This is a genomic window from Pseudomonas sp. BJa5 (assembly GCF_030272875.2).
In the GTDB taxonomy this organism is placed as follows: Bacteria; Pseudomonadota; Gammaproteobacteria; order Pseudomonadales; family Pseudomonadaceae; genus Aquipseudomonas.
The window spans coordinates 1-87,080 of the sequence record NZ_JALRNG020000026.1 but is presented as its reverse complement, the minus strand read 5'-3'; the positions used below and the strand labels follow the sequence as shown (position 1 = coordinate 87,080).

Sequence of the window (87,080 nt, the reverse complement as noted above, 5' to 3'; positions counted from 1 at the left end):
CGAGCGGTTTTGGTTCCTTTTGCCAAGACAAAAGGGACCCGCCGTAAGGGCGGAAGGGGCCGGCAGCGTCGCCGCATGGAATGGATAAGCTCACAGCCTCAGCCCCCAAGCCCAAGGATCGTAGCCCCTGTATTCCGTGAAGAGCCAAAAAAAAGCCCGAGCAATGCCCGGGCTTGTTGGATCGATCCAGGCACTCAGGCGTCGGCAAGTTCCAGCACGAGCCGCCCACCGCACGGACACTCATCCATGTAACGATGCGCCTCGACCACACGCTCGAACGGATAGACCTTGATGATCTGCGGAGTCAGCAGCTTGTCGGCGGTGAACTGGTTGATATCGCGCAGTGCCCGCTGCAGGGCCACCTGGTCCTGGCAGATACCCAGCTCCGGCTTGCCGGTGAAGTTGCCGATGCAATGCACGAAGAACTGGATGTTCTTCTGGAACGCCGCACAGGCCGGGAACGGCGTCTGGTTGCCGCCCTGCAGGCCATACAGCACCAGGCTGCCGCGCGGCGCCAGGACATCGCCGAGCAGCGACATCTGCGGGCCGCCCAGGCCGTCGAGGACCATATCGACCCCGCGGTTGTTGGTGTACTTGTTGACCTGCATGAGCAGGTCCTGCTCTTCGGTGACGATGACCTTGTCGGCGCCAAGCTGCAGCAGATAGTCGCGCTCTTCGGCATCCTTGGTTGCGGCGAACACCGTGATGCCCAGGGCCTTGCCCATCTGCACGAAGGCGGGGCCCGCGCAATGGCTGGCATCGGTAACCAGGGCAGTCTGGCCGGCCTTGGCCCGGGCCAGGTCGACAAAGGCGAAATAGGCGATCAGCAAGGGCGTGTAATGCACGCTGGCTTCGATCGGGGTGAGGATGTCCGGGTAGCGGGTCACGGCATTGCGCGGCAATACGATGATCTCACCGTACACCGGATAATCATTGGCGCTGCTGGCCGGAAAGCTGGCGACCTTGTCGCCCACCGCCAGGTCGTCGACGCCTTCGCCCACGGCCGTGACCACACCGGCCATTTCATGGCCCATGCCCGCCGGCAGGTGTGCCTGGGTCGGCGCCAGGTTCTGGCGCCAGAGCACGTCGTACCAGCTGATGCCGATCGCCTGCACACGGATCTGCACTTCACCGGCAGCCGGCTGGCGCGTGGCCTGCTCTTCGACCTTGAGCACCTCGGCCGGGCCGAATTTGTGGAAACGGATCATGCGGGACATCGCAAACCTCGCCTAGTGAACCTCTAATACCCTGAACTCTATCCGGGCTTTTATGGTTAGACCATCCGTGGCCATTAATAGTCGACATGCCTGTCATTGATTGATGCCGAAACCGCAGCCGGCAAATTATGCGGTGCAGGGTAACAGCCTTTACCCTTAAGATTCACCTCTGCCCCCTTCGTCCAGTGAAGCCGAGCCGATGAACCGTAACGACTTGCGTCGCGTCGACCTGAACCTGCTGATCGTCTTCGAGACCCTGATGCACGAGCGTAGCGTAACCCGCGCCGCCGAGAAGCTGTTCCTCGGCCAGCCCGCCATCAGCGCCGCACTGTCACGCCTGCGCAACCTGTTCGACGATCCGCTGTTCGTACGCACCGGGCGCAGCATGGAGCCCTCGGCGCGGGCCATGGAAATCTTCGCCCTGCTGTCGCCGGCCCTGGACTCGATCTCCACCGCCGTCAGCCGCGCCGCCGACTTCGACCCGACCACCAGCACCGCGGTGTTTCGTATCGGCCTGTCGGACGACGCCGAATTCGCCCTGCTGCCGCAGTTGCTCAAGCGCGTGCGCGCCGAAGCGCCCGGCATCGTCCTGGTGGTACGCCGGGTCAACTACCTGTTGATGCCGGCGCTGCTGGCCAGCGGCGAGATCTCGGTGGGCGTGAGCTGGACCAACGACCTGCCGGCCAACGCCAAGCGCAAGGTGCTGCGCCGCAGCAAACCCAAGGTACTGCGTGCCGACAGCATGCCCGGCAGCCTGAGCCTGGACGACTTCTGCGCCCGCCCCCACGCACTGGTGTCCTTTGCCGGCGACCTGGGCGGGTTCATGGACGAGATCCTGGAAAAACACGGGCGCAAACGCCATGTAGTCCTGGCCGTGCCGCAGTTCAACGGCCTGGGCAGCCTGCTGTCGGGCACCGACATCATCGCCACCGTACCCGACTACACCGCCGATGTCCTGACTGCCGCCGGGGGGCTGCGCGCCGAGGATCCGCCGATCGAGGTGCAGACCTTCGAACTGCACATGGCCTGGCGCGGGTCGCAGGATAATGACCCTGGGGAGCGCTGGTTGCGGTCGAGGATTCAGATGTTCTTCGGAGATCCGGACAGCCTTTGAGGAGGCTTACGCAATGAGTTTCCTGTCGTGCCTTATCGTCAGAAGGCAAAGCAGGAACACCCCAGCGCCCCCCAGAACCCCTGGAAGTCACTCACCGGCACACTGGCGTAGCGCGCCTTCTCGTGGCGATGGGCATGCACCCCGCACGGCCCGACGCACTGGTGCATCGCCGCCACTGGCGCCCCGGCCCGCCAGTGCCCCGGGACCTTGACCACCGGCGACCACTCGGGCAGCACCGGCAGCACAGGCGGGCCCAGCTTGTCGAACTCGGCGGCGGCATACACGACCTTGCCATCGACCACGGTCAGCACCGACTCGATGCCCTTGATCGCCTCTTGCTCGACACTGAAGAAATCCTGCGACAACGCCGCCAGGTCCGCCAACTGGCCGACCTTGATCTGCCCCTTCTTGCCCTGCTCGCTGGAAAACCAGGCGCTGCCGTGGGTGAATAGCTGCAACGCGGTCTCACGGCTCAGCCCTTGCGGGTACAGCGCCAGCCCGCCAACGGTCTTGCCGCTGACCAGCCAGTACAGCGAAGTCCAGGGGTTGTAGCTGGACACCCGGGTGGCATCGGTGCCCGCCCCGACCGGTACGCCCTCGGCCAGCATGCGCTGGATCGGCGGGGTCGCCTCGGCAGCCTTGGCACCGTAGCGCTCGACGAAGTACTCGCCCTGGAAGGCCATGCGGTCCTGGATCGCAATACCGCCGCCCAGCGCCCTCACCCGCTCGATGTTCTTCGCCGTGATGGTCTCGCAGTGGTCGAAGAACCACGGCAGGCCATTGAACGGCATGTCGCGGTTGACCTTCTCGAACACGTCGAGCATGCGCGAGATGGACTCGTCGTAGGTGGCATGCAGGCGAAACGGCCAGCGCTGCTCCACCAGGTGGCGGACCACCGGTTCCAGCTCCTGCTCCATGGTCTGTGGCAGGTCCGGGCGGGGTTCGAGGAAGTCCTCGAAATCGGCGGCGGAGAACACCAGCATCTCGCCGGCGCCGTTGTGGCGCAGGAAGTCATTGCCCTGCCCCGGCTTGACCTTCTGCGCCCAGTTCTTGAAGTCGGCAAGCTCTTCCTTGGGCTTCTGGGTGAACAGGTTGTAGGCGATGCGCACGGTCAGCTGGTCGTTGTCGGCCAGTTCCTGGATCACCTGGTAGTCGTCCGGGTAGTTCTGGTAACCGCCGCCGGCATCGATGGCACTGGTCAGGCCCAGGCGGTTGAGCTCGCGCATGAATTGGCGGGTGGAGTTGACCTGGTACTCCAGTGGCAGCTTCGGCCCCTTGGCCAGGGTGGCGTAGAGAATGGTCGCATTGGGCCGGGCGATAAGCATGCCGGTGGGGTTGCCGAACTTGTCGCGCTGGATCTCGCCGCCCGGCGGATTGGGCGTGTCCTTGCTGTAGCCTACGGCCTTGAGGGCGGCGCGGTTGAGCAAGGCGCGGTCGTACAGGTGCAGCAGGAACACCGGGGTGTCGGGCGCGGCCTGGTTGATTTCTTCAAGCGTCGGCAGGCGCTTTTCGGCGAACTGGAATTCGTTCCAGCCACCGACCACCCGCACCCACTGCGGGCTTGGCGTGCGCTCGGCCTGCGCCTTGAGCATGCGCAGGGCATCGGCCAGCGACGGCACGCCCTCCCAGCGCAGCTCCAGGTTGTAGTTCAGGCCGCCGCGGATCAGGTGCAGGTGCGAGTCGTTCAGGCCCGGGATGATCGTGCGCTGCCTGAGGTCGATCAGCTGTGTGCCGGCGCCTTTGTGAACCATCGCCTCGGCGTCGGTACCCACGGCGATGAACTTGCCACCCTGGATGGCCACCGCGCTGGCCGTGGGCTTATCACGGTCGACCGTATGGAAGCGCCCGTTGAACAGGATCAACTCGGCGTCCATGGCGTTTGTCGCCGGGGTGGCGAAGGATGTACCCGGCAAGGCCGAGCACAGCACCCCGGCAGCGCCGAGCACGGAACTGGCGGTCAGGAAGTGGCGGCGACTCTTGCTGGCGGGGTCTTCGTTCATGGTGTCCCTCCGGTACTCAACCCACTGGCGCAACCGAACGCCTGTGCTGTGCCGGTAAACACTAGCAGCTACTCGCCCTGGCAGCCTGGCCGGGTAGTGTCACCCATTCTGCTGACGCCCCCAGAACTGCGCCGACAGCAGTTGCAGGCGCTCGGCCAGGCTGGCGACATGGGCCGCCGTGGTGCGGCTGCGGTTGCTGGCCAGCACATTACTGTCGGTCGCCTGGCTGATACCGTTGAGGCTGCACTGGATACTCTCGCCCACGCTGCTCTGCTGCTCCACGGCCGCGGCAATCTGCACGCTCATGTCGCTGATTTCACCGACGCGCTGGGTGATGCCGTCCAGCGCCCGGGCAGCAGACAGCGCCTGCTCGACACTGGCCTGGGCCTTGCGGTGGCTGCGTTGCATCGCGCCCACCGCATCCGTGGTGGAACGTCTCAAGGTATCGATGGTGCCGTGGATTTCGGCGGTCGATTGCTGGGTGCGCGAGGCCAGCCCGCGCACCTCGTCGGCAACCACGGCAAAACCGCGCCCCGCTTCGCCTGCGCGCGCGGCCTCGATGGCGGCGTTGAGGGCGAGCAGGTTGGTCTGTTCGGCGATGTTCTGGATGATCTCAAGTACGCGGTTGATGTCCTGGCCATGCTGTTCCAGTTGGTGAATCACCGCACTGGCCTGCTGCACCTCACCGGCGAGGCTGTCGATGTGCTGGCGGGTATGCTCGACCAGTTGCCGCCCCCGGTCGGTTTCCTGATCGGCCAGGCTCACGGCGCTGGCCGTGAGCTGGGCGTTGCGCGCCACGTCCTGCACACTGCTGGCCATCTGGGTGATGGCGCTGGCCACCTGGGCCGTTTCGCCTTGCTGCTGCAAGGTCGCGCAGTTGCTGGTGTCCACCGCCGCCACCAGTTCGTCGGCTTCCTGGTTCAACTGGCGGGCCGAGTCGGCAATGCGACCGACCACGGCCCGCGTCTCGGCATCGAGCATTTGCAAGGCGAAGTCGATTTGCCCGAACGAGTCCCGGCGACCGCTGTAGAGCCGTTGGCTCAACGGGTTATCGGCGATCTGTGTTGCCTTGCGGGCAAGCGCGTCGAGGGGGCGCAGGCCTTGGTGCAGCAGGCCCGCGAACAGGACGCTGAACAGCGGTGCGGCGACGGCCGCATGCTCCCAGGCGAGTGCTTCAACCAGGCCCAGGCCAGTAAACCCCAGCAGGTTCAGGCCGGCGCCTGCCAGCGCCAGGCGCATGCTGACGGACAGTCGCGAAGCCCGCAGGCAGTGAGTTTTCTTACCATTGCGCAACTGCCCATAGAGCTGTTCGGCAGCCTCTACCAGCGCTTTGGGCGCCAGCGTGCGAACCGACTGGTACTCCACGATTTCGCCGTTGCGCTGTATCGGCGAGACATAGGCACTGACCCAGTAGTGGTCACCATTCTTGCAGCGATTCTTTACCAGCCCCATCCATGAGCGCCCGGCCTTGAGGGTCTGCCACAGGTGGGCGAATGCTTCCGGCGGCATGTCCGGATGGCGCACGATGTTGTGATTGACGCCGAGCAACTCGTCCTCACTGTAACCGCTGATGTTGATGAAATCCGGATTGACGTAGGTGATGGCGCCCTTGGGGTTGGTGGTTGTAAGAATGTTCGCATTGGCGCTGACCTGGACTGCACGACCACTGACCGGAAGATTGATTTTCATTATTTGCCTTCTGAGCTGATGGATAATCGCGGGGTGCCACAACCTCAACTACACCACTAGGCATCAATGCCCTTCGAAACAGTCCTCTCCACTCAATAACCCTTGCATCTGCACGGCGGATCGCGGTCGGCTGAACCAGTAGCCCTGGGCGTAGTGGCAGCCTTGCGTGATGATGAAATCGAGCTGTGCCGGGTTCTCGATCCCCTCCGCCACGACTTCCAGGCCAAGGCTACGCCCCAGGCCGATGATTGCCTGGCTGATCGCGCTCTGCTTGTGGTCATGCGGGACGCTACCGATGAAGCTCTTGTCCAGCTTGAGAATGTGCAGCGGAAAGCGCGCGAGGTAGCCCAGGGAGGAGTAACCGGTACCAAAATCGTCCAGCGCCAACAGCACGCCAAGACTGGCCAGTTCACTCAGGCTGGCCAATGTGACCCGGTCGTCATGCATCAGCTGGCTTTCGGTAATCTCCAGGATCAGGCTGGCCGGTGGCAGGCCGCTTTCCTGGAGGATGTCGATCAGGCGCAGGGCGAAATCCACTTGTTGCAACTGGATACTGGAGATGTTGACCGAACAGCGCAGATGCTTGTGTCCGGCCTGTTGCCACAAGCGGGTTTGCTGGCAGGCCTGGCGCAGTACCCACTCGCCAACGCGGATGATTTCCCCTGATTCCTCAAGCGCCGGTATGAACTCCAGGGGTGAGACCAGGCGCTCACCCTGGTGCCAGCGCAACAATGCTTCGACCCCGGTCACGCGGGGGACGCCCTGCTCAAGGCGATAGATCGGTTGGTAGTGCAACTCGAATTCATCGTGCTGCAGTGCCAGGCCCAGCGCGGACTCCAGTTCCAGATGGTGCTGCGCGGTATCCTGCAGGGCTTCGCTGTAGTGGGCGAAGCGCGCCTTGCCGGCCGACTTGGCGCTGTAGAGGGCAAGGTCGGCGGCCTGCAAGGCATCCAGTGTCTTGCCGTCGTCTTGCAGCGGGGCGATACCGATGCTCGCACTGACCACCAGGGTCCGATCATCCACCTGCAGCGGCTGATGCAGACTGTCGAGAATGCGCTGGGAGACGCGCTCGGCGTCACGGCCGCAGGTGAGGTCATGCAGTAGCACGATGAACTCGTCGCCGCCGAAGCGAAACAACTGGTCGCCCGGGCGCAGCGAGCCTCGCAAGCGCTGCGCCACTTCGATCAGGACGCGATCGCCCACGCTGTGGCCAAGGCTATCGTTGATCAACTTGAAGCGGTCCAGGTCGATGAACAACAACGCCTCGTGGCTGCCGCCCTTGCGCTTTTCCACCAGGGTCTTCTGCATGTGCTCGTCAAGGCGCATACGGTTGGCAAGGCCGGTCAGGGCGTCATGGTGGGCGGCATGTTTGAGGCGCTGCTCGACGTCCTTGCGTGCACTGATATCGGTTTGTGACCCGGCCATGCGCAGGTGCCCCGGCGTCGTCGCTTCGGCGACACCCCGCACCAGCACCCACCGGTAGTCGCCGTCATGTTGGCGGATGCGGTACTCATGGTGGACAGAGGACGTCTGCCCTTGTAGATGGGCATCGATGGCGTGGCGAAAATCCGGCAGGTCATCCGGATGCACGCGCCCGAACCAGCTTGCACTGGTTTCACCGATGCTGTCGCGACTCAGGCCCAGCATACTTGCCCAGCGCTCGGACACATACAGCCGGTCCTGATCGACATGCCAGTCCCAAAGCCCGTCATTGGCGCCGCGCAGGGCACGGGCGAAACGCGCTTCGCTGTCCTCCAGCGCCTTGTTCTGCGCCGCGCTGTAGGTGTCGATGGCCAGAGTCATGTCGAAGAACACCGCTTTCAACAGACTTGAATAGAGGATCGCGTCGGGATCGTCGCCGAACAGGCTGGCGAGCATGTCACTGAGGTACAGGCGATAGGCACCCAGGTACCACTTCAATTCCAGGCCGACCTGCTGGTGAATCACCCCGATGCGCAGTCGACCATTGATGTAATCGTCATCGTACGGCCCGCCCCACAAGCACTGGTAATACTCGGACTGGCTGTGCTTGAGCCTTGCCGTGACCCCGGGCGCACGAAGCAGCGCCGACGGCGTGGGGAACTGCGCCAGGTGACGGTACAAATGGTCGACGAAAACCTGCTGCTCGGGCCCCATGCGCCGGGCCGCGGCGCCCAGTCGCTCGGCATCTTCAGGCCCCCAGTCAAGAAAACGGAAACGCTCGATGATCTCTTCACGATCAAGCCGGATACGCCTGAGCAGCTCCGTCAGATCTTTTGTCACCTTCATTCTTATGCCCCTGAGTGAGTACAGACGCCTTTTCGCCGACAAAAAAAAACGCCGCGGCACCGCGTTCTGGACAAGAACGGGTGTCACGGCGCTTCGTCTTTCAGGCCCTATGTCCTGCTCGGCAAAGCCGGTTCCCGCGTGGACGCGGAACCTACTAATGGCATATTTACATCATTCAGAATTCTCTGACAACTTTTCCAGCAGCACCTTCAAGCGCTGCCTCAATTGCCCCAACTCCCGGGACTTGAACGAGTGCCGCGTCTGCTCCAGCACCTCGGTGGCCTCGACCAACGCGGCATACACCCAGCCTGCCGGGCCCAGTTGTTCCTCACCGAGCCAGCGGCAAAAAGGTGCCCGGCTGCAGTCACCCGGTGCGCTCAATACCTCGCAATCGGGCGCTGTCTCAAGCAACTGCTGGCGCAGGTGCTCGGCAACTTCAGGATCGCTGCACAGGATCCGGGTTGTCTGGTTGGACTGGCACATCGACTACACCCCAATGAAAAGTGAGCAGCTGTTTACACCATTGGCAGCCACGATCCATTGATCGGAATCAACACTGACAACCCCGCGCCTGGTGCCGTACAAGCGGACCTCGGAGGTGATCGTTTGCGCTTGGTGTTACCCCTGGAGCTGCCCCATCCAGTACCCCACATCCACCTCGTCGATCTGCTCGGGCCGAAGAAACCGCTCGGCATACTGGCGATACACCCCGCTGCTCAGGAACAGTTGCAGCAGTTGCCCGTCGATGTGCTTGTCGCGGGCCATGAAGACGAGGATCTTCACCGACTCGGACAAGGTCTTGGGCGCCTTGTACGGTCGGTCGGCGGCCGTCAGCGCCTCGAAGATGTCGGCGATCGCCATCACCCGCTCGGGAATGCTCAGGTCGTCCTTGCCCAGCCGACGCGGGTAGCCGCTGCCGTCCATCTTCTCGTGATGGTTGCCGGCAATGGCCGGAACGCGCCGCAGATGGCGCGGAAACGGCAGGGATTCGAGCATGATGATGGTCTGCACGATATGCTCGTTGATCTTGAAGCGTTCCTCTTCGTTCAACGTGCCGCGTCGAATCGACAGGTTGTACAGCTCGCCGAGGTTGCTGGCATTGGCCGGCAGGCGCATGTCGAAACCCCAGACATTGCGCGGGTCGTCCCGGGTCACCGGCGGCTTGCGCGGGCCCCAGGGCACGCGATGCTCGCTGCGATCGGCGAGCAGTGGCTCCTCCACCGGCAAGGGCACCGGCGGCGCGCCAGCAAAACGCGCCTCTTCCTCATGAGAGATGCCCAGGCGATTGTCGAAGTGTCGCCACCAGCGGCGCTGGCCGATCCGCTGCAAGCGCTCGATGTCCTCCTCCTGCATGGACTCGCCGCCGACATTGGCCTTGGCGACGAAACTGAATTCCTCCTGCAGTTCGGCCCGGCTGCGCTCCAGCGTGCGTTGCAGCGCCTGTTGATCCGCGCCGCCCGCCAGGCCTTGCCAGTACGCAAGCTCGGCATCGCGCCAGAGCACTTCGAAACGCATGCGTACCTCATGGATACGGTTGTACAGGCTCTCCAGCTTGGTCGCCTTGTCCACCACATGCTCGGGGCTGGTGACCTTGCCGCAATCGTGCAGCCAGGCGGCAATGCCGAACTCGTAGCGCTGCGCCTCGGTCATGCTGAAGTCGGCATACGGACCGCTGTCGGCCTGTACGGCCTGGTCCAGCAGCAACTGCGCCAGCTGCGGTACCCGTTCGCAGTGGCCGCCGGTATAGGGGCTCTTGGCATCGATGGCATCTGCCAGCAGCTTGATCATGGCGTCCATCAGTCGGCGCTGGGCCTCGACCAGCTGGCGCGTCTCGATGGCCACGGCGGCCGCGCCGGACACTTCCTCGACAAAACGCCTGAACGGTTGACGCACTTCATCGCTGGCATACTCACTGCCCAGTTGCAGGACCAGGATGCCCAGCAGTGCCTGGCTGCGGTCATTGAGTACGACCGCCAGGCTCCTTCCTCGAAGTGCCAGGGCCTGGGTCACGGCGGCCGGCAGATCCTCGTGATCGCCCTCGCACACCGCCAGTTCATCGGGGTAGTCCTGGCCCCGGCAGGCGGCGGCCAGGCGCAGCGAAGCGCGCTCGACATCGTACAGGTACACGGCGCCGGCGCTCACTCCGGCAGCGTCCACCAGGTGGCCCAGTACCCCGTCGAGCATCCGCTCCAGGTCGCTCTCGCGACTGAGCGTGAGGGTGATCGCCTGCAAGCTGCGGATCGTGCCGGACATGCGGCTGAGTACCTGGCTCAGCTCCCGCACCTCGGACACCCGCGACCTGACCCCCACTTCGCAGCTGAAATCGAAACCGGCCAGGCCGTGCACCTGCCTGGCCAGCAGGCGCAGCGGGCGGCCGATGCGTTGGCCGAGCAGCCCGCCGAGCAGCAGCAACACGGCCATCAGTACCACGGCCCAGAGCAACTGCTCGAACAGCACCTTGCGCGCATCGGCCAGCAGCTCGTGGGCCGGCACGGCGATCAATACCTGCAGATCCTGCCCGGCCAGGGTCGTCAGTTGCACGCGTATGCCATACCAGGTTTGCCCTTCGACCTGATAAGGCTGGGGCTTGGTGCCCTGGGGCGGGTCGGCGTAGAGGTGCGCAAGGCTGGGAATGCCCAGCTCGCCGATGCGCGACAGGCGCACCGCATCGCCCTCACGGACGATGACCCGCTCAAGGTCCGGATACGCCACCACGTTGCCCTGGTCGTCGATCACGGCGATCTCGGAGCCGGCGGTCATGCGCAGGTCGCGGCTCTCGCTGGCCAGGTCATTGACCGAGACGTCCATGCCGATCACCGCCCCGCCGTCGACACTGCGCTGCGCCATGGTCAGACCGATCTCGCGGGTGGTGAAGAACACATAGGGACGGGTCAGCACGGTGCCGGACTGTCCGGAGGCTTCGACGAACCAGGGGCGCGGGCGTGGATCGTAGTGATAGTCCGGCTGGACCTGGGTCTTGAGCAGGGTCAGCGCCCGGTCGTAGAAACGCCATTCGCCCAGCATCGCACCCTTGTCGCCAAGGCTGACGCTCTGCACCAGGAACGCCGTGCCACTCGGCGCCGCAAAGCGCTGCTGCTGTTGCGCATCGCGTAGCCGACGGATCAGGAGGAACTCGCCGTTCGGGTAGCCGACGTACACGGCACTGAGCATGCGGTTGCTGTCCAGGCTCTCGACCAGTTGCGGCAGTCGCTCCAGACGCTGGGTGAGATTGCCGGCGGCCGGGTTGAAGGCCAGCAGCCGGATGCTGCTCTGCACCGGGTCGACCAGGCGTCGGGCGCGTTCGTCGATGGTCTTGCCGACCTGCTGGGCGGCATCGCCGGCGGCGGCGACCAGCGTCTGCCGGGTGCCCAGGTAGCTCTGCCAGGCCAGGGCGGCGCCCAGCAGCAACATGCCCAGCATGATGGCCAGCGCCACCAGCAATTGCAGGGGGACACCTCGTCCATGGTCATTCATGGCTGTCTGGTCCTGCCCTTCGAACGCTCGATTACGCAGCCCATTCCAGGTACTCCCTGTGTGGCGGTTTCAACAGTGTAATCAGCCCGCGCGAATATGCCGGCCAGATCGCACCTGATCCCCCCAGATCAGCAAGGCCACGGCACTCAGGCTCGCCCCCAGCACACAGACCGCCGTCCAGCCCCACTGGGCGTAGGTACAGGTCGCGGCCACTGCGCCCAGGCCGCTGCCCACCGAGTAGAACCCCATATAAGCACCTACCAGGCGACTCTGGGCATCGGGCCGGGCCGCGAAGATCAGGCTCTGGTTGGTCACGTGTACCGCCTGCACGGCAAAATCCAGCAGCACCACGCCCACCACCATGGCCAGCAGCGACTGCGCGCCGAACGCCGTCGGCAGCCAGGACAGGGTCAGCAGCGCCAGGGCGACCCCGGTGGTGCGCTGGGCATGCCCCTGATCGGCCAGGCGCCCGGCACGGGCGGCGGCCAATGCTCCGGCCACCCCGGCCAGGCCGAACAGGCCGACCTGGGTATGCGACAGCGACAGTGGCGGTGCGCTCAGCGGCAGCACCATCGACGTCCAAAGCACGCTGAAGGCGGCGAAGATCAGCAACGCCAGCAGGCCCCTGGCCCGCAGCACGGGTTCGCTGCGATACAACTGCAGCACCGAGCCCAGCAACTGCCAGTACCCGACCCTCGCTCGCGGCGTTTGCACAGCCGGCAGGGTGCGGTACAGCACCAGCGCCATCGCCACCATCAAGGCCGCCGACAGCAGATACACGCCCCGCCAGCCAACAAGGTCGGCGACCACGCCGGACACCAGGCGCGCCAGCAGGATGCCCAGCACCACGCCACTGGTCACGGTTCCCACCGCCTGGCCACGCTGCTCGGGGCTTGCCAGGGTGGCTGCACAGGCCACTACCACCTGCACCACCACCGCCATCAGGCCGACCAGTACCAGCGCCCCGAGCAGCAGGCTCCAGGACTGGGCGAAGGCCACTGCGCCCAGGGCCAGGGCCGACAGCAGCAGTTGCGTGAGGATGAGCCGCTTGCGCTCGAACAGATCACCCAGCGGCACCACCAGCAGCAACCCCAGGGCGTAGCCGACCTGGGTCGCGCCGACCACCGCGCCGATGCGGCTGGCAGGCACTGCAAGGCTGGCCGACATGGAGGCCAGCAAGGGTTGGGCGAAGTAGACATTGGCCACGGCCAGGGCGCAGGTGATGGCAAAGAGCAGCGTCAGTCGAGGGCTCAAGGCCCCTGCCCGGTTGGCGCCGAGGTCGCTGCTGGCAGGTGCATGGCTGTTCATTGTCATCGACACTCCATCCCGGGAAATGAGGTTTCAAAATGAAACCACTTCGTTGATTTCTAGCAAATGAGGTTTTAATCTGCAACCACATTGTCGAAATTCCATGGGTGGATGCAGGAGAGCCATGAGCGCACAGACACAGCAGGCACAGCGCGAATGCCCGGTGGCGCGGGCGCTGGAGATCATCGGCGATCGCTGGGTGATGTTGATCATCCGCGACGCATTCGACGATGTTCGCCGCTTCAATGACTTCCACAAGCGCCTGGGCATGGCCAAGAACATCCTCGCCACACGGCTCAAGCTTCTGGTCGAGTTGGGGGTGTTCGTCGTTCAACCGGCGTCGGACGGCAGTGCCTACAAGGAATACGTACTGACCGAGATGGGACGTTCGGTCTTCCCCATCGTGGTCGGCATGCGCCAATGGGGCGAACGCTTCCTCTTCAGCGAGGGCGAGCGCCATTCGGTGCTGGTGGACAACGACCTGGCGCAACCGCTCGAAACCCTCACGGTACGCTCGAAGTCCGGCAAGGTCCTGGCGCCAGAGGATTGCCACCGGCGTCTGGTCGGAGGTGATGCCTGAGCCGGGCGGCAGTGGCTAGACTGACATGGCCAGGGCCACACACGCTTGAATGCCAGGGGAAATCGGGATGAGCGCACACTCCATTCGCCGACCGGGGTCGTTGATCGTCCCGTCGCTGCTCGCCGTCGCCATGGTGCTGTCGGGCGGCTGTTCCAGCAAAGCGGCCAAGGCGCGTACCGTGACGGCGCAAACCGGTTCCAATTGCTATGCCAAGGCCTTGCCCACGGTCGGCGAAGGCGGCCTGGCCTTTGGCGCTAACTTGCAGACGGCGCGGCAGAAATCCATGAACAACTGCATTCGTTATGCCGGGCGCTCCGGGGGGACGCCAGGCACCTGCAAGGTAGTGCTGGCCGAGTGCAAGAACTAGATTGTTCACCCTGTGGGAGCGGGCTTGCCCCGCGATAGCGATATGTCAGCCACATCGCATCGCGGGACAAGCCCGCTCCTACCTATCATTCGTGGTGATAATAACCTTCGTCCCGTTCGATTCGTCGTTGATAGTTGCAAAACGCAGAATCCGCCCATTCTCAATAAATGGGCGGATACACCATGGAACAGTCACTCAAACCCTTGCGTTACCCCCTGGCCTTACTTGCAGTGCTGGTGATGAGTGCCTGCGGTCGCACCCCGGAAGCCGTGCAGGCGCCGGCAGCGGCCAAGGTCAGCGTGGCCAAGGTACTGGAACAACCGATCAACGAGTGGGACGAGTTCACCGGCCGACTGGAAGCGCCGGAAACTGTCGAGGTGCGTCCACGGGTCTCGGGGCAGATCGATCAGGTGGCCTTCACCGAAGGCGCCCAGGTCAAGAAAGGCGATGTGCTGTTCCAGATCGACCCGCGCCCCTTCCAGGCCGAGGTCCGGCGCCTTGAGGCGCAACTGCAGCAAGCCCGTGCCACCGCCATCCGCAGTGAAAACGAAGCCAGCCGTGGCGAACGCCTGCGCAGCAGCAATGCCATCTCGGCCGAGCTTGCCGAGTCGCGCAGCAGCGCCGCGGCCGAAGCCCGCGCCGGTGTCGCGGCGATCCAGGCGCAGCTGGACCTGGCGCGCCTGAACCTGAGCTTTACCCGGGTCACCGCACCGATCAGCGGCCGGGTCAGCCGGGCGCAGTTCACCGCCGGCAACATCGTCACCGCCGATGTCACCCCGCTGACCAGCGTGGTCTCCACCGACAAGGTCTACGCCTACTTCGATGCCGACGAGCGCGTGTACCTCAAGTACACCCAGCTGGCCCGCGACGGCCAGCGCGGCCAGAGCACCCCGGTGTACCTGGGCCTGTCCAACGAGCAGGGCAACCCGCACCTGGGGCAGATGAACTTCGTCGACAACCAGGTCAACCCCAAGACCGGCACCATCCGCGGCCGGGCAGTGTTCGACAACGCCGACGGCCAGTTCACCCCGGGCCTGTATGCGCGTCTGAAGCTGGTGGGCAGCGCCACCTACTCGGCGGTGCTGATCAATGACGAAGCGGTGGGCACCGACCTTGGCAAGAAGTTCGTGCTGGTCATGGACAAGGACAACAAGGCCGCCTACCGCGCCGTGGAACTGGGGCCCAAGCTCGAAGGCCTGCGCATCGTGCGCAGCGGCCTGAGCAAGGATGATCGCATCGTGGTCAAGGGCCTGCAGCGGGTGCGCCCAGGCTCGCCGGTCGACCCGCAGGAAACGCCGATGGCCAGTGAAGCGACCATCGCCGCCCTCGCCCAGCAACGCCAGGCGCTGGAGGCCAGCAGCCAGGGCAAGCCTGTCGCCGCCGCCAACGTGAAACTCGCCAGTGCTTCGGCACCGCGCGGTTAAGGGATCCGTCCGATGAATTTTTCCAAGTTTTTTATCACCCGGCCGATCTTCGCCGCCGTGCTGTCGCTGCTGATCCTGATCGCCGGCGGCATCTCGCTGTTCCAGCTGCCGATCAGCGAATACCCGGAAGTGGTGCCGCCCACCGTGGTGGTGCGCGCCAACTTCCCCGGGGCCAACCCGAAAGTGATCGGTGAAACCGTGGCCGCGCCCCTGGAGCAGGCCATCACCGGGGTGGAAAACATGCTCTACATGTCCTCGCAGTCCACCGCCGACGGCAAGCTGACCCTGACCATCACCTTCGCCCTGGGCACCGACCTGGACAACGCCCAGGTACAGGTGCAGAACCGGGTGACCCGGACCCAGCCCAAGCTCCCCGAGGAAGTGACCCGTATCGGTATCACCGTCGACAAGGCCTCGCCCGACCTGACCATGGTCGTGCACCTGACCTCGCCGGACAACCGCTACGACATGCTCTACCTGTCCAACTACGCCATCCTCAACATCAAGGACGAGCTGGCACGCCTGGGCGGTGTCGGTGACGTGCAGCTGTTCGGCATGGGCGACTACTCGCTGCGGGTCTGGCTGGACCCGAACAAGACCGCCTCGCGCAACCTCACCGCCAGCGACGTGGTCGCCGCCATTCGCGAGCAGAACCGCCAGGTCGCCGCCGGCCAGCTGGGCGCACCGCCCGCCCCCGGCAGCGCCAGCTTCCAGCTGTCGATCAACACTCAGGGCCGTCTGATCAGCGAGGAAGAGTTCGAGAACATCATCATCCGTTCCGGGGCCGACGGCGAAATCACCCGCCTGAAGGACATCGCCCGGGTGGAGCTTGGCTCCAGCCAGTACGCCCTGCGTTCGCTGCTGAACAACCAGCCGGCAGTGGCCATCCCGATCTTCCAGCGCCCGGGCTCCAACGCCATCGAGATCTCCGATGAAGTGCGGGCGAAAATGGCCGAGCTGAAGAAGGACTTCCCCGAAGGCATGGACTACAGCATCGTCTATGATCCGACCGTGTTCGTGCGCGGCTCCATCGAAGCGGTGGTCCACACCCTGTTCGAAGCCCTGGTGCTGGTCGTGCTGGTGGTGATCCTGTTCCTGCAGACCTGGCGCGCCTCGATCATCCCGCTGGTGGCCGTACCGGTGTCGCTGATCGGTACCTTCGCGGTCATGCACCTGTTCGGCTTCTCGCTCAACGCCCTGTCGCTGTTCGGCCTGGTACTGGCCATCGGTATCGTGGTCGACGACGCCATCGTCGTGGTGGAGAACGTCGAACGTAATATCGGCCTGGGCTTGAAGCCCCTTGAGGCCACGCAGAAAGCCATGGGCGAAGTGACCGGGCCGATCATCGCCACCGCCCTGGTGCTGTGCGCGGTGTTCGTGCCGGCGGCGTTCATCTCCGGCCTCACCGGGCAGTTCTACAAGCAGTTCGCCCTGACCATCGCCATCTCCACCGTGATCTCGGCGTTCAACTCGCTGACCCTGTCGCCGGCCCTGGCCGCGGTACTGCTGCAGGAACACCATGCGCCGAAGGACCGCTTCTCGCGCATGCTCGAGCGGCTGCTCGGCGGCTGGTTGTTCGGCCCCTTCAACCGCTTCTTCGACCGCGCCAGCCACAGCTATGTCGGCACCGTCGGCCGGGTCATCCGCAGCAGCGGCATCGCCCTGTTCGTCTATGGCGGCCTGATTGTCATGACCTGGCTGGGCTTTTCCTCCACCCCGACCGGTTTCGTCCCGGCCCAGGACAAGCAGTACCTGGTGGCCTTCGCCCAACTGCCGGACGCCGCCAGCCTCGACCGCACCGAAGCGGTGATGAAGAAGATGAGCGAGATCGCCCTCAAGCAACCGGGCGTGGCCGATTCTGTGGCCTTCCCGGGCCTGTCGATCAACGGCTTCACCAACAGCCCGAATAGCGGCATCGTTTTCACCCCGCTCAAGCCGTTCGACGAGCGCAAGGACCCGAGCCAGTCGGCGGGCGCCATTGCCGCCGCGCTGAACGCGCAGTTCGCCGAGATCGAGGACGCTTATATCGCGATCTTCCCGCCACCGCCGGTACAGGGGTTGGGCACCATCGGCGGCTTCCGCCTGCAGATCGAGGACCGTGGCAACCTGGGTTACGAAGCGCTGTACAAGGAAACCCAGAACATCATCGCCAAGAGCCACAACGTGCCGGAGCTGGCCGGGCTGTTCACCAGCTACCAGGTCAACGTGCCCCAGGTCGATGCCGCCATCGACCGGGAGAAAGCCAAGACCCACGGCGTGGCCATCAACGACATCTTCGACACCCTGCAGATCTACCTGGGCTCGCTGTATGCCAACGACTTCAACCGCTTTGGCCGCACCTACCAGGTCAACGTCCAGGCCGAGCAGCAGTTCCGCCTCGAAGCCGAGCAGATCGGCCAGTTGAAGGTGCGCAACAACCTGGGCGAGATGATTCCGCTGGCGACCTTCATCAAGGTCAGCGACACCTCGGGACCTGACCGGGTGATGCACTACAACGGCTTCATCACCGCCGAGATCAACGGCGCCGCAGCCCCGGGCTACAGCTCCGGCCAGGCGGAGAAGGCTATCGAGAAGCTGCTCAAGGAAGAACTGCCCAACGGCATGACCTTCGAATGGACCGAGCTGACCTACCAGCAGATCCTGGCGGGCAACACCGCGCTGTTCGTCTTCCCGCTGTGCGTGCTGCTGGCCTTCCTGGTGCTGGCCGCCCAGTACGAAAGCTGGAGCCTGCCGCTGGCGGTGATCCTGATCGTGCCGATGACCCTGCTGTCGGCCATCACCGGGGTGATCCTCTCGGGGGGCGACAACAACATCTTCACCCAGATCGGCCTGATCGTACTGGTGGGCCTGGCGTGCAAGAACGCGATCCTGATCGTCGAGTTCGCCAAGGACAAACAGGCCGAGGGCCTGGATCCGCTGGCGGCGGTACTGGAGGCCTGCCGCCTGCGCCTGCGGCCGATCCTGATGACCTCGATCGCCTTCATCATGGGTGTGGTACCGCTGGTGTTCTCTTCCGGTGCCGGTGCCGAAATGCGTCACGCCATGGGTGTGGCGGTGTTCTCCGGGATGATCGGGGTGACCTTCTTCGGCCTGTTGCTGACCCCGGTGTTCTTTGTCCTGATCCGCCGTTATGTCGAACGCAGCCAGGCCCGCAAGGCGGCCCATGCGTTGAAGCTGGAGAGCCATGCATGAGCACGCACCTGAAGTTGCTTATGCCGAGCCTGTTGGTGCTGGCCCTGGCGGCCTGCGCCGTCGGCCCGGACTACCAGGCGCCGGACACCGCGGCAGCGCAACTGAGCGCCGCCAACGAGCCGACGGCCAAGGCCACGTACGATCGCAGCCGCTTCGAGAGCATCTGGTGGAAGCAGTTCGACGACCCGGTGCTCAACCAGCTGGTCAGCCAGTCGCTGCAAGGCAACCGCGAGCTGCGCGTGGCCTTCGCCCGCCTCAAGGCGGCCCGGGCGATACGCGACGACGTCAGCAACGACGCCCTGCCGACCGTGACCAGCCGCGTCAGCAGCGAGCTGGGCAAGGGCCAGATCCCGGGGCAGACCACCGACCGGGTCAACAGCGAACGCTATGACCTGGGCCTGGACATGGCCTGGGAACTGGACCTGTTCGGGCGCATCCAGCGCCAGCTGGAAGCCAGCGACGCCCAACAGGATGCCGCCCTGGCCGACCTGCAGCAGCTGCAGGTAAGCCTGATCGCCGAACTGGTCGATGCCTACGGCCAGCTGCGCGGTGCCCAGTTGCGCGAAAAAATCGCCCTGGAGAACCTCAAGACCCAGCAGGATTCGCGGGGTATCACCGAAACCCTGCGCGATGCAGGCGTAGGCAACGACCTCGATGTGGTCCGGGCCGATGCGCGCCTGGCCCAGGTCGAGGCCACCGTGCCGCAACTGCAGGCCGAGCAGGTGCGGGCGCGCAACCGCATCGCCACCTTGCTGGGCCAGCGCCCGGATGCCTTGGGCGTGGACCTGTCGCCTGCACAACTGCCGGCCATTGCCAAAGCCCTGCCTGTGGGTGACCCGGGCGAACTGCTCCAGCGCCGCCCGGACATCCGCAGCGCCGAACGGCAGCTGGCTGCGGCGACCGCCACCGTCGGTGTAGCGACAGCAGACCTGTTCCCGCGGGTCAGCCTCAGCGGCTTCCTCGGTTTTACCGCCGGACGTGGTTCGCAACTGGGCTCCTCGGCCGCCCAGGCCTGGGCCCTGGGCCCGAGCATCACCTGGGCCGCCTTCGACCTGGGCAGCGTCAGGGCCCGCCTGCGGGGTGCCAACGCCGATGCCGAAGGGGCGCTGGCCACCTATGAACAGCAGGTGCTGCTGGCATTGGAAGAATCGGAAAACGCCTTCAGCGACTACAACAAGCGCCAGCAACGCCTGCTGTCGCTGGTGCGCCAGAGCGAAGCCAGCCGCAAGGCCGCTGACCTCGCCTCGATCCGCTACCGCGAAGGCACGGTGGACTACCTGGTGCTGCTCGATGCCGAGCGCGAACGCCTGAGCGCCGAAGACGCCCAGGCCCAGGGCGAGGTCGACCTGTATCGCGGCATCGTTGCCATCTACAAGGCCCTGGGTGGTGGCTGGCAGGCGGAGAACGTCGCCACGGCGCACTGAGCCAACGACTCCTTTGGTTGGTTTCTGACCGGCCCTTTGCCCCGCCTGCTTGCGCTCGCGGGGCTTTTTTATGGTGTCCCCCATCGCAGGCTTCGCCAGCTCCCACAGCAACCCAGCCTGTGGGCTCAACTGTCTTGACTACCTGACGGTGTAGCCGCTGCCGCCAGGCTGCGATCGGCCGTGAAACGGCCTTAAAACCTGGCGACCTCTGTACATCAGGTACAACGAAGTGACCGGGTTGCAACTGTCTTTGTGGGAGCTGGCGAAGCCTGCGATAAGACCACATACGGTCTCGTCCGGACACAGCATTTGACGCCATCCCCCCACTGCCCCAAGCTGGTACCCTTGACTGCCGCGTGTCCCGGATCCACCCATGTCGAAACAGCGCCAATACACCCTGATCAGCCTGACCCTGCTTGTCATCCTGGGCCTTGGCGGGTACTTCTGGCGCGACGACAGCCCGGCACCCACGCCTGCGCTCAAGCACAGCTATGCCAAGGCCGTGGCCATGGCCCACAACGGCCAGCCCGGCGCCGCGCGAGTGCTGTACCAGCAACTGGGCCGCAACGACCTGTCGGCCATCCGCCGCGCCGGCCTGTACGCCGAACTGCCCAACTACCCATCGCCGCTGGCCCTGAAGCTGGCCACCCGCGACCTGCAGCACGACGACCCGCTGGTGCGCCGCGCCGCCATCGCCAGCATCCAGGCCATGCTGCCCGGTGCCCAGCGCAGCCTGGTGCTGGGCCCGCTGCTGGACGATGAGGACCAGAGCGTGCGCTTTGCCGTGGTCGATGCCCTGCTCGGCCTGGGGCCGGATGAAATCGGCCTGTACTTCGGCCCGTTGCAGCACACCCTGGAGCAGTACCAGCACACCCTGGCACAACGCACCGACGATGCTCCGGCACAGCTGCACCTGGCGCAGCTCTACCTGCATGAAGACAACTTCCCCAAGGCCGCCGCCGCCCTGGACAAGACCTTGCAACTGGATCCGGGCAACCTGCAGGCCCTGGCCGGCCAGGTGCAACTGCTGGAACGCCAGGGGCACACCGAAGCCTCGCGCCAGGTGCTGGCCAGCGCCTTGCAACAACAGCCGGACTCGGCCTTTTTGCAACATGAGCTGGGCCTCTGGCTGCTGCGCCACGGCCAGGACGAGTATGCCCTGCTCGCCTTCGCCCGGGCCCTGGAGCTGGAGCCGGACAACAACGACTACCGCTATACCCTGGCCACCAGCCTGCACCAGCTGGATCAGGTGGGGCCGGCGCAGAAGCAGCTGGAGACCGTCCTCAGCCGCGACCCGGCCAACCGCAAGGCCAGGGTCCTGTTGATCGAGTACTGGAAGGAAACCGGCCAACTGCAGAACGTGCAGATCCTGCTGGCCCAGCTGGAGCAACTGAACCCCGACGACCCCCTGGTGCAGCAAGGCCTCTAGACCGGCCTCGCCGCCACTGGCGCAATCCGGTTGAACCGCCGTCCCGGCGCTGTGGTCCAGTGATAGTGCAACGACAGTAACCCCTGGCATCCGCTGTCCTTGCCCTGTCACAGGAGATCCACCGTGGCCGATCTGTCGCTCGACTGCGAACGCGCCCTGATACTGGCTGGCGAACCCCTGGGCCAGTTGACCTTCGACCTGCTCAACAAGGCAGGCATCGAAGCGCTGGCGGCTGCGACCCTGGAAGAACTGGGGGCGGCCCTGGACCATGGCGCAGGCCTGGCTATCGTCGACGAGCAGACCCTCGAAAGTAGCAACTTGTCGCCGCTGCAACGCTACTTCGACCGCCAGCCCGACTGGTCGAACCTGCCGGTGGTGCTGCTGACCCACACGCACAAGGGCCGGGCAGCGCCGCGGGCACGAACGATCGATCTGGGCAACTTCTTCGAGCTGCAATGCCCGTTCGACCCCGCCAGCCTGCTGGCCCTGGCCCATTCCTCGTTGCGTGCCCGGCGCCGCCAGTACCAGATCCGCAACCAGGACCAGGCGCGGAAAATGGAAGCGATCGGGCAACTGGCGGGCAGCGTCGCCCATGACTTCAACAACCTGTTGACCGGGATCGGTGGCAGCCTGGAGCTGATTGACAAGCGTCTGAAACAAGGGCGAACCGAGACCCTGCCCGGCCTGCTCGAGCTCAGTCGCAATGCCGTCAAGCGCGCTGCCAGCATGACCCACAACCTGCTGGCCTTTGCCAGCCGGCAATCGCTGGACAGCCGCCCCGTGCAGTTGCGCGAGCTGTTGTGCGCAGCGCAACTCGAACCGCTGCTCGATCCGCAGGTAAACCTCAAGGTCGAAACCGCCAGCGGACTGTGGCCCGCCCATGTCGACCCGCAGCAGTTGCAGGAGGCCGTGGGCAATCTGCTGCGCAATGCCTGCGAAGCCATGCCCGACGGCGGACGCCTGACCATCAAGGCGAGCAACCAGCACCTGGAGGCCAACCACTTCGGTCGCCATGCCCTGCCTACGGGCGATTATGTCCGCCTGAGCATCGTCGACACCGGCTGCGGCATGGCGCAAAGTACCCTGGAGCGCGCCTTCGACCCCTTCTACACCACCAAGCCCGTCGGTCAGGGCACCGGCCTCGGGCTGTCGATGGTCTATGGCTTCAGCAACCAATCCGGGGGGCACGTCACGCTGAACAGCCAGCTCGGACAGGGTACCCGAGTCGATATCTATCTGCCCCGTTGCAATGACCAGATGCCGGGCAAGGCGACTTCGTCATGAGCCAGCCGCTACCCGCTGACACCCTGGCTGCGGCATCGGCCGTGGACGCTGTACGGGTGCTGACCGTCAACGCCCACAAGGGTTTCAGCCCGTTGAACCGCCACTATGTGCTGCCCGAGTTGCGCGAGGCGGTGCGCAGCGAAGATGCCGACCTGGTGTTTCTCCAGGAAGTACTCGGCAGTCATCGCCAGCATGGCCGGCGTCATCCCAACTGGTCGGACGTGCCGCAGTACGAGTTCCTGGCCGACAGCCTGTGGCCGGTATTCGCCTATGGACGCAATGCGGTGTACCCCGACGGCGAGCATGGCAATGCGCTGTTGTCCAAGTACCCGATCCTGCGCCACGACAACCTCGATATCAGCGTCAAAGGCCGTGAGCAGCGCGGCTTGCTGCATTCGGTACTGGCCTTGCCGGGCGCACGGGAACTGCATGCCATCTGTGTGCACCTGGGCCTGGACGAACGCCAGCGCCAGCAACAGTTGCAGCTGTTGTGTCGCCTGCTCGACCCGCTGCCGGACAACGCCCCGGTGATCGTCGCCGGCGACTTCAACGACTGGCGCCGCCGTGCCGATGCGTGCCTGTCCGGTTGCGGCTTGAAGGAGGTCTTCACCCAGGCCTATGGCCGTCCTGCCCGCAGCTTTCCGGCGCGCTGGCCGCTGCTGTGCCTGGACCGTATCTACCTGCGCAATGCCCGGGCCCACGCGCCCAAGGTCGTGGCGCGCAAACCCTGGACGCACCTGTCCGATCACCTGCCGCTGGCCGTGGAGGTGCGCTGGTGAACAGTCAGTGGCGTGCCGACAATCAGGTCCAACTGCTGATCAACGGCGAGGACTACTTCCCCAGTGTATTTGCCGCCATCGACTGCGCGCGGGAAGAGATCCTGCTGGAAACCTTCATCATTTTCGAAGACAAGGTCGGTCGCCAACTGCAACAGCTGCTGATCGGCGCAGCACGTCGCGGTGTCCGCGTGCAGATGCTGGTCGATGGCTATGGCACCGCCGACCTCAGCCACGACTACCTCCAGGCCCTGAGCGATGCCGGGGTGCGCCTGCAGGCCTTCGACCCGCGCCCCAGACGCCTGGGGATGCGCACCAATCTGTTTCGCCGGCTGCACCGCAAGATCCTGGTGATCGACGGTGAAGTCGGGTTTGTCGGCGGCATCAACTACAGCGCCGACCACCTGGCCGACTTCGGTCCCATGGCCAAGCAGGACTACGCCGTGCAGGTACGCGGGCCGATTGTCGCCGACCTGCGCCAGGCCACCCTGGCCCTGCTTGCCGAATCGGCGACACTGCAGCGCCGCAGCCGCCACTGGTGGCAACGCGCCCTGCCCCTGGACGCCGACAGCGACCAGGCCAGCATGGTCCTGTGCATCCGCGACAACCAGGACCATCCCAACGATATCGAGCGGCATTACCTCAAGGCCCTGACTGCGGCCCGCGAACGCATCACCATCGCCAACGCCTATTTCTTTCCCGGCTACCGGCTGTTGCGCACCTTGCGCGACGCCGCCCGCCGTGGCGTGAAAGTCACCCTGGTGCTGCAAGGCATGCCCGACATGCCCCTGGTGCGCCTGTGTTCGCGCTTGCTGTACAACTACCTGCTGCGCGACGGGGTAAGGATCTTCGAGTACTGTGAGCGGCCCCTGCATGGCAAGGTCGCCCTGATCGATCGCCACTGGTCGACCGTGGGTTCAAGCAATCTCGACCCCTTGAGCCTGTCGCTGAACCTGGAAGCCAACCTGATCATTCGCGATGAGTCCCTTAACGAACGCCTGCACGAGCACCTGCAGGATTTGTGCGTGCACCGCTGCAAGCCGGTCTGCCGGCAACGGGTGATGCGCGGTTACTGGTGGCGTGCACCGTTGATTTTCCTGACCTTCCACTTCATTCGCCACTTTCCGGCCATGGCCGGCTGGCTGCCGGCCCATGTGCCACGCCTCAAGCCGCTGCTGCACGCGCGGCAACCGGCAGAGAAGACCACATGAGCCGGTCATCGAAGCGCTGGCGGCGTGCCAGGCAACTGCTGACCCTGGCCTTCTTCATCCTGGTGCCGATGCTGGTGATCAGCCTGCTCAGGAACCTGGACTGGGGCGAGGTCCACCAGGCCCTGGCCGCCTATCGCTGGCAGACCCTGGCCCTGGCGGTGCTGGTCAGCGCCTGCAGCTTCGTCCTGTTCAGTTGCTTCGACCTGCTGGGCCGGCGCTACACCGGTCACTCGCTGCCAGCCCGACAGGTACTGCCACTGGCGTTCGTCTGCTATGCCTTCAACCTCAACCTCAGCGCCTGGGTCGGTGCCATTGCCTTGCGCTATCGGCTGTACAGCCGGCTTGGCCTTGCGCTGGTGACCATCACCCGGATCCTCGGCCTGGGGCTTGTCACCAACTGGCTCGGCTATCTGTGCCTGGCCGGCGCGCTGTTCGCCAGTGGCTTGCCGCGCCTGCCGGCAGGGCTGGACATCGGCAGCACCGGCTTGCACCTGATCGGCCTGCTACTACTGGTCGCGGCCCTGGCCTACCTGCTGGCCTGCGCTTGCGCCCGGCGCCGGCGCTGGCACCTTCGCGGCCATGAAATCATCCTGCCTTCACTGCCCATGGCCGCCCTGCAGGCGCTGATGGGCGCCGGCAACTGGGCGCTGATGGCGCTGGTGATGTACAGCCTGCTGGCGGACAAAGTCGACTATCCGACGATCCTTGCGGTGTTGCTGATCAGCAGTATCGCCGGGGTCGTCACCCATATACCGGCAGGCCTGGGGGTACTGGAGACGGTGTTTCTCACCCTGTTGCACGCAAGCGTAGGCAAAGGCCCCCTGCTGGCGGCACTGATTGCCTACCGCGTCGTGTATTTTCTCTTGCCGCTGATGGTCGCCGGTGTGCTCTACCTGCTGCTCGAACGGGTGGCCAGTCAGCGCACTGGCGCCTCTCGCTCCGGCAGCGCCGGCTGATCACCCGCCAGCATCGCGCGCACCTGCTTGATCAGTGCCTGCAGGGAAAACGGCTTGGTCATCAGGGCGAATCCCGGCATCGGCAGCTGTGACTCGACCAGCCTGCGATCGGTCAAGCCGGTAATGAACAACACTTTCAGCTGCGGATCGAGCATCCGCGCGGCATTGGCCACCTGATCGCCGTTGAACTCGCCCGGCAGGCCGACGTCGGTGATCAGCAGATCCACCGGCCCCAGTTCGCGCAGCAAGCGGATTCCGCCATTGGCATCGCCCGCGTCGAACACGCTGTAGCCCTGCTCTTCCAGGGTTTCCTTGACCAGCGTGCGCAAGATCGACTCATCGTCGATCAGGACGATCCGTCCGCCCCTCGACCGGGTTGTTTCAAGGACCTGGACCTCCTGCTCCGGCGAGTCCTCGTCGAAACACCGCGGCAACAGCAGCTTGACCCGCGTGCCGGTGCCGGGGCTGGAGTCGATCCATGCCTGGCCGGCCGACTGGCGGACGAAACCGTAGACCATCGACAGGCCAAGCCCGGAACCCTGACCGGCAGGCTTGGTGGTGAAAAAAGGCTCGAAGGCACGCTCCAGGGTACCGGCATCCATGCCCCGCCCGTTGTCCTGCACCTGCAGGTAGTGATAGTCGCCCGGCGCCAGGCTGTCCGGTTCCCCGAGCTGGGCGGTGTGCCGCTCGTTGCCGGTGCTGATGCGCAGGCACCCTCCTGGCCCCATGGCGTCCCGGGCATTGAGGCACAGGTTGAGCACGGCGTTTTCCAGCTGGCTGGCATCGACCAGCACGGACCAGAGCGCAGGCTCGAACTGCAGCTGTACCTCGATGGCCGGCCCCATGGTCTGCTGGATCAAGTCCGCCATGCCCCGTATCTGCTCGCTCAGATCGACAGGACGCGGATCCAGCGCCTGGCGGCGTGAAAATGCCAGGAGCTGGTGCGTCAGTTCGGTTGCACGATCGGCAGCCTTTCGGGCGGCCTCGATATAGCGGGGCAACTGCTCCAGCCGCCCTTGGGCAAGACGGTGCTCGAGCATCTCGAGGCTGCCACCGATACCGGTGAGCAGGTTGTTGAAATCGTGGGCGATACCGTCGGTCAACTGACCGATGGCCTCCATTTTCTGGCTGTGGCGCAACATCGTCTCGGCGTGAAGCAGCGCCTCTTCACGCTCCCGCTCCAGGGTGACGTCGCTCCCCACTGCGGTAAAGCCTTGCTCGCCGGGCATCGCCGCCCAGTTGAACCAGCGGTAGTGGCCGTCCTTGTGACGCACGCGGCTGACCACGTTGTCGCTGGACAGGCCGGCACGCAACTGCTCGACGATGGTCTGCACTTGCTTGACGTCATCGACATGCACCAGGGACAAGACCGCCGCCCCCTGCATCTCGGCCGCCTCCCAGCCCAGCACCTGGCTCCAGGCCGGGTTCACGGCGGTGATGGTCAGGTCTGACTCAAGCGTCAGCATGACATCGGTGGACAATTGCCAGAAGCGATTGCGGTCGACGGTACGGGCCAGCACCTGTTGCTCGAAGGTTTCGGCCAGGGCCCGCCACTGCCGCGCCGCTTCGATACTGGCGGTGGTGTCGATCACGGTCTCGAGAAAACCGGCCACTTCGCCGCTTTCATCCCGCACGGGGCTGAAACAGAAGGTCAGGTAGGCCTTTTCCAGGGTGCCGTTGCGCTCGCTCATCAGGGGGAAGTTTTCGACGAAGATCGCCTCACCGGAATACGCCCTGAACACCATCGCCCCGAGACTGTCCCAGGACTCGGCCCAGACCTCGTCGAAGCTGCACCCAAGCGCTTCGGGCCTGGCGCCGAGGACCGGCTTGAAGGCGTCGTTGTAGAGCGTGACCATTTGCGGCCCCCAGACCAGGCAGCCGGGAAACCTGGACGCCAGCATCATGTCCACGGCGATGCGCAGCACGGCTGGCCAGGTCTGCAGGGGGCCAAGAGGCGTCTTGCCCCAGTCATGAGCGCCGATTTTCTCGCTCATGCCGCCTTGGGCAGCGGACAAGGCGCTCAGGTGAAGTACGTGCATGGCCTGACTCGGTGAGTTCGGGAGCTGCACGTCAGACCTGGCGGCCGATGTCTTCGTTCCAGAGTTCAGGCCTGGCCGCGATGAAATTCTTCATCAGTGTGATACAGGCCTCATTATGCTGGACATCCAGGGCCACGCCGCGGGAGCGCAACAGTTCCTCTTCGCCCATGAAGGTCTGGTTCTCACCGACAATCACGCGCTTGATCCCGTACAAGAGGATCGCTCCGCTGCACATCGCGCAAGGCGACAAGGTGGTGTACAGGGTCGAGGCCGCATACACCGAGGCGCTCTGGCGACCGGCATTCTCAAGGGCGTCCATCTCGCCATGGAGGATGGCGCTGCCCTGCTGCACCCGACGATTGTGCCCACGACCGATGATCCTGCCCTGGTGGACGAGCACCGAGCCGATCGGGATGCCGCCCTCTTCCAGGCCCTTGCGGGCTTCGTCGATGGCGGCCTGCATGAATTCGTCCACTGGCATGGTAGGGCTGGTCATCGAATGAACTCCGGTGTCTGGCGTAAGTCCAGAAAGGCTAGCACATAGCCAGCAAGGTATGGCGCCTGCGCCAGCCGCTACTATGCTGTATTAGTTTTCCTCGGCGATCCGGGCACCCCGGGTCCGAGCCAGTGAAGGGAGCCTGGTGATGAGCAAGAAGATTCTGGTGGTCCTGACCAATACGGCCAAATACCCGACGCTCAAGCGCGCGACCGGGCTCTGGCTGGGTGAGGCGGTGCACTTCGTCGAGAAAATCGAAAAGGCTGGCTACAAGGTCGATTACGTCAGCCCCAATGGCGGCTATGTGCCCATCGACCCCCATAGCCTGAGCATGGCCCAGGACCTCGATTGGGCTTGGTACAACGACAAGGCCTTCATGAATCGCCTGGGCACCACCTTGAATCCTGGCCAGGTCAAGGCCCAGGACTACAGTGCCATCTACTATACCGGCGGGCACGGAGTGATCTGGGACTTTCCGGACAACGCCGGCCTGCAGGAGCTGGCGCGCAAGATCTTCGAAGCCGGCGGTGTGGTGGCCTCGGTCTGCCATGGCGCCGTCGGCCTGCTGAACATCAAGCTCAGCGACAATTCCCTGCTGGTCAAGGACCGCGAGGTCACCGGTTTTTCCAACACCGAAGAACACCTGGCCGAACTGGACAAGGTGGTGCCGTACCTCACCGAAACCGAACTGGGTGCCCGTGGCGGGCTGTACCAGGCGACAGAGCCCTGGGAAACCTTTGCCATTGCCGACCAGAAGGAGGGACGGCTGATCACGGGCCAGAATCCGGCTTCCAGTGGCGCAGTGGCCGACCTGGTGATCAAGGCCCTGGAGGGCGCCCGACGCACTTGAATCCTTGTGCTGACGAGTACTACAAACGCTGATAAAGGGGCCTACAGGCGTAACAAGGTACGCAACTTTATGCTGGGTCACTGACTCATCATAGAGGCGATTCCCTTATGGCCCCATCCTCCCACGCAGGGCGCAGCCTGGTCGAGTTCCTGGTCACCCTGCTCATCGGACTCGCACCGGTTGCCTGTGGCTTGGTCGTCCTGTCGCTACAGGTCGAACGCAAGCAGGAAGAAACCATCGAAGTGACGGCCCGAGAAGCCATCTACGCCATCGACCGGGTGCTCGACACCCTGCACCAGTCCAGCAGCGTGGCGCTGAGCCTGGCCGCCCGATCCTGCGACACGGCACTGGCCGACTTGCGCCGGCAAGTGGTCATGCAACCGAGCGTGCGCAGCCTGGTACTGGTCAAGGGCAACCGGGCCTTCTGCAGCACGCTGTACGGCACCTTTGACCGCTTGATCGACCCGGGGACGTTCCTCAATCAACGCCTGCGCGTCGACCCGGGCAACGACGCCACCCCGGATGCCGCCGTCCTGCTCTACCGCTTGCAGGACTACCCCTACGGCGTATTGGCCGTGGCCGACATCAATGTGCTGCAAAATGAACTGCTGGGGTTTCAGAATACCGTGGTCCTGAGCCTGCAGTTCGGCCAGCAGTATGTCTGGTCGACAGGCAACGGCGAGTCCGCCCGGGTGCCCAACCATGAAGAAGACAAAATGCGCCTGACATCGGAGTTGTTCGGCTATACGGTGCACGCCGGCTATCCCGATGGTCATACCTGGCTGATGATCCGCCAGGCCGCCCTGGCAACCCTGCCCTCCCTGCTGCTGGTGGGCATCCTGACCGCAACCGTGGCGTACTGGGGGCTGTACAGGAGAAACCGCAGGTCACCATAGCTGCGCATAAAAAAAGGCCATCGGGATCACTCCCGATGGCCTTGCCATCACTCGGTAGCGTTACTCGACGTTCAACACGCCACGACGTACCTGGTCACGCTCGATGGATTCGAACAGTGCCTTGAAGTTGCCTTCACCGAAGCCATCATCGCCCTTGCGCTGGATGAACTCGAAGAATACCGGGCCCATCAGGGTCTCGGAGAAAATCTGCAGCAGCAGGCGCTTGTCCTCTGGCTGCGAGGAGCCGTCCAGCAGGATGCCGCGGGCTTGCAGCTCGCCAACCGGCTCGCCATGGCCCGGCAGGCGACCTTCGAGCATTTCGTAGTAGGTCTCGGGCGGTGCGGTCATGAAGCGCATGCCCAGCTTTTTCAGGGCATCCCAGCTCTTGAGCAGGTCGTCGGTGAGGAAGGCCACATGCTGGATGCCCTCGCCGTTGAACTGCATCAGGAACTCTTCGATCTGCCCGGCACCCTTGGACGATTCTTCGTTCAGCGGGATGCGGATCATGCCATCCGGCGCGGTCATGGCCTTGGAGGTCAGGCCGGTGTACTCGCCCTTGATGTCGAAGTAGCGGATCTCGCGGAAGTTGAACAGCCGCTCGTAGAACGCCGCCCAGTAGGCCATGCGGCCGCGGTAGACGTTGTGGGTCAGGTGGTCGATGATCTTCAGGCCCGCACCGACCGGGTTGCGGTCGACGCCTTCGATGAAGTTGAAGTCGATGTCATAGATCGAGCTGCCCTCTTCGAAGCGGTCGATCAGGTACAGCGGCGCACCACCGATGCCCTTGATCGCCGGCAGGCGCAGCTCCATCGGGCCGGTTTCGATCTCGACCGGCTGGGCACCCAGTTCCAGGGCACGGGCGTAGGCTTCATGGGCATTACGCACGCGGAAGGCCATGCCACAGACCGAAGGACCATGTTCGGCGGCGAAGTACGAGGCGATGCTTTTCGGCTCGTTGTTCAGGATCAGGTTGATGCCGCCCTGGCGATACAGGTGCACGTCCTTGGAACGGTGGGTCGCCACCTTGGTGAAGCCCATGATCTGGAAGATCGGCTCAAGGGTGCCAGGGGTCGGCGATGCGAACTCGATAAACTCGAAGCCCATCAGGCCCATCGGGTTTTCAAAAATGTCAGCCATGTTCTTTACCTCATCATCAAAGCGCTAATTACGGTGATCACTTGCTATCGATGTCGAGCGAAGATGGCGGCGCGCAGGAGATGCCCCTCACACTGCGTGCGAGGTAGTCACCATAGATCAGCTTGAACCCATGACACTTCATATGGACCCATTCTCGGCGGGTTGATTCCTCAGACGCGAGGAACCTTATTATTGTATGCGTAAGGTGATTCTACAGTGCGTAATCCAATTTGTCGCACTTTAAGTTCCGGCACAGCACCGACGAGCGGCTATCCTCTGCACAGGTTGCTCTTTTCAGGTTAGTCGCCATGCCCCTTTCGGTACAACGCCGTCGCCCTCGACGCCTCTGGCGCACCTTGCTGCCCTGGCTGGTGGGCGTGGTGCCCATCGTCGGCGGCATGGCGATCATGTACTGGCAGGCCGAGCGGGAACTGCAGAGCCGCAGCGTGGAAAATGCGCGCCAGGCAGTCAGTCAGGTCGAGCGCATCCTCGATAACATCTCCGCCGCCGCCAGGGAACTGCTGCCGCTGGCCGGCCAGCCTTGCGCCGCGGAGAAACTGGCGCTGCGCGACCAGGTCACCCGGCGTGCCTTCGTACGCTCCACCAACCTCGAGTACCGCGGCGAACTGTATTGCAGTTCGTTGTTCGGCCCCTACAGCGAGCCTGTCGATGCCAACGACTATACCCAGGGCACGCTCTGGCTGATGAATGGCAACTCGGTCACCCCCGGGCATCCGTTGCTGGTGTACCGGGCCAGCGAGGGTGACCGTGGCGCCATCAGCACGGTCGATGGCGAACACCTGATCATCGCCCTGCAGACGATAGGCGCAGGTAACCGCCTGGTGTTGCGGGTCGGACAGAACTGGATGAACCGCGACGGCCTGGTCCGCCAGGGGCCGGTGCGGCCGGCGGAGGTGGCGCCGGTCAGCCTCGCGTCGGCGCGCTACCCGTTCGTTATCCAGGGCGGCTTTGCACAGGGTGCGGTCGGCCAGGTGATGCGCAGCGAATACCCGGCCTTGTTCGGCCTGCTGGTGATGATCGGCGTCATCGCGGCCATGGCCTGTTACTGGCAACTGCAGCGGGCCGGCTCGACGCGGGCCGAGTTGCAGCGGGCCATGGAGGCCAACGAGTTCGTGCCCTATTTCCAGCCGGTGGTGCGCGGCGGCGACTACCGCTGGGCCGGTGTCGAGGTGCTGATGCGCTGGCAGCATCCACGCGAAGGCCTGGTACGTCCCGACCTGTTCATCCCCTATGCCGAACACAGCGGCCAGATCGTGCCCATGACCCGCCAATTGATGCAGCGCACGGCCGAACTGCTGGCGCCACATGCCGATGCCCTGGAAGACGGTTTTCACATCAGCATCAATATCACCGCCGATCACTGCCAGGACATGGTCCTGTTCGAGGATTGCCAGGCATTCCTCGCGGCCTTTCCCAAGGGCCGGGTGCTGCTGACCCTGGAGCTGACCGAACGCAAGCTGATTACCCCCAGCGATGTCACCCAGGCCTTGTTCGGCAAACTGCATGAGCTGGGCGTGCTGATTGCCCTGGACGACTTCGGCACCGGCCAATCGAGCCTGGCCTACCTGCGCCAGTTCCAGGTCGATTACCTGAAGATCGACCAGAGCTTCGTGGCCATGATCGGCGTCGATGCACTGTCGCTGCATATCCTCGACAGCATCATCGAGCTTTCCAGCAAGCTGGGGTTGGGGATTGTCGCCGAAGGCGTGGAAAATAGGACACAACGTGACTACCTGGCCCGGCACAACGTCGACTTCCAGCAAGGCTACCTGTTCGCCCGGCCAATGTCGGCGCACGACTTCATCCAGGCCCTGGAAACACAGGTACTGGTCACCGCTGTGGGAGCGGGCTTGACCCGCGACGCGATGTGACTGAATCGCGGGGCAAGCCCGCTCCCACAGGCCCCACAAGCACAATGGTTCCCCCTAATTCACCACCGAGGCCCTCGTGTCCAAAGGTATTGTTTCATCGGTGATGGCATCCTGCCTGTTCGCCGTGATGTATTTCTATACGTCCCTGCTGTCCCCGCTGGACGGCGAAGAGGTGTTTGGCTGGCGCACCTTGCTGACCCTGCCCTGCCTGACTTTGTTCATGCTGCTGAGCAAGGACTGGCCACTGGTCACCGGCCTGCTGGCCCGCATGCGCCAGAACCCGATCCTGCTGCTGGGGCAGATCGGCACCTCGTCGCTGATGGGCGTGCAGCTCTGGCTGTTTCTCTGGGCGCCGCTGCACGGGCGCAGCCTGGAAGTGTCGCTGGGCTATTTCCTGCTGCCGCTGACCATGGTCCTGACCGGACGCCTGGTCTATGGCGAGCGCCTGTCGCGCCTGCAGAAGGTCGCTGTGGCCTGCGCCGCCACCGGGGTCGGTCATGAGCTGTACCAGCACGGTAGTTTCGCCTGGGAAACCCTGCTGGTGGCCATCGGCTACCCGCTGTACTTCATCCTCCGGCGCAAGTGCCGCACCGATCACCTGGGTGGCCTCTGGGCCGACATGTGCCTGCTGTTGCCGGCGGCGTCGTACTTTGTCATCCAGGGGCCGATGAGCGCCCGGGACCTGGCCGAGCACCCGGCCCTGTATGGCCTGATTCCGCTCTTGGGGGCGATCAGTGCCCTGGCGCTGATCTGCTACGTGCTGGCCAGCCGCCTGCTGGCGTTCAGCCTGTTCGGCCTGCTCAGCTATGTCGAACCGGTGCTGCTGGTCGGCGTGGCCCTGCTACTGGGCGAGACCATCGGTCCCGACCAGTGGCTGACCTACCTGCCCATCTGGGCGGCCGTGCTGGTGCTGATCCTCGAAGGCGTCAAGCACCTGCTGCGTCAACAGCGGCGCCCGGTGTAAGGCGCACCTCTCGGACCCGACGTTCCTCCACGGCAACCACGGTCATCTGCCAGCCGTTCCAGTGCAGGCTGTCGCCGACCACCGGCAAGCGGTCGAGCAGGCTCATCACCAGGCCCGCAAGGGTCTGGTAATCCTCGGTCGGTCTGGCGGCAAAACCGGTGCGCGCCTGGATCTGGCTGAGGTTCAGGGCACCACTGACGACAAAGCCCTGCTCGTCCTCGACGATCCCCGGCCCTTCGACCTCGCTGGCGTCAGGCAACTCACCGGCGATGGACTCGAGGATGTCGGTCATGGTCAGGACACCGGTGAAATCACCGAATTCATTGACCACGAAGGCAATGTGGGTCGACTGGCTGCGCATCTGCTCCAGGGCGTTGAGGATGCTGAAGCTCTCCAGCAGGTTCAGCGGCGCACGCACCAGGCTTTCCAGGTCTGGCTGGTTGCCGGCCAACAGCTCCTTGAGCAGTTCCTTCTTGTGCACGAAGCCCAGCGGTTCCTCGATGCGACCGTTGCGAATCAGCGGCAAGCGTGAGTAGGACGAATGCATCAACGCCGTGCGGATCGCCTCGGGGGGCTGGGCCAGGTCGATGGCATCGACCTTGGCCCGCACCGTCATCAAGGTCTTGATCGGCCGCTCGGCCAGGTTCAGTACGCCGCTGATCATCACTCGCTCGCGGCGGTCGAACAGCACCTGCTCTTCACCGCCCTCGACCAGGTCGGCAATCTCCTCGCCCACCTCATCGGCCTCGATGCGCCGCCCGCCCAGCAGGCGCAGCACGGCATGGGCGGTGCGCTCACGCAATGGCCGGTGCTGTTGCAGGCTGCGCTTGCGCCGGGCCCGGGCCAACTGGTTGAACACCTCGATCAGGATCGAGAAGCCAATGGCCGCATACAGGTAGCCCTTGGGAATATGGAACCCCAGGCCTTCGGCGGTCAGGCTGAAACCGATCATCATCAAGAAGCCCAGGCACAGCATGATCACCGTCGGGTGGCTGTTGACGAAGCGGGTCAGCGGCTTGCTGGCGACGATCATGATACCGATGGAGAAGATCACCGCGATCATCATCACCGACAACTGCTCGACCATGCCCACGGCGGTGATCACCGCATCCAGGGAGAACACCGCGTCGAGCACCACGATCTGCGCCACGATCGGCCAGAACGCGGCATGACGAGCATTGCCGTTGGTCTGGGCCACATGCCCCTCAAGGCGTTCGTGCAGCTCCATGGTGGCCTTGAACAACAGGAACACACCACCGAACAGCATGATCAGGTCACGGCCGGAGAAGCTCTTGTCGAACACCTCGAACAAGGGCGCGGTGAGGGTCACCATCCAGGAAATACTGGCCAACAGGCCCAGGCGCATGATCAGCGCCAGCGACAGGCCGATCACCCGCGCACGGTCGCGCTGATGGGGCGGCAACTTGTCGGCGAGGATGGCGATGAACACCAGGTTGTCGATACCCAGTACCAGTTCCAGGACAATCAGCGTGGCTAGGCCCAGCCAGGCCGTAGGGTCGGCTAGCCATTCCATGGGCGGTCACTCATCTGCGGGTACAACGGGGAGACGTCACAAGGACAGGAGAAAGGCCGGGACGGCCAGCTACTGGGGGGCTCCGAGAACGAAGTCATATCAACCTGAGATCAATTAGGGAGGGAGATCCTACAATTGCAGCAGGGAATCCTCACAGCGCGAAACTATTACAAATTCTGTATAGCTGTGGGAGCGGGCTTGCCCCGCGATTGCGATTGACCGACACACCGCAATCGCGGGGCAAGTCGAGTCGTCGCACCGCCGCTCCCACAGCAGGGTAATTTTCTTCAATACCTGGATGTGTCGGGCCTTCAGACTCAGGCGACCTCATCCTAAGGACGAACACCCATGAGCCTGACCCTTTCCATGGCCGCCTTTGCCCTGGCCGCCTCCATCTCCCCCGGCCCGGTCAATATCATCGCCCTGGGCAGCGGCGCCCGCCACGGCTTGCGCGCCAGCCTCAGGCACGTCACCGGCGCCACTGTCGGCTTCAGCCTGCTGTTGCTGTTGATCGGCCTGGGCCTGCATGAACTGCTGCGCCACTGGCCGGCCATGACCCGGGTGCTGCATGTCGGCGGCGTGGCGTTCCTGCTGTACATGGCCTGGAAACTGGCCAGCGACCGAGGTGAACTGGGCCGTAACAACGAGGCGCCGCCCCCGTCGATGCTCACCGGGGCCACCCTGCAATGGCTCAACCCCAAGGCCTGGCTGGCCAGTGTCGCCGGTATCGGAGCGTACGTGGGCGAAGGCCAGACCGCCCTGCTCTGGCAGTTCACCGGGATCTATTTCGTTATCTGCTACCTGTCCATCGCCAGTTGGGCCTGGGCTGGCAGCATGATCAGCCACTACCTGGACAACCCGGCACGGGTGCGCCTGTTCAACCGCGTACTGGCGGCCCTGCTGGTAGCCAGCGCCCTCTACCTGCTACTGGCCTGAACGGTAATGGCCGGGCGTCGCCGCCAGGTGACGCTTGAACGCCCGCTGCAGGTGGGCCTGGTCGGCAAATCCGGCCTCCAGCGCCACCTCGGCGATCAACCGGCCGCGACGCAACTGGGCGCGGGCATATTGCACGCGCTGGTCGAGCAGGTAGCCGTGGGGCGTCAGGCCGAAGTGCTGCTTGAAGGCACGGATCAGGTACGAGGCGGACAGGCCAGCCGCCTCGCTGATGTCTTCCAGGCGCAGGGGCTCGGTGCAGTGTTCACGGATGTAACCGGCAGCAGCCAGCAGCCGTTGATTGTTCACCGGGCGATGCGGGTTGTCCGCACCAAAGCGCTGGATCAGGGCGCGGAAAAAAACCTGCAGCGCACTGTGCTTGCTGGCAGCGCCGCATTGCTCGTCGAGCAACAAGGCGTGCAGCTCGCACAAGTCCCGGTACAGGGACGGCGACTGGCTGCTGAGCACCGCAAGTGGCTGGAAGCCCAGGGCCTGCAGCCAGTTCAGGTCGACATACAGCATCAGGTAGGACCAGGGCTCACCGGCGATGGGATTGCAGGTGTGCACTGCGCCGGGATTCATCATCACCACCGTGCCGGCCGACACCTCCTGATCACTGTCGCCGCTCACATAGGTGCTGCGCCCGGCGGTAATCGCCCCGATCGAAAAGCTCTCATGGGAATGCGGCGCATAGCGGACCTTGCGCCCGTCATCGACGCTGCGCGCCTCGATGAACGGCAACGCCGGATCACGCCAGAATCGCGAATGCGTACTCATCACCACTAGCCCTCGGCGTCATGCACCACCACCAGCAACTGCGCCTGCACCTCGCCCAGCGAGCGTAGCCTGTGGGGGGTCTGGGCATTGAAGTACAGGGCGTCACCGCGCTCGAGAATCACCCGCTCGTTCATGAAGTCGACTTCCACCTGCCCTTCGTGGACGAACAGGAACTCCTCGCCCAGGTGCTCCTTGAAGGTCGAGTCGCTGAAGTCGGCGGGCGGGCTGATGATGAACGGCAACAGGCTGCGGCTGCCGATGTGCTTGGCCAGCACTGCATACCCCTGGCCCTGGGCACTGCTCGACAGCGCCTGACGCTCGCCGCTGCGCACCAGGCTGTAGCGGGCCTGGCCGGGCAAGTCTTCGGCGAACAGCTCTTCGACGTTGACATTCAACGCCCGCGCCAGCTTCAGGGCGGCAGCAATGGACGGCGTGTTCAGGCCACGCTCGACCTTGGACAGGTAGCTCTTGGTCATGCCAGACATTTCGGCCAGCGCTTCCAGGGTAATGCCCAGTTTTTTTCTTAACAATTTCAATCGGATAGACATGCGACGCAAATTTCCCAGTGTCACGGGCAGGATTTTACTTGCCAATGACACTTTGTGTCATTTAGCCTTGATTGTGTCATCGCGCTAACCGCCCCTCCACCTTCCAAGTAGCCGGGGCGGGCCAGCCGTGACACGTCCGAACACCAACGAGGATATCCCCATGGCCAAGACTATGGCATTGCCCAAGGACCAGCTGGTCAAGCAGGCCCTTACACAGATGCAAGGCTCGCTTGCCGATAATACGTGGACTGTACGCGAAAAGCTGGCCCTGACCTGCCGAATTCTCTTCGACAACGGCCACGATTCGGGCCTGGCCGGGCAAATCAGCGCCCGCGGCCCGCAACCTGGCACCTTCTACACCCAGCAACTGGGCCTGGGTTTCGATGAAATCACCGCCAGCAACCTGCTACTGGTCAACGAAGACCTGGACGTGCTCGAAGGCCAGGGCATGCCCAACCCGGCCAATCGCTTCCACAGCTGGGTGTACCGGGCGCGCCCGGATGTGAACTGCATCATCCACACCCACCCGACCCACGTCGCCGCCCTGTCGATGCTGGAGGTACCGCTGCAGGTTTCGCACATGGACCTGTGCCCGCTCTACGAAGACTGCGCCTTCCTCAAGGCCTGGCCGGGCGTGCCGGTGGGCAACGAAGAAGGCGAGATCATCAGCGCCGCACTGGGTGACAAGCGCGCCATCCTGCTCTCGCACCACGGTCAGTTGTCGACCGGCGCCAGCATCGAGGAAGCCTGTGTCATCGCCCAGTTGATCGAGCGCGCCGCCCGCCTGCAGTTGCTGGCCATGGCCGCCGGTGAGGTCAAGCCGATCGAACCTGCGCTGGGCCGCGAAGCCCACGACTGGATCTCACGCCCCAAACGCCACAGCGCGGCCTTCAACTACTATGCGCGGCAGTGCCTGCGGGTGCATGCCGACTGCCTGAACTGATCCCCGGCCCCATTTGCCTTTCTTGCGGAGCATCTTCATGACCACGACTTTTCACGGCAACATCGGCTACACCATTACCCCGTTCAGCGCTGACGGCGAGCAGCTCGACCTGCCGGCCCTGGGTCAATCCATCGAGCGCCTGATCGCCGGCGGCGTCCACGCCATTGCGCCCCTGGGCAGCACCGGCGAAGGCGCCTACCTGAGTGACCTGGAATGGCAACAGGTCGCCGAGTTCAGCCTGGCGCAGGTTGCCGGCCGGGTGCCAACCATCGTCAGCGTCTCGGACCTGACCACCGCCGGCGCCATCCGCCGCGCCCGCTTCGCCCAGGCCCACGGCGCCGACGCGGTGATGGTGCTGCCGAGCGCCTACTGGAAACTCAGCGAAGCCGAGATCCTCCAGCACTACCGGGCCATCGGCGCCAGCATCGACCTGCCGATCATGCTCTACAACAACCCGGCCACCAGTGGCACCGACATGTCGGTGGAGCTGATCCTGCGCATCGTACGCGAGGTCGGCAACGTGACCATGGTCAAGGAGAGTACCGGCGACATCCAGCGCATGCACAAACTGCAACTGCTCGGCGAAGGCCAGGTGCCCTTCTACAACGGTTGCAACCCGCTGGCCCTGGAGGCCTACGTGGCAGGCGCCAGCGGTTGGTGCACCGCCGCGCCGAACCTGATCCCGGCACTCAACCTTGCGTTGTACAACGCTGTGCAGGCCAACGACCTGGTCACCGCCAGGGCGGTGTTCTACCGCCAGTTGCCGCTGTTGGACTTCATCCTCAAGGGTGGCTTGCCGGCGACCATCAAGGCCGGACTGGCCTTGACCGGGCTTGAGGTGGGTGAGCCGCGTCGGCCAGTGTTTGCCCTGGACCCGGCGGGGAAAGACTACCTGCAGGCGCTGCTGCAACAGTTGCGCTGATACCCCCTGTCACCAGCCGTGCTGTTGGCGGCTGGTGCTGCGCAAGCACCAGCCGCTCCGGATTCTGCGCCCCTGTGCTGCCACAGCCTACATCCACCAAGGTATCGCCCTTATAGGTAGCCTGCTGCGAACCTCCTAGCATCGGTGGGGCTTGTCCCTATGCACATGGAGGTAGTAGTCATGATGAACAGCCAGACCTGTTCACGCGTTACCCTGGGCGCTCTCGCCTCGACAATACTGGTGGCCGGCAGCGTGTTCGCCAGCCCCCTGACCCTGGACAATGGCGCGCCGGTGGGCGACAACCAGAACTCCCAGACTGCCGGCAGCAACGGCCCGACCCTGCTGCAGGACGTGCACCTGATTCAGAAGCTGCAACGGTTCGACCGCGAGAAAATACCGGAGCGCGTGGTCCATGCGCGGGGTACCGGGGCGCACGGCGAGTTCATTGCCAGCGCCGACATTTCCGAACTGACCATGGCCAAGGTATTCACCCCGGGTCAGAAAACGCCAGTGTTCGTGCGCTTTTCATCCGTAGTGCATGGCAGCCACTCGCCAGAAACCTTGCGTGACCCGCGCGGATTCGCCACCAAGTTCTACACGGCCGATGGCAACTGGGACCTGGTCGGCAACAATTTCCCGACCTTCTTCATTCGCGATGCGATCAAGTTCCCGGACATGGTCCACGCCTTCAAGCCCGACCCCCGGACCAACCTCGGCAACGACGCCAGGCGCTTCGACTTCCTGTCGCACCTGCCCGAGGCGACCCGCACCCTGACCCTGCTGTACTCCAACGAGGGGACGCCCAAGAGCTACCGGCACATGGACGGCAACAGCGTCCACGCCTACAAGTTCATCAACGCCAAGGGTGAAGCCAGCTATGTGAAATTTCGCTGGAAGACGCTACAGGGCCAGAAGAACCTCGACCCTGGCGAGGTGGCAAGGATCCAGGGCCAGGACTTCAGTCACATGACCAACGACCTGGTCGCTGCGATCAAGCGCGGGGACCATCCGCGATGGGATCTGTACATCCAGACGCTCAAGCCCGAGCAGATGGCCGCCCTGGACTATGATCCGCTCGACCCGACCAAGATCTGGCCCGGTGTTGCGGAGCGCAAGATCGGCCAGATGGTCCTGAACCGCAATGTCGAAAACTTCTACCAGGAAACCGAACAGGTCACCCTGGCACCGTCCAACCTGGTACCGGGCATCGAGCCGTCGGAGGATCGCTTGCTGCAAGGCCGGCTGTTCTCCTACGCCGACACCCAGACCTACCGCGTCGGTGCCAATGCCATGAGCCTGCCGGTCAACCGACCCAAGGTCGCGGTGAACAATGGCAACCAGGACGGTGCGCTCAATGCGTCGCGCACGGTCGGCAGCGTCAATTACGAACCGAGCCGCAAGCAACCGCGCCCGGCCACCGAATCGGCACGCTATAGCCAGTTGCCCTTGAGTGGCACCACGCAACAGCAAGCCATCGCGCGCACCCAGAACTTCAAGCAGGCCGGTGAGCTCTACCGCAGTTATGACGCCAAGAACCGCCGGGACCTGATCAACAGTTTCGGCCAGTCGCTGGCCGGTAGCGACGACGAGAGCAAGCACATCATACTTTCATACCTGTACAAGGCCGATGCCGAGTACGGCAAGGGGGTATGCAAGGTTGCAGGCGGAAACCTGGCCAAGGTCAAGCAACTGGCGGCACGCCTGGAAGACTGATTGTCACGCCGGGCGCAAGGCGAGCATACGCTGCCGATAGCTGCCCGGACTCTCTCCGGTCCACTTCTTGAAGGCACGATGGAACGCACTGGGTTCCTGGAACCCGGTGCGTTCGGCCACCTCGGCAATGCTCATGTCGGTCGCGCGCAGACACTCGAAGGCCGTCGCCCGACGCACTTCATCCTTGATCTGCTGGTAAGCACGACCTTCCCGTTCCAACTGTCGGCGAAAGCTGCTGGGGCCCAGCCCCTGGCACTCGGCCATGGCATGCAGGGTCGGCCACTGGTCCGGCTCACGTTCCCGCAAGTAACGGTAGACCCTCGCTCCCAGGCCGCTCTGGTTGCGGTAGCGGATCACTAGCCACTGCGGCGCACTGCGCAGGAAGGTCTTGAGGCCGGCCAGGTCCTGGATCACCGGCAGGCGCAGGTAATCAGCGGCAAACTCCAGCTCGGTGACGCCCGCCCCAAGTTGCAGGTTGGGCCCCCACAGCAAGGGGTCGCCCTCCTGTGCCGGACGTGGATCGGCCAGCGCCATGCGGTCGATGACGATGCGCTGCCCACCCAGCCAGCACAACAGGCTGATGACCAGGGCAAGGAAGGTTTCCTCGGCATAGACCCGGGTCAACGGGTCGTCGATGCGCGATTGCAGGCTGATCAGTGCCCGCGCACCCTTGACCGTCAGGGTGGCCCGCAGATCACCCAGGAACAGGGCGAAATTGCCCAGGCACTGGCGCAGGGCCTTTTCCAACGTGGGTTCCTGGATCAGGCCACGGCAGATCAGGGCAAAGCTACCCAGCGGCATGCCATGGCTGTCGAGGTTGAAGAACTCGTCGCCCAGGGCCTGGATCAGCAACAACCAGAGCCGGGCGAAGGCCGTGGCCGGCACCCGCGCCCCCGGCTGGTCGAGCACCCGCGCATCGATGCCGGCCTCGCTGAGCAAGGCTTGCGCCCGCTGCGGCTGGTCACGCAGGGCGTGCAACATGGTATGGACGAAGTAGACCGCGACTGTATCGTGTTCCCGCATTACCGATTCCGCAGGGTGTGGCAAAAAATACCAGGGACAGTGGGCAGTTTTGGCATAGGCCCGGCAGCAGGCTTTGCCTAGACTCGATGACTACCTGAACCTGGCGCGCTGTGCATTCTGGCAGAGCCGGCCACTGTCCCGCCATGCTTTCGCCTATTGGAGCCTTTCATGAATACCCCGGAAATCTACGTAGTCAGCGCCGTCCGTTCGGCCATCGGCACTTTCGGTGGCAGCCTCAAGGACCTGCCCCTGGCGGATCTTGCCAGCACCGTGACCCGCGCCGCCATCGAACGCGCCGGCGTTGCACCCGAGCACATCGGCCACGTAGTGATGGGCAACGTGATCCCGACTGAAACCCGCGACGCCTACCTGGCCCGCGTGGCCGCGATGAACGCCGGCATTCCCAAGGAAACCCCGGCCTTCAATGTCAACCGCCTGTGCGGTTCGGGCCTGCAGGCGATTGTCTCCGCCGCCCAGAGCCTGCTGTTGGGTGAAGCCGAAGTCGTGGTCGCCGCCGGTGCCGAATCCATGAGCCGTGGTCCTTACCTGCTGCCACAGGCCCGTTGGGGTGCACGCATGGGCAACATCCAGGGCGTCGACTACATGCTCGGCATCCTCCACGATCCGTTCGGCAACTTCCACATGGGCATCACCGCGGAAAACGTCGCCGAGCGCAATGGCATCACCCGCGAAATGCAGGATGAGGTGGCCCTGGTCAGCCAGCAACGCGCCGCCCGCGCCATCGCCGAAGGCCGCTTCGCCAGCCAGATCGTGCCGATCGAGGTACCGGCTCGCAAGGGCACCGTGCGTTTTGAGATCGACGAGCACGTGCGTGGCGAGGTAACCGCCGAACAACTGGCCGGCATGAAGCCCGCCTTCAAGAAAGACGGCACCGTCACTGCCGGCAATGCCAGCGGCCTGAACGACGGCGCCGGCGCCCTGGTGCTGGCCACCGGTGACTACGTCAAGCGTCACGGCCTGCGTCCGCTGGCCCGCCTGGTGACCTACGCGCATGCCGGTGTAGAACCCGAGCTGATGGGCCTGGGCCCGGTACCGGCCACCCGCAAGGCGCTGGAAAAGGCCGGCCTGACGGTCGCCGACCTGGACGTCATCGAGTCCAACGAAGCCTTCGCCGCCCAGGCCTGCGCCGTGGCCGGTGAGCTGGGCTTCGACCCCGAGAAGGTCAACCCCAACGGTTCGGGCATTTCCCTGGGCCATCCGGTCGGCGCTACCGGTGCGATCATCGCCACCAAGGCGATCCACGAACTGCAGCGCATCGAAGGCCGCTACGCCCTGGCCACCATGTGCATCGGCGGCGGCCAGGGTATCGCTGTCGTCTTCGAACGCGTGTAAACCAAGGAGCCTTTTGTGAGTATTGAACAGATTGCCGTGATCGGCGCCGGCACCATGGGCAACGGTATCGCCCAGGTGTGCGCGGTAGCCGGTTACCAGGTCACCTTGATCGACGTTTCCGACGCGGCGCTGGAGCGTGGCCTGGCCACCCTGCGCAAGAACCTCGAGCGCCAGGTCAGCAAGCAGACCCTGGCCGCCGAGGATGCCCAGGCGGCCGTGGCCCGGATCCGCACCAGCACCGACTACGCCCAGCTTGCGCAAGCGCAGCTGGTGATCGAAGCAGCGACCGAGAACCTCGAGCTCAAGCAGCGCATCCTCCAGCAGATCGCCGACAGCGTCAGCAGCGACTGCGTGATCGCCACCAACACCTCGTCGCTGTCGATCACCCAGCTGGGCGCGGCGATCAGCCAGCCCGAGCGTTTCATCGGCGTGCATTTCTTCAACCCGGTACCGATGATGGCCCTGGTCGAGATCATTCGCGGCCTGCAGACCAGCGATGCGACCTATGCCGCAGCCCTGGCGCTGACCCAGCAGGTCGGCAAGACTCCGATCAGCGCCGGCAACCGCCCGGGTTTCGTGGTCAACCGCATCCTGGTACCGATGATCAACGAAGCGATCTTCGTCTTCCAGGAAGGCCTGGCCAGTGCCGAAGACATCGACACCGGCATGCGCCTGGGCTGCAACCAGCCGATCGGCCCGCTGGCCCTGGCCGACCTGATCGGTCTGGACACCCTGCTGGCGATCATGGAGGCCTTCCACGACGGCTACAACGACAGCAAGTACCGCCCTGCCCCCCTGCTCAAGGAAATGGTTGCCGCCGGCTACCTGGGACGCAAGAGCGGCCGCGGCTTCTTCACCTACTGAGAGGCATTGCCGATGAACGCCGTTATGCGCTGTGGAAACTTCGAAGAGCGGCGTGACAAGGCCTTGGCGCTCTTCGCCGAGAAGGGTTTTGGCCAGGTCAGCATGCGCGAACTGGCCAGCCACCTGGGCCTGACGGCGGGGTCGTTGTATCACCACTTCCCGAGCAAGCAGGACCTGTTGTACGACTTGATCGAAGAGTTGTACGAGGAACTGCTCGCCTGCCTCAACCAGGGCCGGCGGGCACATCAGCAGACCCTGGTGCAGGTGATCGCCGCGCACTGGGCGCTGCATGCCGAACGCCCGTTGCAGTTCCGCCTGGCCGAGCGTGACCAGTGTTGCCTGAGCCCGGACCAGCAGGCACGCATCGGTCAATTGCGCCAGCAGTACGAAACCGCACTGCTGCGCCTGATCGTGCCCAAGGCCACCCTGCGCGGCGAGGCGCTGCAAGCCACCGCCCATGTCATTGCCAACCTGCTCAACAGCCTGCCCGGCTGGCTGCAGGCTTCGCAACTGCCCCAGGCCCAGGGCCTGGCGCTGATGGAAAGCATGATGCTCGGCGGTATCGAACGGACCTTGCGCGGCGAAAGCCTGAATTCGATGGCCTGAGTCAGGCGTTGTCGTGCCGCATGCGCCGCCCCGTTTCATGGGGGCGGTGGATGTAGACCGCGTCCAGTACATTGCCGGCGGGATGCCGCGCTGCATTCCAGTGGCTTGAGTGGTGGATGTAGCGCTGGCGCAACAACCCTTCCTCCTCTGCGCCAAGCCCTGGCGAGCCGGTATGCCCCAGCGCGAATCCGAGCAGCCTTGTGGCTATGCCCTGCAACGCCTGTGGCGCCTGCAGGGACGGCTGCGTGCCGAGCGCTGCAAACGGCACGTCGTGAGCCATCCCCAGCTCGCGCATCAGCTGCAGGTAGACCCGTGACAACCCACCCTCCACCCAGCGCTCGCCGCGCACCGCAGCGAACACCTGCTTGCAGGGGTAAAGGTCGCGTTTGGGCACATAGGACAAGGCCTGGCTCCAGCTGACAACCTGCGTCTGCAGGTTCCACTGCACCCATTGCGCCTGATTGCGCTGGTGTTCATCCCGGGCCCTGGTGTACGCCTGGCTGTGTTCGTCGGCAAGGCGCAACGCCTGCTCGCAACTGTGCGGCCGGGTCAGCAGCAGGACTTCACGCATACGCGGCAGGTAGCCGCCGCCCACATCCGCATGCGCCCCCGGTACTTCGATATCGTTGTCGGTGCGGGTCAGCGCGAAATTGTGGCGCCACTCGTCCCGGGCAACCAGTTGCACCACCTTTCTGGCGATGCCCGTCGGGAGCGCCAGTTCAAGCCCGGCGTTCCTGTCGTCGGCCGGGCTGAAGTCCGCACGGTGGGCAGCCACCACGGCCGCAACCGTATCGAACAAGCCGATGAAGTTGATCAGCCATGACCGCTTGGGCCCGGGATACAACGCCGAGAACCGGCTGCCGGCCCCTTTGGCCAGATCGTTGGCAAAGTGCCTGGCGGCAGCGGCCCCACGGCTGAAACCGAACAGGTCGAACTCGAGCACATCGATGCGCCGGTCGGGATTGGCCGCCTGCCAGGCGTTCAGCTGGCGAACCAGTTCTTCCTGCGCCCAACGTACCCTGGCACCAATGCCCAGGGCGTGGCGCCCGGTGAGCATGCTCAACGCAGCATCCGGCTCACCTGCCGTCGTACCGATGCCTTGCACATAGACCTTGAGCAGCGGCTCGCCTGCTCGCGCCTGGTACAGCTCGTACAGGCAGGCGACATTGCTCTTGTCGTTGCCATAGCTGTCCTGCGGCGTATTACCCTGCTCGTCGTAGCCCAGGCGGGCACACAGGCACCGTACAGCCTCGGGGGCCGTGCGCAGGTCGAATCCAGGGGCAAAACAGGGGGCCGCCGTGACGCTATTGGCCAGGTTGTTGCCTGTACCGTCGAAAAACACACCCACTCGCATTGCTGCGCTCCCTTTGCTGGTTACAAAGAGAGCTATCGAATGCTTTTGCCGGGGCCCGGGCTATCGGCGCTCGAGGTCAGCCTGCGTGTGAAAGGTCGCCGGGTGCCTAACGCAAAAGTGCCAGGATCTGGTCTCGCAAGGTATCCAGGTCGAAGGGCTTGGCCAGGATCGGCGCCTTGAAGGCGATCGGGCTACCTGACTCGCGGATCTCTGCCGGATAGCCGCTGATAAAGATGACCTTGAGGTCCGGGCGCAGCTTGAGGGCCGGCTCAGCGATCTCGACCCCGGAGATCCCCCCTGGCAGGCGAAAATCGGTAACGATCAGGTCCAGGTGCGGTTTGCTGGCGAGGATTTTGAACGCCTGCTCACCGTCTTCGGCCACCAACACGTGATAACCCTCACTGGCCAGGTAATCTCGCAGCACCATGCGAATCGACGGCTCGTCTTCGACTACCAGCACCACATCCTGCGCATCTTCACTCATACCCACGCCTTATTGTTCAGTCATTCACTAGTACGACCCCGGGCTCAGGCAGAGGTTGCCTGTTGCAGGTCGGTTTCCTCGCGCAACCTGGACAACGGCAGACGCATGGTAAAGGTCGCCCCCTGGCCCTCGGCACTGTTTACACCAAGGCTGCCACCATGGGCCAGTACGATCTGCTCGGCGATGTACAGGCCCAGGCCCAGTCCCGCGCTGCCCGGGGCCGAGGTCACCCGTTCGAACTGCTGGAAAATACGCTGCTGGTCCTGCGCGCTGATGCCGATACCCTGGTCGCGGACCTCGACACAGGCCATGTCGTGCAGGGCGAAGGTGCGCACCTGGATCGGCTTGCCCCTGCCGTATCGCAGGGCATTGGTCATCAGGTTGGCCACCACCTGCTCGATGCGAAACTCATCCCACACCCCCTCCAGCGCGGACTCGGCACAAAAGCCGATGGGCGAATCGGCAGCAGCGGCCTGGGCGGCGAAGTTCTCCACCAGGCCTGCCACCAGCTGGCTCAGGTCGAACTGGCCGGGGCGGATCGACAGCTTGCCCGTGCGAATCCTCGACACATCGAGCATGTCCTCGACCAGGCGGATCAGGCTGTTGATCTGGCGTTCGTCGCGTTCGACCATGGCGCGCAGCTTGTCCAGGGTAAAGGCATCGGCATTGTCCCGGTCCAGGTGCCGCTTGCGCAGCTGGGTTTCCAGGATCAGTCCGTTAAGCGGCGTGCGCACCTCATGGGAAACGATCGACATGAAGTCATCACGCATGCGCACCGCATGTTCCAGCTCCTGGCGCGCCACCTGCAACCGGGCCAGTAGCAGTTCCTGCTCCGCCCGGCTGCGCTCCAGTGCCTGCAACTGCTGGTCCAGCGCCTTGCGCTGGCGAAACAGGTCGACGAATACCGCCACCTTGCTTTTCACCGCATGGTTGTCCAGGGGCTTTTGCAGAAAGTCCACCGCGCCGCTTTCGTAGCCCTTGAAGGCGTAGTTCAGTTCACGCCCGGCGGCACTGACGAAGACGATGGGGATGCTCTTGGTCCTCTCCATGCCGCGCATCAGTTCGGCGAGCTCGAAACCATTCATCCCGGGCATCTGCACATCGACGATGGCCAGGGCAAAGTCGTGTTCAAGCAACAGTGACAGGGCCTGGTCGGCGGACCGGGCCTGGTGCACTTCCCGGTCGCTGCCCTTGACCAGCGCGGCCAGGGCCAGCAGGTTCTCCGGCAGGTCGTCGACGATCAGCAGTTTGGCTTGGAATTGACTTGGCATTCAGGAAGTTCCAGCGTGGCGAGCAATTGCCCGATACCGTTCAACGGCAGTATGTGGTCAGGATGGTGAAAGGCCAGCGCGGCCCTGGGCATGGTGGCGACCTGCGCTTCGCGCGGGTCCTGGACGATGGTCCGCCCCCCCAGCCCCTTGATCCGCGCCAGGCCCCTGGCACCGTCTTCATTGGCACCGGTCAGCAACACCCCGAGCAATGCCGGGCCATAGGCATCGGCAGCCGACTCGAAGAGAACGTCGATCGAGGGCCGGGAAAAATGCACCCGCTCCTCCTGGCTCAGGGAAAAGCTGCGATCCTGCTCCACCGACAGGTGATAACCGGGGCCGGCGAAATAGATCATGCCCGGGGCCACGGGCTGCTTGTCGCAGGCTTCGCACACCGGGCGCCGGAGCCTGCGGCTGAACACCTGGGCCAGGTGACTGTGGCGGTCGTCCGGCAGGTGCAGCACGCACACCAGGGGCACGGCGTAATCCACCGGCAAGGCGTGGAACAGGGTCAGCAAGGCGCTGACGCCGCCCGCCGAGGCACCGAGGGTGACCGCTTCGATGCCGTTCATGACTTGCGGTAGATCCGTTCGGGCTTGGCCAGGGTGTCGAAACGACTGGCATAGGCCGAAAAATCCAGGGTTTCCTTGCTGCCCAGGGTCAGAAAGCCACGGTGGCAAAGCGACTCATGAAACAGTCCGAAGGCGCGGTCCTGCAGGGTTTTGTTGAAGTAGATCAGCACGTTGCGGCAGGACACCAGTTGGGTTTCGGAGAACACGCTGTCGGTGGCCAGGCTGTGGTCGGCAAAGGTCACGTTGTCGCGCAGGCTGCCATCGATAATGGCATTGCCGTAGGCGGCGGTGTAGTACTCGGCGAAGTCGCGCAGGCCACCGGCCTTGCGGTAGTTCTCGGCGTAACCGTGCATGTTCTGCATCGAGTAGATGCCCTGCCTGGCTTTGTCCAGGGAGCTGGGGTTGATGTCGGTGGCGTAGATGATGGTGCGCTCCAGCAGCCCCTCCTCGCGCAGCAGGATCGCCATCGAATAGACCTCTTCGCCGGTGCTGCACCCGGCGATCCAGATCTTCAGCGAGGGCCAGGTGCGCAACAGCGGCACCACCTCGCGGCGAATGGCCAGGAAGTGCTCGGGATCGCGAAACATCTCGCTGACCGGAATGGTCAGCAACTGCAGCAATTGCATGAACATGCCCGGGTCATGCACGACCCGCGCCTGCAAGGCCGAGATGCTGCTGCAGCCGAACTGGCGCACGGCATGCTGGATACGGCGCTTGATCGAAGCACCGGAATAGTCGCGAAAGTCGTAGCTGTAGGTGAGGTAGATGGCCTCGATCAACAGCCGGATCTCGATGTCGGTGTTGCGTTCGATAGTCAAATTCGCTCCAGTTGCGGCAGCCAGACGCGGATCAGCGAGAACAGACGGTTCAGGTCTATGGGTTTGGCCAGATAATCATTGGCGCCGGCCTCCAGGCATCGCTGCTGGTCGTCCTTCATGGCCTTGGCGGTCACGGCGATGATCGGCAGCTTGCGCCAGCGCGGGTCCTGGCGGATCAGGCGGGTGGCTTCATAGCCGTCCATTTCCGGCATCATCACGTCCATCAACACCAGGTCGATGTCCTCAAAGGCTTGCAGCCGCGCGATGGCTTCGCGACCGTTGCGGGCGATCTCCACCACCGCGCCCTTGTGTTCCAGCGCGCTGGTCAAGGCAAAGATATTGCGCACATCGTCGTCGACCAGCAGCAACCTGCGCCCTTCGAAGACCTTGTCGCGACTGCGTGCGGTCTTGAGCATGCGCTGGCGTTCATGGGACAGCGTCGACTCGACCTTGTGCAGGAACAGGGTCACTTCATCGAGCAGGCGCTCCGGCGAGCGGGCGCCCTTGATGATGATCGAGCGCGAGTACTTGAGCAGCTCGGCTTCCTCATCGCGGGTCAGGTTGCGCCCGGTGTAGACGATCACCGGCGGGAAGGCGCGAATATCTTCGGCCGACATGCGCTTGAGCAGTTCGTTGCCGAGCATGTCCGGCAGTTTCAGGTCGATGATCATGCAGTCGTAGACATGCTCGCGCAGCAGGTCCAGGGCCTCCTGGGCCATGCCCACTGCGGTGATCTCGATGTCCTCGTCGCCGATCAGGCGGGCGATGCTGTCGCGCTGCAGCTCGTCGTCTTCGACCAGCAGGATGTGCTTGAGTTTCTGGGTCAGCTTGGCTTCCAGGCGGGCGAACACCGCCTTGAGCTCGTCGCGGCTGGTGGGCTTGACCGCGTAACCGACGGCGCCCAGGTGCATGGCGGCCTCCACCCGGTCCTCGACGGAGATGATGTGCACCGGGATATGCCGGGTGGCGGCCTGCGCCTTGAGCCGCTGCAGCACGGTCAGGCCGGAGTGGTCCGGCAGGCGCATGTCCAGCAGGATCGCATCGGGAATAAAGCCTGCGGCCAGTTCATAGCCCTCGTCGGCCGCCTGGGCGACCAGGCAGCTGTAGCCCAGCTCATGGGCCAGGTCGAACAGGATGCGGGCGAAACCGGGTTCGTCCTCGATCACCAGGATGCAGCGATTACCGAACGGCGCTCGCTCGCGGTCATCGGCAAAGGCTGGCGCCGGGCGCTCGCTGGCTTGCGTACTGGCCGGCGCCTGGTCCTCGGGCACACGGGCCGGCAGTGGCGGCTGATCGATGATCACCGCCGGCACCGGGTCGACGACCGGTTCATAGTGCTGCGGCAGTACCAGGCTGAACACACTGCCCTGGCCCAGGCTGCTCTGGACGTTGATCCGACCACCGAGCAACTGCGCCAGGTCGCGGGAGATCGACAGCCCCAGCCCTGTTCCGCCATAGCGGCGATTGCTGGTGCCATCGACCTGGTGAAAGGCCTCGAAGATGCCCTGTTGCTGCTCGGCGGCAATGCCGATGCCGCTGTCGCGCACCGAAAAGACCATGCCGGTGTCCGCCTGCCAGCCAACAGTCAGGCTGACCTGGCCCTGCTCGGTGAACTTCACGGCGTTGGACAACAGGTTCTTGAGGATCTGCTCCAGGCGCTGGCGATCGGTGTAGAGGGTGGCCGGCACCTGCGGCTCGACGACCACGGCAAAGCCCAGGTGCTTGTCGCTCGCCAGCGGCTCGAACAGGCCACGCAGCCCTTCGACCAGGCGCGCGACCTGGGTGGTCTCGGGGCGCACTTCAAGCTTGCCGGCCTCGACCTTGGCAATGTCGAGGATGTCATTGATCAGGTGCAGCAGGTCATTGCCCGCCGCATGGATCGACTCGGCGAACCTGACCTGCTCCTCGGTCAGGTTCTGCTCGGCGTTCTCGGCCAGCAGCCTGGCCAGGATCAGCGAGCTGTTGAGGGGAGTACGCAGCTCGTGGGACATGTTGGCGAGGAACTCCGACTTGTAGGTACTGGAACGCTGCAACGCCTCGGCGCGCGCCTGCAATTCGACCTGGGCCTGGTTCAGCTCGCTGTTGCGCAGGTCGAGTTCGTCGCGCTGCGCGGCCAGTTGTTCGTTGGTCTGTTCAAGTTCGGCCTGCTGGATCTCCAGGTGCGCCTGGGATTCCTTGAGCACCTGGGACTGCTCTTCCAGCTCTTCGTTGGCGGTCTTCAGTTCTTCCTGTTGCACCTGCAACTCTTCGTTGAGCTGCTGGGTCTCGACCAGCACTTCCTGCAGGCGTTGGCGATAGCGGGCGCTCTCGATGGAGGTGCCGAGGTTGTCGGCCACCCGCTCCAGGAGCTCGATGTCGCGTTCCTCCAGGCGGCGCAGGAAACCCAGTTCGACCACGCCGTTGATCTGCCCGTCGTTACTGGCCGGCACCACCAGCACACTGCGCGGCAGGCCCTCACCGAGCCCGGAGCTGACCTTGAAGTAGTCGTGGGGCACATCGTCCAGACGCAGCAGTCGTCCCTGGCTTACCGCCTGGGCGAGCAGGCCCTCCTGCTCGCCGATCACCTGCTCGCGCGCCTGCTGCTCGCCAGACAATCCATAGCTGGCGACCCGACGCAGGCTCCCGTGCTCGTCACGTACATAGAACGCGGCGACCACGCTGCCCAGGTAGTCGGCAAAAAAACGCAGGGTATTGTTGCCCAGCATCGGCAGGGTCAACTGCCCGAGTACCTGTTCGGCCAGGCGAGTCTGCCCGCTGCGCAGCCAGGCCTGCTGCTCCAGGCGCTGGTTGGCACGTTGCTGGGACTCCAGGCTGTCGGCGTAGCTGGACGACAAGGCCAGCAGGTCACGCCGACCGAGCAGCGCCAGCAAGGCGCTGAGCAAAATGATGAACACCAGGTACACCGAGATCGCCACCAACGTCAGGGTACCGACCTGCTCGTTGCGCGCCACCCGAAACTGCTGCTCCATGCCGATGAAGGCATCGAACTCGCGGCGGATCTCGTCGGTGATGCGCTTGCCCTGGCCATTGCGGATCGGCTCACTGTACTCGCCGTTCTGGCGCCGCAGGGTAATCACCCCGCTGGCAAAGTCGTTCCATTCGCGCTGCAGGCTCATCAGCCGCCGCAGCCGGTCGACCTGCTGGGGATTGTCGGCGACCAGCGCCTGCAAGCTGTTGAGACCGGACAGTACCTTGGGCTTGGCCACCTCGTAGGGTTCGAGAAAGCGCTCATCGCCCGTGATCAGGAAGCCGCGCATGCCGGTTTCCATGTCGATCGACAGTTTCACCGCCTCGTTGGCATTGTTGATCACCCGGTCGGTGTGTTCCACCCACTTGATGGCCGACAACAGGTAGCTGATCACCGCCACGAACACCACGGCGCTGAGCAGGCCCACCCCCAGCGGCAAGGCGATGTTGCGGCTCAGCAGCTTGCGAAAACTGTGCTGATCGATCGAGGCGGGTTGAATCATTGCAGTCCGTCCTGGCAAGTGAATCAAACACAAGAGTGCCATCTTGTCATGAGTCTAAACACCTTTGCGCAATCCGGCGGGGCATTTAGCCAGCATTTGAGACCCGCATCGGCCAATCGTTCCCTGCGCGCGCCCGGCGGGCTATCCTGTCCTGCGTACCGAACTGCAACAGACACCTGCACAGGACCCCAGCCATGCCATCAACTACCCCGCCCTTGCTGGTTGTCGAGGATGACGACATCGTGCGCATGCTGATCGTCGACGTGCTCGAGGAGCTGGGCTACACGGTGGTCGAGGCCGAGAATGCCGCTGCGGCGCTGAAGGTCATTGCCGACCCGGGACAGGCGCTGGCCTTGCTCATGACCGATTACGGCCTGCCTGACATGACCGGCAAGCAATTGGCCGAGAAGGCCCTGCAAATTCGCCCCTCGCTGCCGGTCCTGTTCGCCAGCGGCTATGCCGACAACATCCCCGTACCCCAGGGCATGCACCTGATCGGCAAGCCGTTCAGCATCGATCAGTTGCGCGACAAGGTGCAGAGCATACTGTAGGAGCGGGCGTGTCCCGCGATTGATCTCAGCGCCGCATCGCGGGGCAAGCCCGCTCCCACAGCTGTAGTCGATCGCAGCCTGGCGGCAGCGGCTACGGGGCAATCCCTGTAGAATGGGCGTTTTTGCCAAGGCCCCTCCCCCATGCTCAAGCCCGCCCTCAACGTCCTGGTCATCGGCTATGTCTGGCCCGAGCCGCGCTCGTCGGCAGCCGGCGGGCACATGATGCAGATCCTCGAAAGCTTCGTGCAGCGCGGCTGGCGGGTGACCTTCGGCAGCCCGGCCGCCGTGGGTGAGCACAAGGCGGACCTGGCAAGCCTGGGCATCGCCGAGCAGGCCATCGCCCTCAACGACGAAAGTTTCGACCGCTTCGTCAGCGAACTGGCACCGGATGTGGTGCTGTTCGACCGTTTCATGATGGAAGAGCAGTTCGGCTGGCGGGTGGAAAAGCACTGCCCCGACGCCCTGCGCGTGCTGGAAACCTCCGACCTGCAAAGCCTGCGCGATGCCCGGCACCAGCTACTGCGCAAGCGCCTGATCGAAGGCCTGGACCCCAACGACTTCCGCGACCTGTTCAGCACCTCCGGCCCCGCACTCTATCGGCAGATGGCCGCGGCCGACCTGACCTTGCGCGAACTGGCCGCCATCTACCGCAGCGACCTGTCGCTGATGATCTCCGATGTCGAGATCGATCTGCTGCAGAACGGCTTCGGCGTGCCGGAGCACCTGCTGCACTGGTGCCCGCTGATGGTCGATGTGCCCAGCCAGCCATTCAAGCCGTTTGCCGAACGGGCGAACTTCCTCAGCATCGGCAACTTCCGCCACGCGCCCAACTGGGATGCCGTGCTGTGGATGAAGAACACCCTGTGGCCGATGATCCGCCGCCGCCTGCCCCAGGCCCAGTTGCACATCTACGGCGCCTACACCCCGCCCAAGGCCACCGCCCTGCACAAGCCGGCCGAGGGTTTTCACATCATGAACTGGGCAGAGGATGCCCTGCAGGTGATGAGCGACGCGCGCATTTGCCTGGCGCCGCTGCGCTTTGGTGCCGGGATCAAGGGCAAGCTGACCGATGCCATGCTCTGCGGCACCCCCAGCGTGACCACGCCGATCGGCGCCGAAGCCATGCATGGCGCCCTGCCCTGGCCCGGTGCCGTGGCCAGCACCGGCGAAGCCCTGGCCGAAGCCGCCGCCCTGCTGTACAGCGATGAGGCACGCTGGCGGCAGGCGCAGCAGCAAGGTCTGCAACTGCTCGGTGCCCGTTACGACCGACGCCAGCACAGCACCGCCCTGGTCGAGCGCATCGAATATGCCTTGAGCGACCTGGACCAGCACCGCCTGTTCAACTTCACCGGTGCCATGCTGCGTCACCACCAGCACAAGAGCACCCAGTACATGGCGCAGTGGATCGAAGCCAAGAACCGCCTGGCTACAGCGGTCGACGCAGCAGATAAGTGTCCATGATCCAGCCCTTGCGCCGCCGTGCCTGTTCGCGCTGCTCAAGGATACGCGCCTTGACCTGCAGCAACGGGCCGCTGATGAGGATTTCGTCTGCCGTGCCCAGGTAGGCACCCCAGTAGATGTACAGCTGCGGGTCTTCCAGCCGGGCGAAGGCGCACTGCCCGTCGAGCATCACCACCAGGTTGTCGATGCGTGCCTGCTCGGCCAGTCGCCGCCCCGGCAACAGGGTCAACGGCTCGCCGATGCGGTTCAGGGCGATGCGATGGCGGGCAGCCAGGGCCTGCACGCTGCTGATACCGGGGATGACCTCAAGGTCGAACGCAAGGCCCCGGCCCCGGACCTGATCGAGAATCCGCAGGGTGCTGTCGTACAGGGTCGGCTCGCCCCAGAGCAGGAAGGCGCCGCACTCGCCGTCGGCCAGTTCCCGTTCGATCAGTTCGGCGTACAGCACGGCGCGCTGCCGGTGCCAGTCCTGCACGGCACCGGTATAGTCAGCGGCTCCCGCCTCGCGCCGGGGATCCTCGACACTCACCAGCCGGTAACCCGGCTGGCTGACATGGCGCTCGAGGATCTCCTTGCGCACCTGCAACAGCGCGTTCTTGTCCGCACCCTTGTCGAGGACGAAGAACACCCGGGCACGGTTCAGTGCATCGATGGCTTCGAGGGTGATCTGGCGCGGATTGCCCGGCCCGATCCCGATCAACAGCAGCTGTTTCATTGCAGTTCATTTCCTGCCCAGGCCCGTCGCCATTGTCGACCGGCCGGGCCTGGCAGGCAATGCGCGGCTTACCAGATCGAGAAGTTGTAGCTGACGATGACCCGGGTTTCGTCCATGTCGCGGGCGTACTTCTCATAGTTGCTGCGGAAAGTGGAGTTGCGCAGGCGCACGCTGACATCCTTGAACGTACCGCTCTGCACCTGGTACTTGAACTCGGTGTCGCGTTCCCACTCCTTGCCCTCGTCGAGGCTGCCCGGCACCTTGATGTGATCGCCGTTGATGTAGCGGGTGAAGAAGCTCAGGCCGGGCACGCCCAGGGCCTTGAAATCGTAGTCATAGCGCAGTTGCCAGGAGCGTTCCTGGGCGGCGGCGAAGTCGTTGACCTGGGCGTAGTTGACCAGGTACGGGTTGCTGCCATCCAGGTACGGCATGGAGTTCTCGCCATACATGCGCTGCCAGCCGGCGCTGACCTTGTGGCCACCGAGGCTGTAGCCGAGCATGCCGCTGAAGGCGCGGTGATCGATCTCGCCGGCCCGGGCGTTGCCGATATCGTCACTCTTGATCAGGCGCAGGTCCGCCGACAGGCTGCCGACATCCAGTGGCTGGCTGGCCACCACGCCCAGGAAGTGCTGGCGATAGATGTTTTCCAGCTTGGCCACCTGGTACTGGGCACTGAGTCGATCGTTGAACTTGTAGTCGATCCCGGCCATGTCGAAATGATCGGCGGTGATATCGCAGGCATAGCGCTTGTTCTTGCAATGCACGCGAATATCCTGGCGATCGGTGGAATCACGTGCGGTGTACTTGTCCAGCCGGGCAATGCTGAACTTCAGGTCCTTGATCTCCTCGGAGGTCAGCATGGCGCCCTGGAACATGGTCGGCAACAGACGGCCATCGTTGTATTTGAGCAGTGGCACATCCGGCAACATCGAGCCGTACTTGAGTACGGTCCGGGAATAACGCATTTTCCCGGTCACGCCCAACTTGGCGTATTGGTCCACCGACTCGCGCGGATCGTGACCGCTGGACGGCAACAAGCCGCTGTTGCTGTCCGCCGGGCTGGAATCAAGTTTGACCCCGAGCATGCCCAGGGCATCCACGCCAAAGCCTACGGGGCCCTGGGTGTATCCGGACTGTACATTGAGAATGAAACCCTGCGCCCATTCTTCGCGCTTTGACGCCCCCTGGCTGGAACTGGAGTGGCCATCGCGAAAGTCGCGGTTGAAATAGACATTGCGTGCTTCGAGTTTGGCACTGCTGTCTTCAAGAAAACCGCCGGCCTGAGTCGAAGCGGCAGCCAACATCGCGAGCAGGCCGGCACTGCCGCGCCCGGTGGCGAGAGGGAATGGGGCAAACATGAGAAGCACAATCCGAAAGAATGACAAAAACAACCGGCAACCATCCGAATGCCGGTAATGCGCTCAGCACCAGTGAACACCAATGCTGACCGACCATTCTCTCGCAACCGCTCTAGCACGGGCCATTGGACCATGGTCTAAGGTGAACTGCGAGCAGCTGCCTAGTTATTTCGTGGTAACGCTCAAATAAATAAGAAAGTTCCGTTACCGGGCAATTAAAAGTTACCTGTTTACCCCGTGCCGCTAGACTACTACACTCTTTATTAGTGCAATGTTGTGCCCAACCCGGTGGCGGCTGCGTTAGTCAGGTTGTTTCGCGTTGTTACGCAGGCCGGGCCACTTCCGACATAAAGGAGTGAAGACAGTGTCCAGACTTGCAGAATTTCGTGCTGCCGAAAAAGCGCTTCAAGAACAGATGGCGCAACTGGAGGCACTGAAGAAGGACGCCGGCCTCAAGCGCGAAATCGAGTTCGAGCGCAAACTTACCGAACTGATGAAAGCCTATGACAAGGGCCTGCGTGACATTATTGCCATTCTCGACCCCAAGGCCATGACCAAGGGTGTGGCAGCAGCGCCCAAGACCCGCCGTGCGCGGGTGGTCAAAGTGTATGAAAACCCCCATACCGGCGAGCTGATCGAAACCAAGGGTGGCAACCACCGCGGCCTCAAGGCCTGGAAAGAACAGTACGGGGCCAAGACAGTCGACAGCTGGTTGCGCAAGTGAGGGGTGGCTTCACACTTTTTTCACATCACCTGACTCAGGATGAAGACCGCTAACGGACTAGCGCCCCATGTGCCCGCCACGGCGGGCTTTATTCCTGCGCCTCGCCCTTTGGGCGGGGCGCAATGCATTTGCGCAATCGCTTCAGTTCCGTATCATGGTCCCCTGACTTTTTGCTGGCCTTGCAGTAGCCAGCCCTTCTAGCGGAGTACCCATGAGCCTGAACCCTCTCGACACCCTCCCCGGTGTCACCGCGCAACCGGATGCCGCGACCCGAAACTTCGTCTTCAACCACACCATGCTGCGGGTCAAGGACGTTGCCAAGTCCCTGGACTTCTACACCCGCGTACTGGGTTTTACCCTGGTGGAAAAACGCGACTTCCCCGAAGCCGAGTTCAGCCTGTACTTCCTCGCCCTGGTCGACAAGGCGCAGGTTCCGGCCGATGCCGCCCAGCGCACCGAGTGGATGAAATCCATCCCCGGCATCCTTGAGCTGACCCACAACCACGGCACGGAAAACCAGGCCGACTTCGCCTACCACAACGGCAACACCGACCCACGCGGCTTCGGCCACATCTGCATCTCGGTGCCGGATATCCGCGCGGCCTGCGAGCGCTTCGAACAACTGGGCGTAACCTTCCAGAAGCGCCTGAGCGACGGCCGCATGAAACACCTGGCGTTCATCAAGGACCCGGACGACTACTGGGTCGAGATCATCCAGCCCACCGAGTTCTAAGCAGTGAATCGCGGGGCAAGCCCGCCCCTACCCTGTAGGAGCGGGCTTGCCCCGCGATCGATCACTCACCGAATTGCCAGGCCGAATGAGCCACCTGCTCCCTGCCACGGGTCGCCAGGCAGTAATACAGCGGGCACGTCACCAGCAACCCCACCAGCCACGACAGGTCTGCCCCTTCCACCAGGTTGGCGTACGGGCCGACGTACAACGATGTGTTGGCAAACGGCAACTGCACCAGGATGCCGCAGGCGTAAGCGATGATCGCATGGGCGTTGAAACGTCCGTAGATGCCGCCATCTGCGCGAAAAATCGAGGCAATGTCGTAGCGACCGCGCTTGATCAGGTAAAAGTCGATCAGGTTGATCGACGCCCAGGGCACCAGCACCAGCAGCAAGGCCAGGATCAGGCCGATGAAGTGCGAGATGAAGTCCGCCGAGGCGCTCAGGGCCACCAGGCAGCAACCCAGCAGAATCACACTGGCCAGCACCACCCGCACCTTGATGCTCGGCGTCCAGGTACTGGCGAAGGTCTGGATCGAGGTCACGATCGAAAGCACCGCGCCGTACAGGTTCAAGGCGTTGTGGCTGATGATGTTGAGCAGGAACAGCACCATCAGGATCGGCCCCAGCCAGCCGGTGGCTTGCTCCACCGCGGCCATGGCTTCAGTACCTTCAGGCACCGCCAGCACCGCGACCGCGCCAAAGCTGAAGGACAGGATGGTCCCCAGGGTGGCGCCGAAGTAGGTTGCCCAGAATGGCCGGGCAATGCCGACTTCCCGCGGCAGGTAGCGTGAATAGTCCGAGACGTAGGGCGAGAAGCTGATCTGCCAGATCACGCCCAGCGACAGGGTCGCGACCCAGCCCGACAGGTTGAAGCCGCCGCGGCTCAAGAAGTCGGCCGGCAACTCCTGGGCGAACATCATCACAAAGCCTGCCAGCAAGGCCGCGCCCATCACCCAGGTACCGATGCGGTTGAGGGTGTGGATGAAGCGGTAGCCGATCACCCCAATCGCCGTGGCGCTCAGCGCACCGAGGATGATCGCCGCCGGCATCGGCACACTTGGCGCAATGCCATGAATCGACTTGCCGGCCAGGACGATGTTGGAAATAAAGAAGCCGACATAGATAACCGCCGCGAAGAACACGATCAGCAACGCACCAAAGCGCCCGAACTGGCCGCGACTCTGGACCATCTGCGGAATGCCCATCTGCGGCCCCTGGGCCGAGGCCAGGGCGATGACGATACCGCCCAGCAGGTGGCCCAGGACAATGGCCAGCATCCCCCAGGCCAGGTTCAGGTGAAACACCTGCACCACCATGGCGCCGGTCACGATCGGCAGCGGTGCGATGTTGGTGCTGAACCACAAGGTGAACAGATCGCGCGCCCGGCCATGGCGTTCGGCGGGCGGGACGTAATCGACCGTATGGTTCTCGATCAACTGGTGTTGCGAAGACGGCTGGGACATGGGCAATAAGCTCGAAAGGTTCTGTTTTTATCTTTGTAGGAAACCGCCGCGGAGTGCTCGTAGTGGCCTCTCAGCTGCGCACCATATTATGGTATTCCAACATTTCCACAAGACTGAACCGCTTGTTTTGCCTGCATCTGATCTGTTTTTTACCTACACGACACAACTAGATTTCGCCTTGAAGCCCAGTAATCACAGGGCTTTCTCCCGCTCATCGGGTTGCTCGGCCAGGACAAAATAGCACTTGCAATCTAGGTATTACGGTATACCATCAGACACACAAGCCAAGAACAGCGGCCCGACGCCGCGAGGAACAACCATGATCGACGCAACCGTCTACAAGAACGTCCTGGGCTCCTTCCCTTCCGGCGTCACCGTGATCACCACCCTGGACGATGACGGCCAGGTGGTCGGCCTCACCGCCAGCGCCTTCAGTTCGCTGTCCATGGATCCGCCGCTGGTGCTGTTCTGCCCCAACTACAGCTCCGACTCCTACCCGGTGCTGATCCGCAACAAGCGCTTCGCCATCCACCTGCTGTCCGGCGCCCAACAGGCCGAAGCCTACGCCTTCGCCCGCAAGGGCAAGGACAAGGCCCAGGGCATCGCCTGGACCCTGAGCGCGCTGGGCAACCCCGTGCTGGCCGGTGCCACGGCAATCATCGAGTGCGAACTGTGGCGCGAGTATGAAGGTGGCGACCACGCCATCATGGTCGGCGCCGTGCAGAACCTGATCGTCCCCGAGCAGGCGCCCAGCCCGCTGGTGTACTGCCGGGGCAAGATGGCCGAACTGCCGGCCTTCGCCTGAGGCCCACTATCCTTACGACAGGCGCAGGTCGCCGGTCGAGCGTCACACCGCCTGATCCGACAGGCGACCCACAACAAGATCCGAGGAAAGCGTCATGAAATTTTCGTTGTTCGTACACATGGAACGTTGGGATGAACAGGTCAGCCACCACCAGCTGTTCGAAGACCTCACCGAACTGACCCTGATGGCCGAAAACGGCGGTTTCAGCACCGTATGGATCGGCGAGCACCACGCCATGGAATACACCATTTCGCCCAGCCCCATGCCATTGCTGGCGTACCTGGCGGCACGCACCCACACCATCCACCTGGGCGCCGGCACCATCATCGCGCCGTTCTGGCACCCGCTGCGGGTGGCCGGCGAATGCGCCCTGCTCGACGTGATCAGCAACGGCCGCATGGAAGTGGGCCTGGCCCGTGGCGCCTACCAGTTCGAGTTCGACCGCATGGCCGGTGGCATGCCCGCCTCCGAGGGTGGCCAGGCCCTGCGCGAGATGGTGCCGGTGGTCCGCGCCCTGTGGCAGGGCGACTACGCCCATGACGGCGAAATCTGGAAGTTCCCCACCTCCACCTGCGTACCCAAGCCGATACAGAAGCCCATGCCACCGATGTGGATCGCTGCCCGCGACCCCGACTCGCACAACTTTGCGGTCAAGCACGGCTGCAATGTCATGGTCACCCCGCTGATGAAGGGTGATGAAGAAGTGCTGGACCTGAAGAACAAGTTCGAAGCCGCCCTGGCCAACAACCCCGACGTGCCGCGCCCGCAGCTGATGGTGCTGCGCCACACCCACGTGCACAGCCCTGAAGACAGCGACGGCTGGAAAGTCGGCGCCCAGGCCATCTCGCGCTTCTACCGCACCTTCGACGCCTGGTTCGGCAACAAGCAGGTGCCGGTCAACGGTTTCCTCGCGCCAAGCCCGGAAGAGAAATTCAAGGAGCGCCCCGAGTTCGAACTGGAGAACATCCGCAAGAACACCATGATCGGCACGCCTGAAGAGATCATTGCGCGTATTCGCTACTACCAGGAACTGGGCGTGGACGAGTTCAGCTTCTGGTGCGACAACAGCCTGCCCCATGCCGAGAAGAAAAAGTCGCTGGAGTTATTCATCAAGCAGGTGGTACCCGCCTTCAGCTGACCCTCGACGTTCGTCGGCCCGGGGCGTCCCGGGCCGGTGCTGTGGTATACCCGAGGGAGCAGCCCAGCCTGCACCCTGAGCGAGGATACCTTCGATACCACAGCAGCGAGGTCAGGACGATGAGAACCCTGCAATGCGTGCATCGCGAGCACACCATCACCGCCAGCGTCGAAACCCATGACGGCATCCCTACCCCCTTTGCCGCCGGATGCCTGATCACCGACCCCGAAGGCCATACCAGCAGGCGCCTGTCGCTGCCGTTGAACATGGCGTTCCTGGCCGACCTTGAAAACGCCCAGCATGCCTCACTGGCCCATGGCAAATGGCTGGTCGACCAGCAACTCGACAGGCACCAGCAGCTGTTCTGAAAGAACGCCAGCGCCCCCGCGTCTCGGGCCCGACCTAGCCGGGCCCGACCTTTACCTCCGACGCCTTGACGGGCGGCGGCTCGATCTGCCAATCGCCGTGCAGGTACCAATCGTCACCCAGCATTTCAGCAGGATGCATGGTCCGGTCAGCGCCGTTGCCGCATGCCAGGGCATTGCTCGCACAGTAGCGATCGCACCCCCAGCAGATGCGTTCAGGGTGACTGGGGTTGATGGGAAAGGGCTTGGCCATGATGACCTCCCGCTTATCGATAAGGGCCTGTTCACCCTAACCCTGCTTCGGTGGGTGAGCGTTGACGCATATCAACACCCTGCCGGCCTCTAACCCGGATGCCCGTCGACCCGGGCACGCAGCAGCATTGGCCCGTAGCGCCAGATGAACAAGGCAAAGGCCAGGGCCCAGCACCCCCCCGCCAGCCACAAGCCGGCCTGGGCCGCCCACGGCACCAGCACGACCCGGGCAAGCGCCGCCAGATTGAGCAGGATAAAGGCCAGGGTCATCCCCGCCGGCGGCTCCAGGGCGCGTCCGGTATGGCCCAGGCTGACCCGGGCGACCATGGCCAGGATCAAGCCCGCCATGGCCCCGACACTCAGACAATGCAGCGCCAGGCTGGGGTTGAGCGCCACGCCGAAGTGCCACAGGGCCATGCCCAGGCAGGCCAGCAGCATCCAGCCATAGGCCAGGTGCAACGACCACAGCAACGGCACCCGCCACAGGCCGCGATCATGCCAGCGCCACAAGCGCAGGCCGTGGCCTGCCGCCAACAGGGCAAACAGCACGCCGCACAAGGGATTGACCGAAAAGCCAAGGCCGGCGGCATACAGCAGCGCGACCAGCAGCGAACCTGCCAGCAAGGCACGATCCAGCCACGGCCAGGGCGCCACCGATTCGCTGCGCCCCAGGCCGCGCTGGGTGAAGAACGGAATCACCCGCCCACCGATCAGCGTCATCATCGCCGCCACCAGCCACAGGCCGCTGAATACAGCCTGGCGCTGCCAGCCGTCGTGCCCCTGCACCAGCCCGTACATCGCCAGCGCATCCGCGGCAATCAGCAACGATAGCACCAGCACCACCGGGTAATTGCGTTTCTGCCGCACCCGCCACAGCATGGCGGCCATCAACCAGGCCACGGCCACGGGAAAACCCAGCTCCAGTGGCACCAGCAGCGGCCAGGGCAGATTGGCCAGCCAGGCGACCCTTGCAGCCAGCCAGAGCAGTGCCAGGGCGGCCAGTGGCGCGCCGCTCAGGCCCGGCTGGCTGGTCCAGGTCTGTACCGCCGTCAGGAGGAAACCGGCAATGATCGCCAGGCCGAAGCCGAACAGCAGTTCATGGCGATGCCAGGCCAGCCAGCCGCCGGCCGGCTGCCAGTCGCCCAGCGAGCCCTGCAGGGCCGCCAGCCACAACGGCACCGCCAGCAGCGCCAGCGCGCAACCGCCCAGAAAGAAAGGACGAAACGCCAGGCGCAGCAACGGCATGATGGCCAGCGCTTTACGGCGGTCGAGCACTTGCATGACCTCACTCCTCTACCTGCGCTGCGCGCTCACCAACTGAGATAGAACATCGCCTTGGCCAACAGCAGGATCACCACCATGTGCATGAACACACTGATGTGGATGTACTTCACTCGTGCGGCCGTCATACGCCCGCGCCTGAACCACAGCATGGCCGCAAGAAAGTGCCCCAGCACGCTGAACGCGACAATGATCTTCAGCAACAGCAAGGTACCGAACGATGACTGCAGTGGCGCCGCCAGCACCGGCAGGTAGCGCACCCAGACCATCCCCAATCCGGCACCGAACAACACCAGCAGCACCCAGGGCATCAACTGGCGGGCGCGTTGGCCGATGGCCTGTTCGAGCAACAGCATGAGCCGGGGCGGCAGTTGCCGGGCGATGCTGCGCAGGAACAGCACTTCGAAGAACACCGTGCCGATGAAGATCACCGCGGCGAACAGGTGCAGGGTCAAGAACAGAGGATAGAGCATGGGACCCTCGAAGCACCTGAGGTGGAGGTTGCTTGCAGCTTAGCGAGTGCGCCGGCCAGCCTGCTTGACGCCAATCAACAAAGCCGGACAACGCCGGTGCTTTTCCACGCAAACGAAAAAAGGACCCGTAGGTCCTTTTTTCGTGGCTGGCGGCCCACTGCCCTGCCGCCAGCCGGTTACGCACGTTTACGCGACTTAAACCGCAGCGCTACGTTGGCGCAGCTCCAGATTCAGAATCCGGTCGTTCTCGCTGTAATCCACCGGGCAGTCGATCACATGCACACCCGGGGTCTTGATGCAGTGCTCCAGCAGCGGCAGGAAGCCCTCGGCGCTTTCCACCCGATGGCCCTTGGCACCATAGGCTTCGGCATATTTGACGAAGTCCGGGTTGCCGTAGTCCAGGCCGAAATCGGTGAAGCCCATGTTCGCCTGCTTCCAGCGGATCATGCCGTAGCCGTCGTCACGCAGGATCACCACGGTCAGGTGCATGCCCAGACGCACGGCCGTTTCCAGCTCCTGGCTGTTCATCATGAAGCCGCCATCGCCACACACCGAGACCACCGGACGATCCGGGTACACCAGGTGCGACGCCATGGCCGACGGCAAGCCGGCGCCCATGGTCGCCAGGGCGTTGTCCAGCAGCACGGTGTTGGGCTTGTGCGCCTTGTAGTTACGGGCGAACCAGATCTTGTAGATGCCGTTGTCCAGGGCCACGATGCCTTCGGACGGCAGCGCGCGGCGGATGTCGGCGACCAGGCGTTGCGGGTACACCGGGAAACGGTCGTCGTCGGCGCCTTCGGCGATCTGCGCTTCGTTGGCTTCGCGGATGGCCAGCAGGCGGGTGAAGTCCCAGTGGCTGGTATCGGTCAGCGCCTCGCTGATCTGCCACACGGCGTTGGCGATGTCGCCGATCACTTCCACCTGCGGGAAGTACACCGCATCCACCTCCGCCGAGCGGAAGCTCACGTGGATCACTTCGGTACCGCCGCGCACCATGAAGAACGGCGGTTTCTCGATCACATCATGGCCGATGTTGACGATCAGGTCGGCGGCTTCAACCGCACGATGCACGAAATCACCGGAGGACAGCGCAGCGTTGCCCAGGAAACGCGGGTGGCGCTCGTCGACCACACCCTTACCCATCTGGGTGGTGATGAACGGGATGCCGGTCTTGTCGATCAGTTGCTTGAGGACCTTGGCGGTCATCTTGCGGTTGGCGCCAGCGCCGATCACCAGGATCGGATTGCGGGCGTTCTTCAATTTCTCGACAGCGGCTTCGATGGCCACGTGCTCGGCCAGCGGACGGCGGTGCAGGCTACGCGGAATCGGCAGCATGTCAGTCTGTTCGGCGGCGATGTCTTCCGGCAGCTCCAGGTGCACGGCACCGGGTTTTTCTTCTTCGGCCAGGCGGAAGGCTTCGCGCATGCGCGCCGGGATGTTGTCGGCCGAGGCGAACTGGTGGGTGTACTTGGTGATGGGGGCCATCATGCCGCACACGTCGATGATCTGGAAGCGGCCCTGCTTGGACTTCTTGATCGGCTTCTGCCCGGTAATCATCATCATCGGCATGCCGCCCAGGTAGGCATAGGCGCTGGCGGTCACCAGGTTGGTGGCGCCAGGGCCGAGGGTCGACAGGCTGACGCCGGTCTTGCCGGTCAGGCGGCCGTAGGTGGCGGCCATGAAGCCCGCGGACTGCTCGTGGCGGGTCAGCACCAGCTTGATCTGCGACTTGCGCAGGGACTCGAGCAGGTCGAGGTTTTCCTCACCAGGAATGCCGAATACATACTCGACACCTTCGTTTTCCAGGCATTGCACAACGACATCAGCGGCCTTGGCCATCTTGCTTGTCACCTTCTTGGGGTTTGTCTTGAGTTCAGGGGCTTTGGCAACCCAAATCGCGGGACAAGCCCGCCAGCGTTAACGTAACGCACTGGGATCGATACGAACAGCACCGATCCGTCCTCACCCCAGCCGCGGCAATGCAGCAACGGCCTCATGAAGTGCGTCGAACACCACCCTGACTCGCGCGGGCACGGGGCCGCGCTGCGGACGGTAGACATACAGGCCCCAGGGCGTCGACTCTTCGTGTGACAAGACCTGCACAAGCTTGCCGCTGGCCAGATGGGGGGCAACCATGTAATCCGCCAACTGGGCAAAGCCGACCCCGGCCAGTACCGCCCCCATTTCCATGTCGGCATCGTCGGCGACAAACGCCTGTGACGCCGGCGTCCACTGTCGCCCCGCCTTGAAATACCAGGGCCATGGCCGACCGGTGTTGATGTCCAGGGACGCAGTGACCGGCAGGCCCGCCAAGTCCTCCACGCGCTCCGGTGCACCCACGCGCGCGATCAGGCCCGGGGCCGCGACAACGGGAAGCCGCATGCGACTCGCCTGGCGCGCCACGAAGCGGCTGTCATGCAGAAACCCCACCCTGATGCCCACATCGATCTGCTCATCGACCACGGCGCTCAGTCGATCAGACAGCCGCACGTCCAGGGTGATGCCCAGGTGCTGCGCAGCAACGCGCTCCAGCGCCGGCAACACCGCACGGTTGCCGAGGCTGTGCGGCGCGCTGACCCTTACCGTACCGCCCACGCACACCTCCTGCCCCACGCCAGGCGGGCGCCACACCTCATCGAACTGGTCGAGCGCCGGTCGCAGCCGCGCCAACAGCCCCTCACCGAAGGCGGTGATCCGTACCTGACGCGTGTTGCGGTGAAACAGCAGTTCGCCAAAGTGCCGCTCCAGGCGTTGTATGGCCCGCGTGACGCCCTGGGGAGAAGTCCCCAGGCGCACGGCCGCCTCACGGAAGCTGTCGTGTTCGGCAGCGGTGCGAAAGATACGCAGGAGTTCCAGTTCGTTGTTCATGAAGACCTGTCACGGGTACGGATAGACCATGATAATTCCATATTGAGGAATAATAAAATCCATACAATTCCATATACAGGATTCACTCCTCCCCCCCAAACTGGCCCCACGCCAGATGTCCGGTAGCCAAACCGCCGGACGTCTCCCGCATGAAAATACATCTACGATTGCATTCAGATCGTCGTTGCCAAGGCAATCTGATGAGGAACCCATCATGAAATCACGTGCAGCTGTTGCCTTCGCGCCAGGCAAACCACTTGAAATCGTGGAGATCGACGTAGCCCCACCGCGCAAGGGCGAGGTGCTGGTGCGGATCTCCCATACCGGCGTCTGCCATACCGACGCCTTCACCCTCTCGGGCGACGACCCGGAGGGCGTGTTCCCTGCCGTGCTCGGCCATGAAGGCGCCGGCGTGGTGGTGGAAGTGGGCGAAGGTGTCACCAGCCTCAAGCCAGGTGACCATGTCATCCCGCTCTACACCGCCGAGTGCGGCGAATGCCTGTTCTGCAAGTCCGGCAAGACCAACCTGTGCGTGGCGGTGCGCGCCACCCAGGGCAAGGGCCTGATGCCGGACGGGACCACACGCTTCTCCTATAAAGGGCAACCGATCTTCCACTACATGGGCTGCTCGACCTTCAGCGAGTACACCGTGGTGGCCGAGGTCTCGCTGGCCAAGATCAACCCCAACGCCAACCATGAGCATGTCTGCCTGCTGGGCTGCGGCGTCACCACCGGCATCGGCGCCGTGCACAATACGGCCAAGGTGCAGCCGGGGGACTCGGTCGCCGTATTCGGGCTCGGCGGCATCGGCCTTGCGGTGATCCAGGGGGCGCGCCAGGCCAAGGCCGGTCGCATCATCGCCATCGACACCAACCCGGCCAAGTTCGAGCTGGCCCGCGCGTTCGGCGCCACCGACTGCATCAACCCGAACGACTATGACCTGCCGATCCAGCAGGTACTCGTGGAAATGAGCGGCTGGGGCATCGATCACACCTTCGAGTGCATCGGCAACGTCAACGTCATGCGCGCAGCGCTGGAGTCGGCCCACCGCGGCTGGGGCCAGTCGATCGTCATCGGCGTCGCCGGCGCTGGCAAGGAGATCTCCACCCGGCCGTTCCAGCTGGTTACCGGCCGCAGCTGGAAAGGCTCCGCCTTCGGTGGCGTCAAGGGCCGTAGCCAGTTGCCTGGCATGGTTGAAGAGGCCATGCGCGGCGAGATCGAGCTTGCGCCCTTCGTTACTCACACGATGGGGCTGGAAGACATCAACACAGCCTTCGACCTGATGCACGAAGGCAAGTCGATCCGCACGGTCATCCATTTCAATTGACAACCCCGGGCGTGGCTGTCGCCACGCCCATCACACCACCCGAACCAGGAGGGACCAGTAACATGAACGCCCTACACCTACACCCATCGATCGACCAGGGGATCCGGCCAGAGCAGCCCGGTTTCGCCGGTGGCACGCTCCAGTGCCTGTGCCCGACCGACAAGGTGCAAGTCGCCATCAGCGCGCAAACAGTGCACAACCATGCCTGTGGCTGCACCAAGTGCTGGAAGCCCGCAGGCGCGACCTTCTCGGTGGTTGCCGTGGTGCCACGGGACAAGGTCAGTGTGCAGGCCCATGGCGAGAAGCTCCAGGTGGTGGACCCGAACGCGGTGATCCAGCGCCACGCCTGTCGCGACTGTGGCGCACACCTGTTCGGGCGCATCGAGAACACCGGCCACCCCTTCTACGGCCTGGACTTCGTGCATACCGAGCTCTCCCCGCAGAGCGGCTGGTCGGCACCAGGCTTTGCCGCGTTCGTGTCCTCGGTGATCGAAAGCGGAACTCCACCCGCGCAGATGGATGCGATCCGTGCCCGCCTGCGCGAGCTTGGCCTGGAACCCTACGACTGCCTGTCTCCGACGCTCATGGACGCCCTGGCCATCCATGCCGCCAAGCAAAAAGGCACCTACCGCGAAGGCTGACACGCGCCCTGGCGTCGAGGCAGGTTATCGACCCGCTTCGGCGCCGGGCAAGGCGCTTCTCTTCTGTTCGCTGGCGCCTTGGTCGGCACCGAAGGCTGACATTCACTACCGTCATGACAAGCACCCACTCCCCACCGCCTGCGCCTAATGCTTCGTCTTGCCCTGCGGGGGAAACAACGACTCAAATCGCGGCGTCGCCCGAGCAACGAATCCCAGCCCCTGGTGCATGATGAAATAGGCGGCGACGTCATGCCGCTCGGCGAAGGCATAGCCCTCCTCCGGGCCGAGCACCATCAACAGTGTATCCAGGGCATCGGCATGCAGCGCCGAAGGGTCGACCACCGTCACTGCCGCCAGCGCGTGCTTGACTGGCCTACCGACACGTGGATCGAAGGTGTGCGAATAGCGCTGGCCACCTTCCTCGAAATAGTTGCGGTAATCGCCGGCGGTAGAAACGCCATAGCCATCCAGTGCAATGGCGTGCTCCACGTGCTGCTCGCGCCCACCGCTCGGCACCTCGAGGGCGATGCGCCAGGGCGAGCCATCCGGCTTGCGGCCGACCCCCTTGAGTTCGCCGGTGATCTCGACCAGATAGGCCTGGATACCCAGGGCCGAAAGCCTGTCGCCGACCCGATCCACCGCATAGCCGGCGACCAGGCTGTCGAAATCCAGTTGCGCCGCCACATCCTTGCACAGCTTTTCTCCATCCAGGTGCACGTGCTGGAGCCCTACCCGCTCCCGCTCCCGTGCCAGCGCGCTCGCATCCGGCACCTGCTTCTCTCGTGAATGCGGGCCGAAGCCCCAGAGGTTCATCAATGGCAGCACCGTCAGGTCGAAAGCCCCGCCACTCTCGCGGAACAGTAACTCACTGTACGCCAGCAAGTGACGCATATCGTCCGGCACCGCCTGACAGGCACCGGCCGGCAGATCGTTGAAGCGCGAAACCACGGAGTCGCCGCGCCAGGTGGAGAACTGCTGGTCGAGCGTCTCGAGTATTCTCTCGACTTCGGCTTTTACTTTCCGCGAGTCGGGCGTCTGCGCGGTGGGTACGTACTGGATCGAATACGTGCTTCCCATGGTCGGCCCGGAAAAGCGTTCGATCCGTTCGCCGCAGCCATACAGCAACGTCAGCAGCATAAACAGCAGGCTTGCGCGCATCATTCGACACCTCGCTGATTCTGGCCGCCGCTTCGCGGCGCACGTTATTTCGCCAGAACCCACGCCTGCGCGTGGGATGTACCTGCGCCTGACCTTCGAAGGTATTCTCCAGCGAACGTGGACTACCCGGCCCAGGGCCTGGGAACACACCATGGCCGTTGGCGACGACGCCTCGCAGCACACCTGCTGACCACCACGCAAGCTGGCAATTGGTCTACCGCTCATCAGCAAATCTGAGCAAAAACCGAACAAAGCCCCGATTCAACACTCTGAGTTGCGCGGGTGATCATTTGTCCCCCCTCCCTTTTCGCTCAACGTCCCGGAAGCCAAAAAACCATCATGTGCATTAGCGCATCGGGGCGGTTTTTGTCCAAAAATTGGAGGACAGAACATGTCTAGCCATTCGTTGCAGAACGCCGAACGCATGCAGGGCCGCATCCGCGCCCAGCGTCAGCCGCAACACAAACCCTTCTGGCGCCGCCTGTTGGCCATCGCCTCACCCTCACAGCGTAGTTGGCACGGAGGGATCGAGCTCAGGGGCTACAAAGAGCTGTCCAACGCCACGCCGGTTGTCCCGGTCGCGATCGGAAAAATACAGCTGGCGATTCCGCTCGGGCGCGGTCGCCGGTCTGTCCAGCCTTGCGTGCAGCCGGGACAGCATGTGCGCAAGGGCGAGGTGATCGGTATTGGCGATGACAACACCGCCTGGGTGCATGCCAGCACCTCCGGCATCGTGGAACGGATTGACCTCGCCTTCGCGGCCGACTCGGCCGAGCCAGTGATGGCCGTCATTCTGAACGCAGATGGTTTGGATGAGTGGATCGAACGCCCGGTGCCGGGGCTACCGCAAACGCCCGAGACGCTGGTCGAACGAGCATTGCAGATGGGCATAGTCGGCCTTGGCGGGGCGGGCTTCCCGACGGCCCTCAAGCTGGCCGGCGCCCAGCAGCCCGATCTGCTGCTGATCAACGGTGCCGAATGCGAGCCCTTCCTTACCTGCGATGACCGCCTCATGCGCGAACATGCCGAAGCGTTGATCGAAGCCGCCGACTTTGTCGCCGCACTGCTGGGAATAACGCTGACCCGTTTCGGTGTCGAAACCAACAAACCGGAGGCGATGGCCACGTTGCGCGCCGCCGCTCGCCAGGCGCGCACCCGGGTCGAGATTTGTCCGCTACCGGAGCGTTACCCGGCAGGGGGGCAGCCGTTGATGATCAAGAGCCTTAGTGGCCGCAACCTGGCGCCAGGCGCCCGGCCCGCCGATATCGGCGTCCTGGCGCTGAATGTCGCAACGCTCTACGCACTGGGCCGGGCCATCTTCCAGGGCGAACCCCTGATAAAACGCGTGCTGACGCTGACCGGGAACTGCGAGCGCCCCGGGAATGTCCTGGTGCCGGTGGGTTACCCGGTCAGCGCACTGCGCGCGATTGCTGGTGCGGCCGCCGAAGGACAATGGACCCAGGTCGGCGGCCCGATGATGGGACAGCCGCTACCGGACCCCACCGCCGTCATCAGCAAGACCAGCAGTTGCCTGATATTCGGCGCTGAGCGCTACCTGCCGGCAACCCAACCCGCGGGCAGTTGCATTCGCTGTACGCGCTGCGTGGATGTCTGCCCGATGTCGCTCAGACCGCTGGATCTCTACGCTGCCGCCGAACGCCTTGACAAGGCCAGCCTGCAGGAACTGCGCCTGGATGCCTGTATCGAATGCGGCAGCTGCAGCAGCATCTGCCCGAGCAATATCCCGCTGCGCGATCGCTTCCGCCAGAGCAAGACGGAGATACGTGCATGAGCCTGGTACGCCGTCCCACTCCGCAACGACTGCGCACGGTGATGCTGCTGGTCATCTTGTGTCTCCTGCCGGGCACCGCCCTGTACGCCTGGCAATTTGGCGTCGTGGTCTGGTTGCAAATCTTCTGGTGCGTGCTGCTCGCCCTGGGCTTCGAAGCCGGCCTGCTGCGCCTGCGCGGGTGTAATGTACGCGAGGGTCTGAGCGACCTCAGCTGGCTGGTGCTAGGCCTGATACTGGCTCGGGCATTGCCGCTGCTGGTGCCGCTATGGATGATCGCCCTGGCCACTTTTGCCGCTCTCGCGCTCTGTAAACACGGCAGTGGAGGCCTGGGTCGCAATCGTCTCAACCCCGCCATGGTGGGCCTGGGGATCGTTGCAATCTGCTTCTACCAGCAGTTGTACCCCGCGCCATCGGACCATGCCCCCTGGACCGTGACCCTGGACGCCAAGGCGGTTCTTCTACAACAGCTACAGCTGGCGCCACGCCTTGACCTCGATGCGTTCGCCGGCGCCACTCAATTGGCTCAGAACGAGTTCACGCTGACCACCCCCAATCTGTCAGGGTACGGCTATGTTGCCGGCGGTTTGTTACTGGCTTGCCTGCGGGTGATCCGCATCGAGATTCCGCTGGCGATGCTCGCGAGCACGGTATTGCTGTGCATGGCCGCCGGCCATAGCCTGCAGGAAAGCCTGTACAACCTCAGTCTCGGTGGGTACCTCTTCACCGCCTTCTTCATTGCCACCGATCCGGTCACCAGTCCCGATACACGCGCCGGTCGCATCCTCTTCGGCTTGGCCGTTGGCGCGCTGACAGAATCGATTCGCGAATTCGGGCTTTATGCCGATGGTCTCTGCTTCGCCGTGCTTGCCGCCAACCTGCTGGTGCCGCAGATCGACCGGTTGGCGCTGCGCATACAACGCCCCTGGTATACAGCGAACACCTGATACTGAGAGCGTGCGCAGCGCCGTGGGTGAGCGCAGCAAACAGCCCGCGCCTCTTCGGCGGGCTGTTTGCTGCGCTAGGTGACTTGGCCGGACGGTCACCTTCAAATCCTGAATGACTCTGGATTTCCTGGACACCTACGAATGACTACTTCTGGCTGTGGATTCAACCCGTCGATGCCACCCGCATTTCGATGTACTTATTGATGTACTTGAAAGGCGTGGCGGGTTGCAGATCCCGACAGTTTTCTGCGGACGAAAAAAAAGAGGCCTAGGCCTCTTTTTTCGTGATTTGCAGACTTCTGCTGAAACCTGCACATCGATATTTGGAGCGGGAAACGAGACTCGAACTCGCGACCCCGACCTTGGCAAGGTCGTGCTCTACCAACTGAGCTATTCCCGCGTCTTGGTGGTGGCCATTCTATAGGATCACAGAATGGCGTCAAGCCCTTGATTCAAAAAAGCTTTATTTTTTTTCCGAGCCTTCGCGCAGGTGCGGCCAGGCGGCGCGCAGGTACTGCACCATCGACCACAGGGTCAGGCCGGCGGCGATCATCAGCAAGGAATAGCCCAGCACCACCCAGAAGCTCAGCACGGCCGGGTTGGCCAGCAGGATCACCAGGGCCAGCATCTGTGCGGCGGTTTTCCACTTGCCCAGGTTCGACACCGCCACGTGCGCCCTCGCCCCGAGCTCGGCCATCCACTCGCGCAAAGCCGAGACCACGATCTCGCGGCCGATGATGACCGCCGCCGGCAAGGTCAGCCACAGGTTGGCATGGGCTTGCACCAGCAACACCAGGGCCACGGCGACCATCAGCTTGTCGGCCACCGGGTCCAGGAAGGCGCCGAACGGGGTGCTCTGCTGCAGGCGACGGGCCAGGTAGCCGTCGAGCCAATCGGTGGCCGCGGCGATGGCGAAGACACTGCTCGCTGCCAGGTAGCTCCAGTGATATGGAACATAAAACAGCAGAATGAAGATCGGTATGAGCAGGACGCGAAGAACGGTAAGTAGATTTGGAATATTCATCGGCACAACTGGCTGCAAAGTGAGCCCGCATTCTACTCGCTATGCAGGTTGGCATAAATCGACTCGGCAAGCTTTTTACTGATTCCCGGTGCCTTGGCAATTTCTTCGATGCTAGCGCGGGTCAGTTCTTGCAAGCCGCCGAAGTGCTTGAGCAGGTCGCGACGGCGCTTTGGCCCAACGCCTGCCACGTCTTCCAGGCTCGAGGTGCGCCGGGCCTTGCCGCGCCGGGCGCGGTGGCCGGTAATGGCAAAGCGGTGCGCCTCGTCACGAATCTGCTGGATCAGGTGCAGCGCCGGCGAGTCGCCTTTGAGGGTGAACTCGTGGGCCACGTCATTGAGGTACAGGGTTTCGAAGCCGGCCTTGCGGGTCACGCCCTTGGCCACGCCGAGCAAAATCAGGTCGGGTACGGCCAGTTCCTGGAGCACGTCGCGAGCCATGTTCAGCTGGCCCTTGCCGCCGTCCACCAGCAGCACATCCGGCAGCTTGCCCTCGCCGTCCTTGATCCGCCCGAAGCGCCGGGTCAGGGCCTGGTGCATGGCGGCATAGTCGTCGCCCGGGGTCACACCCTCGATATTGAAGCGCCGGTAATCGGACTTCAGCGGCCCCTCGGGGCCGAATACCACGCAGGAGGCTACCGTCGCTTCGCCACTGGAATGGCTGATGTCGTAGCACTCCAGGCGCTGCGGGGTTTCGTCCAGGTCCAGCACCTGTGCCAGGGCCTCGAAGCGCGAGGCCATGTGCTGACGGTTGGCCAGGCGCGCCATCAGCGCCTGCTCGGCGTTGGTCACTGCCAGTTGCTGCCAGCGCGCCCGGGTGCCACGCACCCGGTGGCTGATGGTCAGTTCGCGGCCTCGCAGGGTTTCGATGGCGGTGCTGATGGCCTCGAAGTCTTCATGCACCACGTTGACGATCAACTCGCCCGGCAGGTCGCGCTCGGCATTGCCAATGTAGTACTGGGACAGGAACGCGGCCATGACTTCGGCCACGTCTTCCTCGATGCCCACCTGGGGAAAGAAGTTCTTGCTGCCCAGCACCCGGCCGCCGCGCACGCTGATCAGGTGCACGCAGGCGCCGCCCGGGTTGATGAAGGCGGCCACCACATCGACGTCGCCGCTGCCACCCTCCATGCTCTGCTGGTCCTGGACCCGGCGCAGCAAGGCGATCTGGTCGCGCAGTTCGGCGGCCTTCTCGAATTCCAGGGCCATGGCCGCCTGTTCCATCTCGGCATTGAGCTCATTGGTCAGTTGGTGACTGCGCCCTTCGAGGAACATCACCGAGTGACGCACATCCACGGCATATTCCTCAGGCTCGACCAGCCCGACGCAGGGCGCCTTGCAGCGCTTGATCTGGTATTGCAGGCACGGTCGGGTGCGGTTGCTGTAGTAGCTGTCTTCGCACTGGCGCACGAAGAAGGTCTTTTGCAACAGGCTGAGGCTTTCGCGGATGGCGCCGGCGCTGGGATAGGGCCCGAAGTACTTGCCCTTCTGCTTCTTGGCTCCCCGGTGGATGCCCAGGCGCGGGAAGGGTCCGTCAGACAAAAACACGTAAGGGTAGGATTTGTCGTCACGCAGCAGGATGTTGTACGGCGGGCGCCATTCCTTGATCAGCGTCTGCTCCAGCAGCAGCGCTTCGGTCTCATTGGCGGTGATGGTGGTTTCGACCTGGGCGATCCGCCCCACCAGGGCAGCCGTCTTCGGCGCCAGGCCGGTCTTGCGAAAATAGCTGGCCAGGCGCTTCTTGAGGTTTTTTGCCTTGCCGACATACAGCAGCCGGGCATCGCCGTCGAACATCCGGTAGACGCCCGGACGACCGCTGCAGGTCGCCAGGAAGGCACTTGAATCGAATGTAGGGGTCATGGGCTCAGAGACTGGCGTCAACCATGCCATGGCGGACCGCCAGCAGCGTCAGCTCGACGTCGCTGGTGACCGAGAGTTTTTCGAAGATCCGGTAACGGTAAGTATTGACCGTTTTCGGTGACAGGCACAGTTTGTCGGAGATGATCTGTACCTTCTGGCAGCCGACGATCATCAGGGCGATCTGGATTTCCCGCTCCGACAGCGCATCGAACGGCGAGCCTTGCGGCTGGAACGACTTGAGCGCCAGTTGCTGGGCGATCTGCGGGCTGATGTAGCGCTGGCCGGCGAACACCAGGCGAATGGCCTGGACCATTTCATCCAGGCCCGCACCCTTGGTCAGGTAGCCGGCGGCACCGGCCTGCAACAGGCGGGTGGGAAACGGGTCTTCTTCACAGACAGTAACCGCCACCACTTTCACGTCGGGGTGGCTGCGCAGCAGTTTGCGCGTGGCTTCAAGGCCGCCGATCCCGGGCATTTTCACGTCCATCAGGACCACATCGGGCTTGAGCTCGCGCGCTACCTTCAGCGAAGCCTCGCCGGAGTCGGCCTCGCCCACGACCTGCAAGCCGTCGATATCGGCCAGCATGCGGGTGATGCCCGTACGCACCAGATCGTGGTCATCGACCACCAGGACCCTAATCAAGCAGACACCTCGCACTGCGGCGGCAATTGGATCCCGCCACCTTAGCAAAAAACCGCGTGGCAAACATACTGGAACGCGTCATCGTGTCGATGCCGATTTGCCCTTGCCCGCGGCACGGGAAAAAACGCTCCGCGGATAGCCGGCGGCCTGCGGCAGCGCATCGGCCAGACTGCCCAGCAATTGCTGGATGGCCGCCTGGTCGTGGGCCGAGAGGGTGCGAAAACAGCCCAGCAGCCGGTCTTCTTCCGGGCTCAGGCTGCCCTGGGGCAACGGCGTACGCTCCCCGCTCAACACATACAGGGCGTCCACGCCGCGCGCGGCAACGGCGGCCAGGTAGTCGGCCTTGGGCGTTCGTTCGCCGCTTTCGTACTTGCCCTGGGCGTTGGGTTCGACCCCGCCGATGTCACCGAACACGCGCTGGGTCAGGCCCAGGCGCTCCCTTTCCTCTCTCAGGCGGGATCCGATTCCGTTCATGCCAGTTCAACGTCCTTATTACATCACCCATACGGTGTAGCACTATGCACGGGACCTGCACCGGCACACAAGTCAATGGTCCGCTGCATACGCACGAAACACTCGTCTTCCCCCACCGCGTCGAAGCCCTGGCGCCGGTACAGGGCCTGCGCCGGGTTGCTCTTGAACACCGTCAGGCGCATCAAGGGCAGGCGCCGCTCGGCGGCCCAGCCGGCCAACTGCTCCAGCACCCGGGTGCCCACGCCGCGCCCGCGGGCACTCTCGATCAGGTGCAGTTCGCGGATGTACAGGGCCTGGCGGTCCTGGCTGAGGCTGCAATACCCCAGGAGCTGGTCATCCTCGACAATCAACCACTGCTCGCGCCAGCCCCAGGCCTGGTTGAAGGCCTCCTCGATCCACAGCAGGTCGAATTCCCGGTAATAGCGCAGCATGGCCCGCCGGGTCAGGTCGCGGGCGAAGGTGAGGTACTGGTCGGTGGCGGCAATCAATTGCATGATCACACCTCCCTGTGGGAGCGGGCTTGCCCCGCGATGTCGCAGCGCATTCAATCGCCGGGCAAGCCCGCTCCCACAGGGGCGTAGCAGACCGGCGAGCTTGACGGCCCGCGACGCTCCAGCTCGTCCTCCAGCCAGCTCGCCAGCACCAGGGCATTGTTCTGCGCGGTGTCCTTGCCGGCATAGAGCAAGGTCACATCGCCCTGCTCCGCCTGCCCCAGCAGGCGCCACCAGTGCTCGGGGTGCGCCGCCAGCTCCTGGCGGTAGCGCTCGGCAAACCCGGCAAAATCCACCTGCCCCTGGTGAAAGGCCTGGCGCAACGCCGTGGACGGTGCAACCTCGGGCACCCACAGGGCCTGCAACTGGTCCTTGCGCCTGTTGCGCGGCCACAGCCGGTCGACCAGCACCCGCTGGCCATCGCCGGGTTCGACAGGGTCATAGGCGCGCTTGCAACGGATCATCGGAAAGCTCCGGCTCTTTCTCTCAACCTAGGACTTTCTTTGACCGAAGTCACGGCGCTGTCGCGGTTTTTTTCTATGCTTGGTGCCTGAGGTAAAACCACCCGGAGTCAGCATGACTACCCCGACGCTGGCCAGCCGTCCATCGCTGACCACAACTGACCCGCGCCCACGCCTGCATCAGAGGCCCGGGCGCTTGACCCTGATGCTGTTCTTCGGTCTGTTGATGGCCGGCCTGTCTTACTCGGCCTGGAGTTTGTTCCGGGATGTCGAGGCGACCGGCACGGTGGTCACCACCTGGACCCCGTTCCTGCTGCTGGGCGTCGCCTTGCTGATCGCCCTGGGCTTTGAGTTCGTCAACGGCTTCCACGATACCGCCAATGCCGTGGCCACGGTGATCTACACCCATTCCCTGCCCGCTTCGGTGGCTGTGGTGTGGTCCGGCTTTTTCAACTTCCTCGGCGTGTTGCTTTCCAGCGGCGCCGTGGCCTTCGGCATCATCGCCCTGCTGCCGGTGGAGCTGATACTCAAGGTCGGCTCCTCGGCCGGCTTTGCCATGGTCTTCGCCCTGCTGCTGTCGGCCATCATCTGGAACCTGGGCACCTGGTGGCTGGGCCTGCCGGCCTCGTCCTCCCATACCCTGATCGGCTCGATCATCGGCGTGGGCGTAGCCAACGCACTGATGCATGGCCGCGACGGCACCAGCGGCGTGGACTGGGCCCAGGCCGGCAAGGTCGGTTACTCGCTGCTGCTCTCGCCGCTGGTCGGCTTTGCCTGCGCCGCGCTGCTGCTGGTGGCCCTGCGCATGCTGGTCAAGCGCCGCGACCTGTACCAGGCGCCGGTCGGCAACACCCCGCCGCCCTGGTGGATTCGTGGTTTGCTGATCCTCACCTGCACCGGCGTGTCCTTCGCCCACGGCTCCAACGACGGCCAGAAAGGCATGGGCCTGATCATGCTGATCCTGGTCGGCACCCTGCCCATGGCCTATGCCCTGAACCGGACCATGCCGGCCGAACAGTCAATGCACTTTGCCAGCGTCGCCGAAGCGACCCAGCAGGCCCTGCAACGCAACGCACCGCAGCTGGTGGTCAGCGACCCGAGGAAGACCCTGAGCGACTTCATCCGCCAACCTGCCGCCAGCCCCGAACTGATTCCGGCCCTGGCCACCCTGACCGGCAGCATCGGTAGCGAAGTCAAAGGCTACGGATCGCTCAACAAGGTGCCGGCCGAAGCCATGGCCAACGTGCGCAACGACATGTACCTGACCAGCGAGACCATCCGCCTGATCGACAAGCACCAGCTGGTGACCTTCAATGCCGGCACCCACGACCAGTTGCAACGGTTCAAGCACCAGCTCGACGATGCCACCCGCTATATCCCGCTCTGGGTCAAGGTCGCTGTGGCCATTGCCCTGGGCCTGGGGACCATGGTCGGCTGGCGGCGCATCGTGATCACGGTGGGCGAGAAAATCGGCAAGACCCACCTGACTTACGCCCAGGGTGCCTCGGCGGAGCTTGTGGCGATGTGCACCATCGGTGCAGCGGACATGTACGGCTTGCCGGTATCGACCACCCACGTGTTGTCGTCGGGGGTGGCCGGGACCATGGTCGCCAATGGTTCGGGGCTGCAGATGCGGACCATCTTCAACTTGCTGATGGCCTGGGTACTGACCTTGCCGGCTGCGATCGTGCTGGCCGGCGGCTTGTACTGGTTGCTGACGCAGCTGATCTAATTCCTACCCGTAGGAGCGGGCTTGCCCCGCGATGCGATGTAATTGACAACACGCAATCGCGGGGCAAGCCCGCTCCCACGGGGGGTCACCCGGGGATCTTCAGGCCGCGCTGCACCGCCGGCCGGGCCAGGAAGGCCTCCAGCACCCGCCGCACATTGGCAAAATCGGCCATCCCCACCAGCTCGGCCGCGTCATAGCGCACAATCAGGTTGCGCACCCAGGGCCAGATGGCGATATCGACGATGCTGTAATCGCCCATCACCCAGTCGCGCCCTTCCAGACGCTTGTCCAGCACACCGAGCAGGCGCCGCGACTCGGCCACGTAGCGGTCACGCGGGCGCTTGTCCTCGTAGTCCTTGCCGGCAAAGATATTGAAAAAACCGACCTGGCCGAACATCGGCCCGACCCCGCCCATCTGGAACATCAGCCACTGGATCGCCTCGTAGCGCAGCGCCGGATCCTTCGGCAGCAGCCGGCCGGTCTTCTCGGCCAGGTAGAGCAAAATCGCCCCGGACTCGAACAACGGCAGCGGCTGGCCGCCCGGGCCGTCAGGGTCGAGGATGGCCGGGATCTTGTTGTTGGCGCTCAGGGAGATGAACTCGGGCGTCAGCTGGTCGTTGCTGTCGAAGCTGACTTTGTGCACCTCGTAAGGCAGGTCGATCTCTTCGAGCATGATCGACACCTTCACCCCGTTGGGCGTGGGCAGCGAGTACAACTGCAGCCGTTCAGGGTGACGGGCGGGCCATTTGCGGGTGATCGGGAATGCACTGAGATCGGTCATGAGCCAAGCCTTGAGCGAAAATAAGTAGGCCCACACTCTAAGGCTTTCGCTCACCCCGGGCTAGCGACGACGAAACAGCGGTCGCGGCTCGATCACCGAACGCCCGTACAGCACGCTCATCCCCGCCAGGCCCTTGAGGGCATCCTCGGCGCATTTGTCTTCACGCACCGCGAAACTGTCGAAGCCACACTGGCGCATATGGCTGAGCTGATCGCGCAGCACATCGCCAATGGCCCGCAACTCGCCCTGCCAACCCAGGCGCGTGCGCAACAGGTAGGCCTGGCTGTAGCCGCGGCCGTCGCGAAAGCTGGGAAAGTCGATGGCAATCAGCGGCAGGTTCGGCAGTAACGGCGCCAGGGGCTCGATCTCGTCGTCGGGCCCCAGCCACAGGCCGTCGCGACCGTCCGGTTGCTGGCCCTGGCGTTCCAGCCAGGTCTTGAGCGGTAACAGCAACAAGCCGGACGGCAGCGGCTGCTCGCTGTCGCGCAGTAACTGCCAGGCATCGTCCTCCAGCAAGGTCGGCTCGCCACCGCGCAGGGCGATCACATTACGCATATCAGCTCCTCCGACCGGCTGGCGTACACCCGTTCCTTGAACGGCTCCAAGCCCACCCGGCGCACGGTGTCGATGAACGGCTCGTCCAGTTCGCGGTAGGCGCAGTAGGTGGCGATGATCTGCTCGATCACCTGGGGGATTTGCGCGGCGCTGAAGGACGGGCCGATCACCTTGCCCAGGGTGCTGTCCTTGCCCTGGGCGCCGCCGAGGGTCACCTGGTACCACTCGCTGCCGTTCTTGTCGACGCCGAGGATACCGATGTTGCCGATATGGTGGTGGCCGCAGGCATTGATGCAGCCGGAGATGTTCAGGCTCAGGTCGCCCAGGTCGTGCAGGTAGTCCAGGTCCTCGAAGCAGCGCTGGATCGACTGGGCGATCGGAATCGACTTGGCATTGGCCAGGGCACAGAAGTCGCCGCCGGGGCAAGCGATGATATCGGTCAGCAGGCCGATGTTGGCGGTGCCCAGGCCACGCTCGCAGGCCAGGCGCCAGAGCGCGTGCAAGTCCTGCTTGCGTACGTCCGGGAGGATCAGGTTCTGCTCATGGGCGATGCGGATTTCGCCGAAGCCGAACTGCTCGGACCAGTCGGCCACCGCCTCCATCTGCGCGGCGGTCAGGTCGCCGGGCGGCGATGCTGCACCGGGTTTGGTCGACAGCACCACGCTGGCATAGCCCGGGACCTTGTGCGGCTTGACGCAGCAGGCCACCCAGCGGGCGAAGCCGTGGTCCTGGGCCAGGTGAGTCTCGAAGTCCAGCTCGCTGTCGACCACGCTGTCATAGGCCGGCGGTTCGAAGGCCGCGGCCACGCGCTGGAACTCAGCCTCGGTCAGTTGCGCCGGGCCGTCCTTGATGTGCTGCCACTCCTGCTCCACTTCCCGGGCGAAGGCCTCGATGCCCAGGGCCTTGACCAGGATCTTGATCCGCGCCTTGTACTTGTTGTCGCGCCGGCCATGGCGGTTGTACACCCGCAGGATTGCCTCGACGTAGGACAGCAAATGCTGCCACGGCAGGCCCTCGCGGATCTGCAGGCCGAGGATCGGCGTGCGCCCCAGGCCGCCGCCGACCATCACCCGCAGGCACATTTGGCCCAGCTCGTCGCGGTACAGGTACAGGCCGATGTCATGCATCATGATCGCCGCCCGGTCTTCAACTGCCGAGCAGATGGCGATCTTGAACTTGCGCGGCAGGAACAGGAACTCCGGGTTGATGGTCGACCACTGGCGCAGGATCTCGGCCAGCGGGCGCGGGTCGAGCAGTTCGTCGGCCGCCACCCCGGCGAAGGCCTCGGTGGTGATGTTGCGCACGCAGTTGCCGGAGGTCTGGATGGCGTGCATCTCGACCTCGGCCAGGCGCTGGAGGATGTCCGGCACCTGGGCCAGCTCGATCCAGTTGAACTGGATGTTCTGACGCGTGGTGAAATGGCCATAGCCACGGTCGTACTCGCGGGCGATCAGCGCCAGGGTTCGCAGCTGGCGGGCGCCGAGGGTGCCATAGGGAATCGCCACGCGCAGCATGTAGGCGTGCTTTTGCAGGTACAGGCCATTTTGCAGGCGCAGGGGCAGGAACTCTTCCTCACTGAGTTCGCCAGCCATGAAACGCTGCACCTGATCGCGAAACTGCGCCACGCGCTCGAACACCAGCGCACGGTCATACTCGTCATATTGATACATGGTTCGGACCTCATCACGGAGGCCCTTACTATGGCGTCGGGGTGTATTGAGTTACAGATTCAGGTTGGCGGGATTAATACGGATCAGCGCCGATCAAGGCTCCAGGCCGATCCCGCGCAGGATCACGCTGGTCACCGTCTGCACCGCCCGCTCGAACTGCAGGTCGCTCAGCGGCTGATGGTCGTTGAGCAAACCGACCTGGTGGCTGAAGTCGGCATAGTGCTGGGTCGAGGCCCAGATCATGTACAGCAGCCCCGAAGGCTCCACCGCCAGGATGCGGCCGTCGTCGATCCACTGGCGGATCTTGGCTTCTTTCATTTTCGCCCAGTCATACAGCGGATCGTCCAGGGCAGCCCCCAGGTTGGGCGCACCGTGGATGATCTCGTTGGCCCAGACCTTGGAGCCGTAGGGCCGGGTGCGCGAGTGGTTCATCTTGGCGCGGATGTAGGTGGACAGCACGATGCGCGGGTCGTCGTAGAGTTCGAAACACAGGGCGTCCTGCTTCCACACGTCCAGCAGGCCGAACAGCACCGCCTGGTACAGCTCGGCCTTGGTGCTGAAGTAGTAGTGCACATTGCTGCGCGGCAGTTGCGCCGCCTCGGCGATATCGGCCATGGCCGTGCCGGCGAAGCCCTTTTCGGCAAAGACCTGCTCGGCCGCCAGGAGGATGTTGTCAACATTGCGTTGACGAATGCTGAGCTTGTGCCGGGTCATGACCAGATCCATTGCGACTGACACTGCAAGGCTATCATCTGCTTGGAAGATTCGTGCGGCACAAGCAAAAAAGTTGTGTCGTAGCAGGGATGTTTCCCACGCAGCACTGTCGCAATACTGCAGCCCTCACCGTCATCAGCCCTTTACGAGGAGCCCTTCCATGTCCATTCCCCTGCTCGGCCTAGGCACGTTCCGCCTCAAGGACCAGGTCGTCATCGATTCCGTCACCCAGGCCCTGGAGCTCGGCTACCGGGCCATCGATACCGCACAGATCTACGGCAACGAGGCCGAGGTCGGCCAGGCGATCGCCGCCAGTGGCGTGCCGCGCGAGCAACTGTTCCTGACCAGCAAGATCTGGACCGAGAACCTGGGTGCCGACAAGCTGATCCCAAGCCTCAAGGACAGCCTGCACAAGCTGCGTACCGACCACCTGGACCTGACCCTGATCCACTGGCCATCGCCCGAGGGCGCAGTGCCGGTCAGCGAGTTCATGGGCGCCCTGGCCGAAGCCCGCGACCAGGGTCTGACCCGCCAGATCGGCGTGTCCAACTTCACCATCGAGCTGCTGCGCCAGGCCATCGCGGTGGTCGGCAAAGAGGCGATCGCCACCAACCAGATCGAGCTGCACCCCTACCTGCAAAACCGCAAGCTGGTGACGTTCATGCAGGAACAGGGCATTGCCGTGACCTCCTACATGACCCTGGGTTATGGCAAGGTCCTGCAGGATCCGGTCATCCAGGAAATCGCCAGGCAGCACAACGCCACCCCGGCACAGGTAACCCTGGCCTGGGCCATGCAACTGGGCTATGCGGTGATCCCGTCCTCGACCCGTCGCGACAACCTGGCCGGCAACCTCAAGGCCCGCGACCTCAAACTGAGCGAGCAGGACATGACCCGCATTGCCGCCCTCGACAGCGGCCTGCGCCTGACCGACCCGCAAGGCCTGGCGCCCGCCTGGGACTAACCCTGATTGCTGCAGACGTCAGCCAGCTTCAGGTACTGCAAGGTGTGCTGCTGGCCAGCCGAGTCGACGTAGACCATGCTGGCCTGCACCACATCGCAAAGCTCGGTATCAGGTTCGCTCATCTGTACGACTCGGGCGATATCCAGCGGCATGCCGTAGTGGTACACGGCGACGGATTCGGAAGCCTGGGCGGTAGCGCTCAACGCCAGCCCGAGGGCCAACAGAGTTCGCAGGTACATGGCGACGCTCCTGTGTGGGCAAGAGGTTCCCCGACGTGCCGGAGAACCCCGACCTCTAAAGTGTGGCGCGCCTGGGCCAAGGCGTCGGCCCAGGGGATCAACGGTTGTAGGGAAATCGGGTACTCTCGACGTCAGACACTGGCGCCTGGACCCCCATGGAACTTCATATCAGCCTGCACGGCAGCAAAGGCCTGGCCGAACAGCTCTACCGGCAACTGCGCGACGGCATCGACAGCGGTCGCCTGGCCGCCGGCACCCAACTGCCACCGACCCGGCTGCTGGCCGAACAACTGGGTGTTTCCCGCAAGACCGTCGCCGAGGCCTATTCGCGCCTGACCTACGACAACCTGCTCAGTGGCCAGGTGGGCAAGGGCACCTTCATCACCCCTGCCCCGACCCGCGCTGCCACACCGACCCCGGACATTCCCTTGGCCAGCGCCGCGACCCTGGCCAGGTGGCGTTCGCGTGCCAGCCTGATGAAGGACCTGGCGGCGAGCACCCTGCGCTACGACTTCATCGGTGGCGCCTCGAGCAAGGCGCAGTTTCCCTTCGATGACTGGCGCCGCTGCAACCAGTATGCGCTGCGCCAGATTCGCCAGGGCAGCGCCCGCTACGCCGCCCACCAGGGCCTGCCGGAGCTGCGCGAAGCCATCGCCCGGCATATCGCCTTTGCCCGCGGGGTGCGCTGCGCCAGCCAGGATGTGCTGGTGTGCAACGGCGCCCAGCAGGCCCTGGACCTGCTGGCCCGGGTGCTGATCGAGCCGGGCTGCCGGGTGGCCATGGAAGACCCAGGCTACACCCCGGCGCGCCAACTGTTCCTGGCCCAGGGTGCGGACCTGCAGTATGTGCCGGTGGATGATCAGGGGATGTGCGTCGAGCAGATCGCCGACGGCACCCGGCTGATCTATGTCACCCCCTCGCACCAGTTCCCCCTGGGCATGCCCATGAGCCCGGCGCGCCGCGAGGCCCTGCTGGAGCGGGCGGCGGCGCTGGGAGCGATCGTCATCGAAGACGACTACGACAGCGAGTTCCGCTATCAGGGGCGGCCCACCGATTCGTTGCAGAGCATGGACCGCCATGGCCTGGTGGCCTATGTCGGGACCTTCTCCAAGACCCTGCTGCCGGAGCTGCGCCTGGGCTATGCGATCGTGCCGCCCGCCTTGCTGGAGGCGCTGTGCATCGCCAAGCAGCTGAGCGACTGGCACACCCCGACCCTCAACCAGTGGGCCCTGGCCCGCTTCATCAGCGAAGGCTCGCTGCTCAAGCACATCCGCCGCGTGCACGAGGTCTATGCCGCTCGCCGCGAGCGCATCCTCCAGCGCCTGCACGGCGACCTGGCGCCCTGGTTCGAGGTGATTCCGGCCACGGCCGGCTATCACCTGAGCGCCCTGGCCAAGGGTGACCTGGACATCCAGTTCGTCATCGACATGGCACGCAAGGTCGAGGTCGGCCTGTATGCCCTGGCGCCCTTCTATGCCCAGGCCCCGGTGCGCCAGGGTCTGCTCCTGGGCTTTGGCGCCATCGACCTGCTGGACATCGACCCGGCCCTGGACCGGCTGCGCGACACCCTGCAGAGCCTCGGCTGATTGGCCTGCGTGAAATCGACGCAATTGGCTATTCGACCTGAACAGGTGCAGCGCTAAGGTAATGCCATCGCCGCCTGATGCGGAACTGACCGGAGAGCAACATGAGCAATCGTATCGAATGGGCCAAACACGCACCCGAGGCCTACAAGGCCATGGTCGGCCTGGAAATGGCCCTGGCCAAGTCGGGGCTGGAGAACTCGCTGCTGGAACTGGTGCGCCTGCGCGCCTCGCAAATCAACGGCTGCGCCTACTGCGTCAACATGCATGCCAATGATGCGCGCAAGGCCGGAGAAACCGAGGCGCGCCTGCAAACCCTGTGCGTCTGGGAAGAAACCGCCTACTTCACCCCCCGCGAGCGTGCCGCCCTGGCCTGGGTCGAGAGCCTGACCCGCCTGCCCGAGCTGCACGCACCGGAGCACCAGTACCGCGCCCTGCTCGAACACTTCAGTGAAGCCGAAGTGGCCAACCTGACCCTGGCCATCGCCACCATCAACGCCTGGAACCGTTTCGGCGTCGGCTTTGCCATGATTCCGGGCTGATCGGGCGGCGCCTGGAATACGACCGCTTCGCGGTCGATCGCAGGCTTCGCCAGCTCCCACAATGGCCGGGGCATGCCGAGAATCATTGTGGGAGCCGGCAGCGCCGGCGATGAGGCCAGTACAACCAGCAC

Annotated in this window: 77 protein-coding genes and 1 tRNA gene; 37 read left to right on the top strand and 41 right to left on the bottom strand. The window is 64.0% G+C overall.

Translation table 11 applies throughout. The features are described 5' to 3' along the window. Nucleotides 1–194: 194 nt before the first annotated feature. Nucleotides 195–1,217 (bottom strand): zinc-dependent alcohol dehydrogenase family protein, encoded by a 1,023-nt coding sequence (locus M2D63_RS16090; RefSeq protein ID WP_285863935.1) that lies wholly within the window; start codon nucleotides 1,215–1,217, stop codon nucleotides 195–197. A 199-nt stretch (nucleotides 1,218–1,416) separates the two neighbouring features. Between M2D63_RS16090 and M2D63_RS16085 the strand changes: the two genes are divergently transcribed. Continuing rightward, nucleotides 1,417–2,331, top strand: coding sequence for a LysR family transcriptional regulator (locus tag M2D63_RS16085; RefSeq protein ID WP_285863934.1), 915 nt, complete (start codon nucleotides 1,417–1,419; stop codon nucleotides 2,329–2,331). Between the two features lie 38 nt (nucleotides 2,332–2,369). Here M2D63_RS16085 and M2D63_RS16080 read toward each other — a convergent pair whose 3' ends face one another. The 6 genes from M2D63_RS16080 to M2D63_RS16055 form a co-directional block, all read right to left on the bottom strand. Further along, nucleotides 2,370–4,331 (bottom strand): amidohydrolase, encoded by a 1,962-nt coding sequence (locus tag M2D63_RS16080; protein ID WP_285863933.1) that lies wholly within the window; start codon nucleotides 4,329–4,331, stop codon nucleotides 2,370–2,372. 99 nt (nucleotides 4,332–4,430) lie between these two features. Further along, the gene (locus M2D63_RS16075) at nucleotides 4,431–6,020 is read right to left on the bottom strand and encodes a PAS domain-containing methyl-accepting chemotaxis protein (protein WP_285863932.1); all 1,590 of its coding nucleotides are present in this window, start codon (nucleotides 6,018–6,020) and stop codon (nucleotides 4,431–4,433) included. Between the two features lie 63 nt (nucleotides 6,021–6,083). Continuing rightward, the gene (locus M2D63_RS16070; protein WP_285863931.1) at nucleotides 6,084–8,288 is read right to left on the bottom strand and encodes an EAL domain-containing protein; all 2,205 of its coding nucleotides are present in this window, start codon (nucleotides 8,286–8,288) and stop codon (nucleotides 6,084–6,086) included. Nucleotides 8,289–8,459: 171 nt separating this feature from the next. After that, complete coding sequence (locus M2D63_RS16065) at nucleotides 8,460–8,771, bottom strand: hypothetical protein (protein WP_285863930.1); 312 nt, start codon at nucleotides 8,769–8,771, stop codon at nucleotides 8,460–8,462. Between the two features lie 135 nt (nucleotides 8,772–8,906). Further along, nucleotides 8,907–11,762 carry an HD domain-containing phosphohydrolase gene (locus M2D63_RS16060; RefSeq protein ID WP_285863929.1) on the bottom strand — a complete coding sequence of 952 codons (2,856 nt, stop codon included), beginning with the start codon at nucleotides 11,760–11,762 and terminating at the stop codon, nucleotides 8,907–8,909. Nucleotides 11,763–11,843: 81 nt separating this feature from the next. Beyond that, nucleotides 11,844–13,076 carry an MFS transporter gene (locus M2D63_RS16055; RefSeq protein WP_405310290.1) on the bottom strand — a complete coding sequence of 411 codons (1,233 nt, stop codon included), beginning with the start codon at nucleotides 13,074–13,076 and terminating at the stop codon, nucleotides 11,844–11,846. A gap of 118 nt (nucleotides 13,077–13,194) precedes the next feature. Here M2D63_RS16055 and M2D63_RS16050 point away from each other — a divergent pair, with 118 nt between their 5' ends. The 10 genes from M2D63_RS16050 (at nucleotide 13,195) to M2D63_RS16005 (ending at nucleotide 25,713) form a co-directional block, all read left to right on the top strand. Continuing rightward, nucleotides 13,195–13,650 carry a helix-turn-helix domain-containing protein gene (locus tag M2D63_RS16050; protein ID WP_285863928.1) on the top strand — a complete coding sequence of 152 codons (456 nt, stop codon included), beginning with the start codon at nucleotides 13,195–13,197 and terminating at the stop codon, nucleotides 13,648–13,650. Nucleotides 13,651–13,717: 67 nt separating this feature from the next. Then, nucleotides 13,718–14,017 (top strand): hypothetical protein, encoded by a 300-nt coding sequence (locus M2D63_RS16045; RefSeq protein WP_285863927.1) that lies wholly within the window; start codon nucleotides 13,718–13,720, stop codon nucleotides 14,015–14,017. 182 nt (nucleotides 14,018–14,199) lie between these two features. Further along, on the top strand, nucleotides 14,200–15,441 hold the full coding sequence (gene mexE, locus M2D63_RS16040; RefSeq protein WP_285863926.1) for a multidrug efflux RND transporter periplasmic adaptor subunit MexE: 1,242 nt from the start codon (nucleotides 14,200–14,202) through the stop codon (nucleotides 15,439–15,441). A 12-nt stretch (nucleotides 15,442–15,453) separates the two neighbouring features. Beyond that, the gene (locus tag M2D63_RS16035) at nucleotides 15,454–18,633 is read left to right on the top strand and encodes an efflux RND transporter permease subunit (protein WP_285863925.1); all 3,180 of its coding nucleotides are present in this window, start codon (nucleotides 15,454–15,456) and stop codon (nucleotides 18,631–18,633) included. After that, nucleotides 18,630–20,057: an efflux transporter outer membrane subunit gene (locus M2D63_RS16030; RefSeq protein WP_285863924.1), complete on the top strand. Its 1,428-nt coding sequence runs from the start codon at nucleotides 18,630–18,632 to the stop codon at nucleotides 20,055–20,057. Before M2D63_RS16035 ends, M2D63_RS16030 begins: the two co-directional genes overlap by 4 nt. A 373-nt stretch (nucleotides 20,058–20,430) precedes the next feature. After that, nucleotides 20,431–21,486, top strand: coding sequence for a tetratricopeptide repeat protein (locus M2D63_RS16025; protein ID WP_285863923.1), 1,056 nt, complete (start codon nucleotides 20,431–20,433; stop codon nucleotides 21,484–21,486). 123 nt (nucleotides 21,487–21,609) lie between these two features. Further along, the gene (locus M2D63_RS16020; protein ID WP_285863922.1) at nucleotides 21,610–22,770 is read left to right on the top strand and encodes a sensor histidine kinase; all 1,161 of its coding nucleotides are present in this window, start codon (nucleotides 21,610–21,612) and stop codon (nucleotides 22,768–22,770) included. Next, nucleotides 22,767–23,549 carry an endonuclease/exonuclease/phosphatase family protein gene (locus tag M2D63_RS16015; protein WP_285863921.1) on the top strand — a complete coding sequence of 261 codons (783 nt, stop codon included), beginning with the start codon at nucleotides 22,767–22,769 and terminating at the stop codon, nucleotides 23,547–23,549. Before M2D63_RS16020 ends, M2D63_RS16015 begins: the two co-directional genes overlap by 4 nt. Further along, a complete protein-coding gene (gene clsB / locus M2D63_RS16010; RefSeq protein ID WP_285863920.1) occupies nucleotides 23,546–24,757 on the top strand; it encodes a cardiolipin synthase ClsB in 1,212 nt (403 codons plus the stop codon). Before M2D63_RS16015 ends, clsB begins: the two co-directional genes overlap by 4 nt. Beyond that, the gene (locus M2D63_RS16005; protein ID WP_285863919.1) at nucleotides 24,754–25,713 is read left to right on the top strand and encodes a lysylphosphatidylglycerol synthase domain-containing protein; all 960 of its coding nucleotides are present in this window, start codon (nucleotides 24,754–24,756) and stop codon (nucleotides 25,711–25,713) included. The genes clsB and M2D63_RS16005 overlap by 4 nt, the downstream gene beginning before the upstream one ends. Here M2D63_RS16005 and M2D63_RS16000 read toward each other — a convergent pair. After that, a complete protein-coding gene (locus M2D63_RS16000; RefSeq protein WP_285863918.1) occupies nucleotides 25,674–27,752 on the bottom strand; it encodes a PAS domain-containing sensor histidine kinase in 2,079 nt (692 codons plus the stop codon). The genes M2D63_RS16005 and M2D63_RS16000 overlap by 40 nt on opposite strands. Before the next feature lie 31 nt (nucleotides 27,753–27,783). Next, the gene (locus M2D63_RS15995; protein ID WP_285863936.1) at nucleotides 27,784–28,227 is read right to left on the bottom strand and encodes a nucleoside deaminase; all 444 of its coding nucleotides are present in this window, start codon (nucleotides 28,225–28,227) and stop codon (nucleotides 27,784–27,786) included. A 169-nt stretch (nucleotides 28,228–28,396) separates the two neighbouring features. On the opposite strand from M2D63_RS15995, the gene M2D63_RS15990 reads away from it, so the two are divergent. Then, complete coding sequence (locus M2D63_RS15990) at nucleotides 28,397–29,098, top strand: type 1 glutamine amidotransferase domain-containing protein (RefSeq protein WP_285863917.1); 702 nt, start codon at nucleotides 28,397–28,399, stop codon at nucleotides 29,096–29,098. 107 nt (nucleotides 29,099–29,205) lie between these two features. Next, nucleotides 29,206–29,994 carry a CSS-motif domain-containing protein gene (locus M2D63_RS15985; RefSeq protein WP_285863916.1) on the top strand — a complete coding sequence of 263 codons (789 nt, stop codon included), beginning with the start codon at nucleotides 29,206–29,208 and terminating at the stop codon, nucleotides 29,992–29,994. 60 nt (nucleotides 29,995–30,054) lie between these two features. Here the strand turns inward: M2D63_RS15985 and hppD are convergent, their stop codons facing one another. After that, the gene (gene hppD / locus M2D63_RS15980) at nucleotides 30,055–31,131 is read right to left on the bottom strand and encodes a 4-hydroxyphenylpyruvate dioxygenase (RefSeq protein WP_285863915.1); all 1,077 of its coding nucleotides are present in this window, start codon (nucleotides 31,129–31,131) and stop codon (nucleotides 30,055–30,057) included. A gap of 308 nt (nucleotides 31,132–31,439) precedes the next feature. Between hppD and M2D63_RS15975 the strand changes: the two genes are divergently transcribed. Together M2D63_RS15975 and rarD are read left to right on the top strand one after the other, a co-directional pair. Continuing rightward, on the top strand, nucleotides 31,440–33,023 hold the full coding sequence (locus M2D63_RS15975; protein WP_285863914.1) for an EAL domain-containing protein: 1,584 nt from the start codon (nucleotides 31,440–31,442) through the stop codon (nucleotides 33,021–33,023). Nucleotides 33,024–33,099: 76 nt separating this feature from the next. Next, nucleotides 33,100–33,987 carry an EamA family transporter RarD gene (gene rarD / locus M2D63_RS15970; protein WP_285863913.1) on the top strand — a complete coding sequence of 296 codons (888 nt, stop codon included), beginning with the start codon at nucleotides 33,100–33,102 and terminating at the stop codon, nucleotides 33,985–33,987. Here rarD and M2D63_RS15965 read toward each other — a convergent pair. Beyond that, a complete protein-coding gene (locus M2D63_RS15965) occupies nucleotides 33,950–35,521 on the bottom strand; it encodes a TerC family protein (protein ID WP_285863912.1) in 1,572 nt (523 codons plus the stop codon). The genes rarD and M2D63_RS15965 overlap by 38 nt on opposite strands. Before the next feature lie 348 nt (nucleotides 35,522–35,869). On the opposite strand from M2D63_RS15965, the gene M2D63_RS15960 reads away from it, so the two are divergent. Then, complete coding sequence (locus M2D63_RS15960; protein ID WP_285863911.1) at nucleotides 35,870–36,457, top strand: LysE family translocator; 588 nt, start codon at nucleotides 35,870–35,872, stop codon at nucleotides 36,455–36,457. Here the strand turns inward: M2D63_RS15960 and M2D63_RS15955 are convergent. Further along, nucleotides 36,446–37,231, bottom strand: a complete 786-nt coding sequence (locus M2D63_RS15955; protein WP_285863910.1) for an AraC family transcriptional regulator — start codon at nucleotides 37,229–37,231, stop codon at nucleotides 36,446–36,448. The two genes, M2D63_RS15960 and M2D63_RS15955, sit on opposite strands and share 12 nt — an antisense overlap. Nucleotides 37,232–37,236: 5 nt before the next feature. Beyond that, a complete protein-coding gene (locus M2D63_RS15950) occupies nucleotides 37,237–37,779 on the bottom strand; it encodes a helix-turn-helix domain-containing protein (protein ID WP_285863909.1) in 543 nt (180 codons plus the stop codon). 160 nt (nucleotides 37,780–37,939) lie between these two features. Here M2D63_RS15950 and M2D63_RS15945 point away from each other — a divergent pair, with 160 nt between their 5' ends. The 3 genes from M2D63_RS15945 (at nucleotide 37,940) to M2D63_RS15935 (ending at nucleotide 41,357) form a co-directional block, all read left to right on the top strand. After that, nucleotides 37,940–38,722 carry an aldolase gene (locus tag M2D63_RS15945; RefSeq protein WP_285863908.1) on the top strand — a complete coding sequence of 261 codons (783 nt, stop codon included), beginning with the start codon at nucleotides 37,940–37,942 and terminating at the stop codon, nucleotides 38,720–38,722. 37 nt (nucleotides 38,723–38,759) lie between these two features. Then, on the top strand, nucleotides 38,760–39,644 hold the full coding sequence (locus tag M2D63_RS15940; protein WP_285863907.1) for a dihydrodipicolinate synthase family protein: 885 nt from the start codon (nucleotides 38,760–38,762) through the stop codon (nucleotides 39,642–39,644). Between the two features lie 183 nt (nucleotides 39,645–39,827). Next, a complete protein-coding gene (locus tag M2D63_RS15935) occupies nucleotides 39,828–41,357 on the top strand; it encodes a catalase (protein ID WP_405310296.1) in 1,530 nt (509 codons plus the stop codon). Nucleotides 41,358–41,360: 3 nt separating this feature from the next. Here the strand turns inward: M2D63_RS15935 and M2D63_RS15930 are convergent, their stop codons facing one another. Then, nucleotides 41,361–42,380, bottom strand: coding sequence for an AraC family transcriptional regulator (locus M2D63_RS15930; RefSeq protein WP_285863905.1), 1,020 nt, complete (start codon nucleotides 42,378–42,380; stop codon nucleotides 41,361–41,363). 168 nt (nucleotides 42,381–42,548) lie between these two features. Between M2D63_RS15930 and M2D63_RS15925 the strand changes: the two genes are divergently transcribed. The 3 genes from M2D63_RS15925 to M2D63_RS15915 are packed head-to-tail and all read left to right on the top strand — an operon-like array spanning nucleotide 42,549 to nucleotide 45,203. Beyond that, nucleotides 42,549–43,733, top strand: coding sequence for an acetyl-CoA C-acyltransferase family protein (locus M2D63_RS15925; RefSeq protein ID WP_285863904.1), 1,185 nt, complete (start codon nucleotides 42,549–42,551; stop codon nucleotides 43,731–43,733). A 15-nt stretch (nucleotides 43,734–43,748) separates the two neighbouring features. Next, complete coding sequence (locus M2D63_RS15920) at nucleotides 43,749–44,597, top strand: 3-hydroxybutyryl-CoA dehydrogenase (protein WP_285863903.1); 849 nt, start codon at nucleotides 43,749–43,751, stop codon at nucleotides 44,595–44,597. A gap of 12 nt (nucleotides 44,598–44,609) precedes the next feature. Next, on the top strand, nucleotides 44,610–45,203 hold the full coding sequence (locus M2D63_RS15915; protein WP_285863902.1) for a TetR/AcrR family transcriptional regulator: 594 nt from the start codon (nucleotides 44,610–44,612) through the stop codon (nucleotides 45,201–45,203). Between the two features lies 1 nt (nucleotide 45,204). Here the strand turns inward: M2D63_RS15915 and M2D63_RS15910 are convergent, their stop codons facing one another. From M2D63_RS15910 to M2D63_RS15885, 6 genes are all read right to left on the bottom strand, one after another. Next, on the bottom strand, nucleotides 45,205–46,557 hold the full coding sequence (locus tag M2D63_RS15910) for a phospholipase effector Tle1 domain-containing protein (RefSeq protein ID WP_285863901.1): 1,353 nt from the start codon (nucleotides 46,555–46,557) through the stop codon (nucleotides 45,205–45,207). A gap of 106 nt (nucleotides 46,558–46,663) precedes the next feature. Further along, nucleotides 46,664–47,041, bottom strand: coding sequence for a response regulator (locus M2D63_RS15905; RefSeq protein WP_285863900.1), 378 nt, complete (start codon nucleotides 47,039–47,041; stop codon nucleotides 46,664–46,666). A 44-nt stretch (nucleotides 47,042–47,085) separates the two neighbouring features. After that, nucleotides 47,086–48,312, bottom strand: a complete 1,227-nt coding sequence (locus tag M2D63_RS15900) for a hybrid sensor histidine kinase/response regulator (protein WP_285863899.1) — start codon at nucleotides 48,310–48,312, stop codon at nucleotides 47,086–47,088. Then, nucleotides 48,282–48,881, bottom strand: a complete 600-nt coding sequence (locus M2D63_RS15895) for a chemotaxis protein CheB (protein WP_285863898.1) — start codon at nucleotides 48,879–48,881, stop codon at nucleotides 48,282–48,284. Before M2D63_RS15895 ends, M2D63_RS15900 begins: the two co-directional genes overlap by 31 nt. Beyond that, nucleotides 48,878–49,699, bottom strand: coding sequence for a protein-glutamate O-methyltransferase CheR (locus M2D63_RS15890; protein WP_285863897.1), 822 nt, complete (start codon nucleotides 49,697–49,699; stop codon nucleotides 48,878–48,880). Before M2D63_RS15890 ends, M2D63_RS15895 begins: the two co-directional genes overlap by 4 nt. After that, nucleotides 49,696–53,169: a response regulator gene (locus M2D63_RS15885; protein WP_285863896.1), complete on the bottom strand. Its 3,474-nt coding sequence runs from the start codon at nucleotides 53,167–53,169 to the stop codon at nucleotides 49,696–49,698. Before M2D63_RS15885 ends, M2D63_RS15890 begins: the two co-directional genes overlap by 4 nt. A gap of 194 nt (nucleotides 53,170–53,363) precedes the next feature. Here M2D63_RS15885 and M2D63_RS15880 point away from each other — a divergent pair, with 194 nt between their 5' ends. Together M2D63_RS15880 and M2D63_RS15875 are read left to right on the top strand one after the other, a co-directional pair. Continuing rightward, nucleotides 53,364–53,720, top strand: a complete 357-nt coding sequence (locus M2D63_RS15880; RefSeq protein ID WP_285863895.1) for a response regulator — start codon at nucleotides 53,364–53,366, stop codon at nucleotides 53,718–53,720. 141 nt (nucleotides 53,721–53,861) lie between these two features. Continuing rightward, on the top strand, nucleotides 53,862–55,181 hold the full coding sequence (locus M2D63_RS15875; protein WP_285863894.1) for a glycosyltransferase: 1,320 nt from the start codon (nucleotides 53,862–53,864) through the stop codon (nucleotides 55,179–55,181). On the opposite strand, the gene cobF is transcribed toward M2D63_RS15875, so the two are convergent. Together cobF and M2D63_RS15865 are read right to left on the bottom strand one after the other, a co-directional pair. Next, nucleotides 55,147–55,896 carry a precorrin-6A synthase (deacetylating) gene (gene cobF / locus M2D63_RS15870; RefSeq protein ID WP_285863893.1) on the bottom strand — a complete coding sequence of 250 codons (750 nt, stop codon included), beginning with the start codon at nucleotides 55,894–55,896 and terminating at the stop codon, nucleotides 55,147–55,149. The genes M2D63_RS15875 and cobF overlap by 35 nt on opposite strands. Before the next feature lie 68 nt (nucleotides 55,897–55,964). Next, nucleotides 55,965–57,254, bottom strand: a complete 1,290-nt coding sequence (locus M2D63_RS15865) for an OprD family porin (RefSeq protein WP_285863892.1) — start codon at nucleotides 57,252–57,254, stop codon at nucleotides 55,965–55,967. A 364-nt stretch (nucleotides 57,255–57,618) separates the two neighbouring features. On the opposite strand from M2D63_RS15865, the gene M2D63_RS15860 reads away from it, so the two are divergent. Both M2D63_RS15860 and gloA read left to right on the top strand, forming a co-directional pair. Next, the gene (locus M2D63_RS15860; protein ID WP_285863891.1) at nucleotides 57,619–57,978 is read left to right on the top strand and encodes a histone-like nucleoid-structuring protein, MvaT/MvaU family; all 360 of its coding nucleotides are present in this window, start codon (nucleotides 57,619–57,621) and stop codon (nucleotides 57,976–57,978) included. Nucleotides 57,979–58,189: 211 nt separating this feature from the next. Continuing rightward, the gene (gene gloA, locus M2D63_RS15855) at nucleotides 58,190–58,711 is read left to right on the top strand and encodes a lactoylglutathione lyase (protein WP_285863890.1); all 522 of its coding nucleotides are present in this window, start codon (nucleotides 58,190–58,192) and stop codon (nucleotides 58,709–58,711) included. A 61-nt stretch (nucleotides 58,712–58,772) separates the two neighbouring features. On the opposite strand, the gene M2D63_RS15850 is transcribed toward gloA, so the two are convergent. Beyond that, nucleotides 58,773–60,176 (bottom strand): cytosine permease, encoded by a 1,404-nt coding sequence (locus tag M2D63_RS15850; RefSeq protein WP_285863889.1) that lies wholly within the window; start codon nucleotides 60,174–60,176, stop codon nucleotides 58,773–58,775. 319 nt (nucleotides 60,177–60,495) lie between these two features. On the opposite strand from M2D63_RS15850, the gene M2D63_RS15845 reads away from it, so the two are divergent. The 3 genes from M2D63_RS15845 to M2D63_RS15835 all read left to right on the top strand — a co-directional run bounded on the left by M2D63_RS15845 (nucleotide 60,496) and on the right by M2D63_RS15835 (nucleotide 62,487). Next, nucleotides 60,496–60,981, top strand: coding sequence for a flavin reductase family protein (locus tag M2D63_RS15845; RefSeq protein WP_285863888.1), 486 nt, complete (start codon nucleotides 60,496–60,498; stop codon nucleotides 60,979–60,981). A gap of 94 nt (nucleotides 60,982–61,075) precedes the next feature. Then, the gene (locus M2D63_RS15840; RefSeq protein WP_285863887.1) at nucleotides 61,076–62,119 is read left to right on the top strand and encodes an LLM class flavin-dependent oxidoreductase; all 1,044 of its coding nucleotides are present in this window, start codon (nucleotides 61,076–61,078) and stop codon (nucleotides 62,117–62,119) included. A 119-nt stretch (nucleotides 62,120–62,238) separates the two neighbouring features. Beyond that, nucleotides 62,239–62,487: a hypothetical protein gene (locus tag M2D63_RS15835; protein WP_285863886.1), complete on the top strand. Its 249-nt coding sequence runs from the start codon at nucleotides 62,239–62,241 to the stop codon at nucleotides 62,485–62,487. A 34-nt stretch (nucleotides 62,488–62,521) separates the two neighbouring features. Here M2D63_RS15835 and M2D63_RS15830 read toward each other — a convergent pair whose 3' ends face one another. The 5 genes from M2D63_RS15830 to M2D63_RS15810 form a co-directional block, all read right to left on the bottom strand. Next, a complete protein-coding gene (locus M2D63_RS15830) occupies nucleotides 62,522–62,737 on the bottom strand; it encodes a DUF3079 domain-containing protein (RefSeq protein ID WP_285863885.1) in 216 nt (71 codons plus the stop codon). Between the two features lie 89 nt (nucleotides 62,738–62,826). Further along, on the bottom strand, nucleotides 62,827–64,017 hold the full coding sequence (locus M2D63_RS15825) for an NnrS family protein (protein ID WP_285863884.1): 1,191 nt from the start codon (nucleotides 64,015–64,017) through the stop codon (nucleotides 62,827–62,829). Between the two features lie 29 nt (nucleotides 64,018–64,046). Continuing rightward, nucleotides 64,047–64,490, bottom strand: a complete 444-nt coding sequence (locus tag M2D63_RS15820) for a CopD family copper resistance protein (RefSeq protein WP_285863883.1) — start codon at nucleotides 64,488–64,490, stop codon at nucleotides 64,047–64,049. A gap of 195 nt (nucleotides 64,491–64,685) precedes the next feature. Beyond that, the gene (locus tag M2D63_RS15815) at nucleotides 64,686–66,329 is read right to left on the bottom strand and encodes an acetolactate synthase large subunit (RefSeq protein WP_285863882.1); all 1,644 of its coding nucleotides are present in this window, start codon (nucleotides 66,327–66,329) and stop codon (nucleotides 64,686–64,688) included. Between the two features lie 123 nt (nucleotides 66,330–66,452). Next, nucleotides 66,453–67,358 (bottom strand): LysR family transcriptional regulator, encoded by a 906-nt coding sequence (locus M2D63_RS15810; protein ID WP_285863881.1) that lies wholly within the window; start codon nucleotides 67,356–67,358, stop codon nucleotides 66,453–66,455. Between the two features lie 214 nt (nucleotides 67,359–67,572). Between M2D63_RS15810 and M2D63_RS15805 the strand changes: the two genes are divergently transcribed. Together M2D63_RS15805 and gfa are read left to right on the top strand one after the other, a co-directional pair. Further along, complete coding sequence (locus M2D63_RS15805; protein WP_285863880.1) at nucleotides 67,573–68,685, top strand: S-(hydroxymethyl)glutathione dehydrogenase/class III alcohol dehydrogenase; 1,113 nt, start codon at nucleotides 67,573–67,575, stop codon at nucleotides 68,683–68,685. 62 nt (nucleotides 68,686–68,747) lie between these two features. Continuing rightward, nucleotides 68,748–69,326, top strand: coding sequence for an S-(hydroxymethyl)glutathione synthase (gfa, locus tag M2D63_RS15800; protein WP_285863879.1), 579 nt, complete (start codon nucleotides 68,748–68,750; stop codon nucleotides 69,324–69,326). 144 nt (nucleotides 69,327–69,470) lie between these two features. Here the strand turns inward: gfa and M2D63_RS15795 are convergent, their stop codons facing one another. After that, a complete protein-coding gene (locus M2D63_RS15795) occupies nucleotides 69,471–70,487 on the bottom strand; it encodes an FAD:protein FMN transferase (protein WP_285863878.1) in 1,017 nt (338 codons plus the stop codon). 403 nt (nucleotides 70,488–70,890) lie between these two features. Between M2D63_RS15795 and rsxC the strand changes: the two genes are divergently transcribed. Together rsxC and M2D63_RS15785 are read left to right on the top strand one after the other, a co-directional pair. Further along, nucleotides 70,891–72,276, top strand: a complete 1,386-nt coding sequence (gene rsxC / locus M2D63_RS15790) for an electron transport complex subunit RsxC (protein WP_285863877.1) — start codon at nucleotides 70,891–70,893, stop codon at nucleotides 72,274–72,276. Then, on the top strand, nucleotides 72,273–73,220 hold the full coding sequence (locus M2D63_RS15785) for an RnfABCDGE type electron transport complex subunit D (protein ID WP_285863876.1): 948 nt from the start codon (nucleotides 72,273–72,275) through the stop codon (nucleotides 73,218–73,220). Before rsxC ends, M2D63_RS15785 begins: the two co-directional genes overlap by 4 nt. 324 nt (nucleotides 73,221–73,544) lie before the next feature. On the opposite strand, the gene M2D63_RS15780 is transcribed toward M2D63_RS15785, so the two are convergent. The 7 genes from M2D63_RS15780 to M2D63_RS15750 all read right to left on the bottom strand — a co-directional run bounded on the left by M2D63_RS15780 (nucleotide 73,545) and on the right by M2D63_RS15750 (nucleotide 78,172). Continuing rightward, nucleotides 73,545–73,620, bottom strand: a tRNA-Gly gene (locus M2D63_RS15780). A gap of 63 nt (nucleotides 73,621–73,683) precedes the next feature. Further along, a complete protein-coding gene (pgsA, locus tag M2D63_RS15775) occupies nucleotides 73,684–74,244 on the bottom strand; it encodes a CDP-diacylglycerol--glycerol-3-phosphate 3-phosphatidyltransferase (RefSeq protein ID WP_285863875.1) in 561 nt (186 codons plus the stop codon). A gap of 32 nt (nucleotides 74,245–74,276) precedes the next feature. Further along, nucleotides 74,277–76,100, bottom strand: a complete 1,824-nt coding sequence (uvrC, locus tag M2D63_RS15770; RefSeq protein ID WP_285863874.1) for an excinuclease ABC subunit UvrC — start codon at nucleotides 76,098–76,100, stop codon at nucleotides 74,277–74,279. Between the two features lie 4 nt (nucleotides 76,101–76,104). After that, nucleotides 76,105–76,743, bottom strand: coding sequence for a UvrY/SirA/GacA family response regulator transcription factor (uvrY, locus tag M2D63_RS15765; RefSeq protein ID WP_010221877.1), 639 nt, complete (start codon nucleotides 76,741–76,743; stop codon nucleotides 76,105–76,107). A gap of 78 nt (nucleotides 76,744–76,821) precedes the next feature. After that, a complete protein-coding gene (locus tag M2D63_RS15760) occupies nucleotides 76,822–77,217 on the bottom strand; it encodes a helix-turn-helix domain-containing protein (protein WP_285863873.1) in 396 nt (131 codons plus the stop codon). Between the two features lie 23 nt (nucleotides 77,218–77,240). After that, a complete protein-coding gene (locus tag M2D63_RS15755; protein WP_405310261.1) occupies nucleotides 77,241–77,711 on the bottom strand; it encodes a GNAT family N-acetyltransferase in 471 nt (156 codons plus the stop codon). Between the two features lie 50 nt (nucleotides 77,712–77,761). Then, entirely contained in the window at nucleotides 77,762–78,172 is a 411-nt protein-coding gene (locus M2D63_RS15750) for a DUF488 domain-containing protein (RefSeq protein WP_285863870.1), read from the bottom strand. 112 nt (nucleotides 78,173–78,284) lie between these two features. On the opposite strand from M2D63_RS15750, the gene M2D63_RS15745 reads away from it, so the two are divergent. Next, on the top strand, nucleotides 78,285–79,901 hold the full coding sequence (locus M2D63_RS15745) for an inorganic phosphate transporter (RefSeq protein ID WP_285863869.1): 1,617 nt from the start codon (nucleotides 78,285–78,287) through the stop codon (nucleotides 79,899–79,901). Nucleotides 79,902–79,986: 85 nt separating this feature from the next. On the opposite strand, the gene M2D63_RS15740 is transcribed toward M2D63_RS15745, so the two are convergent. From M2D63_RS15740 to M2D63_RS15725, 4 genes are all read right to left on the bottom strand, one after another. After that, nucleotides 79,987–80,682 carry a glutathione S-transferase N-terminal domain-containing protein gene (locus M2D63_RS15740; protein WP_285863868.1) on the bottom strand — a complete coding sequence of 232 codons (696 nt, stop codon included), beginning with the start codon at nucleotides 80,680–80,682 and terminating at the stop codon, nucleotides 79,987–79,989. Between the two features lie 60 nt (nucleotides 80,683–80,742). Next, nucleotides 80,743–81,237, bottom strand: coding sequence for a DUF934 domain-containing protein (locus M2D63_RS15735; RefSeq protein ID WP_285863867.1), 495 nt, complete (start codon nucleotides 81,235–81,237; stop codon nucleotides 80,743–80,745). Next, complete coding sequence (locus M2D63_RS15730) at nucleotides 81,225–82,907, bottom strand: nitrite/sulfite reductase (RefSeq protein ID WP_285863865.1); 1,683 nt, start codon at nucleotides 82,905–82,907, stop codon at nucleotides 81,225–81,227. The genes M2D63_RS15735 and M2D63_RS15730 overlap by 13 nt, the downstream gene beginning before the upstream one ends. A gap of 93 nt (nucleotides 82,908–83,000) precedes the next feature. Beyond that, nucleotides 83,001–83,621, bottom strand: a complete 621-nt coding sequence (locus tag M2D63_RS15725) for a TetR/AcrR family transcriptional regulator (protein ID WP_285863864.1) — start codon at nucleotides 83,619–83,621, stop codon at nucleotides 83,001–83,003. A 160-nt stretch (nucleotides 83,622–83,781) separates the two neighbouring features. On the opposite strand from M2D63_RS15725, the gene dkgB reads away from it, so the two are divergent. Then, complete coding sequence (gene dkgB, locus M2D63_RS15720) at nucleotides 83,782–84,585, top strand: 2,5-didehydrogluconate reductase DkgB (RefSeq protein ID WP_285863863.1); 804 nt, start codon at nucleotides 83,782–83,784, stop codon at nucleotides 84,583–84,585. Here the strand turns inward: dkgB and M2D63_RS15715 are convergent. Further along, nucleotides 84,582–84,824, bottom strand: coding sequence for a DUF2790 domain-containing protein (locus M2D63_RS15715; RefSeq protein WP_285863862.1), 243 nt, complete (start codon nucleotides 84,822–84,824; stop codon nucleotides 84,582–84,584). The genes dkgB and M2D63_RS15715 overlap by 4 nt on opposite strands. Before the next feature lie 155 nt (nucleotides 84,825–84,979). Here M2D63_RS15715 and M2D63_RS15710 point away from each other — a divergent pair, with 155 nt between their 5' ends. Together M2D63_RS15710 and M2D63_RS15705 are read left to right on the top strand one after the other, a co-directional pair. Further along, nucleotides 84,980–86,410: a PLP-dependent aminotransferase family protein gene (locus M2D63_RS15710; RefSeq protein ID WP_285863861.1), complete on the top strand. Its 1,431-nt coding sequence runs from the start codon at nucleotides 84,980–84,982 to the stop codon at nucleotides 86,408–86,410. Nucleotides 86,411–86,511: 101 nt separating this feature from the next. Next, nucleotides 86,512–86,949 (top strand): carboxymuconolactone decarboxylase family protein, encoded by a 438-nt coding sequence (locus tag M2D63_RS15705; protein WP_285863860.1) that lies wholly within the window; start codon nucleotides 86,512–86,514, stop codon nucleotides 86,947–86,949. Nucleotides 86,950–87,080: the final 131 nt, after the last annotated feature.

What these genes read in the sequence shown, in the direction of transcription:
- M2D63_RS16090 (WP_285863935.1), bottom strand. Translation starts at nt 1,217, where the DNA reads ATGTCCCGCATGATCCGTTTCCACAAATTCGGCCCGGCCGAGGTGCTC.
- M2D63_RS16085 (WP_285863934.1), top strand. Translation starts at nt 1,417, where the DNA reads ATGAACCGTAACGACTTGCGTCGCGTCGACCTGAACCTGCTGATCGTC.
- M2D63_RS16080 (WP_285863933.1), bottom strand. Translation starts at nt 4,331, where the DNA reads ATGAACGAAGACCCCGCCAGCAAGAGTCGCCGCCACTTCCTGACCGCC.
- M2D63_RS16075 (WP_285863932.1), bottom strand. Translation starts at nt 6,020, where the DNA reads ATGAAAATCAATCTTCCGGTCAGTGGTCGTGCAGTCCAGGTCAGCGCC.
- M2D63_RS16070 (WP_285863931.1), bottom strand. Translation starts at nt 8,288, where the DNA reads ATGAAGGTGACAAAAGATCTGACGGAGCTGCTCAGGCGTATCCGGCTT.
- M2D63_RS16065 (WP_285863930.1), bottom strand. Translation starts at nt 8,771, where the DNA reads ATGTGCCAGTCCAACCAGACAACCCGGATCCTGTGCAGCGATCCTGAA.
- M2D63_RS16060 (WP_285863929.1), bottom strand. Translation starts at nt 11,762, where the DNA reads ATGAATGACCATGGACGAGGTGTCCCCCTGCAATTGCTGGTGGCGCTG.
- M2D63_RS16055 (WP_405310290.1), bottom strand. Translation starts at nt 13,076, where the DNA reads ATGACAATGAACAGCCATGCACCTGCCAGCAGCGACCTCGGCGCCAAC.
- M2D63_RS16050 (WP_285863928.1), top strand. Translation starts at nt 13,195, where the DNA reads ATGAGCGCACAGACACAGCAGGCACAGCGCGAATGCCCGGTGGCGCGG.
- M2D63_RS16045 (WP_285863927.1), top strand. Translation starts at nt 13,718, where the DNA reads ATGAGCGCACACTCCATTCGCCGACCGGGGTCGTTGATCGTCCCGTCG.
- mexE (WP_285863926.1), top strand. Translation starts at nt 14,200, where the DNA reads ATGGAACAGTCACTCAAACCCTTGCGTTACCCCCTGGCCTTACTTGCA.
- M2D63_RS16035 (WP_285863925.1), top strand. Translation starts at nt 15,454, where the DNA reads ATGAATTTTTCCAAGTTTTTTATCACCCGGCCGATCTTCGCCGCCGTG.
- M2D63_RS16030 (WP_285863924.1), top strand. Translation starts at nt 18,630, where the DNA reads ATGAGCACGCACCTGAAGTTGCTTATGCCGAGCCTGTTGGTGCTGGCC.
- M2D63_RS16025 (WP_285863923.1), top strand. Translation starts at nt 20,431, where the DNA reads ATGTCGAAACAGCGCCAATACACCCTGATCAGCCTGACCCTGCTTGTC.
- M2D63_RS16015 (WP_285863921.1), top strand. Translation starts at nt 22,767, where the DNA reads ATGAGCCAGCCGCTACCCGCTGACACCCTGGCTGCGGCATCGGCCGTG.
- M2D63_RS16005 (WP_285863919.1), top strand. Translation starts at nt 24,754, where the DNA reads ATGAGCCGGTCATCGAAGCGCTGGCGGCGTGCCAGGCAACTGCTGACC.
- M2D63_RS16000 (WP_285863918.1), bottom strand. Translation starts at nt 27,752, where the DNA reads ATGCACGTACTTCACCTGAGCGCCTTGTCCGCTGCCCAAGGCGGCATG.
- M2D63_RS15990 (WP_285863917.1), top strand. Translation starts at nt 28,397, where the DNA reads ATGAGCAAGAAGATTCTGGTGGTCCTGACCAATACGGCCAAATACCCG.
- M2D63_RS15985 (WP_285863916.1), top strand. Translation starts at nt 29,206, where the DNA reads ATGGCCCCATCCTCCCACGCAGGGCGCAGCCTGGTCGAGTTCCTGGTC.
- hppD (WP_285863915.1), bottom strand. Translation starts at nt 31,131, where the DNA reads ATGGCTGACATTTTTGAAAACCCGATGGGCCTGATGGGCTTCGAGTTT.
- M2D63_RS15975 (WP_285863914.1), top strand. Translation starts at nt 31,440, where the DNA reads ATGCCCCTTTCGGTACAACGCCGTCGCCCTCGACGCCTCTGGCGCACC.
- M2D63_RS15965 (WP_285863912.1), bottom strand. Translation starts at nt 35,521, where the DNA reads ATGGAATGGCTAGCCGACCCTACGGCCTGGCTGGGCCTAGCCACGCTG.
- M2D63_RS15960 (WP_285863911.1), top strand. Translation starts at nt 35,870, where the DNA reads ATGAGCCTGACCCTTTCCATGGCCGCCTTTGCCCTGGCCGCCTCCATC.
- M2D63_RS15955 (WP_285863910.1), bottom strand. Translation starts at nt 37,231, where the DNA reads ATGAGTACGCATTCGCGATTCTGGCGTGATCCGGCGTTGCCGTTCATC.
- M2D63_RS15950 (WP_285863909.1), bottom strand. Translation starts at nt 37,779, where the DNA reads ATGTCTATCCGATTGAAATTGTTAAGAAAAAAACTGGGCATTACCCTG.
- M2D63_RS15945 (WP_285863908.1), top strand. Translation starts at nt 37,940, where the DNA reads ATGGCCAAGACTATGGCATTGCCCAAGGACCAGCTGGTCAAGCAGGCC.
- M2D63_RS15940 (WP_285863907.1), top strand. Translation starts at nt 38,760, where the DNA reads ATGACCACGACTTTTCACGGCAACATCGGCTACACCATTACCCCGTTC.
- M2D63_RS15935 (WP_405310296.1), top strand. Translation starts at nt 39,828, where the DNA reads ATGAACAGCCAGACCTGTTCACGCGTTACCCTGGGCGCTCTCGCCTCG.
- M2D63_RS15930 (WP_285863905.1), bottom strand. Translation starts at nt 42,380, where the DNA reads ATGCGGGAACACGATACAGTCGCGGTCTACTTCGTCCATACCATGTTG.
- M2D63_RS15925 (WP_285863904.1), top strand. Translation starts at nt 42,549, where the DNA reads ATGAATACCCCGGAAATCTACGTAGTCAGCGCCGTCCGTTCGGCCATC.
- M2D63_RS15915 (WP_285863902.1), top strand. Translation starts at nt 44,610, where the DNA reads ATGAACGCCGTTATGCGCTGTGGAAACTTCGAAGAGCGGCGTGACAAG.
- M2D63_RS15910 (WP_285863901.1), bottom strand. Translation starts at nt 46,557, where the DNA reads ATGCGAGTGGGTGTGTTTTTCGACGGTACAGGCAACAACCTGGCCAAT.
- M2D63_RS15905 (WP_285863900.1), bottom strand. Translation starts at nt 47,041, where the DNA reads ATGAGTGAAGATGCGCAGGATGTGGTGCTGGTAGTCGAAGACGAGCCG.
- M2D63_RS15900 (WP_285863899.1), bottom strand. Translation starts at nt 48,312, where the DNA reads ATGCCAAGTCAATTCCAAGCCAAACTGCTGATCGTCGACGACCTGCCG.
- M2D63_RS15895 (WP_285863898.1), bottom strand. Translation starts at nt 48,881, where the DNA reads ATGAACGGCATCGAAGCGGTCACCCTCGGTGCCTCGGCGGGCGGCGTC.
- M2D63_RS15885 (WP_285863896.1), bottom strand. Translation starts at nt 53,169, where the DNA reads ATGATTCAACCCGCCTCGATCGATCAGCACAGTTTTCGCAAGCTGCTG.
- M2D63_RS15880 (WP_285863895.1), top strand. Translation starts at nt 53,364, where the DNA reads ATGCCATCAACTACCCCGCCCTTGCTGGTTGTCGAGGATGACGACATC.
- M2D63_RS15875 (WP_285863894.1), top strand. Translation starts at nt 53,862, where the DNA reads ATGCTCAAGCCCGCCCTCAACGTCCTGGTCATCGGCTATGTCTGGCCC.
- cobF (WP_285863893.1), bottom strand. Translation starts at nt 55,896, where the DNA reads ATGAAACAGCTGCTGTTGATCGGGATCGGGCCGGGCAATCCGCGCCAG.
- M2D63_RS15865 (WP_285863892.1), bottom strand. Translation starts at nt 57,254, where the DNA reads ATGTTTGCCCCATTCCCTCTCGCCACCGGGCGCGGCAGTGCCGGCCTG.
- gloA (WP_285863890.1), top strand. Translation starts at nt 58,190, where the DNA reads ATGAGCCTGAACCCTCTCGACACCCTCCCCGGTGTCACCGCGCAACCG.
- M2D63_RS15850 (WP_285863889.1), bottom strand. Translation starts at nt 60,176, where the DNA reads ATGTCCCAGCCGTCTTCGCAACACCAGTTGATCGAGAACCATACGGTC.
- M2D63_RS15845 (WP_285863888.1), top strand. Translation starts at nt 60,496, where the DNA reads ATGATCGACGCAACCGTCTACAAGAACGTCCTGGGCTCCTTCCCTTCC.
- M2D63_RS15840 (WP_285863887.1), top strand. Translation starts at nt 61,076, where the DNA reads ATGAAATTTTCGTTGTTCGTACACATGGAACGTTGGGATGAACAGGTC.
- M2D63_RS15835 (WP_285863886.1), top strand. Translation starts at nt 62,239, where the DNA reads ATGAGAACCCTGCAATGCGTGCATCGCGAGCACACCATCACCGCCAGC.
- M2D63_RS15830 (WP_285863885.1), bottom strand. Translation starts at nt 62,737, where the DNA reads ATGGCCAAGCCCTTTCCCATCAACCCCAGTCACCCTGAACGCATCTGC.
- M2D63_RS15825 (WP_285863884.1), bottom strand. Translation starts at nt 64,017, where the DNA reads ATGCAAGTGCTCGACCGCCGTAAAGCGCTGGCCATCATGCCGTTGCTG.
- M2D63_RS15820 (WP_285863883.1), bottom strand. Translation starts at nt 64,490, where the DNA reads ATGCTCTATCCTCTGTTCTTGACCCTGCACCTGTTCGCCGCGGTGATC.
- M2D63_RS15815 (WP_285863882.1), bottom strand. Translation starts at nt 66,329, where the DNA reads ATGGCCAAGGCCGCTGATGTCGTTGTGCAATGCCTGGAAAACGAAGGT.
- M2D63_RS15810 (WP_285863881.1), bottom strand. Translation starts at nt 67,358, where the DNA reads ATGAACAACGAACTGGAACTCCTGCGTATCTTTCGCACCGCTGCCGAA.
- M2D63_RS15805 (WP_285863880.1), top strand. Translation starts at nt 67,573, where the DNA reads ATGAAATCACGTGCAGCTGTTGCCTTCGCGCCAGGCAAACCACTTGAA.
- gfa (WP_285863879.1), top strand. Translation starts at nt 68,748, where the DNA reads ATGAACGCCCTACACCTACACCCATCGATCGACCAGGGGATCCGGCCA.
- M2D63_RS15795 (WP_285863878.1), bottom strand. Translation starts at nt 70,487, where the DNA reads ATGATGCGCGCAAGCCTGCTGTTTATGCTGCTGACGTTGCTGTATGGC.
- M2D63_RS15785 (WP_285863876.1), top strand. Translation starts at nt 72,273, where the DNA reads ATGAGCCTGGTACGCCGTCCCACTCCGCAACGACTGCGCACGGTGATG.
- pgsA (WP_285863875.1), bottom strand. Translation starts at nt 74,244, where the DNA reads ATGAATATTCCAAATCTACTTACCGTTCTTCGCGTCCTGCTCATACCG.
- uvrC (WP_285863874.1), bottom strand. Translation starts at nt 76,100, where the DNA reads ATGACCCCTACATTCGATTCAAGTGCCTTCCTGGCGACCTGCAGCGGT.
- M2D63_RS15760 (WP_285863873.1), bottom strand. Translation starts at nt 77,217, where the DNA reads ATGAACGGAATCGGATCCCGCCTGAGAGAGGAAAGGGAGCGCCTGGGC.
- M2D63_RS15755 (WP_405310261.1), bottom strand. Translation starts at nt 77,711, where the DNA reads ATGCAATTGATTGCCGCCACCGACCAGTACCTCACCTTCGCCCGCGAC.
- M2D63_RS15750 (WP_285863870.1), bottom strand. Translation starts at nt 78,172, where the DNA reads ATGATCCGTTGCAAGCGCGCCTATGACCCTGTCGAACCCGGCGATGGC.
- M2D63_RS15745 (WP_285863869.1), top strand. Translation starts at nt 78,285, where the DNA reads ATGACTACCCCGACGCTGGCCAGCCGTCCATCGCTGACCACAACTGAC.
- M2D63_RS15740 (WP_285863868.1), bottom strand. Translation starts at nt 80,682, where the DNA reads ATGACCGATCTCAGTGCATTCCCGATCACCCGCAAATGGCCCGCCCGT.
- M2D63_RS15735 (WP_285863867.1), bottom strand. Translation starts at nt 81,237, where the DNA reads ATGCGTAATGTGATCGCCCTGCGCGGTGGCGAGCCGACCTTGCTGGAG.
- M2D63_RS15730 (WP_285863865.1), bottom strand. Translation starts at nt 82,907, where the DNA reads ATGTATCAATATGACGAGTATGACCGTGCGCTGGTGTTCGAGCGCGTG.
- M2D63_RS15725 (WP_285863864.1), bottom strand. Translation starts at nt 83,621, where the DNA reads ATGACCCGGCACAAGCTCAGCATTCGTCAACGCAATGTTGACAACATC.
- dkgB (WP_285863863.1), top strand. Translation starts at nt 83,782, where the DNA reads ATGTCCATTCCCCTGCTCGGCCTAGGCACGTTCCGCCTCAAGGACCAG.
- M2D63_RS15715 (WP_285863862.1), bottom strand. Translation starts at nt 84,824, where the DNA reads ATGTACCTGCGAACTCTGTTGGCCCTCGGGCTGGCGTTGAGCGCTACC.
- M2D63_RS15710 (WP_285863861.1), top strand. Translation starts at nt 84,980, where the DNA reads ATGGAACTTCATATCAGCCTGCACGGCAGCAAAGGCCTGGCCGAACAG.
- M2D63_RS15705 (WP_285863860.1), top strand. Translation starts at nt 86,512, where the DNA reads ATGAGCAATCGTATCGAATGGGCCAAACACGCACCCGAGGCCTACAAG.